103 protein-coding genes (2 of these 103 only partly in view) are annotated in these 115,343 nt (G+C 52.7%); 74 read left to right on the top strand and 29 right to left on the bottom strand.

The window, feature by feature from the left end:
• Together ACFODX_RS04835 and ACFODX_RS04840 are read right to left on the bottom strand one after the other, a co-directional pair.
• Positions 1-954, bottom strand: partial view of a PilT/PilU family type 4a pilus ATPase gene (locus tag ACFODX_RS04835; protein ID WP_378116611.1) — the 5' portion only. 192 nt of this gene lie to the left of the window's left edge; 954 of the gene's 1,146 nt are visible here — the first part of the coding sequence; its start codon is at positions 952-954; its stop codon lies beyond the left edge, outside the window.
• A gap of 57 nt (positions 955-1,011) precedes the next feature.
• The gene (locus ACFODX_RS04840; protein ID WP_378116613.1) at positions 1,012-2,046 is read right to left on the bottom strand and encodes a type IV pilus twitching motility protein PilT; all 1,035 of its coding nucleotides are present in this window, start codon (positions 2,044-2,046) and stop codon (positions 1,012-1,014) included.
• Between the two features lie 74 nt (positions 2,047-2,120).
• On the opposite strand from ACFODX_RS04840, the gene ACFODX_RS04845 reads away from it, so the two are divergent.
• From ACFODX_RS04845 to hemW, 16 genes are all read left to right on the top strand, one after another.
• Positions 2,121-2,822: a YggS family pyridoxal phosphate-dependent enzyme gene (locus ACFODX_RS04845; RefSeq protein ID WP_378116615.1), complete on the top strand. Its 702-nt coding sequence runs from the start codon at positions 2,121-2,123 to the stop codon at positions 2,820-2,822.
• Positions 2,823-2,848: 26 nt separating this feature from the next.
• Positions 2,849-3,685 (top strand): pyrroline-5-carboxylate reductase, encoded by an 837-nt coding sequence (gene proC, locus ACFODX_RS04850; RefSeq protein ID WP_378116964.1) that lies wholly within the window; start codon positions 2,849-2,851, stop codon positions 3,683-3,685.
• 65 nt (positions 3,686-3,750) lie between these two features.
• Entirely contained in the window at positions 3,751-4,350 is a 600-nt protein-coding gene (locus ACFODX_RS04855) for a YggT family protein (protein ID WP_378116617.1), read from the top strand.
• A 235-nt stretch (positions 4,351-4,585) separates the two neighbouring features.
• On the top strand, positions 4,586-5,128 hold the full coding sequence (locus ACFODX_RS04860) for a sigma-70 family RNA polymerase sigma factor (RefSeq protein WP_378116619.1): 543 nt from the start codon (positions 4,586-4,588) through the stop codon (positions 5,126-5,128).
• On the top strand, positions 5,125-5,835 hold the full coding sequence (locus ACFODX_RS04865; RefSeq protein WP_378116621.1) for an anti-sigma factor: 711 nt from the start codon (positions 5,125-5,127) through the stop codon (positions 5,833-5,835). Before ACFODX_RS04860 ends, ACFODX_RS04865 begins: the two co-directional genes overlap by 4 nt.
• 177 nt (positions 5,836-6,012) lie before the next feature.
• Positions 6,013-7,602: a DUF4331 domain-containing protein gene (locus tag ACFODX_RS04870; protein ID WP_378116623.1), complete on the top strand. Its 1,590-nt coding sequence runs from the start codon at positions 6,013-6,015 to the stop codon at positions 7,600-7,602.
• A 9-nt stretch (positions 7,603-7,611) separates the two neighbouring features.
• Positions 7,612-8,112, top strand: coding sequence for an Ig-like domain-containing protein (locus ACFODX_RS04875; RefSeq protein WP_378116625.1), 501 nt, complete (start codon positions 7,612-7,614; stop codon positions 8,110-8,112).
• Between the two features lie 133 nt (positions 8,113-8,245).
• The gene (locus ACFODX_RS04880) at positions 8,246-9,379 is read left to right on the top strand and encodes a tetratricopeptide repeat protein (protein ID WP_378116627.1); all 1,134 of its coding nucleotides are present in this window, start codon (positions 8,246-8,248) and stop codon (positions 9,377-9,379) included.
• A 2-nt stretch (positions 9,380-9,381) separates the two neighbouring features.
• Complete coding sequence (locus ACFODX_RS04885; RefSeq protein WP_378116629.1) at positions 9,382-10,515, top strand: HupE/UreJ family protein; 1,134 nt, start codon at positions 9,382-9,384, stop codon at positions 10,513-10,515.
• 10 nt (positions 10,516-10,525) lie between these two features.
• Positions 10,526-12,598, top strand: coding sequence for a TonB-dependent receptor (locus tag ACFODX_RS04890; RefSeq protein ID WP_378116631.1), 2,073 nt, complete (start codon positions 10,526-10,528; stop codon positions 12,596-12,598).
• 202 nt (positions 12,599-12,800) lie between these two features.
• On the top strand, positions 12,801-14,819 hold the full coding sequence (locus ACFODX_RS04895) for a dynamin family protein (protein ID WP_378116633.1): 2,019 nt from the start codon (positions 12,801-12,803) through the stop codon (positions 14,817-14,819).
• Positions 14,820-14,921: 102 nt separating this feature from the next.
• Complete coding sequence (gene metX, locus ACFODX_RS04900) at positions 14,922-16,064, top strand: homoserine O-succinyltransferase MetX (protein WP_378116636.1); 1,143 nt, start codon at positions 14,922-14,924, stop codon at positions 16,062-16,064.
• Positions 16,064-16,651 carry a methionine biosynthesis protein MetW gene (gene metW, locus ACFODX_RS04905; protein ID WP_378116638.1) on the top strand — a complete coding sequence of 196 codons (588 nt, stop codon included), beginning with the start codon at positions 16,064-16,066 and terminating at the stop codon, positions 16,649-16,651. The genes metX and metW overlap by 1 nt, the downstream gene beginning before the upstream one ends.
• Before the next feature lie 27 nt (positions 16,652-16,678).
• A complete protein-coding gene (locus ACFODX_RS04910; protein ID WP_378116640.1) occupies positions 16,679-17,140 on the top strand; it encodes a DUF4426 domain-containing protein in 462 nt (153 codons plus the stop codon).
• A gap of 68 nt (positions 17,141-17,208) precedes the next feature.
• Positions 17,209-17,814: an XTP/dITP diphosphatase gene (locus ACFODX_RS04915; protein WP_378116642.1), complete on the top strand. Its 606-nt coding sequence runs from the start codon at positions 17,209-17,211 to the stop codon at positions 17,812-17,814.
• Between the two features lies 1 nt (position 17,815).
• Positions 17,816-19,009 (top strand): radical SAM family heme chaperone HemW, encoded by a 1,194-nt coding sequence (gene hemW / locus ACFODX_RS04920; RefSeq protein WP_378116644.1) that lies wholly within the window; start codon positions 17,816-17,818, stop codon positions 19,007-19,009.
• A 52-nt stretch (positions 19,010-19,061) separates the two neighbouring features.
• Here hemW and ACFODX_RS04925 read toward each other — a convergent pair whose 3' ends face one another.
• Positions 19,062-19,373, bottom strand: a complete 312-nt coding sequence (locus ACFODX_RS04925) for a DUF1496 domain-containing protein (protein WP_378116646.1) — start codon at positions 19,371-19,373, stop codon at positions 19,062-19,064.
• 199 nt (positions 19,374-19,572) lie between these two features.
• Here ACFODX_RS04925 and ACFODX_RS04930 point away from each other — a divergent pair, with 199 nt between their 5' ends.
• Positions 19,573-19,986 carry a Dabb family protein gene (locus tag ACFODX_RS04930; RefSeq protein WP_378116648.1) on the top strand — a complete coding sequence of 138 codons (414 nt, stop codon included), beginning with the start codon at positions 19,573-19,575 and terminating at the stop codon, positions 19,984-19,986.
• Between the two features lie 102 nt (positions 19,987-20,088).
• Here ACFODX_RS04930 and ACFODX_RS04935 read toward each other — a convergent pair whose 3' ends face one another.
• Positions 20,089-20,859 carry an exodeoxyribonuclease III gene (locus tag ACFODX_RS04935; RefSeq protein WP_378116650.1) on the bottom strand — a complete coding sequence of 257 codons (771 nt, stop codon included), beginning with the start codon at positions 20,857-20,859 and terminating at the stop codon, positions 20,089-20,091.
• 210 nt (positions 20,860-21,069) lie between these two features.
• Between ACFODX_RS04935 and pyrE the strand changes: the two genes are divergently transcribed.
• Both pyrE and ACFODX_RS04945 read left to right on the top strand, forming a co-directional pair.
• Positions 21,070-21,720, top strand: a complete 651-nt coding sequence (pyrE, locus tag ACFODX_RS04940) for an orotate phosphoribosyltransferase (protein ID WP_378116652.1) — start codon at positions 21,070-21,072, stop codon at positions 21,718-21,720.
• A 44-nt stretch (positions 21,721-21,764) separates the two neighbouring features.
• On the top strand, positions 21,765-22,367 hold the full coding sequence (locus ACFODX_RS04945) for a hypothetical protein (RefSeq protein WP_378116654.1): 603 nt from the start codon (positions 21,765-21,767) through the stop codon (positions 22,365-22,367).
• Between the two features lie 34 nt (positions 22,368-22,401).
• Here the strand turns inward: ACFODX_RS04945 and slmA are convergent, their stop codons facing one another.
• From slmA to coaBC, 4 genes are read right to left on the bottom strand one after another with little or no spacing between them, the layout of a single operon-like run.
• Positions 22,402-23,013: a nucleoid occlusion factor SlmA gene (gene slmA / locus ACFODX_RS04950; protein ID WP_378116656.1), complete on the bottom strand. Its 612-nt coding sequence runs from the start codon at positions 23,011-23,013 to the stop codon at positions 22,402-22,404.
• Positions 23,014-23,066: 53 nt separating this feature from the next.
• A complete protein-coding gene (gene argB / locus ACFODX_RS04955; RefSeq protein ID WP_324257399.1) occupies positions 23,067-23,972 on the bottom strand; it encodes an acetylglutamate kinase in 906 nt (301 codons plus the stop codon).
• A 42-nt stretch (positions 23,973-24,014) separates the two neighbouring features.
• The gene (locus tag ACFODX_RS04960; RefSeq protein WP_378116659.1) at positions 24,015-26,531 is read right to left on the bottom strand and encodes a phosphomannomutase/phosphoglucomutase; all 2,517 of its coding nucleotides are present in this window, start codon (positions 26,529-26,531) and stop codon (positions 24,015-24,017) included.
• A gap of 54 nt (positions 26,532-26,585) precedes the next feature.
• Entirely contained in the window at positions 26,586-27,821 is a 1,236-nt protein-coding gene (coaBC, locus tag ACFODX_RS04965) for a bifunctional phosphopantothenoylcysteine decarboxylase/phosphopantothenate--cysteine ligase CoaBC (protein WP_378116661.1), read from the bottom strand.
• Between the two features lie 237 nt (positions 27,822-28,058).
• Between coaBC and radC the strand changes: the two genes are divergently transcribed.
• From radC to mutM, 6 genes are all read left to right on the top strand, one after another.
• Positions 28,059-28,733 carry a RadC family protein gene (gene radC / locus ACFODX_RS04970; RefSeq protein ID WP_378116663.1) on the top strand — a complete coding sequence of 225 codons (675 nt, stop codon included), beginning with the start codon at positions 28,059-28,061 and terminating at the stop codon, positions 28,731-28,733.
• Between the two features lie 145 nt (positions 28,734-28,878).
• Positions 28,879-29,793, top strand: coding sequence for a GGDEF domain-containing protein (locus ACFODX_RS04975; RefSeq protein ID WP_378116665.1), 915 nt, complete (start codon positions 28,879-28,881; stop codon positions 29,791-29,793).
• Positions 29,794-30,139: 346 nt separating this feature from the next.
• Positions 30,140-30,376 (top strand): 50S ribosomal protein L28, encoded by a 237-nt coding sequence (rpmB, locus tag ACFODX_RS04980; RefSeq protein WP_324257404.1) that lies wholly within the window; start codon positions 30,140-30,142, stop codon positions 30,374-30,376.
• Positions 30,377-30,391: 15 nt separating this feature from the next.
• Entirely contained in the window at positions 30,392-30,547 is a 156-nt protein-coding gene (gene rpmG, locus ACFODX_RS04985; protein ID WP_012489089.1) for a 50S ribosomal protein L33, read from the top strand.
• A gap of 172 nt (positions 30,548-30,719) precedes the next feature.
• On the top strand, positions 30,720-32,123 hold the full coding sequence (locus ACFODX_RS04990) for an HDOD domain-containing protein (protein WP_378116668.1): 1,404 nt from the start codon (positions 30,720-30,722) through the stop codon (positions 32,121-32,123).
• Between the two features lie 45 nt (positions 32,124-32,168).
• Positions 32,169-32,981 (top strand): bifunctional DNA-formamidopyrimidine glycosylase/DNA-(apurinic or apyrimidinic site) lyase, encoded by an 813-nt coding sequence (gene mutM / locus ACFODX_RS04995; protein ID WP_378116670.1) that lies wholly within the window; start codon positions 32,169-32,171, stop codon positions 32,979-32,981.
• 8 nt (positions 32,982-32,989) lie between these two features.
• Here mutM and coaD read toward each other — a convergent pair whose 3' ends face one another.
• Positions 32,990-33,478, bottom strand: a complete 489-nt coding sequence (gene coaD, locus ACFODX_RS05000; RefSeq protein WP_378116672.1) for a pantetheine-phosphate adenylyltransferase — start codon at positions 33,476-33,478, stop codon at positions 32,990-32,992.
• 195 nt (positions 33,479-33,673) lie between these two features.
• Between coaD and ACFODX_RS05005 the strand changes: the two genes are divergently transcribed.
• Positions 33,674-35,944: a carbohydrate-binding protein gene (locus ACFODX_RS05005; RefSeq protein ID WP_378116674.1), complete on the top strand. Its 2,271-nt coding sequence runs from the start codon at positions 33,674-33,676 to the stop codon at positions 35,942-35,944.
• Here ACFODX_RS05005 and rsmD read toward each other — a convergent pair.
• A complete protein-coding gene (gene rsmD / locus ACFODX_RS05010) occupies positions 35,934-36,554 on the bottom strand; it encodes a 16S rRNA (guanine(966)-N(2))-methyltransferase RsmD (protein WP_378116676.1) in 621 nt (206 codons plus the stop codon). The genes ACFODX_RS05005 and rsmD overlap by 11 nt on opposite strands.
• Before the next feature lie 119 nt (positions 36,555-36,673).
• Here rsmD and ftsY point away from each other — a divergent pair, with 119 nt between their 5' ends.
• From ftsY to ACFODX_RS05045, 7 genes are all read left to right on the top strand, one after another.
• On the top strand, positions 36,674-37,789 hold the full coding sequence (gene ftsY, locus ACFODX_RS05015; RefSeq protein ID WP_378116678.1) for a signal recognition particle-docking protein FtsY: 1,116 nt from the start codon (positions 36,674-36,676) through the stop codon (positions 37,787-37,789).
• A 24-nt stretch (positions 37,790-37,813) separates the two neighbouring features.
• Positions 37,814-38,482 (top strand): cell division ATP-binding protein FtsE, encoded by a 669-nt coding sequence (gene ftsE, locus ACFODX_RS05020; protein WP_324257412.1) that lies wholly within the window; start codon positions 37,814-37,816, stop codon positions 38,480-38,482.
• Positions 38,479-39,543 carry a permease-like cell division protein FtsX gene (gene ftsX, locus ACFODX_RS05025; protein ID WP_378116681.1) on the top strand — a complete coding sequence of 355 codons (1,065 nt, stop codon included), beginning with the start codon at positions 38,479-38,481 and terminating at the stop codon, positions 39,541-39,543. The genes ftsE and ftsX overlap by 4 nt, the downstream gene beginning before the upstream one ends.
• Before the next feature lie 119 nt (positions 39,544-39,662).
• Positions 39,663-40,523, top strand: a complete 861-nt coding sequence (gene rpoH / locus ACFODX_RS05030) for an RNA polymerase sigma factor RpoH (protein WP_378116683.1) — start codon at positions 39,663-39,665, stop codon at positions 40,521-40,523.
• A gap of 85 nt (positions 40,524-40,608) precedes the next feature.
• A complete protein-coding gene (locus tag ACFODX_RS05035; protein ID WP_378116685.1) occupies positions 40,609-40,992 on the top strand; it encodes a DUF423 domain-containing protein in 384 nt (127 codons plus the stop codon).
• A 38-nt stretch (positions 40,993-41,030) separates the two neighbouring features.
• Positions 41,031-41,777, top strand: a complete 747-nt coding sequence (trmB, locus tag ACFODX_RS05040; RefSeq protein ID WP_378116687.1) for a tRNA (guanosine(46)-N7)-methyltransferase TrmB — start codon at positions 41,031-41,033, stop codon at positions 41,775-41,777.
• 194 nt (positions 41,778-41,971) lie between these two features.
• Positions 41,972-43,000: an OmpA family protein gene (locus tag ACFODX_RS05045; RefSeq protein WP_378116689.1), complete on the top strand. Its 1,029-nt coding sequence runs from the start codon at positions 41,972-41,974 to the stop codon at positions 42,998-43,000.
• Between the two features lie 54 nt (positions 43,001-43,054).
• Here the strand turns inward: ACFODX_RS05045 and ACFODX_RS05050 are convergent, their stop codons facing one another.
• Entirely contained in the window at positions 43,055-43,927 is an 873-nt protein-coding gene (locus ACFODX_RS05050) for an SDR family oxidoreductase (RefSeq protein ID WP_378116691.1), read from the bottom strand.
• Positions 43,928-44,070: 143 nt separating this feature from the next.
• On the opposite strand from ACFODX_RS05050, the gene ACFODX_RS05055 reads away from it, so the two are divergent.
• The 10 genes from ACFODX_RS05055 to ACFODX_RS05100 all read left to right on the top strand — a co-directional run bounded on the left by ACFODX_RS05055 (position 44,071) and on the right by ACFODX_RS05100 (position 56,014).
• Complete coding sequence (locus tag ACFODX_RS05055; protein WP_378116693.1) at positions 44,071-45,000, top strand: hydrogen peroxide-inducible genes activator; 930 nt, start codon at positions 44,071-44,073, stop codon at positions 44,998-45,000.
• Between the two features lie 46 nt (positions 45,001-45,046).
• Positions 45,047-45,292 (top strand): type II toxin-antitoxin system ParD family antitoxin, encoded by a 246-nt coding sequence (locus ACFODX_RS05060; protein ID WP_378116695.1) that lies wholly within the window; start codon positions 45,047-45,049, stop codon positions 45,290-45,292.
• 26 nt (positions 45,293-45,318) lie between these two features.
• Positions 45,319-45,609 carry a type II toxin-antitoxin system RelE/ParE family toxin gene (locus ACFODX_RS05065; RefSeq protein WP_378116697.1) on the top strand — a complete coding sequence of 97 codons (291 nt, stop codon included), beginning with the start codon at positions 45,319-45,321 and terminating at the stop codon, positions 45,607-45,609.
• Positions 45,610-45,621: 12 nt separating this feature from the next.
• Positions 45,622-47,739 carry an ATP-dependent DNA helicase RecG gene (gene recG, locus ACFODX_RS05070; protein WP_378116699.1) on the top strand — a complete coding sequence of 706 codons (2,118 nt, stop codon included), beginning with the start codon at positions 45,622-45,624 and terminating at the stop codon, positions 47,737-47,739.
• A 308-nt stretch (positions 47,740-48,047) separates the two neighbouring features.
• Entirely contained in the window at positions 48,048-49,451 is a 1,404-nt protein-coding gene (locus ACFODX_RS05075) for an HDOD domain-containing protein (protein ID WP_378116701.1), read from the top strand.
• A gap of 170 nt (positions 49,452-49,621) precedes the next feature.
• A complete protein-coding gene (locus tag ACFODX_RS05080; protein ID WP_378116703.1) occupies positions 49,622-50,422 on the top strand; it encodes a hydratase in 801 nt (266 codons plus the stop codon).
• A gap of 9 nt (positions 50,423-50,431) precedes the next feature.
• Complete coding sequence (locus tag ACFODX_RS05085) at positions 50,432-50,845, top strand: acyl-CoA thioesterase (RefSeq protein ID WP_378116705.1); 414 nt, start codon at positions 50,432-50,434, stop codon at positions 50,843-50,845.
• Positions 50,842-51,591: a ZIP family metal transporter gene (locus ACFODX_RS05090; RefSeq protein ID WP_378116707.1), complete on the top strand. Its 750-nt coding sequence runs from the start codon at positions 50,842-50,844 to the stop codon at positions 51,589-51,591. Before ACFODX_RS05085 ends, ACFODX_RS05090 begins: the two co-directional genes overlap by 4 nt.
• A 165-nt stretch (positions 51,592-51,756) precedes the next feature.
• On the top strand, positions 51,757-54,399 hold the full coding sequence (locus ACFODX_RS05095; protein WP_378116709.1) for a TonB-dependent receptor: 2,643 nt from the start codon (positions 51,757-51,759) through the stop codon (positions 54,397-54,399).
• A 142-nt stretch (positions 54,400-54,541) separates the two neighbouring features.
• Positions 54,542-56,014 (top strand): alkaline phosphatase PhoX, encoded by a 1,473-nt coding sequence (locus tag ACFODX_RS05100; protein ID WP_378116711.1) that lies wholly within the window; start codon positions 54,542-54,544, stop codon positions 56,012-56,014.
• An 18-nt stretch (positions 56,015-56,032) separates the two neighbouring features.
• Here ACFODX_RS05100 and ACFODX_RS05105 read toward each other — a convergent pair whose 3' ends face one another.
• From ACFODX_RS05105 to ACFODX_RS05140, 8 genes are all read right to left on the bottom strand, one after another.
• Positions 56,033-58,888, bottom strand: a complete 2,856-nt coding sequence (locus ACFODX_RS05105; protein WP_378116713.1) for a TonB-dependent receptor — start codon at positions 58,886-58,888, stop codon at positions 56,033-56,035.
• 6 nt (positions 58,889-58,894) lie between these two features.
• Positions 58,895-59,884, bottom strand: coding sequence for a FecR family protein (locus ACFODX_RS05110; RefSeq protein WP_378116715.1), 990 nt, complete (start codon positions 59,882-59,884; stop codon positions 58,895-58,897).
• Between the two features lie 11 nt (positions 59,885-59,895).
• A complete protein-coding gene (locus ACFODX_RS05115; RefSeq protein WP_378116717.1) occupies positions 59,896-60,423 on the bottom strand; it encodes an RNA polymerase sigma factor in 528 nt (175 codons plus the stop codon).
• Positions 60,424-60,544: 121 nt separating this feature from the next.
• Positions 60,545-61,399: a UDP-2,3-diacylglucosamine diphosphatase gene (locus ACFODX_RS05120; RefSeq protein ID WP_378116719.1), complete on the bottom strand. Its 855-nt coding sequence runs from the start codon at positions 61,397-61,399 to the stop codon at positions 60,545-60,547.
• Between the two features lie 83 nt (positions 61,400-61,482).
• On the bottom strand, positions 61,483-61,710 hold the full coding sequence (locus tag ACFODX_RS05125; RefSeq protein ID WP_378116721.1) for a hypothetical protein: 228 nt from the start codon (positions 61,708-61,710) through the stop codon (positions 61,483-61,485).
• 147 nt (positions 61,711-61,857) lie between these two features.
• Positions 61,858-62,643, bottom strand: coding sequence for a zinc ABC transporter permease subunit ZnuB (gene znuB, locus ACFODX_RS05130; protein ID WP_378116966.1), 786 nt, complete (start codon positions 62,641-62,643; stop codon positions 61,858-61,860).
• The gene (gene znuC, locus ACFODX_RS05135; RefSeq protein ID WP_378116723.1) at positions 62,636-63,457 is read right to left on the bottom strand and encodes a zinc ABC transporter ATP-binding protein ZnuC; all 822 of its coding nucleotides are present in this window, start codon (positions 63,455-63,457) and stop codon (positions 62,636-62,638) included. Before znuC ends, znuB begins: the two co-directional genes overlap by 8 nt.
• Positions 63,450-63,956, bottom strand: coding sequence for a Fur family transcriptional regulator (locus ACFODX_RS05140; protein ID WP_378116725.1), 507 nt, complete (start codon positions 63,954-63,956; stop codon positions 63,450-63,452). The genes znuC and ACFODX_RS05140 overlap by 8 nt, the downstream gene beginning before the upstream one ends.
• Before the next feature lie 157 nt (positions 63,957-64,113).
• Here ACFODX_RS05140 and ACFODX_RS05145 point away from each other — a divergent pair, with 157 nt between their 5' ends.
• Positions 64,114-65,070 (top strand): zinc ABC transporter substrate-binding protein, encoded by a 957-nt coding sequence (locus tag ACFODX_RS05145; RefSeq protein WP_378116727.1) that lies wholly within the window; start codon positions 64,114-64,116, stop codon positions 65,068-65,070.
• On the opposite strand, the gene ACFODX_RS05150 is transcribed toward ACFODX_RS05145, so the two are convergent.
• Positions 65,029-65,343 carry a hypothetical protein gene (locus ACFODX_RS05150; RefSeq protein ID WP_378116729.1) on the bottom strand — a complete coding sequence of 105 codons (315 nt, stop codon included), beginning with the start codon at positions 65,341-65,343 and terminating at the stop codon, positions 65,029-65,031. The two genes, ACFODX_RS05145 and ACFODX_RS05150, sit on opposite strands and share 42 nt — an antisense overlap.
• A 344-nt stretch (positions 65,344-65,687) precedes the next feature.
• On the bottom strand, positions 65,688-65,945 hold the full coding sequence (locus ACFODX_RS05155; protein WP_378116731.1) for a hypothetical protein: 258 nt from the start codon (positions 65,943-65,945) through the stop codon (positions 65,688-65,690).
• Between the two features lie 402 nt (positions 65,946-66,347).
• Here ACFODX_RS05155 and polA point away from each other — a divergent pair, with 402 nt between their 5' ends.
• Positions 66,348-69,134: a DNA polymerase I gene (polA, locus tag ACFODX_RS05160; protein WP_378116733.1), complete on the top strand. Its 2,787-nt coding sequence runs from the start codon at positions 66,348-66,350 to the stop codon at positions 69,132-69,134.
• Positions 69,135-69,680: 546 nt separating this feature from the next.
• Here polA and yihA read toward each other — a convergent pair.
• Positions 69,681-70,325: a ribosome biogenesis GTP-binding protein YihA/YsxC gene (gene yihA / locus ACFODX_RS05165; protein ID WP_378116735.1), complete on the bottom strand. Its 645-nt coding sequence runs from the start codon at positions 70,323-70,325 to the stop codon at positions 69,681-69,683.
• A gap of 224 nt (positions 70,326-70,549) precedes the next feature.
• Between yihA and ACFODX_RS05170 the strand changes: the two genes are divergently transcribed.
• The 7 genes from ACFODX_RS05170 to ACFODX_RS05200 all read left to right on the top strand — a co-directional run bounded on the left by ACFODX_RS05170 (position 70,550) and on the right by ACFODX_RS05200 (position 78,267).
• Entirely contained in the window at positions 70,550-71,233 is a 684-nt protein-coding gene (locus tag ACFODX_RS05170; RefSeq protein WP_378116737.1) for a c-type cytochrome, read from the top strand.
• A gap of 187 nt (positions 71,234-71,420) precedes the next feature.
• A complete protein-coding gene (locus tag ACFODX_RS05175; protein ID WP_378116739.1) occupies positions 71,421-72,071 on the top strand; it encodes a thiol:disulfide interchange protein DsbA/DsbL in 651 nt (216 codons plus the stop codon).
• Positions 72,072-72,217: 146 nt separating this feature from the next.
• On the top strand, positions 72,218-73,951 hold the full coding sequence (locus tag ACFODX_RS05180) for a sensor domain-containing diguanylate cyclase (RefSeq protein WP_378116741.1): 1,734 nt from the start codon (positions 72,218-72,220) through the stop codon (positions 73,949-73,951).
• Positions 73,948-74,601, top strand: coding sequence for a methylamine utilization protein (locus tag ACFODX_RS05185; protein WP_378116743.1), 654 nt, complete (start codon positions 73,948-73,950; stop codon positions 74,599-74,601). Before ACFODX_RS05180 ends, ACFODX_RS05185 begins: the two co-directional genes overlap by 4 nt.
• A gap of 12 nt (positions 74,602-74,613) precedes the next feature.
• On the top strand, positions 74,614-76,941 hold the full coding sequence (locus ACFODX_RS05190; RefSeq protein WP_378116745.1) for a putative bifunctional diguanylate cyclase/phosphodiesterase: 2,328 nt from the start codon (positions 74,614-74,616) through the stop codon (positions 76,939-76,941).
• Entirely contained in the window at positions 76,934-77,836 is a 903-nt protein-coding gene (locus ACFODX_RS05195; protein WP_378116747.1) for a DUF3034 family protein, read from the top strand. The genes ACFODX_RS05190 and ACFODX_RS05195 overlap by 8 nt, the downstream gene beginning before the upstream one ends.
• Positions 77,836-78,267, top strand: coding sequence for a group I truncated hemoglobin (locus tag ACFODX_RS05200; protein ID WP_378116749.1), 432 nt, complete (start codon positions 77,836-77,838; stop codon positions 78,265-78,267). Before ACFODX_RS05195 ends, ACFODX_RS05200 begins: the two co-directional genes overlap by 1 nt.
• A 47-nt stretch (positions 78,268-78,314) precedes the next feature.
• Here ACFODX_RS05200 and ACFODX_RS05205 read toward each other — a convergent pair whose 3' ends face one another.
• The 6 genes from ACFODX_RS05205 to ACFODX_RS05230 form a co-directional block, all read right to left on the bottom strand.
• Positions 78,315-79,205 carry a hypothetical protein gene (locus tag ACFODX_RS05205; RefSeq protein WP_378116751.1) on the bottom strand — a complete coding sequence of 297 codons (891 nt, stop codon included), beginning with the start codon at positions 79,203-79,205 and terminating at the stop codon, positions 78,315-78,317.
• A gap of 85 nt (positions 79,206-79,290) precedes the next feature.
• Positions 79,291-81,297 (bottom strand): methyl-accepting chemotaxis protein, encoded by a 2,007-nt coding sequence (locus ACFODX_RS05210; protein WP_378116753.1) that lies wholly within the window; start codon positions 81,295-81,297, stop codon positions 79,291-79,293.
• A gap of 11 nt (positions 81,298-81,308) precedes the next feature.
• Positions 81,309-82,580, bottom strand: coding sequence for an ABC transporter substrate-binding protein (locus ACFODX_RS05215; RefSeq protein WP_378116755.1), 1,272 nt, complete (start codon positions 82,578-82,580; stop codon positions 81,309-81,311).
• A gap of 99 nt (positions 82,581-82,679) precedes the next feature.
• A complete protein-coding gene (locus tag ACFODX_RS05220) occupies positions 82,680-84,212 on the bottom strand; it encodes a tryptophan halogenase family protein (RefSeq protein ID WP_378116757.1) in 1,533 nt (510 codons plus the stop codon).
• A 96-nt stretch (positions 84,213-84,308) separates the two neighbouring features.
• The gene (locus tag ACFODX_RS05225; RefSeq protein ID WP_378116759.1) at positions 84,309-87,368 is read right to left on the bottom strand and encodes a TonB-dependent receptor; all 3,060 of its coding nucleotides are present in this window, start codon (positions 87,366-87,368) and stop codon (positions 84,309-84,311) included.
• A 496-nt stretch (positions 87,369-87,864) separates the two neighbouring features.
• The gene (locus ACFODX_RS05230; protein ID WP_378116761.1) at positions 87,865-88,617 is read right to left on the bottom strand and encodes a tellurite resistance TerB family protein; all 753 of its coding nucleotides are present in this window, start codon (positions 88,615-88,617) and stop codon (positions 87,865-87,867) included.
• 182 nt (positions 88,618-88,799) lie between these two features.
• Here ACFODX_RS05230 and ACFODX_RS05235 point away from each other — a divergent pair, with 182 nt between their 5' ends.
• Together ACFODX_RS05235 and ACFODX_RS05240 are read left to right on the top strand one after the other, a co-directional pair.
• Positions 88,800-89,879, top strand: coding sequence for a CobW family GTP-binding protein (locus tag ACFODX_RS05235; RefSeq protein ID WP_378116763.1), 1,080 nt, complete (start codon positions 88,800-88,802; stop codon positions 89,877-89,879).
• Between the two features lie 132 nt (positions 89,880-90,011).
• Positions 90,012-92,429 carry an acyl-CoA dehydrogenase gene (locus ACFODX_RS05240; protein WP_378116765.1) on the top strand — a complete coding sequence of 806 codons (2,418 nt, stop codon included), beginning with the start codon at positions 90,012-90,014 and terminating at the stop codon, positions 92,427-92,429.
• A gap of 96 nt (positions 92,430-92,525) precedes the next feature.
• Here ACFODX_RS05240 and ACFODX_RS05245 read toward each other — a convergent pair whose 3' ends face one another.
• Positions 92,526-93,842 carry a GGDEF domain-containing protein gene (locus ACFODX_RS05245; protein ID WP_378116767.1) on the bottom strand — a complete coding sequence of 439 codons (1,317 nt, stop codon included), beginning with the start codon at positions 93,840-93,842 and terminating at the stop codon, positions 92,526-92,528.
• A 202-nt stretch (positions 93,843-94,044) separates the two neighbouring features.
• Between ACFODX_RS05245 and ACFODX_RS05250 the strand changes: the two genes are divergently transcribed.
• The 20 genes from ACFODX_RS05250 to ACFODX_RS05345 form a co-directional block, all read left to right on the top strand.
• Positions 94,045-94,944 carry an NAD-dependent epimerase/dehydratase family protein gene (locus ACFODX_RS05250; protein ID WP_378116769.1) on the top strand — a complete coding sequence of 300 codons (900 nt, stop codon included), beginning with the start codon at positions 94,045-94,047 and terminating at the stop codon, positions 94,942-94,944.
• Between the two features lie 84 nt (positions 94,945-95,028).
• The gene (locus ACFODX_RS05255) at positions 95,029-96,993 is read left to right on the top strand and encodes a polysaccharide biosynthesis protein (RefSeq protein ID WP_378116771.1); all 1,965 of its coding nucleotides are present in this window, start codon (positions 95,029-95,031) and stop codon (positions 96,991-96,993) included.
• Positions 96,994-97,005: 12 nt separating this feature from the next.
• Positions 97,006-97,845 (top strand): glycosyltransferase, encoded by an 840-nt coding sequence (locus ACFODX_RS05260; RefSeq protein ID WP_378116968.1) that lies wholly within the window; start codon positions 97,006-97,008, stop codon positions 97,843-97,845.
• 81 nt (positions 97,846-97,926) lie between these two features.
• Positions 97,927-98,889 (top strand): glycosyltransferase family 2 protein, encoded by a 963-nt coding sequence (locus tag ACFODX_RS05265; RefSeq protein ID WP_378116773.1) that lies wholly within the window; start codon positions 97,927-97,929, stop codon positions 98,887-98,889.
• Positions 98,890-98,977: 88 nt separating this feature from the next.
• Entirely contained in the window at positions 98,978-99,841 is an 864-nt protein-coding gene (locus tag ACFODX_RS05270; RefSeq protein WP_378116775.1) for an ABC transporter permease, read from the top strand.
• An 11-nt stretch (positions 99,842-99,852) separates the two neighbouring features.
• On the top strand, positions 99,853-101,580 hold the full coding sequence (locus ACFODX_RS05275) for a GspE/PulE family protein (protein WP_378116777.1): 1,728 nt from the start codon (positions 99,853-99,855) through the stop codon (positions 101,578-101,580).
• Positions 101,577-102,782 carry a type II secretion system F family protein gene (locus tag ACFODX_RS05280; RefSeq protein WP_378116779.1) on the top strand — a complete coding sequence of 402 codons (1,206 nt, stop codon included), beginning with the start codon at positions 101,577-101,579 and terminating at the stop codon, positions 102,780-102,782. Before ACFODX_RS05275 ends, ACFODX_RS05280 begins: the two co-directional genes overlap by 4 nt.
• 34 nt (positions 102,783-102,816) lie before the next feature.
• On the top strand, positions 102,817-103,260 hold the full coding sequence (gspG, locus tag ACFODX_RS05285; RefSeq protein WP_378116782.1) for a type II secretion system major pseudopilin GspG: 444 nt from the start codon (positions 102,817-102,819) through the stop codon (positions 103,258-103,260).
• Positions 103,220-103,669 carry a type II secretion system protein gene (locus ACFODX_RS05290; RefSeq protein WP_378116784.1) on the top strand — a complete coding sequence of 150 codons (450 nt, stop codon included), beginning with the start codon at positions 103,220-103,222 and terminating at the stop codon, positions 103,667-103,669. Before gspG ends, ACFODX_RS05290 begins: the two co-directional genes overlap by 41 nt.
• 10 nt (positions 103,670-103,679) lie before the next feature.
• Positions 103,680-104,111 carry a PulJ/GspJ family protein gene (locus ACFODX_RS05295; RefSeq protein ID WP_378116786.1) on the top strand — a complete coding sequence of 144 codons (432 nt, stop codon included), beginning with the start codon at positions 103,680-103,682 and terminating at the stop codon, positions 104,109-104,111.
• Positions 104,095-104,736 (top strand): prepilin-type N-terminal cleavage/methylation domain-containing protein, encoded by a 642-nt coding sequence (locus ACFODX_RS05300; protein WP_378116788.1) that lies wholly within the window; start codon positions 104,095-104,097, stop codon positions 104,734-104,736. The genes ACFODX_RS05295 and ACFODX_RS05300 overlap by 17 nt, the downstream gene beginning before the upstream one ends.
• A gap of 1 nt (position 104,737) precedes the next feature.
• Positions 104,738-105,814, top strand: coding sequence for a hypothetical protein (locus ACFODX_RS05305; RefSeq protein ID WP_378116790.1), 1,077 nt, complete (start codon positions 104,738-104,740; stop codon positions 105,812-105,814).
• Positions 105,762-106,895, top strand: a complete 1,134-nt coding sequence (locus tag ACFODX_RS05310; protein WP_378116792.1) for a hypothetical protein — start codon at positions 105,762-105,764, stop codon at positions 106,893-106,895. The genes ACFODX_RS05305 and ACFODX_RS05310 overlap by 53 nt, the downstream gene beginning before the upstream one ends.
• Complete coding sequence (locus tag ACFODX_RS05315; protein WP_378116794.1) at positions 106,892-107,488, top strand: hypothetical protein; 597 nt, start codon at positions 106,892-106,894, stop codon at positions 107,486-107,488. The genes ACFODX_RS05310 and ACFODX_RS05315 overlap by 4 nt, the downstream gene beginning before the upstream one ends.
• Positions 107,485-107,976, top strand: coding sequence for a hypothetical protein (locus ACFODX_RS05320; RefSeq protein ID WP_378116796.1), 492 nt, complete (start codon positions 107,485-107,487; stop codon positions 107,974-107,976). Before ACFODX_RS05315 ends, ACFODX_RS05320 begins: the two co-directional genes overlap by 4 nt.
• A gap of 101 nt (positions 107,977-108,077) precedes the next feature.
• Positions 108,078-110,225: a secretin N-terminal domain-containing protein gene (locus ACFODX_RS05325; protein WP_378116798.1), complete on the top strand. Its 2,148-nt coding sequence runs from the start codon at positions 108,078-108,080 to the stop codon at positions 110,223-110,225.
• Between the two features lie 354 nt (positions 110,226-110,579).
• The gene (locus ACFODX_RS05330; protein ID WP_378116800.1) at positions 110,580-112,241 is read left to right on the top strand and encodes a hypothetical protein; all 1,662 of its coding nucleotides are present in this window, start codon (positions 110,580-110,582) and stop codon (positions 112,239-112,241) included.
• Positions 112,242-112,418: 177 nt separating this feature from the next.
• Positions 112,419-113,057 carry a DsbA family protein gene (locus ACFODX_RS05335; protein ID WP_378116802.1) on the top strand — a complete coding sequence of 213 codons (639 nt, stop codon included), beginning with the start codon at positions 112,419-112,421 and terminating at the stop codon, positions 113,055-113,057.
• A 54-nt stretch (positions 113,058-113,111) separates the two neighbouring features.
• Positions 113,112-114,332 carry an ABC transporter ATP-binding protein gene (locus ACFODX_RS05340; protein WP_378116804.1) on the top strand — a complete coding sequence of 407 codons (1,221 nt, stop codon included), beginning with the start codon at positions 113,112-113,114 and terminating at the stop codon, positions 114,330-114,332.
• Positions 114,329-115,343 carry the 5' portion of a sulfotransferase gene (locus tag ACFODX_RS05345; RefSeq protein WP_378116806.1) on the top strand. 653 nt of this gene lie beyond the right edge of the window, so 1,015 of the gene's 1,668 nt are visible here — the first part of the coding sequence; its start codon is at positions 114,329-114,331; its stop codon lies off the right edge, out of view. The genes ACFODX_RS05340 and ACFODX_RS05345 overlap by 4 nt, the downstream gene beginning before the upstream one ends.

Raw genomic sequence — 115,343 nt, forward strand, 5'->3', positions numbered from 1 at the left:
GTCGAAGGTCTGCATGCCCAGTTCGGTTGAGCGTTTCATCAATTCTTTTAATTCTGAAACTTCCCCTTTGCGAATCAAATCCTGCGCCAGTGGAGTGTTAATCATAATTTCCAAACAGGCGCGGCGGCCATTGCCATCAGGTGTGGGAATCAATTGCTGCGCCACAATCGCCTTGAGGTTGAGCGACAAGTCCATCCACAACTGGCGATGGCGATCAGCGGGGAAAAAGTGAATGATGCGGTCGAGTGCCTGGTTGGCGTTGTTGGCGTGCAGGGTACACAGACACAGGTGACCGGTTTCCGCAAAGGCGATGGCGTGATCCATGGTTTCGCGCGAGCGCACTTCGCCAATCAAAATCACATCCGGTGCCTGACGCAAAGTATTTTTCAGCGCAACTTCAAAGGATTCAGTATCAATACCCACTTCGCGCTGGGTGATAATGCAACCCTGATGCTGGTGGATAAATTCAATTGGGTCTTCGATGGAAATAATGTGACCTTTGGAGTTTTGGTTGCGATGGCCAATCATGGAAGCGAGCGAGGTGGATTTACCGGTGCCGGTTGCGCCCACAAAAATAATCAGGCCGCGTTTGGTCATGGCCAATTCTTTAATAATTTCCGGCAGGCCCAGTTCATCAATTTGCGGGATTTTGGTTTCAATACGGCGCAGTACCATACCGGCAAGGTTGCGCTGGTAAAACGCGCTGGCGCGGAAGCGGCCAATACCGCGTGCGCTCACTGCAAAGTTAAGTTCTTTTTTCTCTAAAAATTCAGCGCGCTGTTTTTCATTCATCACACTCAGCACCAGCTCGCGCGCTTTTTCTGGCGCGAGCGGCGTTGCCGTCACTGGCACCACCTTGCCATGAACTTTGATCGAGGGCGGCACACCGGCGGTGATAAATAAGTCCGACGCGCCTTTTTCTACCATCAGGGACAATAAACGATCAAAATCCATAACACAGCACCTTAAAAATTATTGAAACTTGTGCACTAAAAATAATTAAACGATTAATTAAAAATTCTCGGGGAATTTGGCTTTCGCTTTGGCGGCATCGCGGCTGATGATGCGACGAGCCACCAAATCCGCCAGGCATTGGTCCATGGTCTGCATTCCCAGTGAGGCACCGGTTTGGATGGCCGAATACATTTGTGCCACCTTGTCCTCGCGGATCAGGTTACGGATTGCCGAAGTGCCGCGCATAATTTCGTGCGCCGCCACCCGACCGCCGCCGTTTTTCTTGAGCAGCGTTTGTGAAATTACCGCTTGCAGCGATTCCGACAACATGGAACGCACCATGGATTTTTCGTTGGCGGGGAACACGTCCACAATACGGTCGATGGTTTTGGCGGCGGAGGTGGTGTGCAAGGTGCCAAATACCAAGTGGCCGGTTTCGGCGGCGGTGAGTGCGAGGCGGATGGTTTCCAGGTCGCGCATCTCGCCCACCAGAATAATGTCCGGGTCTTCCCGCAGTGCCGAGCGCAGTGCTTCGTTAAAGCCGTGGGTATCGCGGTGCACTTCGCGCTGGTTCACCAGGCATTTTTTGGATTCGTGCACAAATTCGATAGGGTCTTCGATGGTGAGCACGTGCTCGTATTTGTTGTCGTTGATGTAGTCGATCATGGCCGCCAGGGTGGTGGATTTACCCGAGCCGGTCGGCCCGGTCACCAGCACTAATCCGCGCGGTACGGCGCAGATATCGCGGAACACATTGCCCATGCCCAACTCTTCCATGGTGAGTACTTTGGAGGGAATGGTACGGAACACCGCGCCGGCGCCGCGGTTTTGGTTAAAGGCGTTAACGCGGAAACGCGCGACACCCGGCACTTCAAACGAGAAGTCGGTTTCCAAAAATTCTTCGTAGTCCTTGCGCTGCTTGTCATTCATAATGTCGTAGATCAAGCCATGCACCTGCTTGTGCTCCATGGGCGGCAGGTTGATACGGCGCACGTCGCCATCGACGCGGATCATCGGTGGCAAACCCGCCGAGAGGTGCAAGTCAGACGCGCCTTGTTTGGCACTAAACGCCAGCAGTTCGGTGATATCCATCAGAGCAACCTTTTGTTATTAGTCTGCGCGGCAGACTTTTGTGGGTAATTTCAGAGATTTCCAAGAAACGGAATATGCACAAGATAGACGACCAGCTCGTGAAAGTCACCGCGCGCATTCATCAAGCTGCCACAGCTGCCGGGCGAAATCCGCAAACTGTGCAGTTGATCGCTGTGAGTAAAACCCAACCCGCCCAGGCCTTGCGCGACGCCTATACCTGGGGGCAGCGCGCCTTTGGCGAAAACTACCTGCAAGAGGCGCTGGAGAAACAGGCGCAGCTGGCCGATCTAGCCGATGTGAGCTGGCACTTTATCGGCCCCATCCAATCCAACAAGACGCGGCCTATCGCCGAGCATTTTGACTGGGTACATTCGGTCGACCGGCTCAAAATCGCCCAGCGCTTGCACGAGCAGCGGCCGGCCGGACAGCCGCCGCTGAATATCTGTGTGCAAGTGAATATAGACGATGAAACCACCAAGTCGGGAATTAGTTTGGCGGAATTGCCCGCGCTGGTGGCGGCCATCGCCCACCTGACAGGGCTCAGGTTGCGCGGCTTGATGGCGATTCCGGCGGCAACTAACGATGCTGCGCAACAGCGTGCCGCCTTTGCCAAGTTGCGGTTTGCGTTGGAGCAGCTAAACCAACAGGGTTACGCGCTGGATTGTTTGTCCATGGGCATGTCGGGCGACTTGGAAGCGGCGATTGCCGAGGGCGCCACCCATGTGCGTGTCGGCACGGATATTTTTGGTGCGCGGACTAAGCCGGCATCTAACTGATTACTTCTACTTTTTATTAAGGATTTATCGTGACTAGCAGCAAGATTTCAGCTCCCAAAATCGCTTTTATCGGCGCCGGCAATATGGCCAAGGCGATTATTGGCGGCCTGCTCGCCGAGGGCTTTTCCCACAGCCAGCTGCTTGCAGCCGGCCCTCGTCAGGAAACCCTGGACAAGGTGACACAGGAACTGGCGATTGAAACCACCACCGACAATAACGCCGCTGCCGCCTGGGCCGACGTAGTGGTACTGGCGGTAAAACCCCAGCTGCTCAAAGAAGTCTCACTCGCCCTGCGCGCTTCGCTGGCGCATCGCCCGCTGGTGATTTCGGTCGCGGCGGGCATCACCACTGCCAGTCTTGCCCACTGGCTGGGCGATTTGCCCATAGTGCGCTGCATGCCCAACACTCCCTCCCAATTGCGCGCCGGTGCCAGTGGCCTGTTTGCCAATGCGGCAGTGAGCGATGAACATAAATCTATTGCCAATGCCATGCTCGGCGCGGTGGGCATAGTGCAGTGGCTGGACGACGAAGCCTTGTTGAACCCGGTAACCGCCGTCTCCGGCTCCGGCCCTGCGTATTTCTTTTTGATGATGGAATCTATGATTGATGCTGGCGTAGCCCTGGGTTTAAGCCGCGAATGTGCGACCGAACTGACCTTGCAAACCGCGCTGGGCGCCGCCATGCTCGCCAAGGAAAGTGAGTATGATGTAGCCGAACTGCGCCGCCGCGTCACCTCGCCCAAGGGCACCACCGAACAGGCGATACTGTCATTTGAGCAGGACAATATCCGCGCGATGGTTACCCGCGCCATGACCGCTTGCAGCAATCGCGCCGGTGAGTTGTCCGAGCTTTTGGGTAGCTAGTTTTTGGCTTTGAGCCCTTGAGTAAATCACCAGCGCCAGACTATTTTTTATCACCGGAGTAATGCATGTTTGCCAATATTTTGCATTTGATTGCCTACAGCCTGTTATCGCTGTTTTTGTTGATTGTAGTGCTGCGCTTTTTGCTGCAGCTGGTGCGTGCCGATTTTTATAACCCCATCTCCCAGGCGCTGGTAAAAATCACCATGCCGCTGCTGCGCCCGCTACGCAAGGTGATTCCCAGCATCCTCGGCATAGATACCGCCTCGGTGGTATTGATCCTGCTCGTGCAGTTTATCGCCAGTGCGATTCTCTGTCTGATTGTGGGTCTGACTGGCCTGATTGCGTTGCCGCATATTCTGCTGGCCTGGGGGTTTGTGGGGGCGCTTACCATAGTCGCCAACGTGTTTTTCTGGTGCATGATTATCAGCATCATCGGCAGCTTTATTGCGCCAATGAGCCATCACCCGCTGCTCGCGCTCGCCAACCAAATTATTGACCCAATCTGTGCACCCATTCGCAAAGTGCTGCCGCCTTTGGGCGGGGTGATTGATATCTCGCCGATCATCGTGCTCCTGGGTCTGCAAATTGTGGAGAAAATCCTGATCCGCGAATTGGCCATTTGGCTGCAACTCAACCCGCAAGTGGTGTTGGGTTACTGGTACTAGGGGTTTCCAGTCCCTATCCTTCCTGGCAGTGATGTCTGCGTCTCTGTCAGGTTCCTCCTCCTTTTCTTATCCCTCCTATACTGCCCTGCAGCTGTTTGGCGTCTATCGCCGCAGTAATTCATAAAAAATTTGAATCCAAAACCCAAGACGAGCCGTAGAGCAACTGAATGGGCCATATTCTGGCGGAGTTCAGTGGCCTGTTAATCCCTAACTGTTGATAACAACGAGAATGACTATGGATCCGAATCAGGTGTTTTTGCAGTTGCTCAGCGCCACCGCGCAGGGCGATAGGCAGGCATTCGCCAATCTTTATCAGCGCAGTGCCGGCAAGCTTTACGCCGTCAGTCTGCAGATGCTGCGCCGCCGCGATCTAGCGGAAGAGGCGGTACAGGAGGCATTTGTGCGGATATGGCACAACGCCGGCGAGTATCAGCAGGAGAAGGGTGAGGTACTCACTTGGATGATCAGCATAGTGCGCTACCGTGCGCTGGATATGCTGCGTGCCACCAAAAGTCGGCGCGAAACAGATGTCGACGAGTTGGAAGAGGCGATTCACCATCAGACACCCGAGCAAGAATTGTATGAACAGCGCAACCGGGTGCGTATCGATCGCTGCATGGATCGGCTGGAAGACAGCCAGCGTAGCGCCATCGAACTCGCCTATTTTCGTGGTTTGACCCACATGGAAGTCTGCGCCCGGATGGAGCTGCCCCTGGGCACCATCAAAACCTGGATTCGTCGCGGATTGGAACGTTTAAAGAGGTGCCTTGAATCATGAATTACCTTACCGATGAACGTCAAAATGCACTCTCGGCTGAATATGTGCTCGGCAGCTTGCAAGGCCCTGCGCGTATTCGCTACCAGCGATTATTGATGCAACACCCAAGCCTGCGTTCCAGCCTGTGGCGCTGGGAGAGTCGCCTGAATGAGTTGGGTGCTGCACTGCCCAATGTCCAGCCCGCGCCCGAGGTGTGGGAGCGTATCCAACAGCAGTTGGGTTTTGTCAGCACCGGCGCTAGCACCGACAGTGTCAGTAATGTGCTGGCACTGCCGCCGCGCAAACCGCGCGCCTTGCAATGGTTCGCCGGGTTAGCTACCGCTGCCGCAATCCTGATGGCGGTCTTGCTGGTGAATTTGCAACCGGTCGAACCTTTATCGCCGGGCCAAATTGCCGTGGTGCAAAGCGAAAAAGCCCAAGCCCTGTGGTTGATTGAATTGCGCGAGGACCAACTAGTGGTGAGCGCCACCGACAAGTTCACCCCGCTGGACAATCAGGATTATGAATTGTGGATGGTTGCCGCCGATGGTCGCGCGCCAATCTCCCTCGGCCTGCTCCCAAAAACCGGCAAGTTGAGTCTGCCGCGCTCGGCATTGTTTGATCAGCTACAAGTCGCCGCGCTCGCCGTGAGTTTGGAACCACTGGGCGGCTCGCCTACGGGCCAACCGACAACAGTGTTGTACACAGCGGAGTTGGTGGCGATGTAAAAATATTCCTGAGACTTGGCTAAACCAAACCCCGCCGCGCGCGGGGTTTTTTATGCCCGCTAAAAAATATTTTTGCGCACTTACACAATAATTTAAAAATAATCACAAAAAGTTGAATCCAAAAATCAACTTGAGCCGTTTGCTGTTGTGAATGTCACAACAACCAACGGAGTCATCATGAAACATAATTATTTATCGGCCGTTATTGGTACCCTCTGTGCGAGCTTGCTTGCCACGGGCAGTTTTGCATCATCCCACCGCGAAGCGCCGAATATCACCCGTGCCCCCGCGCTCGATTCAACCGATTTTTACGCCTTTAATTCCTATGAAAGCGGGCGTGAAGATTATGTCACGCTGATCGCTAACTATATTCCGCTGCAAGATGCCTACGGCGGCCCCAATTATTTTGCGATGGACCCGCACGCGGTGTATAGCATCCACGTGGATAACACCGGCGATGCTGTAGAAGACCTTACCTTTGAATTTCGTTTCAGCCAGGCACTGGCGGGTGGCGAAGGTGTAAAGCTAACGGTAGGGCCGGAAGGTAACAGCCGTTCAGTTGCGGTTCCTTTGAAAAATGTTGGTGGCATTTCTGCCAGCGATATGTCTGCTGCCAATTTCAGTGAAAGTTATACCGTTAAATTGCGCACAGGTGATCGTAAAACCGGTACGCGTGCCGATGTTGCTATGGCGTCGGGCATGGGTATGACATTTAACAAACCACTGGATTTTATCGGCACCAAAACCTTTTCATCCACGCAGGCTTATGCCAATTACGCCAACAGTTTTATTTATGAAATTGCGATTCCTGGCTGTAGTACCAACGGCAAAGTATTTGTCGGCCAGCGCAAAGATCCGTTTGTGGTCAATCTCGGAAAAACCTTTGATTTGGTCAATTATGTTCCCGTCGAAGGCGATAGCAGCGCCGGTGCTGGCGACGGCGGCGGCTTCCCCGGTGGTATTACCCAATCGGCAATGAATGATGATTTACTCGATAAAAATGTCACCGCCATTTCGCTCGAAATTCCCAAAAGCTGTTTGGTGGGCAGTGGCAATGGTGTGATTGGTACCTGGACAACCGCAAGCTTGCCGCAGGCGCGTATTTTAAATCCGCAGGCATCGTTTAATAAATCGGAAGTGAATGGAGGTGCACTCACCCAGGTGTCGCGTTTGGGTAATCCGTTAGTAAATGAATTAGTGATCGGCTTAAAAGATAAAGATCGCTTCTCCGTCGCCGAACCAAAAAATGACGGCCAATTTGCCGATTACGTTACTCACCCATCGTTGCCGGAATTATTAAATATTTTATTTAAAGATGCGGTTAACACCACACTTGGTGCCAACTTGTCCACGCTGGCGCCCACTAATTTTCCACGCATGGATTTAGTCACCGCGTTTCTCACCGGTTTCCCCGGCGTCAATCAATTAAAAACCGTTACGCCATCAGAAATGTTGCGCTTGAACACGAGCATTGCGGCAACGGCGCAAGCGGAGCAATCCAATTTTGGTGTGGCGGGTAATGACTTGGCCGGTTTCCCCAATGGCCGTCGCCCGGGTGACGATGTGGTGGATATTGCGTTGCGCGTAGTCATGGGGCGTTTGTGCTATCCAATTCCTGTTGGTGGTGTGGATACTGATTTGGGTTTGTGTAAACCCGAAGACGCGAATGTAGGTAATGTGCCTTTCACCGACGGTGCACCACTTAACGCGATGATGATGAAAAATTCCTTCCCTTATCTGGCCGATCCACTGCCCGGTTCTAACTAAGGAGTTGTCATGAAAATTTCCTACGCACTATTACCGCTGGTTTTGTCGGGCAGTTTATTCATCACGGGTTGTGGTGGTGACGGCGCTAAAAAAACCAAGGTCAATGCACCACCTACTGCCAATAACGCCGCGCTGAGTACGCAAGCAGACACTGCTTTTAGCGGTAAATTACTCGGTACGGATGTGGATAAAGATATGCTCAGTTTTGCGGTAGTGACAGCACCACAAAACGGCATGCTCAGCCTGCAAACCGACGGCAGTTTTAGTTACACCCCGGCGCCGGATTTTGTAGGTACTGATCAATTTACCTTTAGTGTCAGCGATGGCAAATCAACGTCGGCAGCTGCCACAGTCAACATCACTATTGATTTACTGACAGTGGCCATGAGCAGTTATACCCGTACGGCGTTTAATCAACAGCCCAACGATACCCCTTTGTCACTCAATAGCCGCAACATCACGCAAGATGTAAGTGATGAAAACGCATTTGACGATCTGTTGGCGCCTTAACGTGAAATAGTTGTTGATTAAAAAGTTCCTTACCTTGATGCCCGCTATGGATGGCAGGCTTTTTAAAATTCATAAAAATATCTCCGTTAAAAAAGACTCCATTTTATTAGCTGAATTACAGCGGGTATGACCGATGAAAATATTATCTTTGATAATCCGGGTAGGCGTTCATCTTGCCTTGTTGTTGCCAATCGCCAACGTGTTAGCGAAACCAAATGCGCAAACAATGGCCCAATCAAACGCACGTTATCAACCCCATTCACCAGAGCAAATTATTGCGCGTTGGGATACAACTGCCGCGCAAGTAACTAACACAGCGCGGGTGATGAATGCTGATAGCATCAGCCAATTAGCGAATGCTTATTTAAGCAAAGCATCACAGCCGGGTTATAGCCATCTTTACGGTGTGGCCGAAGCGGCATTAAAACCGCAGGTTGAATCCGGCAGTAATCACTTGCCCACACTCCTGGCCTGGGCGCAGGTGCAACAACATCAACATCGTTTTGTGTTGGCGCAGCAAACGCTCAGCCTTATTTTGCAGCAGGACGCAGCGCAACCAACGGCGCTGTTATTAAAAGCGCGCTTGCATTTAATTCAGGGCGAATTATCCGCCGCCAAAAAAACCTGCATGGCCTTACTCGGCAAAGTGGATTTACTGACCCTGGGTGCGTGCAGTTTGGAAGTGCGCAGCAGTGAAAGTGAGCAGGCATTGCGCGAAAGCTATGCGCAGTTACAAGAATTAATTGCGAGCCAAGGTTTACCCACGGATGAACGCAACCTCTGGCTATTACAAATGTTGGCGGATATGGCGCTGCGTTTGAATCAACCCGAGCGCGCTCTGCAACACCTACAGCAAGTTAGCAATAAAAATTCACTCAGTTATTGGGTGCAGTTGGCTGATATTAATTTGGCGCTGGGCAATTCGCCTGCGGTAATCCAGCAATTAACGCCTTTAATAAATAATGCGCCGCAGCAGGACGATGCACTGTTGTTACGCCTGGTGATAGCGGAAAAAAATCTGCTGCAGGATTCGCCAATACACGAACAACTTACGCAGCGAATGCAGTTGCGCATCGCACGCGACGATCAAGCGCATGCCGCTGACGTGGCACTGTTTTTTTTGCAAGTACAACCGGATGCACAACAAGCGCTCTACTGGGCTGAACGCAATTGGCAACTGGCGCGGGAAGCGAGCGATAAATTATTGCTGGAGCGTGCACAACAAGCCGTTGCGCTTAATCTGACTCATTTGCAACAGGAGAGTTAAGCGTGACGCAAATAAAAATGTTGCATAGATTTTTTGTACTGCTGTTGATCAGCTGCGCTTTCACCAACCATGCTGCTGCCCACCAACTCAGCACCGCCTACGCGAATGTGCAAATTAATTCACAGGGGTTAGTAACCGGTGAGCTGCAAGTGCGCCTGTATGATTTGGAGCGTGCGCTACTGGTAGATGTGGATGGCGACGGCCAATTGCGCTGGCAAGAATTACAAAACCGTGCCGATGTAGTAAAAAAATATTTAACCAACCACTTTCAATTAGCACGCGGCAGCGAGTGCCCAGTGGTATTGGGCGATGACTGGCAAATTGATGCGTATTTTGATGAAGCTTATGTGGTAATTCCGCTGCGTGCGCAGTGTTCACTTGCTGGCGATATAGCTGTTCACTACAGCGCAATCTTTAAAGAAGATGCCGACCATAAATTATTGCTGACGCTTTCCAGTACCAGCGCTAACAAATCATCCAGCATCAGAGTGCTGGACGATACGCAGCGCCAGATTAATTGGCAGGCAGAGCAGGGCAGTAAACTTGCAACGCTGGGTGAATTTATTTATCAGGGCGTGCTGCATATTTGGATTGGCCTGGACCATATTTTATTTTTGCTGTTGTTATTAGTCGCCTGTGTGGTAGAGCGGCGCAACCATCGCTGGCAGGCGGTTAGCAATAATCGGCAAATTATTATTAACGCTTGCTGGATTGTCACTGCATTTACCCTCGCGCATTCCATCACCCTGACACTCACGGCGCTACACATTATTCAACTGCCGAGTCGCTGGGTGGAATTGGGCATTGCAGTTTCGGTATTGCTGGTTGCGCTCAATAATATTTTCCCCCTGTTGCTGCGTTTGGGTTGGCTCACCTTCGGGTTTGGTTTGCTGCACGGGATGGGTTTTGCCGGCGTTTTAGGTGAATTGGGTTTGCCTGCTGATCAACAACTGTTGGCGGTGTTGGCCTTTAATCTGGGTGTGGAGTTGGGGCAAATGGCAATCGTATTACTGCTGTTACCAGTGTTGATGTTATTGCGTCATTACCTTTGGTATGCGCGCTACGCTTTGAGTGGCACCTCGGCAGTGATTGCGTTGGTGGCAGTGCAATGGATTTTACAGCGCTGGGCAGCCTAGGAAAGTGATGATGAAAAAAATACCGTATTTTTTTGCAGCGATTCTTATTCCACTTTACGGTAGCGCCAGTGAGCCGGAGCGACTTGCGCTTGCCACCGCGACAAGGCCAATGCCGGCGCTGGAGAATTTAGTGGTCTACGGTCATCGTTTGAATTTAGTGGGCAGCAGTTTGGCGGCCGCAGAGGGTGTTATCGGCAGCGCTGAAATTGCCAACCGACCACTTGCGCGCACCGGTGAAATTCTGGAAATGGTTCCCGGTATGGTGGTTACCCAACACAGTGGTTCTGGTAAAGCGAACCAATATTTTTTGCGCGGTTTTAATTTGGATCACGGTACTGATTTTGCCACCAGCATCGACACTATGCCGGTGAATATGCGCAGCCACGGCCACGGTCAAGGCTATACAGATTTAAATTTTATTATCCCGGAATTAATTCACACCATTCATTATCGCAAAGGCCCTTACTACGCCGAGGTCGGTGATTTTTCCGGTGCAGGAGCCGCAGCGTTTGTATTAAAAAATACCTTGGATATCAGTGAACTGGCGCTTACCGCGGGTGATTACGGCTATCAGCGTTTATACAGCGCGACACAAATGGTTATTGATGATGGGTATTTATTAGTGGGAATGGAGGCGCAAGCTTACGCGGGCCCTTGGCAAGATATTGATGAAGACCTGCACAAAACCAATCTGCTTGCGCGTTATTCATCGCGCCTTGCCGGCGGTGAATTTTCACTGACGGCGATGGGCTATCGCAATCGTTGGAACTCGGCCGATCAAATTCCACAGCGCGCGGTGGAGCAGGGCATGATTAACGCACTGGGCTCACTGGATACCGATGTCGGCGGTGATGCCAGCCGTTACAGTCTGTCAACACAATGGGTGAATCCCAATTGGTCGATCAGCGCTTACATGGTTGATTCAGCATTAAACTTATTTTCCAACTTCACCTATTTTCTGGATGACCCGATTAACGGTGACGAGTTTGAGCAAGTGGATGATCGTCAACTGCTGGGTGGCGAGCTGGTGCGCAACTGGCAAAGTGATGTCGCTGGAAAATCCGCGACCCATAAACTCGGTGTGCAAATTCGCCATGATGCCATTGATGAAGTGGGCTTGTATAAAACCCGCGCGCGCGAACGTTTGTCTGCGACGCGCGTGGATGCAATTGATGAAACGTCGCTGGCGCTTTTTGCGCAGAGCGATATTCAACTACGCGAGAAAATTCGTGCTCATCTGGGCGTGCGTCATGATTATCTGCAAGTAGAGGTAGGCAGCGATCTTGCACAAAACTCCGGCAGGGCATCAGATGACATCACTACTATTAAAGCGGGTGTGAGTTATAACTTTAGCGATAGGTTTGAAACCTATTTCAACTTTGGTCAGGGTTTTCATTCCAATGATGCACGCGGTGCAACGATTGTGATTGATCCACTATCGGGTGAGTTGAGTAAACCGGTGGATTTATTATCGCGCTCGCAAGGGGCCGAGCTGGGTGCAAAATTATTTGATAACCGCCGCTACAGTATTTCCACCTCGATTTGGTATCTGGCACTGGATTCAGAATTATTGTTTGTGGGCGATGCGGGCAATACCGAGGCAAGTCGCGCCTCTGAGCGCTCGGGTATTGAAATCGCCAGCTATGTCTGGTTTGCCGATGGCTGGAGCTTGGACACCGAACTGGCCTGGACCTACTCGCGTTTTAGCGAACAACAAGCCGAGCAAGGCAAGTATGTGGATGGTTCGCTGCCGTTTGTCGCCAGTGCCGGCGTGAGTTATGCGCCGGCAGCACAGGGCTTTCATGGCAATTTGCGCTACCGCTATTTTGGCGCGCGGGTTCTGGACAGTTTTCATCAGCAGCGCGCGTCGTCCACCAGTGTGGTTAACCTGGGTTTAGGCTATCGCTGGGCGCAGTGGTCGCTGGGGTTGGATCTGCTCAATCTGGCCAACAGCCGCGATCACGACATCACCTATTTTTACCCCTCGCGTCTGCCGGGCGAGGTGGACGAGGGAGTGGAGGATGTGCATTTTCATCCGCTTGAACCGCGCAGTGTACGTTTGTCGGTGCAGCGTGATTTTTAGCCCAGCAGCATGGCAATACTGATCTGGCTCACAAAACCCTTATTTTTCCCTGCCATTTAATCCCCACAAGCGACCACTGGCTGCTCAACTTCTAGCCAGTGGCGCGATTTTCGGCTTTAATGCTTATCTGCATAAAATAATTATGTAATTACCCAAGGTTTATTTCGCTGGGTTATTACTGACAACAGACGAGATAAGCGCTATGGACATCAGATCCCTGCATCGCCAAATGACCCATTACAACCGCTGGAAGCGCCAGTTGGATGAGCGTTTGCAGCGGTTTGAACACTGGGGCAAGGCGCACAGCCTGTTTGGCCAGAGCATGGACAAAACCCTGCATCGCGCTCGTCAATTGCTGCGCGGCGAGAGTTTTACCATCGCCTGTGTGGGCGAATTTTCGCGCGGTAAAACCGAGCTGATTAATGCCTTGCTCTATGCCGGCGGCGGTCGTCGCCTGCTGCCCTCCCAGCCGGGGCGCACCACTATGTGCCCGACCGAAATCTTCTGGGATGCCAGCCAGCCCACCAACTGCGTGCGGCTTCTGCCCATCGAAACCCGCCGCAGTAATACCAGCCTGCAAAGTTTTAAACGCATCCCGCAAAAATGGGTAACTATCCAGTTCGATGCCAAGGATTACGAGCAGACGCGCGCGGCCATCAATCAGGTATCGGCGAGCAAACAAGTCAGCGTTGCAGATGCCATCAAACTCGGTTTTGCCGAGGATGAATTGGGCGAGCGCGATGCCCAGGGCATGGTTACTGTGCCCGCCTGGCGTCATGCGCTGATCAGCCTTGACCATCCACTGCTGCGCCAAGGCCTGCGCATTGTGGACACGCCCGGCTTGAATGCGCTGGGCAACGAGCCTGAACTCACCTTAAAAACCCTGCCCGATGCCCAGGCGATTCTGTTTTTGCTCTCCGCCGATGCCGGTGTTACCGCTAGCGATATGGAAATCTGGCGCGAGCATATCCAGGGTCTGCGCGATAACAACTGTACGGCAGTGATTGCGCTGCTCAACAAAATCGATAGTCTGTGGGACGACCTGACCCCCGCCGATGAAGTAGACGCGAGTGTGAACCGCCTGCGTCAATTGACAGCGCAGCAACTTAATCTGGCACCGCAACATGTGGTGGCGCTCTCGGCCAAACAGGGCTTGCTAGGCAAGGTGGGGCGCAACCAAGCGCAGCTGCTGCGCAGTAATTTCCCGCAACTGGAATCCATGCTGGCGGAAGCGGTGCTGCGCAACCAGCAGCAGATTATTGGTCACGCGCTGATTGGCGACAGCTACGCCATGATCATCAATACCCGCAGCGCTCTCGCCAAACGTATCGCCGAATGTGAGGCAGAGCTGGAAAGCCTGCGCACCACAGCGCCGGAAGCGGCGGCGACTAAATTGCAGGAGCTGCGCGATACCATTCGCCGCACCCATCACGAATACCACAAGCAGTCCCTGGCGCTGCGCACCAGCCAGCGGTTATTGGAATCGCAACAGCTGGCGCTGGTCGCGCCTATTAGTACCAGTTTGCTGGACAAACAAATCAGCGAGGCGCACCAAAGCCTGGCGCAGAGCTGGACGACCCTCGGGCTGGCCCGCGCCATCGCCAGTTTTTTTGATGCGGTGGATAGCAATATCAGCCATTTGGAGCGGGAGATTGAGCGCTGCAACCGGGTGCTCACGTCTATTTATGAGCGGCCGGAACACAGTTTGCCGGGCGATGATTTGATGATGCGCCACCTGCTGAAAATCCAGAAGCAGCGCCGCCAGCTGCGCCAGTTGCAGACCCGCGCCGAGGAATTCCGCAAGTCGCTCACCACCGTGCTCACCCACAAAAGTGCGCTTATCAGCCGCTTTATCAATACCCTGGTGCAGGAAGTGCGCGCGGTTTATGTGGATCTGCAACAGCACATCAACCATTGGATGCAGGAAGCCCTGGCGCCCCTGTTCCATAAAAACCAGTACCAAAAGCAGTTGCTGGAGCATCACATGTTGCGCCTCACGCAGATGCAGGCGCAGCGCAACAGCCACGCCGAACAATTGCAAAACCTGCAAACCAACCTCTACCAACTGCAAACCGCGCTGGTGAGCATAGAGCCGCTCTACCGTGAAATCCTGGCTGAGCCCCTGGAGCCGGAATTGATGGATGACGCACCCATCGCCCAGCCGGGCGCCCGGGTAGTGCCCTTTGCCAAAACCAAACAGGCACAGCAAGGCAAGGCCTAAACTCTGCCTTGCAGCAGGCAGGTGCTCTCTTTAGACTGTCGCATCATTTATTGTCGATGGGCGTGCCGCCGAGGCGCGCCCTTGCTGCGCTAAGAGATCACCATGCCAAACCAATTACCTGCCGACTCGGTGGGTCTTGTTACTCCCCAAACCCACCAGTTCACCGCGCCGCTGTTATTAGCCTGCGGCAGAACGCTGGATAGCTACGATCTGGTCTATGAAACCTATGGCCAGTTGAACGCTGCCAAATCCAACGCGGTGCTCATTTGCCATGCGCTCTCCGGCCATCATCACGCCGCCGGTTATCACCGCATGGACGACAAGCGCCCCGGCTGGTGGGACGCCTATATCGGCCCCGGCAAACCCATAGATACCAACAAGTTTTTTGTGGTGGCGCTCAACAATATTGGCGGCTGCCACGGCTCCACTGGCCCGCGCTCCATCAACCCCGCTACCGGCAAAGCCTGGGGCGCGGATTTCCCCATGCTGCGGGTGCGCGATTGGGTCGCCAGCCAAGCGCGTTTGGCCGACGTGCTGGGCATTGAGGTCTGGGCGGCGGTTATTGGCGGCAGCCTCGGCGGTATGCAGGTGATGCGCTGGACGCTGGACTACCCCACACGGGTGCGCCACGCGGTGGTGATCGCCTCGGCGATGAAACTCTCCGCGCAAAACATCGCCTTTAACGAAGCGGCGCGCAAGGCGATTATCAGCGACCCCAATTTTATGGACGGTGATTACCTCGCCCACAACACCATTCCCAAAAACGGCTTGGCGGTGGCGCGCATGATTGGCCACATTACTTACCTGTCCGATTACGCCATGGGCGAAAAATTTGGCCGCGATTTACGCAGCGGCAGTTTTGAACTCGGCAATGACGAACCGGTGGAATTCCAAATCGAAAGCTACCTGCGCTATCAGGGCGACAGTTTTGCCAATAGTTTCGATGCCAACTCCTACATTCGCATCACCAAAGCGCTGGATTATTTTGATTTGGCGCGCGAGTTCAACGACGACGCGGTCGCCGCCTTCAAACAAACCCAGGCCAAATTTTTGGTGATTTCCTTCAGCACCGACTGGCGTTTTGCGCCCGAGCGCTCCCACGAAATTGTCAACGCACTGGTCGGCGCCAATCGCCCGGTGACCTACGCCGAAATTGAATCCAAACACGGGCACGATGCGTTTTTATTGCCCGATGAGCGCTACCAGCAAGTGTTTGGTCGCTACCTTGCGGGAGTGGAAGTCTGATGCGTATTGATCTCAACGAAATCCAACACTGGATTAAACAAGGCAGCCGCATTCTGGATTTGGGTTGCGGCGATGGCACCCTGCTCAAATTTTTAATCGACACCAAACAAGTGCAAGGTTACGGCTTGGAAATTGATGCGGCACAAATCAATGCCTGCATCGACAAAGGTTTAAATGTGATCGAGCAAAATTTGGATCGCGGCCTCGGCAACTTTGCCGATAAAAGTTTCGACACAGTGCTCATGACCCAAGCGCTACAAACCCTGCATTTTCCGCATTTGGTGTTGGATGAAATGCTGCGGGTGGGCAAGGAATGTATTGTCACCTTCCCCAACTTTGGCCACTGGAAAGCACGTTTTCATTTGGCCACACGCGGGCGTATGCCGGTATCAGATTTGCTGCCCTACGAGTGGTACAACACACCCAACATTCACTTCTGTACCTTCAAAGATTTTGAAGTGCTCTGCCGCGAGCGCAATATCAAAGTGATCCACCGCCAAGTGGTCAACGAACAGTCAGGACAAACCCTGAAAGATTTTATGCCCAACCTGTTCGGCGAAACGGCGATTTATCATTTGAGTAAATAACAGCGATTGAGCTGGAGGATTATCACCATGAAAAAATTATGGTTGCTAGTGTGCGCAACGCTGTTTGCATTCACCGCGCAGGCGCAAGTCGATCAACCGAAAGAAATTGCGACTACGCAAATCTTTGGTGATTACACCGTTCACTATAATGTGTTTAACAGTACCGATATTCCGGCCAAGGTGGCAGACGTGTATAAACTGGTGCGCGGCAAAAATCGCGCGCTGGTGAATATTAGTGTGACGAAAACCGAGAATGGTGTGACCAGTTTGGGTTTACCTGCAGAGGTGGCCGGTGTGCGCCGCAATTTAATGCAGCAGCGCCAGACCTTAACATTTATTCAAGTGAGTGAAGGCGAAGCAACTTATTATCTCGCTCCCTTTGTGTTTAATAATGAAGAGCTGTTGCATTTTGATATTGAGTTAAGTGTGAATGGTGTCGCCAAGCCCATGAAATTAACCTTTAATCGCACGCTTTACAGCGATAATTAACGTTCGTTTGCAACAACAAAGGCGCCTGCGGGCGCCTTTTGTTTCTGTTGATGATTCAGGAAAACATAATGCAAAAAATTGTTTTAGCCAGCGGCAATGCCGGAAAGTTGCGCGAGTTCCAACAGCTGCTCAGTGGTTGTGGTTTTGCCGTGGTGCCGCAATCAGATTTTTTTAGTGAGAACGCCGAAGAAACCGGTTTAACCTTTGTGGAAAACGCGATTATTAAAGCGCGTTATGCCTGTGAAAGAACTGGCTTGCCCGCCATTGCAGATGATTCTGGCATAGAGGTAGATGCACTCAATGGTCGCCCCGGTATTTACTCCGCGCGCTATGCCGGCGAGGGCGCCAAGGATGCTGACAATAATGCAAAATTGCTGCAGGAATTAACCGGTGTTCCCACTGAAAAACGCACGGCGCGTTATCACGCGGTGCTCGCATTTATGCGTCACGCGCAAGACCCAACCCCGATTTTATGTCACGGTATTTGGGAGGGCGTTATTCTTGAGGAGCCGCGCGGTGAAGGCGGTTTTGGTTATGACCCGCTATTTTTTGTGCCTAGTCACAATTGTGCGTCGGCCGAGTTGGATAAAACCGAAAAAAATCGCATCAGTCATCGCGGCAGAGCCATGCAAGAGTTGCTGCAAAAATTATCGGCGTTAATAGGTGCACAATAATATGTCACTGCAATTACCGCCACTCGCACTTTATGTGCATGTGCCCTGGTGTATTCGCAAGTGCCCCTATTGCGATTTCAATTCCCATCAAGCCAATAATGACATTCCCGAAACTGAGTATGTCAATGCGCTGCGCGAGGATTTACAGCAGGATCAACCTCTTGCACAAGGGCGCAAGCTAAGCAGTATTTTTTTTGGTGGTGGCACACCGAGTATGTTGTCGGCGCAGGCGATTGGGCAGATTTTAAAAGATGCCGAAACAATTATCGGTTTTGAAACGGATATTGAAATTACCCTGGAGGCAAATCCCGGTACTTTTGAGCAGGAAAAATTTGCCGGTTTTCGCGCAGCCGGCGTCAATCGTTTATCCATTGGCATTCAAAGTTTTAAAGATCAGCAATTAAAATTACTTGGCCGTGTACATGGGCGCGCTGAAGCCTTGCGTGCCGTCGGCGTCGCGCGCAGCGCCGGGTTTGACAATATCAACCTGGATTTAATGCACGGTTTGCCTGAGCAATCAGTGGCGGCGGCGCAAGCGGATTTGCAGCAGGCGATTGAACTCGCGCCGGAGCATCTCTCCTGGTATCAACTCACCATCGAACAAAACACCGCGTTTTATTCCGCACCGCCGGTACTGCCAGAGGAAGAAATTCTGGCCGATATTCAAGACGCCGGCATTGAATTACTCGCCGCTGCCGGTTACGCGCAGTATGAAATTTCTGCCTACGCGCGGCAGCAAAAACGCGCGCGTCACAATATGAATTATTGGCAGTTTGGCGATTACCTTGGCATAGGTGCCGGTGCGCATGGCAAGGTGAGTTTTCCGGCGCAGAATAAAATTTTGCGCTTATGGAAAACCCGTTTGCCTAAACACTATTTAGAGGCGATGACAGCGCAAAAAATTTCTACCAATCTCGGCGGCCATCAAAATAGTTTTGGTGCTGGCAGTGATTTATTGTCGCCCGCGGCCCTGCCGCTGGAATTTATGATGAATACCCTGCGCTTGACCGATGGCGTACCGCAGGATTTTTTTAGCGCGCGCACCGGGCTTGATTGGCAAGTGGTTGAACCCATTTGGCAAAGGCTCAGCCAACAAGGTTTGGTCGAAACGGTTCAGGGAATTATTCGCCCAACGGCCCTGGGGCGACGGTTTTTGAATCGCGTGTTACAGGCATTTATGCACGAAAACCCCTGAACCCAAGCTCCGGTGCAGGTGCCGGAGCTTGCGCTGTAAACGGTTGCGATAATCAGGGCGCGGTCACCAGGGTTTTATCCTGCAGTTTTAACTCCACCCACACCAGGTTGGTTTGCTCTTGCATGTTCTCGCCCCGCGCTTTGAGGCAGCGGAAAATTTTATTTTCATGTTCTACCACGGCGCCCAGTGAGTAGCCCTGCTTTTTATGGATGCATAATTTGCCTTCATCCGCTTGTTGCCGGGTGTCGGCGGGACTCAGGCCGTGGTGTTCGTGGCCCTCATGCCCGGCATGATCGCTGTGGGAAAAAACAACATTCGCAAACAAAAGGCTGCTGGCTAGCAGACCGGTTTTTATCCTCTTCATCTCGATTTCACTCTTTTGCAATTGGAAAGGGTTATGGTTTTATTAAATCCCCCAGAGCTGCATGAGAGTGAATATAAAGCAATCTGGCTGACTGCGTAATATTGGGTAAAAATTATTGTGCTGAAGCCTGATCGGGGTCATTTTCGTCACCGCTTATTATTAATAAACGACTACAACAAATCCCCAAAAAGGAGCGACTATGACCACAACACGCCGAGACTTTATAACTACTGCCGCCATCACCGGTGCCGCCCTGGTGGCCGGAGATGCACTTGCCAAACCGGTTGCTGGAGACAATGCAATGCCCAAATTGTTACACCACGTTTTTTTCTGGTTAAAAAACCCGGAGTCAAAAGAGGATCTGGAAAAATTAATTGCCGGCGTGAAATCACTCGCGGCTATTGAAACGGTGCGCAGTATTCATGTGGGTGTGCCTGCCTCTACGGAAAAGCGCGAGGTAGTGGATAACTCTTACCATGTGTCTGAATTGCTGGGTTTTGATGATGTGGCCGGGCAGGACGCTTACCAAATTCATCCGTTACACAAAAAGTTTGTGGATGAACACCAGCATCTGTGGAGCAAAGTAGTAGTGTACGACGCGCTCGCGGTTTAATTTTCTGGCTAAACGGCAGACAAGAAAAAACCCGCGGTGAACAAACACAGCGGGTTTTTTCTTGGCGCAATACTGCAACGCTGCGCAGATAAAAACGATCAGTTACAGCTCGATGTCGTAGTCGATAATGACTGGCATATGGCTGGAGAACTGTTGGGTTTTATAAATGGTGGCGTATTCCACCTTGCCGCCCAGACTGTTGGAAACCACATGAAAGTCAGTGCGCCAGCCATCGCCGTCACCTTTCTCTCCATTCGGCCACCAGCTGTATTCATCGCTGTCTTTGTTGACCTTGCGGAAGGCATCCACGTAGCCGATCTGGTTAAACAATTGGCTCAACCACTGGCGCTCATGGGGCAAAAAGCCCGAGTTGTGTTGGTTTTTGGCGCTGTTGCTCACATCTTTCGGCGTATGGGCCATTTGCCAGTTGCCACAGAAAATATACTCGCGACGTTTGCGGGTAATTTTGTCCAGATGGGCTTGGAAATCGTCAAAGAATTTGATTTTTACTTCCTGGGATTCCAGTTCCGAGCTGGCGCTGGGCGCAAGCAGTGAGCCAACACTCAGTTGTTCAAAATCTACTTGCAGGTAGCGGCCTTCCATATCCACACCGGACGCAAAACCCAATCCGTAAATGAGCGCTTTGGGTTGTTGGCGGGTATAAATGGCAACACCGTTGTAGTGTTTGGTGCCTGAATCAAAAAAGTAGGCGTGGTAGCCCTTGAGTTGGAACTCAGGTTTTTCCAGCTCACGCTCAAGTGCGCGCAGATCCTGTAAGCAGATGAAATCTGCATCCTGATTGGCGAGCCAAGTGTATAGGCCGCGTTGCGCCGCCTGAAAAATGCCATCGACGCTAAGACTGATAACTCTCATGTTAGCCCCTTGATTACGGACTGTGTATCATACCCGAGCTTGGTGTGATTGTGTTACCGCTACGGTTGGGTTTTTTGTGGTAGGTGTTACTATTTTTCACATCCTTACATTTGGCTTAAAGGGCTACACCAAATGCGGACCCCACTCATGGTTGGGGTCTCGTTGTCTTTATTTGTAAGTTAAAACTTAGTTCATTGTCGGATACTTTGCATGGAAAAATACCAATTTGACTTCATTCAGCTTGCAGTCAAACACCAGGCCCTATGCTTTGGTGAATTTTTGCTCAAGTCCGGGCGCACCAGCCCCTATTTTTTTAACGCAGGTCGCTTCCAGACCGGTCAGGCGCTGGCTGAGTTAGGTCGTTACTATGCGGCGGCGGTCACGGCATCTGGCGTGGATTTCGATATAGTTTTCGGCCCGGCCTATAAGGGCATACCGCTGGCGGCCACCACCGCAATTGCTTTGGCGGATCAACACGGGCGCGACTTGCCCTACTGTTACAATCGCAAAGAGGCCAAGGATCACGGCGAAGGCGGTACTCTGGTAGGAGCGCCGCTGCAGGGAAAAGTTCTGATTGTGGATGATGTCATTACCGCTGGCACAGCCGTGCGCGAAGTCATGGCTATTATTAATGCAGCCGGGGCAAAACCGGCTGCAGTGCTAATCGGTTTGAATCGCCAGGAAAAAGGCCAGGGTGAACTCTCGGCCATCCAGGAAGTAGAGCAGACCTTCGGGATTCCGGTCATCAGTATTATCAATTTGAATCACATCATCGACTATCTGCAAGGGCAGGCAGGGCAAGAGGCGATGGTGGAAAAAATCAAAACTTACCGCGCAACCTACGGTGTGGATCTGGCGTGATTCACCTGCAGTTGTCGGTAGGGCTAACAAGGTGAAAAGTGCAGATGCGTAAGCTGTTGGTGGTTTTTGCGATTGGACTGATGTTTGCGCAGGGGGTTGCGGCACAGGCTAACAAGCCGGGCAAGGTAATTTATCGCTACAAAAACAGCGAGGGAGTCACTGTCATGGACAGCAACATTCCCGCTGAGTTTGTCAGTAAGGGTTATGAAATTATCAGTATTACCGGCAAGGTGATTGAGGTAGTTCCGCCTGCGCCCGCTGCTGATTTGGCTGCAAAAGCACAGCAAGAAAAAGCCTCGCGTGAACAGCGCGAGCGCGAAGATATACAGTTGCGTCGCAGCTACAGCAATGTGGCTGATATTGATGCGGCCAGAGAGCGCAACCTGGAAAGTTTGCGCGGAAATATTAAAATTTTGGAAGCCAATTTAGCCTCAGCCAACAAACGCTTGCAGGATTACCAGTCACAGGCTGCTGCAATCGAGCGCAGTGGTCGCCAGTTGCCCGAGGACTTACTGAAAAGTATCAGCAACCTCACGCAGGAAGAAAAAGATATCCAGTTGCAGATCCAGCAGCGCGAGCAGGAATATAACGATGTCTCGCAGAAATTTGAGGATGACCGCAAACGGTTTATTGAAATCACTCAATAAAACCGCATAAAAAAACCGGCAGACGCCGGTTTTTTTATGCCTGTACTTCACTGGTGATTAAAAATCCCTGGGCGATCAGCTGCCATTGTTCCGACCAGTGATCGGTAGGGCGGCGACGGAATCCGGTGCGTACAAATTCAGCAATACGACCATCTACCAACGCGATCAATAAATTAGCCGCGGCAACTATGGGTAATTGAGGATGAACACCCTCACGCAGTTCAGCCTCGCGCAGGATTTGTTTGAGCTGGGTTTCTACGCGATCAAAAAATTGCTCGATGCGCGTGCGCAGGCGCTCGGTTTCACCGGTGAGTGCATCGCCGGTTAACAGGCGGGTTAAACCCGGGTTGCGCTCGGCAAAGGTGAGCAACAGGGTGAGAATTTTTTCGCAGCGTTTGAGGGTGGATTTTTCCTCCGCCAAAATCAGCGTAATGCGCGAAAAAATAGTTTCTTCAATAAATTCAATTAATCCCTCAAACATTTTTGACTTGCTGGGAAAGTGGCGATAGAGCGCCGCTTCCGATACTCCCACGTCCCGTGCCAGCGCCGCCGTGGTAATGCGCTCGCCAGGGCTGGCTTCCAGCATCGCCGCGAGGCACTCCAGAATTTGCTGGCGGCGCGGCGTTTTATTGGTAGTGCTAGTCATCAATGCCTCCATTCAAAAAGCAGCAGCCGTCGGGCCGCTGCTGCAATAGGCCATCAGTTTTTGCTTTTATTGGTGATCAAGGTGCCTACACCGGCATCGGTAAAAATCTCCAATAGCACGGCGTGATTCACGCGGCCATCCACAATGTGCGCGCTGGTCACACCACCTTTTACCGCATCCAACGCACAGGCGATTTTGGGCAACATGCCGCCGTAAATAGTGCCATCGGCAATTAAACCATCGACTTGTTCAGTGGACAGGCCGGTGAGTACATTGCCCTGTTTGTCCTGCAGGCCGGAAACGTTGGTGAGCAGCATTAATTTTTCAGCGCGCAAAAACTCGGCGATTTTTCCGGCGACCAAATCGGCATTGATATTGTAAGAGGCGCCGTCTTCGCCTACGCCGATGGGTGCAATCACCGGAATAAAATCGCTGTTAATCAGCATGTCGATCACTGAAGTATTCACATTTTCCACTTCGCCTACATGGCCAATATCCAAAATTTCCGGGGCCAGCATCTCGGGGGTTTTGTGGGTGACGGTGAGTTTTTTAGCGCGAATTAATTGGCCGTCTTTTCCGGTCAAACCAATTGCCTGACCGCCATTGCGATTAATCAGGCTCACAATTTGTTTGTTCACTGTGCCGCCCAAGACCATTTCTACCACGTCCATGGTGGCGCTATCGGTCACGCGCATGCCGTTGATAAATTCGGATTTGATATTGAGTTTTTCCAGCAGGCTGCCGATTTGTGGGCCGCCGCCGTGTACGACCACCGGGTTCATACCCACCAATTTCATCAGCACTATGTCGCGCGCAAAACTGTTTTGCAGTTCTTCGCCTTCCATGGCGTTGCCACCAAATTTCACCACCACGGTTTTGCCGGTAAAACGCTGGATGTAGGGCAGGGCTTCAGTTAATACATTGGCGATATTCATCGCTGATTCGCGGTTCAAAGACATAAGTCAAATATCCTGTAAGTCAATCATTTGAAAAGAAACGGATTAAAATTCAATGCTGAGTTTGTTATCAACTTTGAGTAATTCACGTTTAAATATTTGCTGGATTTTTTGCAGCGCCTCGGGCGACTCTGCTTCAAAACGCAGTGTTAATGCCGGCGAGGTATTGGAGGCGCGCACCAAACCCCAACCCTTGGTGTAATCCACGCGCAGGCCATCAATAGTGGTGACAGCGCCGTTGGCAAAATCACCGCTTTCGGCCAATTTTTTAATCAGGCCAAACTTGTCCTGATCACTGACGTTGACCTTGATTTCCGGTGTGGCGTGGAGCTGCGGAAAACTGGCAAAAATAGCGTCTATGCTCTGGTCGCGCAGGGTGATAATTTCCAGCAGGCGCGCCATGGCATAAATGCCATCGTCAAACCCGTACCAGCGATCCTTGATAAAAATATGGCCGGAATATTCGCCGCCAATCAGCGCCTGGGTTTCTTCCATTTTGGCTTTCATGGGCGAGTGACCGGTTTTCCACATGATCGGGCGGCCGCCATAACTGCTGATCACCTGATTCAGTTGGCGCGAGCATTTTACGTCGAAGAGCACATCGGCGCCCGGGTTGCGCGCAAGAATATCTTTGGCATAAAGCATTAATAGTCGGTCTGGCCAGATAATGTCACCCTTGGGGGTGACCACCACCAGACGGTCGCCATCGCCGTCAAAGGCAACGCCTATATCGGCATTCACCTCCTGTACCTTGGCGATGAGCGCTTGCAGGTTTTGCTCGATAGTGGGGTCGGGGTTGTGATTGGGGAATTCGCCGTCTATCTCGCAAAACAGCGGGGTGACTTCGCAGCCCAATTCTTCAAACAGCTGGGGAGCAACCAGACCGGTCACGGCATTGCCTGCATCTACCACCAGGTGGATATTGCCGGCCAGCGCGACATCGGAAAACACCCGTTCTATGTAGTCGGGAATAATGGCGCGCGGTGTCTCTTCCCCTAAACCCTGGTGAAAGCGCTGCTCAAGAATGCGCGTACGCAGCTCAGTCACCGAGTCGTCGGCCAGGGCGCGATTGTTGATCACCACTTTAAAACCGTTGTACTCCTTGGGGTTGTGGCTGGCGGTGACCATCACGCCGCTGTGGGTGTCGTCAAAGTGAAAGGTGGCGAAATACATCAACGGGGTGGGTACTACGCCGATGTTAATCACGTTACAGCCGCTGCGCAGAATGCCTTTGATTAAGGCTTGGGTTAACGCGTCACTGTGGGTGCGGCCATCGCGCGCTACCACTATGCTGTGTTCACCCTGGTCTATGGCTTCACTGCCTACGGCTTGACCAATGAGCAGTGCGAGTTGCGGGGTGATCTGGCTATTCACCAAACCGCGGATATCGTAAGAGCGAAAAATTTCCGCCGGTACATCCTTTTCATCGACACCATGGCGTTTGGCGCCACCGGTTTTCTTCCCTGAGGCCTGGTTCAAGCCGAGGATATCTTCATCTTCGTCAATCACGGCAATATCAAGAATGTCCTGATTCTGGAACATAGGGTTGATGAGTGCCTCTTCTGCGGCAGCTTCTTTGGTTTCTTTGCTGGCTTGTACCGTCTCCTGCAAGCTGGGGCCGGCGCTCTCCTTGGTGTTGAGGGTGGCGCGCGTAATAACTTTGCTCAGGAACCAACAGAGTGCGAGGCTCGCAGCAGCGATCAGGCTGACAATAAACAGCCAAAGGGTGGGCAGTTCTTCCGCGCGCAGTTTGAGCTGTTCCGAGGGTGTAAAGTCCAGTGTCAGGTAACTGTTGGCGACCTTGCCCGAGGCTTTTGGTCCGGCGTTGCCGGTGCCGGATTTACGCACCATCTGGGCTGGGCTGCCGGCAAATTGCTGTTGCAAAACCGTCTCCCCCAAGCTTGGATCACCGCCCGCAAACAGGGCGAGCAAGGGAGCGGCATCGGTGGTGATCAGCAAAGAGCCCAAGGGAGCGGAATCCGCGCCAGTGGTTACCGGTTTGGCCCACTGGAACATCCAGCGTTTATTGATCTCGACAAGTTCAGGCAGCGGGGTTTTACCCTGCTCAGCACGTTGGATCAAATCCAGTTCCAGATAGCGCAGGGGAAATTCCGCTTCGCGATCCAGTGTCGCTGTGCCAGTGGGTATAAGGTAAATGTTTAGCACCCTGTCATCCTGAGCGGCCAGGGTTTGTGCCAATTGCGCGCGCGCGGCGGCGGTGTTGTCCAGGTTATCGGCGGCAAGCTGTGCAGCCCATGCACTGTTTGCACTCAGCGCCTCAACACGCAGCGCATCCGCTTGCAGATGTTTCTCCAGTAAGGCCGCGCGCTCCGCGACCGATTCCTGGGTGAGACGCTGCAGGTTTTCGCGATTTTGTTCGACCACCAGGGTTTGATAGAGAAAAAATGCCGCCAATAAATTCACTGCCAGGGCAATCGCCAGCAGGATAAGCAGAATTTTTTGCTGTACCGCCGCTTTGCGTTTTGCCTGTTCCAGTGCGCGCTGGGCGCTGCGGGAAAGTGGGGCCGCGCTCTGATTTTTATTGGAATCCCGTGGTTTCACTTGATTACCTTTTGTTCGATGAGAGGATTATCTAAAACAGGTATTTGCCGCTTGTTATTTTGCTTGTTCGGATGCCGGGTGTTTGTCCAATCGGCCAGCCAGTATGGCAATCAACTCCCGCGCCAACTGGGTTTTGCTGCGCTGGCTCAGCGCCTGAATCCCGCTGTTATCCACCAGCGTGACCGCATTGTCATCGCTATTAAAGCCGATTTGGGTGTCGCCGACGTTGTTGGCAATCACCAAGTCCAGCTTCTTGCGCTGCAATTTGGCGCGCGCATGCTCAAGCAGCTGCTCGGTCTCGGCGGCAAAGCCCACGGTAAACGGGCGCCGGGGCAGGGCGGCGATGCTCGCCACTATGTCGGGGTTTTTCACCAGCGTCAGGGTGATACTGTCTTCCGCGCCCTTTTTCAGTTTTTGGCTGGCGACTTGCGCAGGGCGATAATCCGCAACCGCTGCCGCCGCGATAAACAAGTCGCAGTCTGGCGCGGCAGCCATGCTCGCCTCGTACATTTCCTGCGCGCTGGTGACATCAATACGGGTGACCCGCGCCGGGGTTTTGAGCTGGGTGGGGCCGCTGATCAGGATAGTGTTAGCACCGGCTTCGGCCGCGGCCTCGGCCAGCGCATAGCCCATCTTGCCGGAGCTGTGATTGCTCAAGTAGCGCACAGGGTCTATCGCCTCGCGGGTAGGGCCGGCGGTAATCACCAGGGTTTTGCCGGCGAGACTGCCGGGTGTAAACAGCCCGGCGGCGGCATCAACCAGCTGCAGCGGTTCCAGCATGCGCCCCGGCCCCACATCGCCACAGGCTTGGCCACCTTCGGCGGGGCCAAACATAATCACCTTGCGCTCAATCAGGCACTCGAGGTTGGCTTGGGTCGCGGCGTTGTGCCACATGCCCTGATTCATCGCCGGCGCCAGCGCGATGGGTGCTTTGGTCGCAAGGCAAATACTGGTGAGCAGGTCATTGCCCATGCCCTGCGCCAAGCGCGCCATAAAATCCGCCGTGGCGGGTGCGATGAGTACCAGATCCGCCCAGCGCGCCAATTGGATATGCCCCATGCCCGCCTCGGCTTCCGGGTCGAGTAATTGTGTATGTACCGGGTTGCCGGACAGCGCCTGCAGGGTCAGCGGGGTAATAAATTCCTGCGCCGCCGGTGTCATCACCACCTGCACACTCGCGCCAGCATCCTGCAGGCGGCGCACCAAATCGGCACTTTTATAGGCTGCAATACCGCCGGTAACACCGAGCAAAATCTGTTTATTGGCAAGGGATTGGCTAGAAGCTGACATAGTGATCCACAGTGGAAGGGCTGGGCACACTCAGGGTGTGGCGGTTAAACATCCACAACAACCTTAGCGCGCCTTGGAGTAATTGGCCACTTACGCCGGCGGCCGCGTCCGGCTTGACGAAAGCCCGCTAAGATACCATTCTTGCCCGCAATTTCGTAACTGCCCGGGCGCCGCCTGGGCAGTTGCCAACAGGATGCCGCGCACCATGCGCGGGTGAACCAATAAAAGGAGATTGTTATGTCCATTGCCGATTGGCCTGCTGCTGAACGCCCCCGCGAAAAACTACTCACCCTTGGCCCGCGCGCCTTATCCGACGCCGAGTTACTGGCCATCTTCCTGCGCGTTGGCTGCGTGGGTAAATCGGCGGTAGATCTGGCACGTGAACTGCTGCAGCAATACGGCGGCCTGCGCCCGCTGCTGGAGGCATCCCAGCGGGAGTTTTGCAAAGGCCTAGGGTTGGGCGATGCCAAATACGCCCAGTTGCAGGCAGTCTTGGAAATGGGGCGCCGGCATTTGTCGGCTTCACTTAAATCCGGCGATTTATTAAACAGCCCCGATCTGGTGCGTCAATACCTGAGCGCCCAGCTGCGCCATCAGCCGCGCGAAGTGTTTGCAGTGTTGTTTCTGGATAACCAAAACCGGCTGATGGTTTACGAAGAGCTATTTTTTGGCACCATCGATGGCGCTTCAGTCTACCCGCGTGAAGTGGTGCGACGCGCGCTGGCGCACAACGCCGCCGCGGTTATTTTTGCCCACAATCACCCCAGCGGTGTTGCCGAACCCAGCCAAGCCGACCAGCGCATCACCCAGCGCTTGGTTGCCGCGCTGGATTTGGTGGATGTGCGGGTGGTGGATCATATGGTCGTGGGCGATGGCGAGGTGGTGTCTTTTGCCGAGCGGGGTTTACTGTGACGCAGATCAGGTCGCCACTAGGGATTGCTGGCGCGCATAGTCTCTAAATGTTAATTTTGGCGCCATTTTGCGCAATCATTCGGCGCGCTGCTATACCCATACTGACTACCAACGTTTTATCACTTCATCATCATTGGAAAATGCTGTGAACAGCCATTTGGACATACTCCTCGACATGCTGTCGGCTTTGCCCGATCCGGTGTTTGTGCTGACCGAATCCGGGCGTTATGCCGCCTTGATCGGCGGCCAGGATCGCCAGCATTATCACGACGGTGCGCATCTGGTTGATTTCAGCCTTTACGATGTGCTGCCCAAGGCCAAGGCTGATTGGTTTTTGGAGCAGATCAATATCACTCTGGCGCTGAACCAGCTGCGCATCGTGGAGTACGGGCTTGCCGGGGCGGATGTCGATGGCCTTGATTCCCAGCAGGGGCCAGCCGGAGAAATCTGGTTTGAAGGGCGCATCCAGCCTTTGGCGACACCGGTTAATAATGAACGTGCGGTTGTCTGGGTCGCCTGCAATATTACGCGTCGGCACCAGCTGGAGGCCCAGTTACAGTTGTTAAGCGAAACCGATGAGCTTACCGGTGCCTATAATCGTCGCCGGTTGCTGGATTCCCTCAAGCTATCGCTGGCGCAGTTCAGGGAGCAGCAAACACCTACAGCACTAGTGCTTATGGACGTCGATCACTTTAAGAGCATCAATGACCGTTTTGGGCATATCGCGGGCGATGAGGTGTTGCGCGGCATTGCTCATCACGCCATGGCGCATTTGCGCGAGGGGGATCTTTTTGCCCGTTTTGGCGGGGAAGAGTTTGCGCTGCTATTGCCCAATACAACGCTGGACACCGCCACAGCAATTGCCGAGCGCCTGCGACAAACGATTGCCTTTGGCAATTTCCTGCCGGACAGCCATCCGCCGTTAATAGTGACTGCCAGTATGGGGTTGAGCCTGATGCAAATGCATGACCATGCCATAGAGACTATCTTGCGGCGTGTCGACGATGCGCTCTATCAAGCCAAGCACAGTGGGCGCAATTGCCTTGTTGTGGCGGCCTAGATTGTGCGACGGCAGACAGGGTTGTTTGCCGGCCAGCATCCACTGAATTTGAACTTCCCGGGTAAAACAACAGGTTTGTGGTCAAAAAAACAGCTTTTCATTGCTATTGCGGGACTGTTTTGGTATAAAACGCGGCTCTTTGCGGCAGGGTTGTGAAGACGTATTAAAAGAGCGTCATTTCAGCGCGAATTCCCCTCTGGAATTTGCTGCTCCAATCCTGATTTAACCCGCGTTTAGGAAAGAATAGGCTGCTTACAACAATGCTATAGGCTGGTTGTTAGTCTGTTTGACGGTTCTAACACAGCGCTTCCAGCTTAGCGCGCTGATTTTTTAATGAGGCAATAAAATGTCCAAGGTATGTCAAGTTACTGGTAAACGTCCCATTACCGGCAACAATGTTTCCCACGCAAAAAACCACACCAAGCGTCGTTTTTTGCCAAACCTGCAATCTCACCGTTTTTGGGTAGAAGCTGAGAAGCGTTTCGTGACTCTGCGTCTGACTCCAAAAGGTATGCGTATCATCGACAAGCGCGGCATTGAAGCTGTGTTGGCTGATGTTCGTGCCAACGGCCACAAAGTGTAATTAGGAGCTTTAGTCATGCGCGAAAAAATTCGTCTGAACTCTTCTGCTGGTACTGGTCACTTCTACACCACTGACAAGAACAAGCGTACCATGCCAGAAAAGATGGAAATCAAAAAGTACGATCCAGTTGTGCGCAAGCACGTGGTCTACAAAGAAGGCAAAATCAAGTAATTACTTGATCTGCTCTAAAAACCCGGCCTTGGTTAACCAGCGCCGGGTTTTTTATCGCCCGGATTTGGATATTTTAATAAAGTGGCGTTTAAGCCAGCATAGCAGGCGGCGCCGGACTACACTCAAATCACAATTATAAATCAACCACCTGCTTACTTTTCCGGTGCCAACTATGACCAGCCCCCGCGGTTTACAAGAGTGGATGGATACCCTTGCTGAACAGGAGTTGCCCACCTTAAATGCCGTGGTACGCGAAATATGTGAGTTGAGCGAGGATGAGAAATGTCGCGCTGAGGATCTCACCAAAATTATCCTGCGCGATGCCGATTTAACGTCCAAAGTCCTGAAAATCGCCAATTCTGTGCATTACAACCCGTCATTTGCATCGATCAAGACGGTATCGCGCGCAATTGTCCACTTGGGGTTTGATAATTTACGCAATATTACCCTCGCCACTACCCTGATCGATTTCTTTTTGCAGGGCAAACCCAAGTTGCAGCTTATCCAGAGTTTGGCGCGCTCTTTCCATGCCGCCGTGCAGGCCAAAGCGATGGTGCCTTTTTTGGATGGTGACAAAAAAGAACAGGTATTTATTGCGGCGCTCTTGCGCAATATCAGTGAGCTGGCGCTTATCTCTACGGGGTTGCCGCTGGTGGCGGACTTTATCGATGCCCGCGATCAGGATCCCCAGGCGGAACACAGTTTGGCACTGGAGTTTTTGGGGGTGGATACCAGCCTGCTGTCGCGTCATCTCATTAAAGACTGGGCGCTGGGCGATTTACTCAGTGAAGCCTGTGAAAACCATGTGCATTCGAGCGCCGCTGCGCGCGCGGTGAATCTGGGCAACCAGATAGCCACCTATATCCAGCGCGGCATTAAAAGCCCCGAGATGACCAAGCTCTGCCAGCAGACGGCCAGCCTGTGCAAACTGCCGCTGGAGCAGGCGCAACAGCAAATATTGCTCATGGCGGATGAAGCCTCGGTGGTAGCCAAAACCTATGGTTTGGATGTATTGATCAGCGCGCTCCCCGACCCCGAACACCTGGATGCAAAAGAGGAGCCACCGCAAGAGGTGGCCGATTACCTGTTCCAGCAGCGCCTGAACCAGATCCACAAGGCGATGATGGCCGGCGACAGCCTCCCCAAAGTCACCCAATTGTCACTGGCCGCCCTGCACGAAGGGGCGGCTATCGCGCGCCTCGCCATACTCTTTGTGGATCACAAAACCAAACAGCTGGATGTGCGTTATGTGGCGGGAAAAGGCACGCATCTGTGGCGACAACAGATCAAGATCAATCTCGAACAGCTGCGTAAAGGCGAGTTGTTGCACGAATTCCTGCGCCATCAGGAGCCCTACTGGTATCAGCCTCGGCTCGGGCAAAAAGATGTGGGAGCCTTACAAATCATGGGCGCCACCGGCGGCTTGTTTTTGGCCCCGCTGCAGCTCAATAAACGGCTGTTGGCGATTGCCTATGCCGATGGCGAGCGCAGCACACTGAATGCTCGCCAGTTTGAGGAATTCCAACTGATTGCCAATCAATTAAATTTGATGATGCGCCTGAGTGCGGCTCCCTAGCGGCGACTGCGGCATAATAGCGCCGGTTACTCACAGGATGCTGTCATGCCCGAATTGCCCGAAGTTGAAACTACCCTGCGCGGTATCGCGCCCCACATTGTCGGTCGCAAAGCGACTCACCTTATCTTGCGCCAGCCGCGCTTGCGCTGGCCAATCCCTGCGGATTTGCCCGAGCTGGTGGTCGGGCAAACCTTGCGTGGCGCACGGCGGCGCGGCAAGTATTTGCTGCTGGACTTCGCGCGCGGCCATCTGCTAATTCACTTGGGAATGTCGGGCAGCCTGCGTATTGTTCAGGCCGATGAGCCGCCCCTGTTTCACGATCACGTGGATTTACTCTTTGGCAAACAGGCGTTGCGCTATTGTGACCCGCGCCGTTTTGGCTGTTGGTTGTGGGTGGAGGGCGAACCCGAGGCGCACAAACTGCTGACTGAGCTAGGGCCTGAACCCCTGACCGATGCGTTTACCGCCGAATATTTGTATGAGCGCAGTCGCAAGCGCAGTCAGGCGGTCAAACAGTTCATCATGGACAGCCACACAGTGGTGGGGGTGGGCAATATCTACGCCAATGAATCCCTGTTTATGGCCGGCATTAAACCCATTCGCAAAGCCAGTGCACTCACTCGCAAAGATTGTGAGCGCTTGGTGTGCGATATCAAGTTTGTGCTGCAGCGCTCTATCGACCAGGGCGGCACCACGCTGCGGGATTTTGTGGGTGGGGACGGCAAACCGGGCTATTTCAAGCAGCAATTACTGGTTTATGGCCGCGGCAATCAGCCCTGCATGACCTGTAAAAAGCCCTTGAAGGAGGTGCGTATGAATGATCGCACCACCGTATATTGTGTGGTTTGCCAAAAGTAGCGGAGCGGCTATTTGGCCCTGCTGGAAAATTTTTGTTGCAGTGCGGCTTCAACCGGTGACGCCACAAACTTGCTGACATCGCCGCCTAAAACGGCAATTTCCCGCACAATCGACGAGGAAATGTAAGAGAGGTGTTCGGCCGGTGTCAGGAAAATGCTTTCCATGGTCGGCGCCAGTGCGCGGTTCATGTTGGCCAGCTGGAATTCGTATTCAAAGTCAGAAACAGCGCGCAACCCGCGCAGTACCGCCTGTGCGTTTTGCTGGCGCACAAACTCCACCAACAAAATATCAAACCCTACCACTGTCACGTTGGTCAGGTGGCTCAGGGTTTGCTGCGCCAGCGCGACACGCTCATCCAAACTGAATAAGGGGTTTTTGCGATTGCTGGCGGCTACAGCAACAATCACTTTATCGAACAAACGACAAGCGCGTTCGACCAGGTCAATGTGGCCATTGGTGATAGGGTCAAAGGTGCCCGGATAGACCACAGTGCGCATAAATTCATCTCGGTAGGGACGGGTTGGCGGGGGCGGCATGGTACAAAATTCGTATTGAACTGACCAGCAAACTGTAAATCACCAATTTGTCTAACAAGACCACCTCCAACCTTTACCAGCCTCTACTAGACTCAAAGGAGGTTTCAGTGTCGATAGACAAGCTGAAGTATAGACAAGGGTTTTTGGAGGTGTGAGATGGTGGGGAATGCGAAGGCGACGCGGCTAGGGGACATCCTGCTCGAGAAGGGGCTGCTGCGTGAGGATCAATTGCTACTGGCCATAGCCGAGCAAAAACGTCGCCGCGCCAGTGTAGATCCCGGTGATAAACGCATGATGGACGCCACCTCGCTGGGTGAAATCCTGATTGAGATGGGTTACATCACCCGTCAACAATTGAAGCGCGGCCTGAATTGGCAAATGTACCTGCGCAAAATGACTCTGGTGATGAGCCTGGTTGCTCCCCTGATGAGTGCTGCCGGGGGCGCTGTTGCCCAGACTACCACCACAACCACGTCCACCAGCAGTTCGACGACTTCGTCGCTGGTTATCCAGGCGGAAAATTTCACGGCGATGAAGGGTATCAAGGTGGAGGCCACCAAGGACACCGGCGGTGGTTCCAACGTGGGGGCTATAGATCCGGGCGACTGGATGGCGTATGAAAATGTGGTAATCGAGCTGGCGGTTGAAACTACCTACAAAATTACCTACCGTGTTTCCAGCCCTCAGGGCATAGGCAGTTTCTATTTATATGAACTGGGCTCTGACACTGAGTACGACCGCGTAACGGTGCCTAAAACCGGCAATTGGCAGTCCTGGGTGAGTGTGGAAAAGACGGTTACTTTGCCTGCGGGGAAACACACCTTGGGTATCAAAGCCCTGAGCAAGGGTTTTAATATCAACTGGTTCAAGTTGGATAAAATTGCTGAGGCTGCACCTGCGCCAGTATCCAGCTCATCCAGCAGTCTAGCGGTTTCCAGTTCATCGCAGCCGAGCAGTGAGGCTGTGTCGAGTTCCTCTCAACCCAGTAGCCTGGCAGTTTCCAGTTCATCGCAACCCAGTAGTGAGGCGGTTTCCAGCTCGACACAGCTCAGCAGCGCGGCTGTTTCAAGTTCCTCAGAGCCCAGCAGTCTCTCGGTCTCCAGCTCATCCCAAGCCAGTAGCCTTGCGGTATCCAGTGCGTCCCAGACCAGCAGTGCGGCTGCCAGCCCTACACTTTCCCTGCGCATTCAGGCGGAGGAATATTCCGCCATGGGGGGCATTAAAGTGGAGCCCACTACCGATGAAGGTGGCGGGATGAATATTGGTGCCATAGATGCCAGCGACTGGCTGGCGTATGGCAATCATCAAATTAATGCACCTACTGCAGGCAACTACAAAATCAGCTATCGCGTCTCCAGTCTCTACGGTGGCGGTAGCTTTTATCTGTATAGCCTGGAGACAGGTCAGCAATTTGCGCCGGTAGAAGTACCCAAAACCGGTGGTTTCCAAAAATGGGTCACTATCGAACAAACCATCACCCTGCCAGCAGGCACCCACAAGTTAGGCATTACCGCCATCACCAAAGGCTTCAACATCAACTGGCTGCAGGTGGATTACAAAGGCTTGGCACTGCCATTAACCATTCAGGCGGAAGAGTTTGCCGCCATGTTCGGGGTTAAAGTGGAGGCCACGACCGATGTGGGCGGCGGTTCCAATATTGGTGCCATAGATGCGGGCGATTGGTTGTCCTACGAGAACAAGGTGATTGATATTCCGGCCACCGGCAATTACAAAATTACTTACCGTACCTCCAGTTTGTATGGTGGTGGCAGTTTTGCTTTTCACGAGGCAGATGGCAGTAAACAGTACGATGTAGTGGAAGTGCCCAAAACCGGAGGATTCCAGAAGTGGGTTGATGTAGAGCGCATAGTGACGCTAGAGGCAGGTACCCACATTTTTGGCATGACCGCGCTGACCAAGGGCTACAACATCAACTGGTTCAAAATCGAGGAGGCGCCTGCCGGCTCTTTGCCCAGTAACACCAGCCCTTCTTCCAGTTCGGTCGCCTCTTCAGTCGCTTCATCGGTAACCTCCTCAACGGCGTCCTCTACCTCATCGCAAACCAGCAGCGCGCCGGTAGTGTCCAGCGCTTCGTCCAGTTCGGCGGCGCCGGTGAGCAGTGCGTCCAGCTCTTCCGCAGCCGCCAGTTCGGTGGGGGCAGAGGGCACAACCGTGGCGGGGCCGGTATATCTGCGCTGGAATATCCCGAGCTTGCGCGAGGATGGCACGACGCTGGATATTACCGAGCTGGGTGGCTATGAGGTGCGTTATCGCCTGCTCAGCAGCACGGAATACACCTACGTCAATATTGAGGACGCTTACAAAAACGAACTTGATATTGCCTGGTTGGAGGGCACCTACGTATTTGAAGTGGCTGCTTTTGACAAGAATGGCCTCTACAGCCGGTTTATCAAAATCACGCCCTAGTTTCCGGGTGATAGTAAAACAGCCGGTAGCGCAGGTTGCCGGCTGTTTTATCGCGGTGTAATTCCCAATCCGGCGGTGGCAAATATTGATCCTGTAGCCCGGATTCAATATAAATCGCCGCCCCTTCATTCAGGCAGCTGTGCTGCGCCAATTGATCAATCACCTGTTGCCAGAGGTTTAACTGGAATGGCGGGTCGATAAAAACCACATCAAAACGCATGGTCTGGCCGGCTGTTGGCAGATTGTGCAGATAAGCCAGGGCATCCATCTGCAGGACTTTGCCTCCCTCAGCGTTAAGCAGCGCCAGGTTGGATTTGAGCTGCGCTGCCGCACGCTGATCCCGTTCGATCAACACACTGGCGGCCGCCCCGCGCGATAAAGCCTCCAGCCCCAAAGCCCCTGAACCGGCAAACAAATCCAGGCAGTGGGCGCCCTGGATATCTGGCGCCAGCCAGTTAAAGAGTGTTTCGCGAATCCGGTCGCCGGTAGGGCGCAGGCCATCCACATCGGGAAAGGCGAGTTTTCGCCCGCGCCAAAGCCCGCCAATAATGCGCAGCTGGTTGGCACCTTTCGGCGATTTTACCGGTGGTTTTGCGATGGGCTTGGACAAGGCTTTTTCTCTGCGGGCGGTTAAGAAGTGATAGGATAGCGCCTTTGCTGGCGTTGCTAAATCCATATTGCCAGCGGCGTGTCACTTGCCCCCTTTGGCCAACACCCCAGATTACCATTATGTTTTTTAATCTCTTTAAAAAGTCTGACAAACCCGAAACCCAAACCGAGTCTGCAGTACCGGAACAGAGCCAGCCAGCTGGCGCCGCCAGCGAAGCTGTATCCACCTCACCAGCAGAGCTGCCGGTTGTTGAGGCGACTCCCCCGGAAGTAGAGCCTGAGACTCTCCTCGAGGCTCCGGCCAAATTGGGCTTTTTTGCCCGTATCAAACAAGGCCTGAGCCGCACCAGCAGTCACTTTGCCGAGGGGCTGGGCAATTTATTCCTCGGTCGTAAAACCATTGATGATGAATTGTTTGAAGAGTTGGAAACCCAACTGCTGGTTGCAGATGTGGGTATGGATGCGACTACCGAGATTATCGACAGTCTCACTGCCCGCGTCGCGCGCAAACAACTCAGCGATGTGAATGCACTCTATGCCGCCCTGCGCGAACAGCTCACCGATATGTTGCGCCCGGTGGAAAAACCGCTGGAAATCGACAGCAGCAAGCAGCCCTATGTGATTCTGGTGGTGGGAGTAAACGGGGTAGGCAAAACCACCACCATCGGCAAACTCGCCAAACGCCTGCAAAATCAAGGTAAAAAAGTCATGTTGGCGGCGGGAGATACCTTCCGTGCAGCGGCGGTTGAGCAGCTGCAAGTCTGGGGCGAGCGCAACCAGGTGCCGGTAATCGCCCAGCACACTGGCGCTGATTCTGCGTCTGTTATCTACGATGCACTAAACGCCGCCAAAGCGCGCGGGATCGATGTCATCATCGCCGATACCGCTGGTCGCCTGCACAACAAAAACCATTTGATGGATGAGTTGTCCAAGGTCAAGCGTGTGATGGCCAAGGTTGATGGCTCTGCCCCCCATGAGGTACTGCTGGTACTGGATGCCGGCACCGGACAAAACGCCGTTAACCAAACCGAAACCTTCCGCGACGCGGCGGGTGTTACCGGGTTGGTATTGACCAAACTGGACGGCACCGCCAAAGGTGGGGTGATTTTTGCACTGAGTAAAAAATTCGGTCTCCCGGTGCGTTTCATCGGTGTGGGTGAGGCAATTGATGACCTGCAACCATTTGCGGCCGAGCCGTTTATCAAGGCGCTGTTTAACCAAAACGATGCCGCTTAAACCAAAGACTAAACAGGGTTTGTTGTGATTCGATTCGAAACCGTCAGTAAGCGCTACGACACCGGCTACGAAGCCTTGTCGCGGGTTGATTTTGAAGTCCAGGCGGGTGAAATGCTGTTTCTCACCGGTCACTCGGGGGCAGGTAAAAGTACCCTGATGAAAATGATCCTGCTCATGGAGCAGCCATCGCTTGGGCAGGTGTATGTGGATGGCCATCACCTGGAATCCATGCCCAAAAGCCAGATTCCCTATTTTCGCCGCAACATCGGTGTGGTCTTCCAGAACCACCAGCTCCTGTTTGATCGCACTGTGTTTGACAATGTTGCCCTGCCGCTGCAGGTAGCGGGTTATCCCCATCAGGAAATTGGCAAGCGGGTGCGCGCTGCCTTGGACAAAGTTGATTTGTTGGATAAGGAGCGCAGCAATCCAGTGGTTTTGTCCGGGGGCGAGCAGCAGCGCGTGGGTATCGCGCGCGCGGTGGTCAACAAGCCCAGCTTACTGCTGGCGGATGAACCCACAGGCAACCTGGACCCGGAATTGGCTAACGAGATAATGACCCTGTTCCGCCAATTTAATGAAGTAGGGACTACCGTAATGATCGCCACCCATGATGTGGAACTGCTTAAACGTATGAATAAACGTGTGCTCGGTTTGGTGCAGGGTAAATTGGTTCATGACGGGGTGCTCTGGTGAAATCGAATCGACCGCAAAAACCTGAGCGCCGCAACCGCATGGGGGCCAGTCAAATGTCCCGCACCGAGCGCCAGCAGCGCAACCCGCGACCAGAGCCTGCACGGGTTCAGGGCGCAGTGCAAAGCCAGATGTCCTGGCGCGACAAGTTCGATGCCTGGAGTGCCCATCACAGCAATTCAGCCATAGAAAGCCTGCTGCGCATGTTGGAAACGCCCCTGCAAAGCGCCATGACCTGGTTGGTGATCGCCATCGCCATAGCCCTGCCGGCAGCGCTGTTTGTGGTGTTTAGCAACCTGCAGCAGATTGGCCAGGCCTGGCAGGATTCCAGTCAGGTATCGGTATTCCTCAAAAAAGAGGCTGGCGCCAGTCAGGCGCAGGAGCTGCGCGGCCGCATCGCCCAGCGGCCGGATGTCCTTGATGCCAGATACATCTCCCCTGAACAAGCCTTGATCGAGTTCAAACAGAACTCCGGCTTGGGTGAACTCGCCAGTCATTTGGATGAAAACCCGCTGCCGGGGGTAATAATGATTACCCCAAAAATGCAGCAAAACACACCGCAAGCCCTGGCAGATTTGCAGCAGACCTTGGTTGCTGAACCACTGGTGGCAGATGTCCGTCTGGATATGCTTTGGGTCAAACGCCTGCATCAATTTATCGCCATTGCCGAGCGGTTTGTGACTGCGTTGGCCGGTTTGCTGGCGTTGGGGGTGTTGTTGGTGATTGGCAATACCATTCGCATGGCAATTGAAAACCGCCGCGATGAAATTCTGGTGGTTAAACTCGTGGGTGGCACCGATGCCTATGTTCGCCGCCCTTTTCTCTACACCGGGCTTTGGTTTGGTGTTGGCGGCGGCATTGTGGCCGCCGTGCTTCTCGCCTTGGGATTTTGGTGGTTAGCGGCGCCAGTTGCGCAGCTGGCTGATCTGTATCAAAGCAGTTTCCGTTTACAGGGTTTAGGTTTTATAGAGAGCATCCAGTTAATTCTTTTAGCTGGGTTTACCGGTTTGATTGGTGCATGGATTGCAGTAGCGCGTCACCTGTATCAGATCCAACCGCGCTAATTTGTGGGGTTATAAGGTGAGTTCGCACAGTGCAAGATTCGCGTAAAACTGAACTTTTACGCCCTTGGCACAACTAAATAGCCGGTGATACACTCGAGGCACACTTATTGGAGGTATACATGAGCGCAAGTACAAGTCTGCAACCTATCGGCATCTTGGCCCCTGGTGCAAACCTGAACGCCTATGTGCAAGCAGTCAGTGCCTTTTCCATCCTCAGTGTTGAGGAAGAACAGGAGCTGGCACGCGATTTACACCACAATGGTAATCTGGATGCCGCGCGTAAATTAGTAATGGCACACCTGCGGTTTGTCGTACATATCGCCCGCTCCTACAACGGCTATGGTTTGCCGCTGGGCGATTTAGTGCAGGAAGGCAATGTCGGTTTGATGAAAGCCGTAAAACGTTTCGACCCGGATAAGGGCGTGCGTTTGGTGTCTTTTGCCGTGCACTGGATCAAAGCGGAAATTCACGAATTTATTCTGAAAAACTGGCGCATCGTAAAAATCGCCACCACTAAAGCCCAGCGCAAACTCTTCTTTAACCTGCGCGGTGCCAAAAAACGCCTGGCTTGGTTGAGTAACGATGAAGCCCACGCCGTAGCGGCAGATTTAGGTGTCGATGTTAAACAAGTGCGCGAAATGGAAGGTCGTTTAGCGTCCTACGATGCGGGCTTTGATGCCGGTGAAGACGATGACGATGAGTCCTATGTAGCACCGGCGCATTATCTGGAAGATAACCGTTACGATCCTGCTGCACGCCTGGAGGAATCCAACTGGGAGGAGTCCAACGTCAACAGCCTGGAAAAGGCGATAGAGCGTTTGGATGATCGCAGCCGGGTGATTCTGCAGCGTCGTTGGTTAAATGAAGATAAAGCGACACTGCATGATTTGGCGGCAGAATATGGTGTATCGGCTGAGCGTATTCGCCAGTTGGAAAAAAATGCCATGAACAAAGTCAAAACCATGATGTTGGAAGCCTGATCCGTTCATCGCGTTAATGCAAAAAAGCCGCGCACTGCGCGGCTTTTTTTTGCGGTCAAAAAAGCCTTGTTAAGGAGGGTAGAGATTGTCACGTAGATTCATTCAAATTGCTGCAATTAGTGGCTTTATAGCAGTAGTTATCGGCGCTTTTGCAGCACATGGGTTAAAGCAGTTGCTGTCACCCCAAGCCATAGAAACCGTGAAAATCGGGGTGCAGTATCAGTTTTTTCACACACTTGCCTTATTTGGGATCGCACTCTGGATAATGCACAAACCTTCGGCAGCGGGCTTAAAAGCCGCCGGCCTAGCCTTTATACTGGGCATCCTTTTATTCAGTGGCAGCCTTTACGCTCTTGCATTAGGTGCGCCGCGCTGGTTGGGGCCGGTTACCCCGCTCGGCGGAGTCTGTTTTTTGCTGGGTTGGTTGTTCGTTTTCAGCGCCACCCTGCGCACCAAAATGGGCGAGTGATTGACTCGCATCTATCTCACTAACGAATTTATACCTCTATGTCTGATTTTCCTGAATTAACGCCCGACCTTGAAGACGGTGAGCAAGGGTTTCTGATCAAGCCTGAATTCAAGCCCAAGGCGATTCGCAGTTTTGTGATCCGTGCTGGGCGCATCACCGTTGGGCAAAAAAATGCTTTTGATACCTATTGGCCAACCTTGGGGTTGAGTTTGTTTAAAGGCCTTATTGACCCGGAGCAGGTGTTTGGACGCAAAGCCCCGCTGGTGTTGGAAATTGGTTTTGGCATGGGCGATTCGCTGTTGGAAATGGCGCGTAACGAACCTGAAAAAAACTTTATCGGCATTGAAGTACACCCGCCGGGAGTTGGGCGGCTTATTAATCTGGCGGGGCAGGAGGGTTTGACTAACCTACGGGTTTACATGGCCGATGCCATGGATGTACTGGAAGATTGTATTCCCGACAACTGTATCGATCGCCTTCAGCTTTATTTCCCCGACCCATGGCATAAAAAGAAACACCATAAACGCCGTATCTTGCAGTCAGCCTTTGTTCAGAAACTGCGCCCTAAACTCGCGCCCGGTGGTTTGTTCCACATGGCAACAGACTGGCAAGCTTATGCCGAGCATATGCTAGAGGTAATGAACGCTGCGCCAGGTTTTACCACCGACTACAAGGAAACCGGCTACGCGCCGAGACCTGACTATCGCCCTATTACCAAGTTTGAAAAACGTGGTGAGCGTCTGGGGCACGGAGTTTGGGATATTTTGTTCAAAAAAACAGCATAAACTGGCGCATCAAGCCGCTTAAATTGGCACGTTGCACTTTAATTTGTTAATGTAAGCGACTGAATATAATCATGAAACGGATTTCTCGCCGGTGTAGTTATCGATCATTTGATCATTTTTATCAGTTTGGCGGCATAACTTAATAAGCCAAATTGTTTTTTGGAACTCGCTATTTTCAACGGAGAACTATGACTATGAAACACACAAAAGTATTAGCTTTATCTGCTGTTATCGCTGCTTTGTCAGCGGGCGCCAGCGCAGACAATCACAAATTCGAAGTGCGTGCCGAGGGTGGCCGTGTATTTTTTGACGAAGCTCTGGAAGATGCCAACACTTGGGGCTTGGGCTTTGGTTACGTGTTGAACGAAAACTGGACCTTGGAAGCTGTTGCCAGCAAATGGGACAGCGAAACCCAGGACGCAGGTCTGGATGTAGACGGCACTCAATACCGTTTGGATGCCCTGTACAACATCAATACTGAAAGCCTGTGGCGCCCTTATGTTGCCTTCGGTATCGGTGATCAAGACCGCGAGTGGACTACTACCGACTATTCCGAGCGCGACACCCTGTTGAACCTGGGCGCTGGTGTTAAGCGTGCACTGGGCGGCAACTGGGAATTCCGCACAGACGTGCGCGCCTTCAACAGCCTGGATAACGAGTACACCGACCTGGCTTTGAATGCCGGTATCAGCTACCTGTTTGGTGGCTCACCTGCGCCAGTTAAAGCAGCTCCTGCACCAGTAGTTGAAAAAGACAGCGATGGCGACGGTGTATTGGATTCCAAAGACCAGTGTCCAGATACTCCATCCACCCACAAGGTTGACGCTGTTGGTTGTTCCCTGAAGTTGACTGAAACTGTAGCGATTGAGCTGAACATCACCTTCGATACTGCCAAGTCAATCATCAAGCCTGAGTTTGAAAATGAAGTGGCCAAACTGGCTACTTTCATGAACCAGTACGCTGACACCGTTGTGACCGTTGAAGGTCATACCGACAGCCAGGGTTCAGATGCTTACAACCAAAAACTGTCACAAAGCCGTGCTGATTCGGTAAAAGCAGCGTTGATTACCAAACATGGTATCGCTGCTGACCGCGTTAACGCTATTGGTTACGGTGAAGCCAAGCCTGTTGCAGACAATATGACTGCAGCTGGCCGCGAGCAAAACCGTCGTGTAGTTGGTCAGGTTTCTACCAAAGTGACCAAAACCGAAACTCGCAACTAATAGATTCTTGGTTGTAAAAAAACCGGCCTAGTGCCGGTTTTTTTATTGCGGGATTTAATTTGGTAAAGACAGGTAATCGCGGAGCAATTCCCGATAGCCCAGCCTGAAATCCGGGTAGCGCAGTGTGTAGCCCGTGCTGAGCAAGCGCTGGTTGCTGATGCGTTTATTGCCGCGCTCGTTGACAGCATCGGCGGCCAAAAAGTCGCTAATGTTCAGTTGCTGTGCGATCCAGCCAACGACTTCCATCATGGGGGTGGGGCTGGAATCAGTCGCGAGATAAACAGCGTCGAGCGGTTGCTTTTTGTCCAGCTCAATCAGGTGGGCCAGTGCAGCGGCACAATCCTCGGCGTGGATGCGATTGGTGAAATGGGGGCTGGCGGAGGCGCGCCGGTTGATTACCTGCTCGATCAAGCGATTCCTGCCGGGGCCATAAATGCCGCTAAAACGCACCACACTGCAGTGATATCCGCTGTTGAGCAGGGTCTGCTCTGCTTCCAATAACCGTCTGCCGCTGAATCCCTCGGGCAGGGTGGGCGATGTTTCATCCACCCAGCTACCGTCATTCTGGCCATACACGGCAGTGCTGGAGACGAACAGGATCAACCGGGGCGTTATGCCAAGCTCGCGCAAGCTGGCAACCAACTGCTGGCAGCTCTGCACATAGGCTTGTTGATAGCCTGCATCGCTGCGCTCGGCGGGCGTCATGCTGATCACAATCACATCAGCACCCTCTGCCAGAATGGGCTGCAGTTCTTCGGGCCGTGTGACATCGCACTGGCGATATTGCAGGTAGTCCAGATCAGCGGTGGCGCGGCGGCGCAGGCCGGTGATGCTATAACCCAGCGGTGCCATGTGGCGCGCCAGCCGCTGGCCAATATCGCCGCAGCCAATAATGAGTAATTTTGCGCGCGAGTTGGATGAATTCATGGTTCGTTCCTTAGGGCGTCACACTCTAAAAATCATATTGATGTGAAGTTGCATGTGAAGTTGCGTTAATTAGTATTTGATAAAGGTCGCCAATCTGATAGCTTTAGGCTATTCCAAATTGGCACAGCTTGTGGAGCCCTATTATGACCCTGACCGAATTGCGCTACATAGTCACCCTGGCCCAGGAACAACATTTTGGCCGCGCGGCCGACCGCTGTTATGTCAGCCAACCCACGCTCAGTATCGCGGTTAAAAAACTGGAAGACGAGCTGGGGGTAGCCCTGTTTGAGCGCACCAAATCGCGCGTCCAGCCTACACCCTTGGGCGAGCAAATTGTCGCTCAAGCCAATTTGGTGCTGGAGCAGACGGCGGCGATTAAAGACCTGGCCGATGCCGGTAAAGACCAGCTCAGCAGCCCGCTGTCGGTGGGGGCGATTTTCACCATCGGGCCTTATTTGCTGCCCAAGTTTATTCCCCACCTGCAACAGCTGGCGAACAAAATGCCGCTTTATGTGGAGGAGGGCTACACCCACAACCTGCGCAAGAAGCTGCGCAACGGTGAGCTGGATGTGATTATTGTCGCCCTGCCATTTGTGGAGCCGGACGTAGTTACCCAGGCGCTTTACGACGAACCCTTTGTGGTGTTGATGCCCAAGGATCACCCCTTGGCTGCCAAAGAGGCGATTGACCCGCTGGATCTGAACAGCGAACAACTCCTGCTGTTAGGCGAGGGGCATTGCTTCCGCGATCAGGTACTGACCACCTGTCCAAGTCTGCAGCACTCGGCGGACGCCAGTACCAACAGCAGCAATGTGCGCACCGCCGCTGAAGGCAGCTCACTCGAAACCCTGCGCCATATGGTCGCTTCAGGCCTTGGCCTGACCATTCTGCCCGCGTCTGCGGCGGAAAGCTCACTCTACAGCGCCGAGGTATTGGTCACTCGCCCCTTCACCGAACCTTCACCGAGCCGCACCGTGGCACTCGCCTGGCGCGCCAGTTTCCCGCGCCACAAAGCCATTGACGCGCTGCGCACGGCGATCAAGGCCTGTCGGGTACAGGGCGACAAACAATAACAAAGATTGTTATAGTTGGTTATCGGTGGTTAACAGGTGATCAGCTATGAATGTCTCTTTGACGAATCAATTGGAAGTGTTTGTGCAACAGAAAGTAGCGACAGGGATGTATAACTCCGCCAGCGAAGTGATCCGCGAGGCACTGCGTTTGATGGCTGAAAAGGATGCCGAACAGGCGCTTAAATTGGCCAATCTGCGCGCCGATATCAAACAGGCGGTGGATAGCGTTGCCGCCGGGCAGGCGCGGGTGTTTGATCCTGATCTGCTTAAAGCGCAGGCGCGAACCCGCTAACCAAGTGGGAGGAATGGAGTCCAGACATGTTGCAGATCGCACCGGAAGCAGAACAAGACTTGGTGGATATCTGGCGTTATATAGCTGCAGATAGCCTCATCAATGCCGACAATTTTATCGATACCATTTATGCCAGTGCGTTGCAGCTCGCTGACTTTCCTTTGTCCGGTAGAGCAAGGCCAGACTTGGGAGAGCAGATATTTATGTTTCCAATTGAGCGCTATGTGATGTTTTACCAGCCACACACTGATCAGGCTGGCGGAATAGTCCTCCTGCGTGTGCTGCACTCGGCGCGCGATATAAGCTCCGTTTTCTAAATCTGACCCATAGTGAACTCATCCCTGCGAAATGCTACCCTCGACCAAATCCCGGTGACGGCGATTAAAGGTGTTGGTGCCAGTTTGTCTGCTAAATTGGCGAAGATCGGCCTGTTTAGTGTGCAAGATATTCTGCTACATCTGCCGCTGCGCTATATGGATCGCACCCGTATTACGCCGATTGGTGCGCTCCAGCCGAATAGTAATGTGGTGATTGAAGCCGAGGTGCGCGCCTGCGACTTGGTGTTTGGCAAACGCCGCAGTTTGGTGTGCAAAGTGCAGGATGGCACCGGCACTATTACCCTGCGTTTTTACCACTTTAATAACGCGCAAAAACAGCGGCTGGTACAGGGTACACGCCTGCGCATTTTTGGTGAGACGCGTCGCGGGGCCTCGGGGTTGGAAATGTATCACCCCGAATATGATGAACTGGATGCCGCTTCGCCCCTGCCGCTCGCGCAGTCGCTCACCCCGATTTATCCCGCCACCGAAGGTCTGACCCAACCGCGTATGCGTTCGTTGGCCCTGCAGGCGCTGACTTGGCTGGATAACCACTCTCTCAAAGAACTGCTGCCGGAGGCGGTGCGTCGCCAGCTCAATCAGGCGTCGCTTGCCGATGCCTTGCGCTATTTGCACCAGCCGCCTACCAACGCCAATATCCAACAGTTGATGGAAGGCGAGCACCCGTTCCAGCAGCGGCTGGCGTTTGAGGAATTGCTCGCCCATCACCTGAGTCTGTTGCTGCTGCGCCGCGAAACCCAAGCCGATGGCGCCTATCCGCTAAAACTGGATACCAGCTTGCAGCAGCGTTTTGTGGCGGGTTTGGGGTTTAAGCTCACCCGCGCCCAGAGCCGGGTGGTGGCTGAAATCGCCGCTGATCTGGCTAAGCCGATTCCCATGTTGCGGCTGGTACAGGGCGATGTCGGCTCGGGCAAAACCGTGGTGGCGGCGCTGGCGGCGCTGGCGGCGGTATCGGCCGGCAAACAGGCGGCAATTATGGCGCCCACCGAAATTCTCGCGGAACAGCATCGCCTCAATTTTGGCAAATGGCTGGAACCGCTTGGCATCAGCCTCGGCTGGCTTACCGGCAAACTCAAGGCTGCGGAGCGGCGCACCCAGCTGGCGGCTATTGCCAGCGGCGCAGCGCAAGTGGTGGTGGGCACCCATGCGCTCTTTCAAGAGGCGGTGAGTTTTGCCGATTTGGGCTTGATAGTGATTGATGAACAGCACCGCTTTGGGGTGCATCAGCGCTTAACCCTGTCTGAAAAAGGCACCAATAGCGACGAGAACCGGCGCTTTGGTTTGCTGCGTCCGCATCAGTTGATCATGACCGCAACCCCCATTCCGCGCACCCTGGCGATGAGCGCCTATGCCGATTTGGACTGCTCGGTGATCGATGAATTACCACCCGGTCGCACACCGATTACTACCGTGGTGATCAGCGACAATCGCCGCGAGGAAGTGGTTGAACGGGTGCGTCTGGCTTGCGAGCAGGGGCGACAGGCTTATTGGGTGTGTACCCTGATCGAAGAGTCCGAAGCGCTGGAGGCCCAAGCGGCCGAGGCGACGGCGGCAAACCTCACCGAATCCTTGCCACAGCAGCGTATCGGCTTGATCCACGGGCGTCTGAAACCGGCGGAAAAAGAAGCGGTGATGGCGGCATTTAAAGCTAATCAGCTGGATTTGTTGGTGGCTACCACCGTGATTGAAGTGGGGGTGGATGTCCCCAACGCCAGCCTGATGATCATTGAAAACCCCGAGCGCCTTGGCCTCGCCCAATTGCACCAGTTGCGCGGGCGGGTAGGGCGCGGCTCGGCGGCCAGCCACTGCGTGCTTTTGTATGGCTCGCCGCTATCGCACAACGGGCGCGAGCGCCTGCGCGTGATGCGTGAAAGTAGCGACGGTTTTTATATCGCCGAGCAGGATCTTGAGCTGCGCGGCCCCGGCGAAGTCTTGGGCACCCGTCAAACGGGTGAAATGCAATTCAAAATCGCCGATTTGCAGCGCGATGGCCATTTGCTCCCCCAGGTGAAGGATGCGGCACTGCTGTTGATGAGTGATTACCCGCAGGCCTGTGAGCAGTTGGTAGTGCGCTGGCTCGGCCATAACCAGCGCTATCTTCAGGTCTGAAATCCGGTGTATACACAAAAGCGAACTGCATCACATTATTTGGCGATCTGGCGTATGTTTCATCTTGTGAATAAAAATTGTCGTTTTTCTGGCGCATTAATTTCTATTATCGGCGTGTTTGTCATTGTGGCCTGTAAAACTCGGCTATGCTTGAAAACGGTAGGCGGGGCGCGCAAGGCGAGTTAACAAATCTTCCCTGCGCTATATGAGAAATGATTTTCCTGCTTTACACTCCCCCTTACAAGAAGGTCAGGATTCACCTAACCCTATGTATATCAAACAGTTATCGTCAATGAGAGGAGTAGGTCGTGCCAGTCCCTTCCAGTGTTCAGTCATTGCTCAATAAGCAGAATGTGCATTATCAGGTGTCTGAAGTGCCGCTCGATGAGAATGAGAGAGCGCTTTGGCATGACCAGCATTTACGCACTATGAGCGCAGCCAAATCCGTAATATTGCAAGACGCCAAAGGCCGTGTGCAGGTGATTTATGCCGCTGACCGCCTGTTGGATCTCAAGGCCGTTAACCGCCAGCTGGGGCGCGAACTTCACGCCGCCAAGCCGGAGGACGTGCACAAGTTTTGCCTGTCCCATAATTTGCAGTCCATCCCGGCGTTGCCCAAGTTGGCAGGGCTGTTGACGCTGATTGATCGCAGCCTGATTGAGCGCAGTGAATTGCTGGCAGATTCAGGCGATGAGCAGCAGCTGCTGCGTTTCACCCGCGAAGAGTTCCAGCAAATTATGGAAGATGCGACGGTTTGCGATATAGCCGTACCGCTTGAACCTTTGGAAGTAGACGATACCAGCATCACCGATAGCGAGCAGATTCTGGGTGCGGTACGCAATTTCACCCAACTGCGTATCAAGCAGCGCCTGGAGGAGACTCTGGAGCTGCCGCCGCTGTCAGACACTGCCCAGCGCATTATCAAATTGCGCGTAAACCCCAATGCCGATATCAGCGATTTGGCACAAATCGTGGAGACAGATCCGAGCCTTGCGGCGCAGGTTGTTAGCTGGGCGGCCTCGCCCTACTACTCAGCGCCGGGCAAAATCAAATCCATCCACGATGCCATAGTGCGCGTGCTGGGGTTTGATATGGTGCTCAACCTCGCACTGGGTTTGTCCCTTGGCAAAGCTATGACCATCCCCAAAGAAGGCCCGCACGGTGCGCTGCCCTACTGGCAACAAGCGGTGTACATGGCGGCGACTATCGAGGGTTTGGTGACGGCGATTCCGCGCGACCATCGCCCCAGTTTTGGTATGGCCTACCTCTGCGGCCTGCTGCATAACTTTGGCTACCTGATTTTGGCGGAAGTGTTCCCACCTTATTTCCACAACTACTGTGAACTGGCGGATGCCAACCCCCATGTGGAGCATCAGGTGATTGAGCGCCATTTGCTGGGCATTACCCGCGAGCAGTTGGCGGCTTCACTCATGTCGCTCTGGTCTATGCCGGAGGAGGTAGTGGTGGGCTTGCGCTATCAGGCTAACCCGCATTACCAGGGTGAATATGCCAGCTACGCCAAATTAATTTTTGTCGCCCAGCGATTGTTGCACCAGCACAATATTGGCCGCGGCCCCAAGCTTGAAATTCCCGCGCAAGTGTTTGAAGACTTGCATCTGGATCCGGAAAAAGCCTACACCACCGTGGCCAATATCATTGAGAGCAGCGACGATTTAAAGCACATCGCAAACGAATTGGCGCCCCACCACTAGTGCGGCGCCAGCATAAGACTGCGTGATCAAAAACCCCTTTTGCGAGGGGTTTTTTGTTTATAGTGCCAAGGTTTTTCAGTGGCCGGCGCTGCCCTGCTTGCGAGTGCCTCAACCAGAGGCAGTCTTGGGCAAGCGATAAGAGCCACCCCAATCAACCAGCGAGAGAACCCATGACCGAATTATTCCCTGCCGCCGAGGCAGCAACAGTATTAGTGGCACGGCGCATTGCCGGAACCCAGGGCGAGCGCCTGGCGCCGGTTTGTCGCCCGCAAAACCTTGAACAAGCGCTGGCGATTCAAGCCGCTGTGAGCGAGCAGTGGTGCGCGCAAATGGACGACAGTATCGGCGGCTGGAAGTGCCTGTTGCCGCCGGAAGGCAAGCTGATTGTCGGCCCCATTTATACCCGCACTATAGATTCAGTTCCGCCGGTGAGCCTGTGGACTAAAACCACAGCCGAGGGCGAGCGTGCGCGCATTGAACCTGAGTTGGCGTTTTTCTTCGGCAAGGATTTACCCGCGCGCGCCGAGCCTTACACCGCCGAAGAGGTGGATGCCGCCATCGCCCGCACCCATATGGCGCTGGAGCTGATCAACAGTCGCTACACCGATCCGGGCAGCTGTGAATTTCCTGAAATGCTCGCCGATGGGTTGGTGAACCAGGGTTTGTTTATCGGCCCTGAAATTGATTCCGCCAGCGCACGTATGGCCAGTAGTTTTACCGTCACCATGACCTGCGCCAACGGCGAGGTGATTGAGCGTCAGGGCCAGCACCCCAATACCCATCCGCGCGCGCCACTCTATTGGTTGGCGGAATTTCTGCGCAGCCGCGGCGAGGGCATAGTCGCCGGGCAGGCGGTGATTACCGGTTCCTACGCCGGCGTGATTGAAGTGCCGGTGAATAGCGCGATCAAGATCGACTATGCTGGTTTGGGCAGTATGGAAGTCAGTTTTACCCCAAGGAAGGTAAATTAAGGAGCCATTATGAGCAATGACATCAACAAACCCTTCTATTCCTGTGAAATTCCCGTGCGCTGGGGCGATATGGATGCCTATGGCCATGTGAACAACACCCTCTACTTTCGCTATTTTGAAGAGGCGCGTTTCCAGTGGATGCTGGACAAAGGCCTGCCGCTCAAAAGCGATACCCACCCGGTGGTGGTGACCATTGGCTGCACCTTTATGCGCCCCATTTTTCACCCGGAATTGCTGCGTATCGATGTGTTTCTGAGTGAGCCGGGGCGCTCCAGTTTTATGGTCAAGTACCTGGTGTATACCCAATCCCAGCCGGATACACCGGCGGCAGAAGGCTATTCCAAGGTGGTCTGGGTGAGTGCGGCGGATGGTAAATCCGTCCCCTTACCGGACAATGTGCGCTGCTGGTTTGACCCGCAGTGATACCGGCATGGCTGGAGGCGGGGTTTTGGGGCTTTATCGCCTCCAGTGCGCTGTTGATCGGCGCGCTCTTGGGGTGGTTTATCCGCTTTTCGCCCAAAGTCGTGGCTTATGTGATGGCTTTTGGCAGCGGCATCCTGATGGCGGCTCTGAGTTTTGAACTGGTGGGTGAGGCCCGCGAGCAGGCCGGTATCGGCTGGTTGGCGGCGGGGTTTATGGCCGGGGCGCTGCTGTTTTCAGCGGTTAACCGACGCCTCAACAGCCCGGGGGTCAAACACCGCAAACGCTCCCACACCCAGCAACCGGCGGCAGAAAATACCGGTGTAGCCATAGCCGCCGGCACCTTGCTGGATGGTATCCCCGAATCCATCGCCATAGGTTTGTTGGTGGCGAGCGGCGGCAAACTCAGCTTGGCTACCATCGCTGCGATTTTTATCTCCAATATCCCCGAAGCCCTGTCCAGTACCGCCGGTATGCGCCGCGCCGGGCGCAGCGGCTGGTTTATGCTGCGCCTCTGGGGTGGAATAGCGCTCTGTTCAGGGGTATTTGCCATTCTGGGTGCGGTGTTTTTTGGCAATGCCCCGCTGCAGGTAAAAGCGCTGATCAGCTGCATTGCCGCGGGCGGTATTTTTGCGATGGTGGTGGAGACCATGATCCCCGAAGCATTTGCCGAGACCCATGAAATGTCCGGTTTGATGGCCGCCTTCGGATTTGTGGCGGCGCTGGCGCTACAGCTGTTGGAACTGTAAAAAAACGCGCCATTAAACCGGTGGTAAGTTGCAGTTGCATGACAAAAATGGCCAATTGCCAGCGCCGTTAAAAATATAAAAAAATCTGTCCCCTTTTGCGTTCCAGCGCTCTCTTGGTAGTTGCCAGAGGCTTTGCAGCCACTACAACTAACCAGAGAGAGACCCATGAAAACCGCATTTTTTCCCGCTAATTTGTTATCCCTTGCTATTGGCAGCCTGACCCTGATTGGCCTGCCTGCCTTTTCCCAAAACACGGTGTCCCAAACCGGCGCCGCGCAAACTGACCTGCTCGAAGAAGTGGTCGTGCAAGGTTCTTACAGCCGGAGTTTGCAATCCGCGCTGGACACCAAACGCAACGCCGTGGGCGTGGTGGATGCCATCGCCGCGGAAGATATCGGCAAGTTCCCTGCACACAATATCGCCGAAGCCCTGCAGCGGGTGACCGGGGTGGCGGTAGTGCGCGACCGTGGCGAAGGTGTGTATGTGCGCGTGCGCGGCCTGGGTTCCAACTTTCAGGTGACCAGCCTCAATAGCCGCGCTATGGCGGTGAATGAAAACGTGCGTACCTCCGGGCAATTTGGCCGCCAGTTCCGTTTTGACACCTTGCCTGCCGAGCTGGTGTCCAGCGTGGAAGTGATCAAAAGCCCCACCGCCGATTTGGATGAAGGCGCCATCGGCGGCACGGTGAATATCAAAACCTTCAAGCCGCTGGATTTGGACGGCAGCAAATACACCGGCTCGCTGCAGGCCAGCCATTCTGAATTAGCCGATAAAACCGACCCGCGCCTGTCCGGTTTGGCGAGTTGGAGCAACAGCGACAACACCTTTGGCGCGCTGGTTTCCGCCGCCTACGCCGAGCGCAGTGTGCGGCAGGATCGCTCGCTCAACTTTGGCTGGAGCCAATCCACCGGTATCGATACTGACGGTGACGGCAGCGCCGATTCCGGCCCCATCATCACCCCCGGTGGTATTCGCCCGACCCTCGAACTGGAAGACCGTGAGCGCATGGGTATCGCCTCGGCCCTGCAGTGGCGCCCGAGTGACATAGCCGAAGTGAACTTCGATATTTTCTACGTCGATCAAACGGTGAACTACGACGAATTCACCTACAGCGCAGATTACAACCTCAACAAACTCACTCCCGGTTCGGCGGTGATTCGCAACGGCGCGCTAATTGGCGGCTCCACCACCGATGGCGCGGTACAAATCGGCCGCGAAAGTTCGGGCATCAACGACGAAAACCTGGCGCTGGGCTTAAACGGCGCGCTTTATCTGGGCAACTGGAAACTCTCCGGCGACCTGTTCCATTCCACCGCCGACAGCGAAGATGCCGACCCGATTATCCGCACCCGTTTCCGTCGCACCAGCGGCGTGGCCTTTGATTTCTACTTCCCCAAGGTGGATGGCGACTCGGTGCCCAGCATCACCTACAAAAACGCTGACCTGACTGACCCCGAGCAGTGGTTGGGGCGCCGTTTGGAGTGGCGCACTATTCGCGCCGAAGACGAAGAGCAGGCGATTAAGTTCGATGCCGAGCGCGAGTTGAATGTCGCCGGCCTCACCAAATTCACCACCGGGGTAAAACTGCGCGAGCGCTCGCGCGACTATTTCCGCCGCGATTTGGTGCTGGTGAATGGCATAGAAGGCGAGGTGTTTGATGAGAGCTACTTTGAAGCCTTCCCGGTGAGCGGTTTCCTCGGCGATGCCAAGGGCGAATTCCCTACGGTGTGGTTGGTGCCGGACGAGAGCAAATTCTGGAGCAACTACCCCAGCGCGACTGATTTGGCAGCGCCGCTATCCTCGGGTGATTTACGCAACTCCTACCGCATCGAGGAGTCCATCACCTCGGCCTATGCGATGCTGGATATGGAGCACCAGCTGGGCGGTCTGCCGCTCAAGGGTAATGTTGGGGTGCGTGTCGCTCAAACTGAACAGACCTCCTCCGGCCATGCCTCGGTGGGCGGCGTGACCACCCCGGTGAGTTTTGATGAGGACTATACCGATGTGCTGCCCTCCGCCAACTTCACCCTCAATTGGACCGACGATTTGCTCACCCGCGCCGCTGCCGCCAAGGTAATTACCCGCCCGGACTTGCAGGACATGGCACCGCGCCTGACTTTTAACTCCGGCGATGTGAACACCGCCAGCGGCGGCAACCCGCTGCTCAACCCCTTTGAAGCCTGGCAGTACGACCTGACGCTGGAATGGTATCTGGACAAGGTCACTGCGCTCTCGGCGGGTGTTTTCTACAAGGACATTTCCACCTTTATCCAAACCCAAAAGTCAGATTTGCTGTTCAACGGCGTGGTGTATGAACTCAGCTCCAAGGTCAACGGCTCCAACGCCGAAGTGACCGGGATGGAAGTGGCTTATCAACAGGTGTTTGACCAACTGCCCGCGCCGTTTGACGGCCTCGGCCTGCAGGCCAACTACACCTGGACTGACTCCAGCGCGGTCTATGTGGATAACGACCAATCAGTCAAAGGCGAGTTGGAAGATGTCGCCAAAAACAGCTACAACCTCACCGCGTTCTATGAAAAGGACGGCTTTGGCCTGCGCCTGAGCTACAGCTGGCGCGATGGAGTGTTGAACCAGATAGGCACCAACAGCCTCGCCTCGGAAAACAAGGCGGCGTTTGGCACCCTGGATTTAAGCGCGTCTTACGACCTGTCGGACAATGTCACGCTGTTTGTGGAGGGCATCAATATCACCGACCAAGCCCAGCAGGATTTTGTGCAGGGCGACGAGTTCCGCAGCTACACCGACTACGGCAGCACCTATTCGCTGGGGGTGCGTGCCAGCTTCTAAGCCTCCCCCTGGGCTGGGCGGTCATTTCAGCTCAGCCCTTATTGGGGCGCCCGGCTGGGTTGTCATCTAATAGTCATATTTTTACGTCAAAAACAGCGCTGGTTTTCCAGTGTCTGTTTTTTTATTTTTTGTGGATGTTTTTATGCGTTTAACCCGTCGTAACTTTCTCAAAAATGCCAGCGCTACTGCCATCGCGCTGGGCGGCCTGCGCAGTTTGCAACTGCAGGCGCAGGTCTATGCCCAAGACCCGGTTTACGGTATCGATAAAGTCGGCCAACTGCTGGCCGACCCGGCGGGCATTCTCAACTTGCCGCGTGATTTCAGTTACAAAATCATCGCCCGCACCGGCGACCGCATGAACGATGGGCTAATTACCCCCAGCGCCATGGATGGCATGGCCGCTTTCCCGCTGCCGGGTGATGCCAGCAAATGCATTCTGGTGCGCAACCACGAACTGGATTCGGTGGGCGAGGAAATTGATGCCTTTGGCGGCGATAAGGATTTGGCGCGCAAACATGTTGGCAACAAAAGCTATGACAGCTTTGGTGGCCTGCCGGTTAACGGTGGTACTAGCACCCTGGTTTACAGCCATCGCAGCCAGCGCGTAGAGCGCAGCCACCTGAGTTTGGTGGGCACCGCGCGTAACTGTGCCGGTGGCGCCACGCCCTGGGGCAGTTGGCTCAGCTGCGAGGAAACGCTGGTCGGCAAAGCTCAGGGTTACGGCCGCGAACACGGCTATATCTTTGAGGTGCCCTCACTTGCCAAGGGTTTGGTAGAGCCGGTGCCGCTCAAAGATATGGGGCGTTTTGTACACGAAGCAGCGGCTGTGGATAGCACCAACGGCATTGTGTACCTCTCGGAAGATACGGATCGCAGCCTGTTTTACCGCTTTATCCCCAACACTCCGGGCAAGCTGGCCGAGGGCGGCCGCCTGCAAGCCCTCGCCATTCGCGGCTGGCCGAGCGCCAATACCCGCAATTGGAAGGAGGATGCAAAAGACAAAAACGCGCAACCCGTTGCCATGCGCCAGCGCTTTGAATGCGAGTGGATCGATCTGGACGATGTCACCGCCCCCGAGGGTGATTTGAACACCCGCGGCGAAGCCCAAGGCGCGGCGATTTTTGCGCGCGGTGAGGGCATCGCCTTTGCCCTGCGCGAGGATAAAACCCGCGAAGTGCTGTTTGCGGCGACCGGCGGCGGCCCGCTCAAAATCGGCCAGGTCTGGCGCTATCAACCCAGCGCCTTTGAGGGCACCGCACGCGAAAGCGAGCAGCCGGGGGTGATGGAATTAGTCTATGAAACCCACAACCGCGCGATTTTGGAGTCCTGCGACAATTTGGCCGTGGCGCCCTGGGGCGACCTGATCATCTGTGAGGACAGCTACTCGGAAAACCCGGATACGGTGAACTACCTGCGCGGCCTCACCCCGGACGGGCGCATCTACACCCTCGCCATGAACGCCCACCCCGATAAGGGCGAATTCTGCGGCGCCTGTTTCTCCCCTGACGGCACTACGCTCTTCGTCAACATCCAACGCCCCGGCTTCACCCTCGCCATCACCGGCCCCTGGGGCAACCTGCGCAGCCGCGCCAAGGGGATTGATAGGTTGGGTTAACTTCTTGTGGTGTAGGGTTCAGAGCTTGAGGTTAACACCCACCCAAAAACTCCGCCCATAGTGGGTGTAACCGGCAAATTCGCCACCTAACACACTTTCCCATTGGGCGGCGTTGGTGAGGTTGGTGGCTTCGGCGGTGAAGCTGAGGTTGCTGTTGAAGCGCCAGCTCAGGTGCATATCCAGAGTGCCGAAGGCTTCGCTGTTTTGTGCGGCGAGGTTGGCGCTGGCGACCTGGTTGAGCACTTGGTCGCGCCAGTTGTAGTGGGCGCGCCAGTGCCAGTGGCTGGTTTCGCGGTAAATTCCCAGGTTAACGCTGTTGCGGGCGACATCGGCGAGCCGGTCGCGGTTGATACCCGTGTCGGTGTAATAGCGGGCGCTGGTCCAGGTGTGGGTGTAATTGGTGTTGATGCCCCAGTGTTGCAGTGGTTCGGGCAGGGCTTGTTGCCAGGCGAGTTCGATGCCGGCGATGTTGGCGCGGGCACCATTGTCGGGGCTGGTGAGTTCGTACTCGGTGCCCTTGATGATTTGTGTGCGGGTGCGGCTTTGGAAGAAGTTGTCCAGTTTTTTGGCAAATATTCCGACCGATAGCAGCATTTTGTCGGCTGGGTAGTATTCCAGTGCGCTGTCCCACTGCCAGCCGGTAACTGGTTTTAATTCGGGATTGCCGCTGGTAGCCGTCGCTACATCGCCGGAGTTGAGGGTGAGCCGTGGCGCCAGGTCCTGAAACTCGGGACGCGCCATCACCCGCGCCAGTGCCGAGCGCCAGAGCAGTTGTTCATCCAACTCCAGCACCAGATTCGCGGCGGGCAGCAGTTCGCCATAGCGCTGTGTATAGGTCGCGGTTTGTGCGCCGCCCTGTGTCTGCTGGTCGGTTTCCACCCAGCGCAGACCTACATCGCCGCGCAGCGGCCAGCGGCCTTGCTCGGCGTCCATATTCAGCTGGAGGTAAAGCGCGCGACTGTCCTCCCTGATACGGTAGCTATTTTGTAAGTCCTCGGCGCTAAGCGGGGATTGGTAAAACGCATGTTCATCAACAGCTTGCCAAAATGTTTCCGCCTTGGGCGCCAACCAGTTATGGGGTAAGCGGCGGGTATTGCCCAAAAAGTTAGCCACCGGCAGGGGGATAAAATAGTCGCTGGGGAAATAAATGCCGGTTATACCCTCGCTTACAAGGCGATCCTTGCGCCAGTAGTCGCGGCGGTGCTGGCGCCACTGCAGGCCAAGCTCCAGCGCCTGCCAGAGTGGGTGATCAAGCGGGCGGGTGGCATCCAGTTTGAGGCTGGTGTCGCTGTCGCTGCTGCGAGTGCTGCGCCATTCCAAACGGCGGCCGGGGAAATCGCCGGGGTCGAGCAGGTCGATATTGTTGTAGCTGATCTGCGGCAGCTGCTGACCGGTATGGTAGGCAAAATCAAAATGTACATCCTGAGCGCGACGCAGGCGGGTACGTTTGATGGCTTCAGGGTTGCCGCTGTGGGCACGGCTGTTTACCCAACTGGTGTTGAGTTGCCAGATTTCGCCCTGCCAACCGAGGCTGATATCCAGCATGGAGTTGTCATTTTCCAAGCCAGCAGATTCCTGGCCGATTTGCACTGAGCCGGTGTGGGTGCTGCCCGCTACCAGTGCCTTGCCCCGGGTTTGCAAGCTAGCGCCCAGCAAACCTGCGCTGTTGTAGTCGGCGCTGTAGCTGTATTCCTGATAGTCGATCTGCTGCTGCAGTTGCAGCCAATGCACATCCAACTGCCAGGATTCGCTGGGTTGCCATTGCAAGCTACTGCTCAACCCCAAGCGCTCGCGCTGCTCCAGTTCCAGAGTGGGGCGCACTCCGGCGGGGGTGACTAACGTGTCCCTGTTATTTGTTGTGGCGGGCAATTGGTTTGTAGATAGGTGCTCCCAGCGAAAGTTGAGCACACGGTCCTGCCGCAAATGGCGTTGGTTGTAAGCCGCGGCGAGGCTAAACCCCAGAGTCTGATCGCTATTCACCCAGCTGCCCAGCGCCGCCAACTTGGGGCGCCAAGTGTCCACTAACTCGGCGCTGTTGGCGCTCGCACTCAGGCTCAGGCGCGGCTCGCCAATAGTCAGCGGGGCGAAGGGGCGGATATCCACACTGCCGCCAATGGCGCCCTCTTCATCGCTCGCCGCCGTGCTTTTGCGCACCTCAACTCCGGCCACCAGCTCGGCGGGGAAGGTGTCGTAGTGGAAGCGGCGCCCGTACTGTTCGGAGTTGCGCACATTTTCATTTACCGCCAGTGAGTGGCCATTCAGGCTGACGCGATTGAACTGGGTGGGCAGGCCGCGAATGCTTAAAAACAGCGCCTCGCCCCGGTCGCGCACTACTGAAATACCGGGGCTGCGCTGGATTGCCTCGGCAATATTGTGGGCAGGGAATTTGGCGATATCCTCGGCGATAATCTTATCAACGAGCCGGTTACTAGTGCGTTTCTTGTCGATAGCGGTTTGTTGGTTGCGGCTGTAGTTGCCCAGCACCAGCAGCTGTTCAACCATCACCTGGGGGTGGTGTGGCGGTTCGGGTGATGGCGGTGGCAAGTGCGGACGCTGTTGAATCAACCAGCCGGAGGAGCGTGGCAGGGCTTGAAAACCACTCCCGGCGAGCAGCTTGTCCAGTACCTGCGCGGGGCTCATCTGGCCTGCAACTGCCGGGGCGGTTAAGCCCTGCAGCTTGCGTGGATCGAACCAGAGGCTGGTCTGCAGTTGGCGCGCCACCTGGGTCAGGGCTTGACCCAGAGGTTGGGCGGGTAATTGCCAGTTGTAGCTGGCTGGTTGTGTCTGGGGTTCAGCCCTTGGCCCGGCGGCGTAAACCAGTATCAGGCTGATACCAATCAAGCGCGCCCAGGCTTGGCTGAGGGTGGATGGCATGGCGGCCTAGTTGCGCGCCGCCAGTTGGATGACCGCGACACCCTGCTGGTTGATGCGGCGCTGCTCCAGCGGGTGCAATTCGGTTAGCAGTTCGAGGCTGGCGGCCACATCTTTCAGCTGAAAGCGGCCAGCCAGCGGCAGCGCGGCCAAGTCCGGGTCGGCCAGTTGAATAGGGTTAGGGCTGTAGCGATTGAGCTGCTCCACCAATAGGCCCAGGTTGCCCTCGTGCAATTCCAGCCAGCCGGAGCGCCAATCCACCAGTCCGGCCAGCTCTACTTTTTGCAAGCGGATGCCACTGGCGCTGACCTGCGCCTGATCCCCCGCGACCAGTCGCGTCGGCGGGTCATCGGGGTGCGCGCGCAGGTCTATGGCGCCCTCGTAAACGGTGACTTCAGTCGCCTGCGCCAGTTTGTCGATATTAAATTCAGTGCCCACCGCCACCACACTGGCAGTGCCGATACTGACGGCAAAGGGGCGGTTTTTGTCCTTGGCGACGCGGAAGTAGGCCGCGCCCTGCTGCAGTTCCACATGGCGCCGGGTGGTATCCAGGGTAATGGCAAGGCGGCTGGCGGGGCTTATCTCCAGCAGCGATCCCTCCTCAAGCTGCAAGTCGTGGCGAATACCGGTGGCGGTAGCAAAAGGCAGGGTTTTGCTGCTTGCTGGCGCCTCGCTTAAAAAACGGTTGCTCACCAGCAGGGCGATGCACAGGCTAAAACACAGCGCCCAACGGGCACCGCGGCGGAAATCGGCGGCGGGTTGGGCGCGTGCTGGGCGATTCACTTGTGTCACGGCCTGCGCCGCGCGGGTGAGCGCCGGGTCGGCCCAGCTGTTGAGCATACGCTCGAACAGGGCGCGTCGCGTCGGGCTGGACTCCAGCCAGTGCAGCAGGCGGCGTTTGGACAGTTCATCCAGCGGTTGTTCGCCCAGCAGCTCAAGCCATTCGGCCGCTGTCTGGTAATCCTCGTCGTCGGGTTGGTTCAGGGAGCTGTAGGTCATAGGTGCAGGGCTTAAAACTGGCGGTGATGATCGAGAAAGCGCTGTAAATCGGCGAGTGCGCGGGTCATGTGTTTTTTAACGGCCTCCTGGCTCAGGCCCATGGCGGCAGCTATTTGCTCGCGCGATTCACCCTGCAGGCGGCGGCGAAGCAGCACCTCGCGCCGCTGCGCCGGCATGGTCGCCAAAAAACCGCTGAGCAGTTGCGCGCGCTGACGCTGGCTGGTGTGCTCCTCGGGGCAGGGGGCGGGGCAAGTGAGGGGGTTGCTGAGCTCGTCCAGGTTGTCCAGCGACAATAGCTGGCGTTTGTTATCGCCAAGTAGCAGGTTGCGGGCAATACGCAGGGCGTAGGCTAGCGGGTTGCGCAGCGGCTGGGCGCGTGCCTGTTCAATCACCCGTAGTACAGATTCTTGGTAGATGTCTGCTGCATCGCTGCTGTTCGGTGCAATTCGCTGGATATAGCGCTTGAGCGGGCCAGTTGCAGAGGTCAGGCGCTCATCCAGAGGCGCTGGCTCAAGGCTAGGTCGGTGAGGATCAAGCATGGCGGCAAGTCTCGCAATTAACTGGCGCGCCAGCTTAATCAGTAAATATGACAATTCGATGAGTGAGGTGCCAGTTTTAGGCTCTTATCGGCACTTCAAATCGGCACTTCAGGTTCGCACTTCAGGCGCGCTGTAATTGCTCCAGCTCCTGCCAGTAAATGGTATCGCTGTGGTGCAGGAGGCGCATGACGCCTTGGTGATCCTCCACCAGCGCGGTGCAGTTTTCGATCCAGTCACCGCAGTTGGCGTAGCGCAAACCCGCCTCCTCGCGCAGCGCCGGGTAGTGGATATGGCCGCAGACCACACCGTCGTAACCGCGCCGTTTGGCTTCCGCCAGCGCTTCTTTTTCGTAGGTTGCAATAGCTGCCTTGGCGCCTTTGATATTGCTTTTAATCAACCCGGCGAGGGAAAAATAGGGCCGGCGCACCAGCTTGCGCAGGCGGTCAGACCAGCGGTTGATAAACAGCAGCAGTTCGTAACCGTGATCGCCAACTACCCGTTTTAACCAGCTGTGGTTGATGTAGGCGTCCATCGCATCGCCGTGCATGATCAGCAAACGCTTGCCATCGGCGGTCACATATTCGTGTTCGTGGGCGATTTCGATAGGGCCAAACAACTCGCCGCTGAAATGGCGCATGGGGTCGTCGTGATTGCCCGGCACATAGACGACGCGCATGCCTTTGGCCGCCAGTTCGTAGAATTTGAGCATCACCTGGTAATGCTTGGCGGGCCAGCAGAAGCGGCGTTTGAGCGACCATAAATCGACAATATCGCCCACCAGATACAGCGTGTCGCAGTGGATGCGATTGAGGAAATCCAGCAGGTAGTCGGCCTTGCAGTCGCGAAAACCCAGGTGGATATCGGAGATCCACACAGTGCGCGCATTGATCAAACTGGCGGTGGGTTTAGGTGGAATATCGGCAGTAACCGGGGGTTGTGGCAGGGCGGCAGCAAGCGGGTTGGCAGCGATGTTCATAATGCGTTTCCTGAGCTGTTTCGCCGCATACTGCGCCGAAAAGATGACGAAAACACAACATTTTGATGAACTTTGGGTGACAGCTAGCCCTGCTTGTGCAGCGCCCATGCAGGCTCATTCGCCATTATCCAGCCGAGTACAGCGCGGCGGCTTTCCAGCATCTGGGCGTAGGTTTCCAGCACTTTTTGGTTGGGAATGGGCTGCTGGCGCAGCAGCGCGATACGCGATTCCAAAAAACCTATGTCGTTTTGGAGTTTTTGCGCAACATCGCGGGAGTTGTATGCCTGATTGCCAATATTGAGGGTCGTCATCGACTCGTTCCTTGCTGATTTAGCTGCCACTCCAGCCATTGGATGCGGCACAACGCATGGCATTATCGGTCAGGCAGGAATGTGAAAACAGTCGCAAATCTCCCGATTGTTTGTGCGCTTTGGCTTACAAAATACACAATCTGTGCATCAGGCCTGCTGTTTTTTCAACAAGGTGAGGCAGAAGATGGCGGTGGTGGAGAGCACTATGGCTGGCCCGGCAGGGCTGTCCCAAAAGTAGGAGGCCGCCAAACCTGCCACTACTGCCAGCATCCCCAGCAGGCTGGCAATAATGGCCATTTGCTCCGGTGTCTTGCTCAGGCGGCGGCTGGCGGCGGCGGGAATAATCAGCAGCGCGGTAATCAACAGCACCCCGACGACTTTCATCGCAATGGCAATCACCAATGCCATCAATAACATCAGCGCCGTGCGCACCCGCACTACAGCTATGCCCTCCACCTGCGCCAGCTCTTCATGCACGGTGATGGCCAAGAGCGGCCGCCAGAGCCATATCAAGGCTGCCAGCACTACCACCGCAATCACCCAAATGCTGATCACATCGCCCTGACTGACCGACAAAATATCGCCAAATAAATAGGCGAGCAGGTCGATGCGGCTCTCGCTGAATACACTGACACAGACCAGCCCAAGCGCGAGGGTGGAGTGGGAGAGAATGCCCAGCAGGGTATCGGTGGCGAGGAAGCGGTTGTGTTGCAGCGCCACCAACACCAGTGCCAACAGCAGGCAGCCAAGGGCGATGGCGAGGTTGAGGTTGATATCCAGCAGCAAACCAAAGGTCACACCCAGCAGCGCCGAGTGGGCCAGGGTGTCGCCAAAGTATGCCATGCGCCGCCAGACTGCAAAGGCACCCAAAGGGCCGGCAACCAGTGCCACCGCAATACCGGCGAGCAGGGCGAGGAGTAAAAAATCAGCCATGGTGATGGTGTCCACAGGTATCGCCGCAAGCGCCATCGGGCCCCTTGCCCTGAATGACATTGCCGTGGGCGTCGTGTTGGTGATCGTGATGATGGGTATAAATAGCGACCTGGGGCGCCAGCTGGGCACCGGCCTTATCGCCCCCATCACCGAAACTGTCGCCAAAGAGTGCGAGATAGGCGGGGTGGTTAGTGACCTGTTCCGGGTGCCCCTGACAGCAGACGTGCTGGTTCAGGCAAATCACCGTATCGGTGGTTGCCATTACCAAATGCAAGTCGTGCGACACCAATAAAACCCCGCAGTGGCGCTGGTTGCGAATATCGTTGATCAGGGCGTAAAGCGCCGCCTGGCCGCCCACATCCACACCCTGCACCGGTTCATCCAGTACCAGCAATTGCGGGTCGCGCAAGAGTGCACGGGCGAGCAGTACCCGCTGGGTTTCACCGCCAGAAAGCGATTGGATTGGCATATCGATCAGCTTATAAATGCCCGTCAGCCCCAGTATCTCGCCCAGATCCACCCGCGCTTTACCGCCCAGCGCGAGAAATCGGGCAACGGTCAGCGGCAGGCTGGCGTCCAGATGCAATTTTTGCGGCATGTAGCCGATGCGCAAATCCGGTGCGGTTTCAATTTGCCCCTGATCCACCTTGATTAGCCCGAGCACGGCGCGCACCAGCGTCGTTTTGCCCGCACCGTTGGGGCCGATCAGGGTAACAATCTTGCCGGCGGCAATATCCAGGTCAGCGTTTTGCAGGATGTGTCGCCCGTTGCGCACCACACCCAGCCCGCGCGCCTTAATCAGGTAATCAGTCATGGTGGCCTGGCTCCGCGGCGTGACTAACGCAATTGGCGCAGAGTCCGGAGACTTCCAGCGCCTGCGCTTCCACGGTAAAACCGGCATCCCGGGCGACCGCCAGAATTTGCTCACCCAGCTGTGGTTGATCCAACTCCACGGCGATGCCGCAGTGACGGCAAATCAGGAAATGACTCTGGTGTTTGGTGCCCGGTGATGGGCAGCCAATAAAGGCATTGAGCACATTAATCCGGTGGATCAAACCCTGCTCCAGCAGGAAATCCAGCGCGCGATACACGGTTGGCGGTGCGACGCGGCGGGTGTTGGCTTTGGCCAGCATCTCCATCAGGGTGTAGGCGCCCAGGGGTTTATGGTTTTGCCAAATCAGCTCCAGCACCTGCAAGCGCAAATCAGTCAGGCGCACGCCGCGGCTCAGGCAGAGCTGGCGCGCCGACTCCAGGGCATCACTAATGCAGTGACCGTGGTCGTGGTGACTACAGGCGAGAGGTGTATGTTCCATAGGCTATTCACCGGGGCAGGGCGAGAGGTCAATTAGGTCGTGCCCCGGAAGGTTGCTGGGCAAGCGACGGATCTGTGGGCTATGTTACTATATAACCTTTGCGCGGACATGGGTTTTGCCGCCGCGCTCCATCATCCTGTGTTACGGATTTGCAATCATGGGTTCTCCCCGTTTGGATTTAATACTTCGCCCGGCGTATCGCTTTGGTGTACTGCTCTTGGTGTTGTCGATCTTGAGTCTCTGTATCACGGCAAAACATGCCGTTGCCAAGCCGCAGGTGTTGGCCAGTATCAAACCCCTGGCGCTCATTGCCCGCGAAGTCGCGGGGGATTTGGCGCAGGTGGATACGCTGCTCCCCGTTACTGCGTCAGCGCACGATTACCCGCTCAAAATGTCCGATCATCGCCGCCTGCAGGATGCCGATCTGGTGCTCTGGGTGGGTGCGGAGTTGGAGAGCTTTCTGGCGCGACCACTGGCCAAGCTACCGGCACACAAGGTGATGACCAGCTACCAGTTGGAGGCCCTGTTCTGGCCTGAGATGAGTGAACACGATCACCAACATACCAGCCAGGACCAGCATCAGCATGCCGGGCGCGACCCCCATATCTGGCTGGACCCGCGCAATGCGGCCGTTATCGCCCGCGAGTTAGCGCTTCGTCTGGGTGCGTTGGAGCCGGCAGCGGCAGCGCAATTTACGCACAACGCCGAGCGCTTTAGCGCTTCATTATTGGCCTTGGATGCCCGGCTGGCCGGGCAGTTGGCACCGGTGAAAGAATTGGGTTTTGCGGTTTATCACGAGGGTTACAGCCACTTTGTCAGCCACTACGGGCTGCATCAATTGGCTTATTTTACCTTGGTGCCTGAGCGCCGGCCGGGAGCCAAACATCTACAGGAGCTGCGCTCGGTATTGGCGCGGGAGGGAGTTTGCCTCTTCCTTGAGCCTTACCATAACACCCAATCGCTGGAAGATATGGCGCGTAAAATGAATTTAAGGCTGGGGTGGCTCGATGCCATAGGCACCGAGGCGATTTCCAGTTATCAGTTGCTGATGGAAAATCTGGGGCAGAGTTTTTTAACCTGTCTTGCGGATACTGCCGCGCGCACCGGTCGCTGAGTTGCCCAGGCTGGTCACTGTGCCGTGGAAAGGTTTGCGCAATTTCACGTTGCGCGCTTCCAGCATATCCAGTTGGCGCTTGTTTAATTCCAGTACAAACGCGTCGTAGTATTCGCGTACTTCGGCATCGCGAGAGGCGCCGCCATTACGCAATAACTCCAGCATGCCCTCCTGGGTTGCCATGCGGTGGCGCACGCCGGTTTTGTGATACAGGCAGCTGGCGAGTTGCTGCATACGAAAGATCGCCGTTTGGGAAAAAATGAGCGTATCCATAAAACAGTCCTGTGCATAAAAAAGGTTAATAGCTGGTCGGAATAACCATCACCGGATCTTTTGCTGTGACTGATACCTCTGCACGCAAGGGCTCTACAACGCCCGTATCTATTGCAGTCTAGGCGAGTGGTCGGGGATAACCGGTTTTTGCCCTGCCAAATTGCAAAACTGTGACTGCCTACAAAAAAAGAGCCCCGCAGTGACCGGAAAGGGTCAAATGCAGGGCCAATACACGAGGAGAAAATAAGGGGTAGTCAGTACGACAGCTTGTTTCAAGCTCACCGGCAAGGTGACTAACCGAGCCGGCTACAATTTGCACTTACAGCGTCAATCAAGGTCAACAATCAAAGTTCAAAACGTTTGGCCAGTTTGGCTTCCAGCTGCTCTTCCAGTTTGGCGTGAGCCTTGTCGTTCAGAGCATCTTCCTTAGCGGTCAATTCTTCAGCGATACGCGCTTCAGCGTCTTCCTGGGTTTCAACCCAAGTCGCCTTTACACCTAAATCGGCAGCGGCCAGGGTCAATTCTTGATTCTTGGTGTCATCGGCATAGGCGCCGGTGGCAGTCAGTAACAGTGTTGCAAATACGAGTGCGGTCTTTTTCATCGTGGGTTCCTCCGATGGATCATTCAATTCCAGTTGCCTTGTGAGCAACCTTGTTGTCTTGGGTAAAGTTTAGGTACAGCGTCCCGGTAACAATTACCGGTTAAGTTTTTGTTACCAGATGTTACTCATGGTAACAGATAAAATTTAAATGGCTAGCCTGCGGTTAAATCTTTTTGTTATTTAAAATTAAAAAATGTGAATAAATACCGTTGGTTAGCGATAAATGCTAGAAATTGGCGGAAGCTTGTCGTCTGGTAACACATTTTGTAATGGGTAACACTTTTGGGTGGGCCGTCTTTATTGGTGTGTTACTGGGGTGGGGCGCACCTCCGGCGCTGGCTCGATCAGGCCGGGTTTGGTGTATCCTGCGGCCTGTTTTGTCCTTGAACGCAGATACCTTATATGACCACTACCCTTCAAACCCAGCCGCCCCTGGTACTTGTCGATGGCTCTTCCTACTTATACCGCGCCTACCATGCCCTGCCGCCGCTCACCAACTCCAAAGGCCAGCCCACCGGCGCGGTAAAAGGTGTGGTGAATATGATGCGCCGCTTGGTGAAGGACTATCCGCACAGTCCCATCGCGGTGGTATTTGATGCCAAGGGCAAAACCTTTCGCGATGAGATGTTCGCTGAATACAAAGCCAATCGCCCGCCCATGCCTGAGGATTTGCGCCCGCAGGTGCAGCCCATTCACGACATAGTGCGCGCCATGGGGTTGCCGCTATTGGTGATAGAAGGTGTCGAGGCCGACGATGTGATTGGCACCCTCGCGCGCCAAGCTACGGAGCAAAAACGCGATGTGATTATCTCCACCGGCGATAAAGACATGGCGCAGCTGGTCAACGAGCACGTCACATTGGTGAACACCATGACCGAAACGGTGTTGGATATTCCCGGTGTGCATGCCAAATACGGTTTTGGCCCCGAGTTGATGATTGATTACCTGGCGCTGATGGGCGACAAGGTAGACAACATTCCCGGTGTGCCCGGTGTCGGTGAAAAAACCGCGCAGGGTTTAATTCAGGGAATCGGCAGTTTGGATGCGATTTATGCCGATTTGGAAAAAGTGCGCAGCCTGTCGTTTCGCGGCGCCAAAACCATGCCGGAAAAATTACTGGAGCATCGCGATATGGCGTATCTGTCCTATCGCCTCGCCACGATTAAAGTGGATGTGGAATTGCCACTGACACCAGAGGCGATTCAATTGTCGCCGCCTGACAATCAGCGCTTGCGTGAATTATTTGAAGACCTGGAATTTAAAAGCTGGGTAAAAGAAGTGGGTGATGGAGCCAGTACACCAGCCACTGCAGCGCCACAAACACATTCGCCCGCTGCATCACCAGAACAAACCGAATCGGTTGTCGCGGCGGCGCCCAGTCAGGTTCGCTACGACATTATTCTCGATAAGAAATTGTTCGCCGACTGGTTGCAACGGTTACAAAACGCCAGCGCATTTTCATTTGATACGGAAACCACCGCGCTGGAAATTATGGATGCCAAAATTGTCGGCGTAAATTTTGCGATTGAAGCCGGTGTTGCTGCCTATGTACCTTGCGCTCACGATTACATGGGCGCGCCGGAACAATTGCCTTTGGATTGGGTGCTGGAACAATTAAAGCCTATTTTGGAAGATGCCAACAAAATAAAAATTGGCCAGAATTTAAAATATGATCGCAGTGTGTTGCTCAATTACGGCATTGAATTGCGCGGCATTTATTTCGATACCATGCTCGAATCCTACGTGTGGAATTCCATTGGCAGTCGCCACAATATGGATGACCTTGCACAGAATTATCTGGATTACAAAACCGTCACCTTTGAAGAATTAGCCGGTAAGGGCGTTAAGCAACTCAGTTTTAATCAATTAAAAATTGAAGATGCCGGCCACTACGCCGCGGAAGATGCCGATATCACTTTGCGCTTGCACCAATTTTTCTGGCCGCAGTTAGAAAAAATTGAATCGCTAAAAAGTGTATTTGAAAATATTGAAATGCCCTTGGTGCCAGTGCTATCGCGTATTGAACGTAACGGTGCCTTGGTAGATGCCAATTTGCTCGGCAAACACAGCATTGAATTGGGCGAGCGCTTAACCCAACTGGAGCGCAAAGCCTATGAGATTGCCGGGCAGGAATTTAATTTAAGTTCGCCCAAACAATTGGGCGCTATTTTATTTGAACAACAAAAATTACCGGTCATAAAAAAAACACCGACAGGTACGCCCTCCACCGCTGAAGAAGTGTTGCAAGAATTAGCGCTGGATTACCCTTTGCCAAAAGTACTGATGGAATATCGCGGTTTGGCAAAATTAAAATCGACCTACACCGATAAATTGCCGCAAGTAATTAACCCGCGCACTGGCCGAATTCACACCAGTTATCATCAGGCCGTGGCGGCAACCGGGCGCCTATCATCGCAAGATCCTAACCTGCAAAATATTCCGATTAAAACCGAAGAAGGGCGACGCATTCGTCAGGCGTTTATTGCACCGGAAGGTTATCAATTAGTGGCAGCCGACTATTCGCAAATTGAATTGCGCATCATGGCGCATTTGTCGGACGACGCCGGTTTGCTCAGTGCCTTTGAAAAAGGCTTGGACGTACACCGCGCCACGGCGGCGGAAGTATTTGGTTGCAGCTTGGAATCCGTCACACCGGAAATGCGCCGCAGCGCCAAGGCAATTAACTTTGGTTTGATCTACGGCATGTCGGCCTTTGGTCTGGCCAAACAGTTGCATCTGGGGCGCAACGAAGCGCAGCAATATATTGACCGCTATTTTGAGCGCTACCCCGGTGTGCAGCGTTACATGAATAATATTCGCGCTTTGGCCCATGAGCAGGGTTATGTGGAGACGCTGTTTGGTCGCCGCCTGTATCTGCCCGAGATTAACGCCAAAAATAAAAACCTGCAGATGGGTGCCGAGCGCACCGCAATTAACGCCCCTATGCAGGGCACAGCGGCCGATATCATCAAAACCGCCATGATCAAGGTGCAGGCTTGGCTGGATGAATCGGGGTTGGATGCCAAAATCATCATGCAGGTACACGATGAATTGGTGCTGGAAGTCGCTGAAGCCCAGTTGGAGCCAGTGCGCGAAGGGTTGATCGCGCGCATGTCAGCGGCGGCCAGCTTGAAGGTGCCGCTGTTGGTGGAGGCTGGTGTGGGTAAAAATTGGGATGAGGCGCACTAGTTCATCAAGCTAAGCGCTTGATTTCATTGGCGTTGCTGAAATAACAAAAAAATGTGAAAGTTTTTTTGAAAAAAGTTTGAACTTATTTGAGTGGGGCTTGGTCTGAGTTATGTGTGTTTTACGATCATGAGCTAACTCCTCCCCTAATGGCGTTTAAGCCAGCTGAGCATGAAGTGTTTTGAGCTAAGCAAACCCCGATTTTATCGGGGTTTTTTTTGCCTGTTATTTACCCGATTGGGCGCGAAAACAGTGATACAAGTCACTCAATTGTGCAAACAATGTGGCAGTCGGGGGTTTTTTGAAATTTCACTGAACTTTATCGGCGGGCTTTGTGTCAGATAAGTCAGTTAAGCCAACTTATTGATTTAACGTGTGTTCTTCTCTCCGTTTTGATTGTTTTACTCTAGCCCATCTGGCGTCACCCCAAGGGCGCCAGTTTTTATCCGATGATTTTCTGAATCATCGGATTTTTTTATTTTTACGCGGCTATTTATTTGTTATTGGCTTCGCTCGCAGTCACTAACCCCTGCCCACCCAGGCTCATGGCTAGTGTGGTGTCTCTGTCACTACCGGTATGTCTGCTGCTGGTTCGGGCGCCAGCCAGCCTTGCAGTTTGGCTTTCAGTTCATCCAACCCGGCGTACTTGAGTGCGGAAAAACACTGGATACTCACCAGCTTGTCCAAATTGGCTTGTTTAAGCTGTTTTTGCACGGCAAATAGCGAGTTGTTGGCCTGCATGCGGCTAAGTTTGTCGGCTTTGGTGAGCAGTATATGTACCGGCATATTGCCCTTGATCGCCCAGTTGAGCATGGTGGTATCAAACTCCTGCAACGGGTGGCGTATATCCATCAGCAGTATCAGTCCCTTCAGGCACTGGCGCTTTTGCAGGTATTCCGACAGGTCGCGCTGCCACTTTTCCTTTTGCTCGCGTGATACCTTGGCGTAGCCATAACCGGGTAAATCCACCAAGCGCTGGTTGTCGCTCAGGTTAAAGAAGTTGATCAGTTGGGTGCGCCCCGGGGTTTTACTGGTGCGCGCCAGCTTTTGATTAGTCAGTGCATTAATGGCGCTGGATTTACCTGCATTGGAGCGGCCAGCAAAGGCGACTTCCGCGCCAGTTTCCGGCGGACATTCGCGAATACTGGGCGCGCTCTTGGTGAAATAAGCCTTGGTAAATACGATCTCGGTCAAGATAATAACCCTTCAAAATAGTGTGTTATTAGCGCGTTGGTAATATAATGCCGGCGCTTTTCGGGCCGCCGTGCGCGCCAAAAGCGGGATTCATGCGGAATAGGGGTGGGATTGTAGCTTGTCAGCCGGTGATTAAGCGAACTTAACCCCAAGTTGCTGCGTATAACCGCCTTGTAAAGACGCACGCATAACAAGCAGATTCATCGATCAAATCGGATTAGCCAATGAAACATATAGTACGCAATGCACTTTTATCACTGGGTCTGGTAGCGGTTGCCCAGGGCGCTCTGGCGGCAGGTGATGCTACAGCAGGTGCAGCCAAGGCTGCCGTGTGTGGCGCATGCCATGGTGCCGATGGCAACAGCATGGTTGGAACCTTCCCGAAATTGGCTGGTTTGGGCGAGAAATACTTGCTGAAACAACTGCAGGACATCCAAGCCTGGGATTTGGAACAAGACGCCGCCAAGAAAGCGACTACTGGCCGTAAAGTGCCGGAAATGGTGGGTTTACTGGCTAACCTGAACGATCAGGATCTGGCTGATATCGCCGCGCACTACGCCGCGCAAACTACCCAGTTGTCAGGCTCCAAACAGCTGGAAGTACAGGTCAATTCGGGTTTGAAAGTTAACGCCATGGAATTGGGTGCGCGCACCTTCCGTGCCGGTAACATCGCCACTGGTGTGCCAGCTTGTACCGGTTGCCACGCGCCAGACGGCAAAGGTAACTCGGCCGCAGGCTTCCCGCGTTTGAGTGGTCAACACCCTGAGTATATTGAAAAGCAACTGCGCGCTTTCCGCGCGGGTGACCGCACCAATGACGGCGACCAAATGACTATGCGCACTATTGCCGCCCAGTTAAGCGATGCGGAAATCGTAGCGCTGGCCAACTACATCGCCGGTCTGCATTGATCCGGGTGGATAGTTAACGAGTGTTAAAAAAGGCGACTTCGGTCGCCTTTTTTGTGCCTGCCCTTTACAGATGCCACCACGGGTCGCAGAATCCGGCCCAGTTTGGGAACTAGTCTGTGCCTTGTCGGACTAAGCCCCGAGTTCATTCACTTGTCAAACCAACAACTACAAATTTGAGGAGCGGTTTATGCGCATTATGGTTGCCCTATTGGGGCTGGTGTTTTCGCTGAGTGCTTGTGCCCAGGAATCGGCTGATACTTATAAAGAAGGTCAGCATTATGTGATTCTGGATACCCCGGTGCGCACCGCCGACCCCAGCAAAATTGAAGTGGCTGAAGTGTTTGCCTATTCCTGCCCGCATTGTTTTGATTTTGAACCGCTGTTACACGCCTGGGAAAAAAAACAGGATAGCGATGTATACCTGAGCCAGACCCATGCGATGTGGAACCCGCAAATGGAGCCACTGGTGCGCGGTTATTACACCTCGGTTGCATTGAAGATCAAAGACAAAACCCACATGGCCGTATTCAATGCCCTGCACCTGGAGCGCAAACCCCTGGGCAGCGCTGAACAATGGGCAGACTTTTTTGCCAACTACGGTGTGGATAAAGCCAAAGCGCTCAGCACCTACAACTCCTTTGGTGTGACCAGCCAAATCAAGCAAGCTGAAGCCCGCGCCCGCAGTTACAAAATCACCGGTACACCGGAAATGGTGGTGGATGGTAAATACCGCATCAGCTCCCGCTTGGCGGGTGGCCACGCCGAAATGCTAAAAGTGGTGGATTTCCTGGTTGCCAAGGTTCGTGCCGAGCGCGCTGCTGCAAAACCAGCGCAGTAATCGCCAGCTTGTTTACCCAAACCCGCGCCGCACCCGCCGCGCGGGTTTTTTGTTTTTATGGCCAGCGAGGGTGATTTAAGCGGCACTGGCTATACTCAACCTTATCTTCCCCTAAAGCCCCAACCGAGCAGCTTTCCAGAGTTTGTATGACAACAAATAACAGTGACAAGAATAACTGGCGCGAGAAATACCTGAACGCGCTGGATGAACAGGATCAGTTGGAAAAACGCTTTGCCGAACAGCAAGCGCTACTGCGCAGTGCGCTGGTGCGTGTGAGTGTGGCGGCCGATGGTCAGGATGAAGTATTGGATAAGATCTTGGGCAACCTGCGCGAGAAACTGCGGGGCGATATGACCGCGCTGGATATGGCGAACCTGCTGCAGCAATTGGAGCGCGCGGCACTGACCTTTGAACAGCAGCGCGAGCAGGGCTCCCAGGACGTGCGTCAGGCCTTGATGGATATCGCCAAACCCCTGCAGCAATTCAAACTCTCGCGGCCGGTCAAAAAAGACCTGGGCGATTACCTTGCCCAGCTGCCTCAGCGCAGTAAAAAAGTGCGCCTCTACCCTGCACTGTTGCAGGAGTTGGCGGGTATACAGCAGCGCGCGTTAATCGAAATCGAACAGCCCAAAACTGGTTTTTTTGATCGTCTGCTGGGCGCTAAACCTGAGCCTAAAGCGCCGCCGGTTGAGCAGTCGATGGATATGGATAACCCCGATGCACTCATGTCGGAGGAGACCCACGCGGCGCTGGAGCAGCACCGTGAAGAGGCGCGTGTGGCGCTGAATATTAACCCTCGCGCCAAAACCCAGGTGCCCGAGCTGGCGCCAGAATATGCCGAAGAAATTGCGCGGGTGCTCAATCAGTTTTTGCTCAGCCTCGAAAATGAGGTGGTGATAAAAGACAAGGTGGAGGCGATTCGCCTGCAAGTGGCCCAAGGCTTGGCGCAGACGGCGCTGATTCCCACCCTGGAAGCAGTGCGCGATCTGGTCATGGAAGCCTATCTGGCGGCTAATCAGGCCTTTGGCAACTACCTCAAAAACGTCAATCAGGAATTGGCGGAGATCTATGCCCTGCTCGGCGGCGCGGTTAAACATAACCAACAGGAACTCGCCGCCTCGCGCAAATTACAAAACGATGTGATGCGCGAGATGAACGACCTTGAAAGCACCGCCAGCAGCGCCACCGACATCAATCAACTGAAAGACCGGGTTAAATCCCAGATTGGCAATATTCGGCAGGCGCTCGACAGCTATCAGCAAAACGAAAGCAGCCAACAGCAGTTAGCGCAGCAACTGGCATCGCTCGGCGAAAAAATAAAAACCATGGAAACCGAGGCTGAGCAAAACCGCAGCAGCCTGGAAAAACATCGCTATAAAGCCCTGCACGATCCGCTCACGGAACTGCCCAACCGCGAAGCCTACAGCGAGCGTGCAGCCTTGGAAGTTCAACGCTGGCAGCGCTACCAGCGGCCGCTAACCATCGCGATTTTTGATATAGATTTTTTCAAAAAAATTAACGACAGTTTTGGCCATCAAGCGGGCGACAGGGTCATTAAAGTGATTGGCCGCTCCATTGCCAAACGCTTGCGTGAAGCCGACTTTTTTTGTCGCTATGGCGGCGAGGAATTTGTGGCACTGATGCCGGAAACCGATGCCGGTGCAGCCTTTCAGGTATTGGATAAATTGCGCGAGGCAATTGCCAACGCGGCGTTCAATTATAAGAACCAACCGCTTTCCATTAGCGTATCTATTGGGCTTACTGAATTTAAAACCGGCGATGATTTAGTCAGTGCCTTTGAGCGCGCCGATAAAGCGTTGTATCAGGCCAAGGCAAACGGGCGCAATCGCTGTGAATTACTGGAGGATTTGCCCAGATGAACATTCGTGTAACCCGCTTTGCAATACAGTTGTTTATTTGCTGTTGTTTTATCTATCCGGCAAGCCTGATGGCGCTGGAATTTACCGCGCGGGTGGTGGATAACCAGTCTATGCCGCTGGAGGATGCGGTTGTTGCCTTGATTCCCGCACAGCAGCCTGATTACAGCAGCTTGCCTGCAGCTGTCATGGATCAGCGACAAAATATGTTTGTGCCCCATGTGCTGGCAATTCGCACCAATACCCAGGTGCGTTTTCCCAACAGTGACGATGTGCGCCACCATGTGTATTCGTTTTCGCCCGCGAAAAAATTTGAATTGCGTTTGTATCACGGTTTGAGTGCAGAGCCAGTGCTGTTTGATAAAGCCGGCACGGTAGTGCTGGGCTGTAATATCCACGACTCAATGCTCGCGTATATTTATGTAGTAGATACTGAATATTTTGCAGTGACCGATGCGCGCGGCCAGCTCAGCATAAATGCGCCAGCGGGTAGCTATCAAATGCAAGTATTCCACCCGCGCTTGCAGCAGGATTTTGCGCCCATTGCGGTGCAACTTGACGCGGGCAAAAACCACCATCAACAAATCCAGTTGACTCAGTTAAACGAGGCCGATGCAACAGCGCCGGCAGACGATTTATCGACACTGTTTTAACCGGAATAGATCATGCCAAAATTTAACTACCTGTTTAAATTGCTCGCCTTTTTAATCGGGTTAGTGATTGTGCTGGAAACCGTTTCTTATTTTGCGACACGGCTGATCATCAACAAAGCGGTCACTCATAATGCCCGCTCGGAATTGTTGGCCGGCGGTGAATTGTTTACCCGCGTGATGCAAAAAAATGTTGAACAGCTGGCGCTCTCGGTAAAAGTATTAACGGAAGATTTTGGGTTTAAAGATGCGGTCGCCACCAGCGATGAAAAAACCATTGCCTCGGCACTGGTAAATCACTCGGCGCGGGTCAAAGCGGATATAGGTGTGCTCATCAGTCGCGATGGTAAATTAATTGCCAGTGATGAAACCTTTGCGGTGCAGGTGAATGAAGAATTTGCAGCGCTACAAGCCCAGGCGCAGGCGCGCGGTCAGGCTTACGATATTATTTTTATCGATGGGCGCGCCTATCAATTTGTGATGTTTACGGTAAAAGCGCCGGTGGTCATAGGGCTGGCCGGCATGGGCTTTGAAATCAAACAGGAGTTCAGTGCAGAGCTGCGCAAATTGACCGGGTTGGAAGTGTCGTTTGTGCGACAACAATCCGCGGGTTTTACATATCTCAACGGCACCTTGTTAGATGATCAACCCAACCTGCTAGTGACACAACTGGCACAACAAACACTGGGTGAAGTATTTATCTACGATGATTTTATTTCGCTCGCGGTGCCCGCGGCGCGCCAAAACCAACAACTGGTGGCGGTATTGCAAGTTCCCCTCAGCCATGCGCTTGCACATTTCTCCCATTTGAATTGGCAGTTGTTTGTATTGGCGCTGGTATTTTCGCTGCTGGCCGGCATAGCGGCACTATTTTTAGCGCGCAGTGTGACGCGCCCGGTCACTCTGTTGGCAACTATTGCGCGGCGCATTGCCGGTGGATTTTATGCCACGCCGATTGTGGTGAAATCCAATGATGAATTGGGGGATTTGGCCGCTGCATTTATCACTATGCAAAAAGCAATCGGTGAGCGCGAGCAACAGGTGCTCTACCAATCTGAACATGATCCACTCACTGGCCTGCCCAATCGCCTGTTAATTTTCCCGCATCTGCAGGCTGCTATTTCGCGCTCGGGCGTATTGCGTCAGTCGGTATTTTTGTTAGTTATCGATATTAAAAATTTTGGCCAGATCAACGATGAGTTAAGCCAGGAAATTGGCGATGCAGTATTGCGCGAAGTTGGCCAAAAAATTGATCGACTGCTAACCCACAGTGAATTGCTGCGATTGGGCAGCGATGAATTCCTGGCCATAGTGATGGCGCCGGACAAAACAACGGTGCAGGAAATTCTGGATTTTATCCACGCCACGTTTAAAACCCCATTGCAGATTAATGGAATGCAAATCAGTGTGGAGATGAATATTGGTGTCGCGGCTTATCCGGCCGATGCTGATTCCGCCGATGTGTTGTTGCGGCGCGCGAATCTCGCCTTGAATGAAGGCCGTGTGCGCGAGGAGCGCAGCTGTTGGTATGAATCCGGTTGGGATGAAAAACATTTGCGACGCCTGCATTTGTTCCGCGAATTTGAGCATTCACTCAATGCCGGCCAGATCAGCCTCTACTACCAACCTAAAATTAATTTGGATCAGCCGGAAAAACTGGGCAGCGAAGCACTGGTGCGCTGGCATCACCCGGAGCTGGGTTTTATTAGCCCGGATGAATTTATTAATGTGATTGAAAGCTCCGGGCAAATTACCCTATTGACGCGCTGGGCATTAAAAACCGCCGTGTTGCATTTGCGCCGGTTGTTGGATGCACAGATTCACATCAGCTGCTCGGTAAATTTATCGGCGCTGGATTTATTAGTAGATGATTTACCGGCTTATGTGGCAGAGCTGCTTCAATCCCAGCGGGTGCCTGCTGAACATTTGGTATTGGAAATTACCGAAAGCGCAATTATGCGCGAGGCGGATAAATGCCTGGATAATTTGCGCCGCTTGCGCGATTTGGGTTTGACCTTGTCGATTGATGATTTTGGTACAGGTTACTCATCGCTCTCGCAATTAAAAAAATTGCCGGTTGCAGAATTAAAAATTGATAAATCGTTTATTTTAAATCTGGATTCCAGCGCCGATGATCAATTAATTGTGCGCTCAACCATTGATTTGGGGCACACATTGGGCCTGAGTATTACCGCCGAGGGTGTTGAATCGGAAGCGATAAAAACCCTGCTCAGCCAATTTGGCTGCGACACAGCCCAGGGCTATTTGTATAGCAAACCTTTGCCAGCGGAAGAATTTATTCGCTGGGTTACTCGCTACCTTGCGGAGCTGCAGCATGAATAAGCCACAATCTGTTTGGGCGATTTGCCTGTTACTGTTGTTGCCGGTGATTCACACACAGGCAACCACCCCAACTGAGCTGGCAAGCGATAAAAAAATAATGCGCAGCCGGTTATTGGCGACGGGTGGCGCGAGCACCATTGAAGGCAGCGCTGGCGGTGGCATTGTGCCTATGGCGGTATTGTCCGGCTACGGCGCGCAGGAAGAGCAGAGTGCAACCGCATTTGCCAGTTATGTGGATACTGGCGATTACCAGTTGGAAGTGGTGGGCGGCAGTTGGAGTTGGCGCAATCGCCTGGAGCTTTCTATTGCGCAACAAAAACTCACCCATGATTCACTCACCGCCGCATTACATTTGCCAACCGATTCCATCAGCCAGCGCATTATTGCCGCCAAAGTGCGTATTGCGGGCGATTTAATTTACACACCCATGCCGCAGTTGAGCATTGGTGTACAGCATAAAAAAAATCTGGATTTTTTGGTGCCCGCAGCGGTGGGCGCAAAAGACGATTCGGGCACCGATATTAATTTCAGCGCAACCAAATTAATCCTGGGTGGATTTTTTAATCGCAATCTTTTGCTCAATGGCAATTTGCGTTACACCAAGGCCAACCAAACCGGGTTGGTAGGTTTTGGTGGCGATAAAAATAATAGCTACGAATTATTGCCGGAAGTATCAGCCGGTGTATTAGTGAATCGCCATTGGTTAGTGGGTACTGAATATCGCCAGAAGCCTGACAATTTATCCTTTATTAAAGAGGATGATTGGCAGACGGTTTTTGTGGGGTGGTTTCCCACCAAACGAGTGGCCCTGGTCGCCGCGTATGTAGACTTGGGTGAGGTGGCAACTTTTAAAGATCAAACGGGCTGGTATTTGTCGCTGCAGGGGAGTTTTTAATGATGAATAAATTAAAACGTGGGGCTTGGCTGAGCATAGTCTTGTGGCTCTGTGCATGTAGCAGCGCGCCGCAAGGGAATTCACTTTACCAAGCCCTGGGTGAGCAGGCAGGCATTACCAAAATTACCCATCAGATGATTGTTAATTTCGCCCAGGACGAACGCATCAAGGCGCGTTTTAAAGGGGTGAATATGCAAAAATTTAAAGCCGGTTTTGCCTTGTATGTGTGTGCACAAGTAGGTGGGCCTTGTGAATATCAGGGCGATTCCATGCAAATTATTCACGCCGGTTATAACTACACCAACACCGAGTTTAATGCAGTGGTGGATAATTTAATTTTAGCCATGGAGCAGTGTGGTATTCCGGTTGCGGTACAAAACCAACTGCTCGCCAAATTGGCGCCGAGCTATAAAGATGTGGTTTATCTGTAGCAGTCAGTAGCCAGTAATTAGCAGTCAGTAATTAATTAATAGTTTTTTTAGTAGTTATTTAGCCACTGGTGGTTGGCTTTGGGGTAGCTGCCATTGGCATCGGGGTTTTCTAATTGAATTAACCGGCGCTTGGCTAATGCCAGGCGCGCCAGGCGTGCGCCAAAATGTTTGCGAAATAATTCATCCATTGCACCCGATTTATCCAAAGCATCCAAACCAATTTGCACACGCTCTGCAAGTTCGGGGGTTGTCGGGCTCACGCAAAAATAAACAGGTAGCGGCATATACAGCAATAAATTTTTTTCTATCACCAGATTCTCTGCCGGTTTACCGTCCAATTGATAATTATCTTCCACTTCAATAATGCTTAAAGGCACAAAGCTGTAGCGCTGGCCGGCAAGCATTTTCAACAGATTGGTCATGGTGTGCGCTTCGATAAGCGTAAATTGATTATGGGCGTAAACATGCCCTTCCCAGCCGCGCCCGAAACCCATAGGTAATTTAGCCAGCGTTTCCAACGAATTAACCTGATCAAATTTTTCCTGATTATTTTTATGGATAAGCAGTACGCGATAACCCATGGCTCCCTTGAGTATGGGGCGTTCTATACACACCAATTTAGTGCGCGGGCCAAGGCCTGCAGGAAAGCCGACCAGGCGATCAATATTCAATTTTTCTCCGGCGATTAAGAGTTCGTGTTTGCGTTCAGAGCTGAGGTCTTCCTGCGCAAAATGAATTTGGTAATCGCCGTGACTCGCGCGTGTTAATGCCAGCGCCGCATCGATAAGGTCCAGATAATATTGTTCGCTGACCTGCTCGTTATTGCCGATGTATTTGACTTGCAATAGGCCTTGCCGGGGAGCCTTAGCCGCTACCGTGCCCGCCACCCACAGCAGGATGAACAATACAATCTGGTAAGTGCAGAAAGATGTGCGCATGCAGCGGTTGCCATTCAGTGGTGTTAAAAGCAAAAGTGTTAAAGCGGTGGTGTTAAAACAGCTTAGCACCAGGCCGGCACTTTGCTTAGGCCGGCAAAACAAAACTGCCTGTCACACGCTCCTGACGCTGGGCCATCTGCTGCAGCGCGCTGCTTGATGTTTCCAGCTCCACCGCTTCACGTTGCACGCTATCGGCTATGTCGGACATGCTGACAACGCCGGTGGCTAATTCGGTGGCAACGTGACTCTGTTCACTGACGGCTTGCGCTATGGCCGCGGTCATATCTTTGATGCGATCAAGCCCCGCGGCTATGCCTTGCAGTGCATCGCTCGCCATGTCCGATTGCTCCACGCAGGAACCGGCAACGGTTTTGTTGCGCAGCATAATATCGGTGGCTTTTACGGCGCTGGCTTGCAGGTTGGCAATCATCTCGGTGATCTCAGCGGTGGATGCCTGGGTTTGGGTGGCGAGGGTGCGCACCTCATCGGCGACTACAGCAAAACCACGGCCTTGCTCACCGGCGCGGGCTGCTTCTATCGCCGCATTGAGTGCGAGCAAATTGGTCTGCGCTGCTATGCCATTAATGACCGATACAATCGAGCCTATGCCATCGGAATTTTTACGCAGGCTTTCAATCACAGTGGCTGCCACATTCAGTTCGTCATTGAGCGTGCCAATTAATTCTTTATTGCGATTTACCACTTGCTGGCCGGATTTGGTGGAGGAATAAATACTAAACACCACATTATTGGTATCGCGTGCATTAGTGGCGACCTCGCGCGCTGTTTGCTCCATTTCAGTCACCGCTGAAGCCAGTGTTTCTGCTTGCGCTTTTTGGTGATCAATCTGGCGGCGCGAATTGGAACTGATGCGGCTGGTGCCATCGGCCATTTGCAACAAGCTCGCGGTTTGTTGTTTAAGGTCGCGGATGATGCGTGTCAGGTTGCCAGTGAGTTTATCCAGCGATGCGGAAATTTCACCAAATTCCCCGGAGGATGATTTTTCATGATTATCGCGCAAATCATTTTGTGCGAGGGAGTCCAGCCGCTGCACCAATTGTTTGATGGGCTTGCGCACGCCCGACACCACTTTGGCAGCAACTGCAACACCCACCAACAGCGATACAAAAAATACTGTCCAGATAGTTGTGCCACCACTGGACAGTGCCGCTTTGGTGTGACTGCTGGAATTGTCCGAGAGCGATTTTAAATGTTGGTTTAACGCTTCCAGTTTTCCCATACTCACGGCTAACTGTTGCACCAGTTCGTCCAACAGCCGACGGCTTTCTGCTTCCGAGCGCAAGAGTTGTTGTTGCTGGAGTAACACACCGTCTTCAGCGGTGATATGTTTTTTAAGAATGTTAGTGACCTTTTGCAAAGGCTCGGCAACAGCGGGAAAACGCTTGCTAATAACCTGCACTTTGCGCGCAATATTTTGCCAAAAATAACCCAGCTCATTGGCGGTGGCAGCGAGCTGGCTTGGCTCGCGAATGGAGGGCACTTTTGCCAGCAGTGCCGATGCTTCATGTGCATCCTGCTCAACGGACGTTAATAACCAATTTACCGCCATATCGGCATCGGCCATATTAAAACGAATGTCTTTCATTTCAGCGCTGAAATATTGCCATTTATCTTCAAATTGTTTTAACGCGGCAAATTCGCTCTCCCTGGTGCGCAGCAATTGTTCATGGGCGCGCAGGTGAGCTTCAGCGCGCGCAAAGGTCAGGCTGGTGGTTTCATCCAGGGCGCCGAGCAGATCATCAACGTCGGGAAAATCGCTGGCGTATTCTTGTGCATCCTTAAATTCGCGTGCGTAACCTGCGCGGTATTCATTAAAGGTTGTTTGCAGTTTTTTCAGGTTGCGAATTTCCTGTTCGGCCGCGTGCTGGCTAACCGCTTGGGCTGCCCCTTGTAAATTTTGGGTTATCAACGCACTGGACTGTAATAAAGGTGTGACCAAACCGGAGGATAAATCGATATTACCCGATAGCTGCCGCTGACTTTTTACACTGAACGCGGCAACCAGTAATTGCAGCACCAGCAAAATCGCAAAACCAAAAATAACCTGCGCAACAATAGAAATATTTTTCATAACCAGGACTCCTAGTGATTAAAATTTTCTTTGGCTTGGCGCCAGCGTTTATTCCAGTACTGCATGCTGCCTTCAAAATCCGGGCTTATTAAAATATTGCGAATATAATTTCCGCTCATGAAATCCATGCCGGCTTTATTCGCCATACGAATAAAATCATTGCTCTCCGGCGCGGCCTGAATGATTTCTGGTTTATAGGCCATGTACTCGGTTAATTGCGGCATGGTGGCGCTGCGCGATTTATCGGTGGGGATAAAACCGGCTACGTCGGCAAAATTGGATTTGCTAATAATAAAATCGATCCAGGCTTTGGCCGCTGCCGGATGTTTGCTGTAGCGACTTACTGCCATGCCCCAATCAAAATTTAAAATCGCCTTGGGCGTTGCTGCGGCATCAAAAGGGAAGGGAATAAAACCAATGTCTGCACTGGGCATACCGGATTCAATTAATTGCGGGATGACCCAATTGCCCAGAAAAAAGAAGGCGGTTTTGTTGCTAATAAACTCGCGTTTGGACAGCTCCCAATTATTTAAAATGAAATCACTTTCACTGTAGCCTTTGGTAAATAAATCGTGCGCTATCTTGAGTGATTGGTAATAGGGTTTGCCCGGGTTGAAGGGCTGGCTGTCATCAATCATTTTTGCAAAGTAGTTGCCATCTTTTGCCAGCGCCATGACGGCTTTGTCCCACTGTTGCAAGGGCCAGGCGGCGCCTATGTTCATGGCGATTGGGGTTATGCCCGCCGCGTTGAGTTGGTCGGCCTGTGCCATCAACTCACTGAGTGTGGTGGGCGGCTGTTTGATGCCGGCGGTTTGCAATACGCGTTTGTTATACACCAGCCCTTCGGCAATAACGCCCTGGGTGTAGGCGTAGTGTTTGCCCTCGTAAGCCCAGTTGTCGGCAAAATAAATTTTATTGTCCAGCTGCAAATCGTTAAGCGGCACAAAATATTTTGGATAAGTTTGTTTGGGCATGTCGCGCGGCACCAGCATCACATCGCCGTAGTTGCGCGCTTCAAAACGTTTGGGCATGGCGGCTTCGTAATCGGCAATCGCCTCCACCCGCACGCGCACTTCCGGGTACTGGGCCTGAAATTCGCGCACCCAGCGCGCATAGTTGCCGTTATTGGCAAGATCCACACGGTTGGAATAAAAAACTATGTCGCCGTTAACGGCGGCTTGCGCCATGTTGGCGGTGAAGGCAATGGATACAACACCAAGGGCGATGCTAAACATGGAGGCCAAGCGGCTGAGCCACAGGTCAATGCGGGTAAAACGAGCCATAACCGAATCTCGCAAACAGATGATTATTATTTTGATCAGGTTGCCCCGGCACTCTGGCGGCAATCCTTATCGCTGCATGGCGCTTCAGCGGCGCTGCTGCTATGGGTTGTCCAGATAAATGCCGCTCGGCTGCTCCTGCATCAGGCCGCTGCGCATTAAAAATTGTTGATGGCTAGTGACCTCGCCACTGATGCGGCCAATGGCATTGCGCATTTGCGCCAGCTCTTCCACCACCAAATCCCGGTTAAACATCATGACTTTGGGGTGTTGATAGTGAGGCAACTGCTGAAACCCGGAGAACATGGATAGCCAGGACGTCATCTGGAAAAAATCGGCATCGCGGAAACGCAGGTTTGCCGTTTCGCGAAATTCCTGCAGTCGCTCGGCCAGTGTGGAAGGGATGCTGTTGTGCCGGCAGTCGTCCCAAAAGGCATCGCCCTCACGCTGGTTGAGGTGATAGTGGAGAATGATGAAGTCGCGCAGTTTTTCGGTCACGTCGCTCAGGGTGGCGTTGGCATAGTCGCTCAGGGCGCTGCAGTCACCGCGATGGGGGAAGTGATTAAACAAACAGTTCAGCGCGGTCTGGATCATGTAAATACTGGTGGATTCCAGCGGCTCCAAAAACCCGCTGGCCAAACCAATAGCAAACACATTTTTGTTCCAGGTTTTGCGCCGCATACCGGTGTTAAAACGGATGACGCGCGGTGCCGCGAGCGGCTTGCCCTGCAGGTTTTGTTCGAGTTCAACCAGCGCTTGTTCATCACTTAAGTGTTGGCTGGAATACACGTAGCCATTGCCGTGGCGGTGTTGCAAAGGAATACGCCACTGCCAGCCGGCACTGGCCGCCAGCGCGCGGGTGTAGGGCGGCAGCTGTCCTTGATGGTCGCAGGGCAGGGCGAGGGCGCGATCACAGGGCAGCCATTGGTTCCAGTGTTCGTAACCGGTGTGTAACGCCTCTTCAATCAGCAGCCCGCGAAAACCTGAACAGTCGATAAAAAAATCGCCCTCAACGGCTGTGCCATCGTCCAGTACCAGCGCCGTAATCATTCCGCTCGTGGGGCATTGGCGGCAGTGACTGATAGTGGCGGGCACATGGCTTACGCCGCGTGCGGTCGCAAAGCCCTGTAAATACTGCGCGAATAAACCGGCGTCAAAATGGTAGGCGTAGTTAAAGCGGGCCAGCTCGCTGGCATCGTCTTTGGAAAGGGCAAATTTGTGCTGGCGCGCCAGTTGCGCGGCGAGCGAATAATCGTCAATCGGGCCGGCCTTGCCGGAGTGGCGTGCGTAAGCCCAGTAGTGGTGGAAGGGAACCTTGGCAATACTCACCCCGAATGGGGCAAAAGGGTGGAAGAAGGCCGCGCCGGGTTTGTGCCAACCATCAAAATCGATGCCCAGCTTAAAGGTCGCTTTGGTGGCCAGGATAAATTCCCGCTCGTTAATTCCCAAGTCATTCAGGAAGAGTTTCATCGCGGGCACTGTGGCTTCACCCACACCGATAGTGCCGGTTTCCGGCGATTCAACCAGCGTAATCTTGAGTGGTGTATCGGCAAAACGTTTGGCAAAAAACGCCGCCGCCATCCAGCCGGCGGTGCCTCCACCCACAATAACTAATGAGGAGATAGGTTCTTGCATTGGGACCTCGCCGTTCAAAAGACGCATCATTCGGGTCTTGTTAACCTGCATGGGTTGGGGGGCGGAAACCCGCTCCCCAACCCCGGTAGTACAAGGTTAGAACTTGGCGTTCAGGCCCAGGGTAATGCGACGTTCAAAGGTGTAGTACTCGCTGCGGAAGTTTTCCCAACGTCTGTATTTGATGGAGTCCTCCTCCGTCAGGTTCTGCACATTCAGGTTGATGTTGAAGCTCTCGTTGATGTGGTAGGTGCTGCTCACATCCACATAGAGCGTTGAATCTTCCCAGGTGTCCAAACCGCCCACCAAACCTTCTTCACTGTTGCCTTGCAGTGGGTCCAGGGTCCAGTTGCTGAATTGGCCGTCGTATTTCTTGCCCAGGTAGTTAGCGGCAACGCGGAATTCAAAGCGGTCATCGTTGTACCAGAGCACCAGGTTGGATTGATCCTCGGCGGTAGAGTTGAACGGAATATCCGAGTTATCAAACTGCAGTTTTTGACCGTCTTTCTCGCTGGGCGAGTAGGTGTAGTTCCAGGTGATACCGGTGTTTGCGAGGAAGCCGGGCAGGAAGTCAAAGCTCTGCTGGTAGGACAACTCCACACCTTCTACCGAGGCGTCTTTGCCATTGATCAAGCGCTCCATAGTCGCGCCGTTACGCACCACACCATCGGAGTCCGCCAGCGGCGCTACCTTGGTTTCGGTGTCGGTGAAGCCGCCTATATCCATGTAGAAGAAGGTCAAACCGAGCAGCGCGCTGTCCGCCGGATACCACTCGGCACCCAGGTTGTACACATTTGCGCTCCAGGGCGCCAGATAGGGGTTGCCGCCCTCTTTCACGCTGCCGATAGGCTGGTAGCGCGAGCCGTCCGGCAGTTCGATCTGGCTTTGATAGGTCACATCAGTGCCTTCACCGAAGTTGTTCAGCGGCTGCAGCGAGGTGCGCTCGTCGTAGGAGAAGCGGATCTTATAATCATCCTCGAATGACAGGGTAGCGTTCAGGCTGGGCAGGAAGTGGCTGTGGCTAACCACAGTGGTGACATCGCCCAAATCCACAAAGTTGGTGTGGTTGACGTCGCGGCCGGAGATAACATCCGGGTCCATCTGCGCGGTATCAATCAGGTTCTTGGTGACGGTGATGGTGTCAGTCACGCGGCGCACACCCAGGTTACCGGACAGGTTAATGCCGGGGCGCAGGTCATTGGAGAAGTTGGCCTGCACATAGAAGGATTCACGCGATTCTTCGATGTGATAGGAGCGGTGCGGACGATCACGTTTCACATGGGTGGTGTCGTACAGCTCGTCCATAAACGCCACGTGATCGCCAACACGGCCCACGTCAATCATCGGGATGCTCACATCAAGCCCTTTCACACCGGCGCCAAAATTGGTCACGTTGCCGATATAAGGTGTCACATGGGCTTCATCCAGATTTACGCCGCGCACCGGTTCAAAGTTGATGCGTGGGTCAGTGGCCGGATTTTGGGTCGCACCGGTTTGGATGCGGTAATCCCAAATGGCGCCCTGCGGTGCAAAGTAGGGGGTGTAACCCGCTTCGTGGTACTTCACCAGCATCTCGTATTCCTGGCCATTGGCCGGGTTGTAAGCGGTCAGACCGGTGGGCATGAAGTAGTGGCTTTGGGTGCGGCTGGCTTCGCGGTCGGAGAAGCGCATGCCCACATCGAGCGAGGTAATACCTTCGTCGGCAAATTTGAAATTACCGTCAGCGCGCAGTACATCCAGATTCACGCTTTGACGTTCACCTTCCAACCAGCTGGAGTGGAAGTACCAAGCCGCCGGGTCAGCCAGACGTGCGCTGAAGGCCGGGTCGAAGCCCACGGTGACATCGCGCTTGTTGGCGTTGAAGGTGACCGGGTAGCGGTCGTCGATAAAACCGGGGTTAACCACACGGGTATCGCCGTTGGTGTTATACGCAATGCCATCCGCACCGCCGGGAGAATCGGCTTTTTGTGCCAGGATCAGGTTGCTGGTATTGCGCTTGGCTTTGGAGGTGACATAGCGCAGGCTGCCGGTAAAGGCGCCGCCGCCGTCGTATTTCAATTCCAAGCTGTTGTTGGCGGCAGAGGTGTCGCGGTAATCGGAGTTAACGCCGCCGCGCACACTGCCGTCCATCATTTTCTTCCAGCCAGTGGTGTAGAACTGGGCGTACATGTCCTCCTGGCCAACAGGGGTGATACCGTAAAGTTCGGTCAGGCGGTTGCGGTCGTAGTCTATGGCTTCTGCGCCCAGGTGCAGGTAGTTACCGGCCGCGACTTCATCCATCTTGTTGTAGAAGGAATCGAAGTTCAGCTCAAAGCTGTCATTCAGCTGGCTATTGAAGTTGTAGGCCAGACCTAAACGCTCGCGCTCGGTATCGTTTTTGTACAGGCGTGGGCCGTCCCAGTTGGACATGGTGAGGTAGCGGTCGGATTTATCGCCGTCGCCGTTGGCATCGCAGTTACAGCCCCAGCCTTCATCCTGCACCTCGTTACCGGCGCGGGTTTGCACGCTGTTGTCAGACACGGTTTGGTCGGCAAAGGAAAACGCCAGGGACATGGCGGTTTGGTCGTCCCAGTTAAAGCCCACCAGACCACTCACTTCGGGGTCGGTGGTTTTGGTGATGGAGCCTTCGCTGCCTTGCAGGCGCACCGAGCCGCTCAAGCCTTCATCCAAACTCAACGCACGGCGAGTCAGCAGGTCTACTGTGCCACCTATACCGCCCTCAAGGTGCTTGGCATTCATGGATTTGGCCACGTTAGAGCCAGAGATCAGCGCTGAAGGCACATCGCGGTAGTCGGCCTGGCTGTTGAGGATATTTTCAGCGGTCAGGAACAGCTCGCCATTCAAGGTGGTTAACACTTCGCGCGAGCCGCGAATACTGACCAGCGCGCCCTGACCGGCACTGCGCTGGATCTGGATACCAGTGACGCGCTGCAGCGAGTCGGCAATGGTGGAGTCGGGCAGTTTGCCAATGTCTTCGGAGGAGATGGAGTCAACAATTTCCGCTGAGTTGCGTTTGACATCAATCGCGCGTTCCTGGGCGGCACGCACCCCGGTCACCACGACCTCTTCCAAACTATTATCTTGCGCGTAGGCGCCGCTGATGCTGGAGGCAATCAGCAAGGGGAGCAGTTTCCGGTGAAAATGTGCAGTCGTTTTCATGCGTTGTTCCTCAATAGTTCTTCTTGTCTAACTTGTTATTAAATGTTGATCCCTTGATTCCGATGGCGCAGTAAGGCGCAAGCCCAGGTGGGTGTCAGGCAGTTATCTTCACCAAAGGATTTCAGAATCCTAGATGTAATCGTTTACATTTTCAAACCAAATTTATTCGTCAGATAGGTATTATTTTGTTTTTTATCACTGAATTTTGGGGTGGGCGATAGATGGTGGCGCTGGGGTCAGTTGTATAGGTAAATAAACAACTGAATGATTAATAAGAGATTTTTTTCATAAAAAAGCTGGCGGTGGGGTTTTTATTGGTAAAGCTTGGCGCCAAATTCATCACTTGTCTGGCGTCAGTGTAGATTTGTAAACGGTTACAAAATGTTACCTTGGGTGACAACATGGTGCGGGTGAATCGCCCCCGGCAACCTGAGTGGTTGGCCGGGGGCTGGTTGTATGGGGTGGGTTGCCGGGGGAAGTGTGGGCTAGGGCGGATTTAGTTGCACAGTTGGATGGCTTGTTTGGCCTGGGTATTGAGTTCGGTTTGCAGCTCGGGCGCTATGCGCAGCTGTTTGGCCAGCTCTTGCAGGTAGGCGCGCTCCATAAAGTTTTCTTCATCCACCATCAGTATGCTGGCCAGATACATTTCCGCGGCCATTTCCGGGCTAGTGGCGACAGCGGCAATGGCGGCGGGGTCGAGCGGTTTTTTTAGCTCCTGATCCATCCAGCCCAGCAGGTCGCGATCTTGGGTGAGTTTGCCAATTTCTTCATCAATCAGCTGGCGCTCGCGGTCATCCACATGGCCGTCTGCTTTGGCGGCGGCAATTAGGGCGATCAAAATCGCACGGCTGTGCTGTTCCGCCTGTGCCGGTGGCAGGCGATCGATGGTTTGTGGCGCGGGTGCGGCGGCGCCTTTTTGTTGGTTCTGCCAGTTGCCGTAGGCCTTGTAGGCAATCACGCCCAGCGCTGCCAAACCGCCGTAGGTGAGCACTTTGCCGCCCATCTTGCGGCCTTGTTTACTGCCCAGCAGCAGGCCAAGGGCGCCGCCTGCCAGCGCCGCGCCGCCTTTGCCAGAGAGCAAACCCGCCAGGCTGCCCAGTGGCGATGAATCGTTTTGGGGCTGGTTGTGATTGCTTGACTGGGAATTAGTCGAGGGTGGCCAGCCGCCAGCTTGGGCGCTGCCGCCTTTGTTCTGTAACAAATCGGAGCCGGCCTTGAGCAATTGATTTAAAAGGTTGGTCGTGTTCATCTTGCCTCCTGAGTGAACAGGCTATGTGCCTGTAATAAACCTGTGTGCATCTGCAATATACGTTTCTATGGGGCTTAAGACCGCAAAAGCAAACCAACTTGTGCGCCGGTCTTTGTAAAATAGTGTTTTGTTCGCCTCAGCCGTACAGCAGATCCTTATCGCTTTCACCTATTTCCGGACCTATGACCTTGCAAACCCAAACTACGCCCAAGCCACTGATTCCCACCAACATCATCACCGGTTTTTTGGGGGTGGGCAAAACCACCGCCATCAAACACCTGTTGCAGCACAAGCCGGAGGGCGAGGTCTGGTCGGTGCTGGTAAATGAATTTGGTGAAATCGGCATAGATGGCGCGCTGCTAAAAGAAACCAATGCGCATATTCGCGAGGTGCCGGGCGGCTGCATTTGTTGTGTTGCCGGGCTGCCGATGAAAATGGCGCTCAATATGCTGATCGCCCGCACCAAGCCGGATCGCCTGCTGATTGAACCCACCGGCCTTGGGCACCCGGAGGAGATCATCAACAGCCTGACCGGCGAGTACTACGACACAGTGCTGGATCTGCGCGCGACCTTGACGCTGGTGGATCCTCGCAAGTTAAGCGACGAGCGCTACACCAACAACGCCACCTTTCAGGATCAAATTGCGGTGGCCGATGTATTAATCGCCAATAAGGTCGATCAGTGTTCGCCGCTGGATCGCGCCAATTTCGACGATCTTGTCGCCAGTTTTGCGCCGCCCAAACAAGCGTCCTTTGCGGTAGAGCAGGGCGCGCTGCAACTGGACTGGCTGGATTACCCGCGTCAGCCGCATCAACTCAAGCACCCCGGCCTGCACACGGCAGGTAAGCCCAATCGCCTCAGCCCGCAGCGCGAGCTGTACAACGCGGCGATCAAATTGCCCGAGGGCGAAGAATTTGTGCGTCGGGAAAATAGCGGCCAGGGTTTTTACTCCTGTGGCTGGATGTTTCAACCCAGGGTGCAGTTTGACTTCAATCAACTCTTCGGCTGGATGACTGGCCTCGCGCTGGTGCGCGCCAAGGCGGTGATGAATACTGACCAAGGCGTTTACATGTTCAATGCCGAGCAGGGGGTACTCAGCGTCAAACCCCTGGATCTGGATGCTGAGCTGGATTTGTCCGACAGCCGTATTGAATTAATAGACGATAAACCGCTGGCGGTGGCGCAGTTGGAAGCCGTGTTAATGGCGTGCCGCCATGCCGCAGTTGATCAGGCCGGAGGGCCAGAAATATCACCAACTTAACGTTAATGAGCTAAGGTTAGTGATAGTGTGTATGCCTGCTTGTCCAAGGTATGGGCCGGCAACAAGGGCAACACCCGCCATAAAAGCAACAAACTATAAAGCCAACCGGATAGACGTTTAGAGGTCGATAAAATGATGTTACTGCTTTCACTACTCGCGATATGGATATTGGTTGCCATACTCACCTACCGTCAGGTGGCTTTGGCAGCGGCGTCATCGATTGTGATCATCGCCTGGCTGGTATTGGGCGTGTTCACCCCGACCCTGCTATCGCCCTGGCTGGTTGTGCCGCTGGCGGCAATCCTGGTGTTGTTAAATGTGGGGGCGGTGCGCCGCGCGCTGCTGACCAAACCCGTATTTGCGATGCTGAAAAAATCCATGCCTCCCATCAGCGCCACCGAGCGCGATGCGCTGGAGGCGGGCACTACCTGGTGGGAAAAGCAGTTATTCAGCGGTCGCCCAGACTGGAATGAATTTGCCGAAATCAGCCTGCCGCAACTGACCGCGGAAGAACAGTCGTTTATCGACAATGAAGTGAGTGAACTCTGCGCACTGTTGGATGAATGGAAAATCCAGAACGACCTCAAAGACCTGCCGCCGGAAGCCTGGCAATTCCTCAAAGACAAAAATTTCTTTGGCCTGATTATCCCCAAAGAATACGGCGGGCGCGATTTCAGCCCCTACGCGCAAAGCCGCATTATGAGCAAAATCGCCAGCCGCTCCGGCACCGCTGCTGTGACTGCCATGGTGCCCAACTCCCTTGGCCCCGGCGAACTCTTGGTGAAATACGGCACTGAAGAACAGCGCCAGCGCTGGTTGCCCGGTTTGGCTAACGGCACTGAAATTCCCTGTTTTGGTCTGACCGGCCCCGAGGCGGGTTCAGACGCCGGCTCGATCCCCGATACCGGCATAGTCTGCAAAGGCATGTTTGAAGGCAAAGAAGTCATCGGCCTGAAACTCACCTTCAGCAAACGTTGGATCACCCTGGCGCCCGTGGCTACGGTTGTCGGCTTGGCCTTCAAGGTCTATGACCCCGAAGGTCTATTGGGTGACCCCGGCAAAGTGGAATACGGCATTACCTGTGCGCTGATTCCCGCCAATCACCCCGGTGTGGAAATCGGCAAGCGCCACAACCCCGGCTCACCCTTTATGAACGGGCCCATCTACGGCACCGATGTGTTTATCCCGGTGGATTGGATCATCGGCGGCGCTGCTATGGCCGGTAAGGGCTGGCGCATGTTGATCGAGTGTTTGGGCGCTGGTCGCGGTGTATCCCTGCCCGCCTTGTCTACTGCCAGTGGTGAAATGAACTACCGCATGGTGGGTGCTTACGCGCGTATTCGCCGCCAGTTCAATACCGAAGTCGGCAAGTTCGAAGGTGTTCAGGAAGCGACAGCGGAAATTGCCGCTACCGGTTATACCCTTGAAGCTATGCGCCAATTTGTCACCAAGGGGCTGGAGACAGGTGCTCCCTCGGTGATGACGGCTATGGCTAAATACCATGCCACCGAGTTGATGCGGAAATCGGTAGAGCATTCGATGGATGTGGTGGGTGGCCGCGCTATCCAGAAAGGTCCACGCAACTTTTTGGTTGCTTCCTATCATTCGGTACCGGTGGCCATCACTGTGGAAGGCGCCAATATTCTTACCCGTTCGCTGATGATTTTTGGTCAGGGTGCTATGCGCTGCCATCCCTTCCTGTTTGAAGAAATGCAGGCCATGCAGCTGGAGAATAACAGCGAAGGGCTGAAAAAATTTGATCTACTCTTCACTGCGCATTTGGGCCATATCGCCAACAATATGTTGCGCACCAAGTTGCTGGGTTTCCTCGGCGGTCGTTTTAGCAGTGTGCCCGCCAATGCGGACGCTTTCAGCACCCGCTGGTATCAGCGGATTAACTTACTGAGTGCCGCGCTCGCATCTATGTCCGATATCGCCTTGGGTGTATTGGGTGGCAACCTCAAACGCCGTGAATTGCTCTCGGCGCGTTTGGGTGACGTGCACAGCCAGCTGTTTATCGCCTGTGCGATTTTGAAATTCCACTCGGCACACCCACGCACCCGCGCGGAAGATGCCCATGCGGAATATGCCTTGAATCGTGCGCTTTACATCGCCCAGGAGGCACTGCGCGATTTTGCCGATAACTTCCCGCTCAAAACCCTGGCCAAATTAATTCGTTTTGTGGCCATGCCCTGCGGCTACATAGTCAAAAAGCCAAACGATAACCTGGTGCGTGAATTGGGTGATTTGATTATGGAAGAGAACCCCGTGCGTCAAATGCTTGGCCAGTATCTCTATGTAAGCCATGACCCTGAAGATGCGTTTGGCCGTGTGGAGAGCACCTATCAGACTCTGTTGTCCCTTGGCCCTGTGTGGCACGCTTTCCTCAAAGCCAAAAACACCGGCAAGATCAGCGGCAATAGCACTGAAGAGTTGGCCAAAGATGCAGCGGCCAAAAACATCATCCAGCCGCAAGATGTCGCGCGGGTTGTGGATTATGACGCGCGCCGCTTTGACTGTTTAATCACCGATGCTTTCGACAAGCTGTAAGTGATCGCCCTGTAAACGCAAAAACCCGCTACGGCGGGTTTTTTTATGGCCAGGTATTGGAGTTTAGTGTTTAAAGTGGGGGGGGCAGTGTGCGGCTTAGTCTGCCAACACTGAACAATTGCGGCCCTGGGCTTTGGCTTGGTAGAGGGCTATATCTGCCCGCTTGAAGGTCTCGTTAAAATCCTCGCCCGGCACGCGGTCACTCACGCCAAAACTGGCGGTCACAAGTACGGGGTTGTCTGGCTCAAACGCAGAGTCTTGTATTGTCAGGCGAATTTTTTCTGCCATGGCAATGGCAAACGCTTTGGGCTTATTGGGTAAAATCACAATAAATTCTTCGCCGCCCCAGCGCCCCAAATAATCTTTGCGGCTGATGGCTTTGCCAATGATGCGAGCCACTGCCTGCAGAATCCGGTCGCCGGTGTCATGTCCACGCCTGTCATTGATGCGTTTGAAATGGTCTATGTCGATCAGGATCAGGGAGAAGTCCGGACTATCAGGCGCTTCACTTTCGCTCTCCTTGAGCGCGACCAGCGTGTTAACAACTTGGTCTATACCAAAACGGTTGTAGGTTTGGGTGAGCGGGTCAACGGTAGAGAGCCGGCGGAACTTGTCGGTTTCACGGCGCAGTTCGGTGTTGTCTTGATTAAGGGTATTAATTACCTGCACATCGTGTTTGCTTTGCGCGCGCAGCTGTACCAACCTCAACACTGCATAGCTAAAAATGCCTAGCAGCCACATCACCAGAATGCCCAAGTACCAATGTTCGGCACTTATCCATTCGCCATCAAATTCCAGCTTCTCAATGCGTATTTCATAATCTCCGCTGGCCAGTGCCTCGGTGTAATCTATGCCCAGGGTTTTTATGTTGTTGAGTTCAGGGGGCGCCAATTGGCGCGGTATATTAAGCTGGTCAAGCCACCAGTCGGCCACTCTGAATTCGTCGAGGCCAATACGGATTTCCTGCCCGAGGTCGCTTGCAGCCAGATTGACCGACATGAATTTGGTGCTGTTGCCGTCTTCAAGGTTTGCATAGGCTGGGTTGAAATTGCGTAGCGATAAGCGGATTTTCTTGGCATTGCCCCAGTGACTGAGTTTTATATTCAAGTGCGAATAGCCAGATAAGTCCAAACCTTTGGTTGGCTCTGTAGAGTAAAACAACAGCCCCAGGCTGCAGGGAAAATAGCTGCCATCCGGCGCGGGGAAACGGCAGCGCCAATGGAAGTTCTGTTCATCTACCCACTGCGCGGCTGAACTACCGTCGGGCAGCGTACCGGCGTGAAAATAATATTCCGTTTTGGCGTTGGGAATGAGAAGCAAACGTTTCTTGGGGAGGAATTGCTGCAGCGCTAACAGGCAAGCTGTTACGAGAATGCCGATAATCAGGAACGAGTTGAACCGTTTGTCGTTCATTGCGCTGCAAAAACCTTGAACAAATTAGCCCCTAGTATTGATTATTTTTCCAACATTGCCACTCAAATTGTCAGGATTTGGGTAATTTGTGCATGCTTGCAAATAATGAGTGTCGTGCCAGCGACGGTAAACCTTGTTGACAGCGCTATAATGCCTGCAGATTTCCATTTTCTTCGTTTATTCACACAACCTGCATTTATCTATGAATCTGCTCATTACCGGCGCCAATGGTTATGTGGGGCGATATCTCTGCCCTTTATTGATTGCCGATGGGCACCATGCCATCACCTTGACGCGCAAGGCCTGGCATCAGCCGCCGGCAAGAAATTATCTGTGGGAGGCGGGGGTGATGCCCGCGCTGCAGGGCGTGGATCTGGTTATTCATCTTGCAGCATTAGCTCATCAGGCTGGCCCTGAATCGCCGGAAACGGCCGCGCTTTATCACGCTGTAAATGTGGAGCAAACCCGCCAGCTCGCCAGTGCGGCGCTGGCGCAGGGCGTCAAACGTTTCATATATCTCAGTAGCATTAAAGTTAATGGCGAATCGACTGACTGCAGCCCCTACCGGTACGACACCCAGCCGCAGCCGGAGGATAGCTATGGTCGTTCCAAATGGGCGGCAGAGCAGGTGTTGCATGAGTTGCTGGATGGCTCAACAACTGAGCTGGTCATTATCCGCCCACCATTAATTTGGGGGGGTGAGATGAAGGGTAATCTTGCGCTACTGCAGCGATGGGTACGCTGGCGTCTGCCGCTCCCTTTTGGCGGTATCCACAATCGGCGAGACCTGGTGTCCATCGATAACCTGTGCAGTTTAATCCGGCTGGTGTTGGATCACCCGCAGGCTGCAGGTCAGACACTGTTGGTCAGCGATGGTGTGACGCGTAACACGGCGGATATTGTCCGTCTGGTGAGCGCGGCTGGCGCCGTATCGCCGTTAATTATTCCCTGTCCCGCATGGCTATTCAGGTTATTTACTTATTTACCAGTTGTTGGTGCGCGTTTGAAAAAACTGACTGGCAATCTGGAGGTGGATATAACGCCCACCTGCGAACGCTTGGGGTGGCGGCCATTGCTATTAGACCGCGGCGCAAAAAGCTGACAAATTGTTACGGCTGCTAACTATCAAAGCCATGGTGCACTTGATACCATCCTTTACCTGATTGGTTCAGGTCTGATAGAGCGAATGAAAACGTCCCTCATCCTCAAATTTCTTAATGCCCCTCGTCCTTTAAAACGGCTTATTTCAATCGCTTACGATGCTTGTGCGATAGTCATATCCTTTTATTTGGCCTATGCCTTGCGCCTTGGAAATTTGTCCGTGCCGGTTGAGCAGTCTCTGGTGTTCTGCCTCGCGTTTACCCTTGTGGTTTCTATATTCACCTTTATCCGCATGGGACTTTACCGCGCCATATTGCGGTACATGACCCAGCACGCAATGGTCACCATCTTCACCGGCATACTGATTTCCAGTTTGGCGATGACCCTGAGTGCATTTTTCTTTCAGGCATTTTTACCGCGTTCAGTCCCGATAATTTACGTTTTTACCACTCTGATTTTGATTGGCTTGCCGCGTCTGGTGTTCCGCAACGTGGTCAAAATGGTTACCCCCAGGGGCAATATTAGTGTGGTGATTTACGGCGCCGGCGAGACAGGGAACAACCTTGCTAATCAGTTGCGCTTGAGTGGGGAATTTAATCCCGTTGCTTTTGTGGACGATGAAAAGCGTCTGCATGGCAGTGTGCTCAGTGGCCTCACGGTATACCCGCCGCACAAACTGGCATCGATTATTGAACAGCACTCGGTCACCCGCATTTTATTGGCGCTAGGTAATATCAGTCGGCATGATCGGGTGCGCATTATTCGCTACCTTGAGCCGTTATTAGTACAGGTGCAAACCATCCCCCCGGTTACCGATATAGTTAAAGGTGTTGCCCGCATTAATGAACTGCGCAACATCCAGATTGAAGACCTGCTCGGGCGCGATCCGGTTGAGCCAGATCCGGTTCTCATGAGCAAAAATACCAGTGGCAAAATTGTCATGGTGACAGGGGCCGGTGGATCAATTGGTTCTGAGCTTTGTCGCCAGTTAATCAAACTTAAACCGCTCAAGATTATCTTGTTTGAGCAAAATGAATTTAATTTGTATCGCATAGAAAAAGAGTTGGCTGCCCTGCAGTCGGGCGTAGTTCCACCTGTAGAGTTAGTTGCGCTGCTGGGTTCTGTGCAAAATTTCGCGCTGCTGGATTTAGTGATGCGCCAATTCGATGTGCATAGTGTGTATCACGCCGCTGCTTACAAACATGTACCCATGGTGGAGCAGAATATAATCGAGGGTGTAAAAAATAACCTCTTTGGTACCCGCAATGCTGCTGAAGCGGCGCTGCGCAATAACGTCAAGAACTTTGTGCTTATTTCTACAGACAAAGCAGTGCGCCCCACCAATATCATGGGCGCCTCAAAACGTTTGGCTGAGTTGGTTCTGCAAGATTTGGCATCGCGCCCGTCCAAAACGATTTTCAGTATGGTGCGTTTTGGCAATGTGCTGGATTCATCCGGTTCTGTTGTGCCGCGTTTTCGCGAGCAAATCAACAAAGGCGGCCCCATCACCGTCACACACAAAGATATAGTTCGCTACTTCATGACTATCAGCGAAGCCGCGCAATTGGTTATCCAATCCGCGTCCATTGCGGAAGGTGGTGATGTATTTGTATTGGATATGGGCGAGCCAGTAAAAATTCTCGATCTCGCACGCGAAATGGCGCTCTTGTCCGGCTATAGCATTAAGGATGAACACAATCCTCACGGAGATATTGAAATCAAATTTACTGGCTTGCGTGCGGGTGAAAAGTTATACGAGGAATTGCTTTGCGGTGAAAACTGCGAAGGTACAGTTCATCCGCGTATCATGCGTGCCAAAGAAAAGAAAATGTCGGCCAGTGATTTGGATGCCTTGCTTACTCAAGCAAAAATATTTTGCGAAGGTTACCGCTATCAGGAATTGTTCAGCCTGATTGTGGATTCAGAAGCTGATTTCGATCCGCTCTATGAAATCAGTGATCTCATGTATAAAACCAAAAAAGAAAACGCCAAATTATTGGTGATTCCTGGTGCCTTGGACAAAGCAGATAAAAAAGCCATGCTGGAGTAGCAAGTGGACAGCATGGATATTCCCGCCCGCTCGCCGGTACGGCTTAGCATTTCTTGTGTTAGTTATGCGCTCGATGCTCCTGTGCTCATTGCCACGCTTGAGTCTCTGGTGCAAGCCTGCGTTTTTGCAAAGCAAAGTGGCCTGTTAACTGAGGTGCAGCTTTTTCTTATCGATAACGGCCCCGATCAAAACAATAAAAATGCATTGCAGGAGATTCAAGAGGCCTTTGCCCGGCAGTTTGATCACATCACTTTGCTCAGTGGTCATGGCAATCTGGGGTACGGGCGTGGTAACAACCTCGCACTGTTGCAGACAAATTGTGACTATCATTTGGTGCTGAATCCTGATGTTTTGCTGGCGCGCGATAATTTGCACATTGCCCTCGCCTATATGCAGCAACAAACAGATGTTGCGCTCCTTGCGCCTGATGGTGTTGGTGAGCAGGGCGAACGCCAATTCCTGGCTAAACGCCATCCTTCTTTTTTAGTGCTGCTAGCGCGGGCAACCCGTCACCCATGGCTGTGTAAAAAAATCAAAACACAAATGGATGCCTATGAATATCGCGACTTGATTCCCGCCGTGCAACCGCTGGATATAGAGTTAGCAAGTGGTTGTTACATGCTGTTGCGCACGCCGATGGCGCGTCAAGTCGGTGGTTTTGATCCGGCTTTTTTTATGTATTTTGAGGATTTCGATTTAAGTCGCCGTATTGCCAGAGTGGGGCGCGTAAGGCACCATCCTGCAGTAAAAATAATTCATTTTGGCGGCGAAGCTGCAAAAAAAGGCGGCGGCCACACGCGTCTATTTTTGACATCCTATATCAAATTTTTAATTAAGTATTTTTTAAAATAACTCTGGAGTTGATCTTCGGTGCTGCAATAGCTAGACCGATAAATATTTTTACGTTTAATAATTCTCAAGTGAAGCAAATCAATGAGCGAACACAATAAAGCCGTTGCTGTAGTAATTCCTTGTTACAAGGTGACACGCCATATTATGGATGTTATCGCGGCTATACCGCCGCTGGTGTCGCGTATTTATGTGGTGGATGATTGTTGCCCTGATAAGTCAGGGGCGTTTGTTCAAGAGAATAATCGCGATCCACGTGTGGTCGTGCTGTTTAATGAAAAAAATAAAGGTGTCGGCGGCGCGGTCATGGCTGGCTACCGGGCTGCAATAGCAGACCAGATGTTAATCGCGGTAAAAGTGGATGGCGATGGGCAAATGGATCCAGCCCTGATTCCGGAATTTATCGAACCTATTTTGCACGGTGAGGCTGACTACACCAAAGGCAATCGCTTTTTCAATCTCGAAGAAATTCATCAGATGCCTAAAGTGCGTGTGTTTGGCAATGCGGTATTGTCGCTGTTAAATAAATTGTCCTCCGGCTATTGGGATATTTTTGATCCAACCAATGGTTATACCGCCATTCACGTCGATGTGTTAAAAAAAATGTCCTTCGCCAAAATTAGTGAGCGTTATTTTTTTGAATCAGACATGTTGTTCCGCCTGAATACCCTGCGCGCAAAAGTAGTGGATATTCCTATGGATGCACATTATGGCGACGAAGAAAGCCAGCTAAAAATCGGCAAGATTATTGGCGACTTTACTAAAAAAAATATCAGGAATACCTGCAAGCGAATTTTCTACAATTATTTCCTGCGCGATATGTCGGTTGCCTCGATTGAATTGGTGCTGGGTTTATTCCTGTTGGTATTTGGCTTGATTTATGGGAGTTATCACTGGGCTGCCTCGGCGCAAGCCGGTACTACAACACCGACAGGGACTGTGATGCTGGCGGTTTTGCCGATTGTTATTGGGGTGCAACTTTTGTTGTCCTTCCTGTCTTACGACATCGAAAATGTGCCGCGTCGGCCGATTCACCGGCGCCGATGACTAGCGAGGGTGCAGTCTAGTGTTACAGCTATGAGCTTAGCCGTGCCATTTGTTGCCCTATCACATAGTGGGATAGAATCCTCTTCCTTTGAAGTCCTCAACAATGGGGTATTTCCCCCGTTTGCTTAACGAGTATCCATTGAAAATAATACCTTCCCCCATGTTTGTCTTATGGCATAACAGGCGCTTAATTCTCTTGTTAACAGTCAGGGAGCTGGGTTCCCGCTTTGCTGGTGCTTTGTTTGGTCGCCTTTGGTTGTTTATTGCACCATTAGTGATGTTAGGTATGTATGCCTACTTTTTCGGTGAAATCCTGCAGGCAAAGTGGAGTATCGGTGGTGGAGAGGACAGTCTGACAAGTTTTGCAATGCTGATTTTTTCTGGCCTGATCATCCATCAGTTTTTCTCTGAGTGCCTCATTAAGGCACCTGATTTGGTGCTTTCAAACCCGAACTATGTAAAAAAAGTCATATTCCCGCTGGAAATTTTAGCTGTGGTGACCCTGTTATCAGCGGTGATTCAGTTGTTCATCGGGTCGTTTATATTGTTGTTAGTTTTTGCGATTAAGAATCAGGTTGTTAGCTATTCCTGGTTGTTTTTTCCACTTGTTTGCCTGCCGTTATTTTTACTAACAATCGGCCTTGTGTGGATATTTGCTGCTTTAGGTGTATTTTTGCGCGATTTGCGCCAGGTTATGCAGTTTGTTTCCACGCTTACACTTTTTATGAGCCCGGTGTTCTATCCAATGGACAGACTGCCTGAACAGCTACAATTTTTGACTTATGTGAATCCTTTGATTATTGCTATAGAGCAAACCAGAATGGTCATATTCCAAGGTGTTCCGCCCGACTGGATTGTCTTGGGTGGTTATAGCGCGGCATCGCTACTGATTTTCCTTATCGGATACTACTTTTTCATGCGGAGCAAATCGGCTTTTGCCGATGTGCTCTGATTGGAGGCTTAGTGGTTAACTCAAGTCACAATCAAACATCCGACCCCTCTGCTGACGATTTTAGCGTTATGTTGCTCGGGCAGATTCTGGTGCATCTGAACTATATCCAAGCTCGCGATTTGGACAAGGCGCTCGTAGTCCAGCAGCAGGTGGGTGGCAGAATTGGCGCCATCTTGATGAGAGCAGGCAGTCTATCTGAGGCCAATCTACTCGAGGCGTTAACGCTCCAGTTAGGATTCAAAATACTCGGACGAGATCTGGATATACCTACTGCCGAGCAACTTCTCGAAGCGGTCGATGTACTGCAACTCAACATTCTTTGGTTGTTGCAACATGAGGCTGTCGTTTGGCGCATTGATACATCAATATACTGTCTGTCGCGCGATCCTCTGTCTAGCTTGCTCGACGAGACTCTCAGTCGCAAATGCCCACAGTCGGTTGAATATTGTCTGGCGCGCTCCCAAGTTCTGGACACACTGCTAAATCAATTGCGTAGTCATCAGCGAGAGCAAGGGTTGGACGTAACCCTGGATACCGATATCCAGCATTTGAGGGAAATGGCCGAGGAGGCGCCGGTAATTGAGCTGGTTAATAACATCATCTCCCAGGCCATGGAGGAACGGGCTTCCGATATTCATATCGAACCTGAGGCTGATACCTTTGATGTTCGCTATCGGATAGATGGCATCATGTTTACGCGGAGAACACTTCCCAAGCCCAGGTACCACGCCGTTGCATCCCGGCTGAAATTAGTGTCTGGAATTGATATCGCCGAGCGCCGTCTGCCGCAGGATGGGCGCATTGGTATGCGCATTAATGGTCAGGAGCTGGATATCCGTGTTTCATCGCTTCCAGGGGTCAATGGGGAATCCATTGTTATGCGCTTGCTGCCGAAAGAGCGGCAGGATCTGATGCTTGAAAAGCTCGGTTATCTGGATGACCACTTGCGTCTTCTGCGTGACTGGGTGAGTCAACCTCATGGTATCGTTTTGGTAACCGGACCTACAGGTTCCGGTAAATCGACAACTCTCTATTCAGCCTTGGACGAATCAAATGATGGCGTGCGAAAGATCATCACGGTAGAAGATCCAGTTGAATTCAGGCTCCCGCATGTTACGCAAGTTCAGGTGCATAGCGATATCGGCCTAACCTTTGCTGCCGCGTTGCGCTCCATTCTGCGGCAAGACCCGGATGTTATTATGATCGGCGAAATTCGCGATTTGGAAACTGCGGAAATTGCGGTTCAGTCTGCCCTCACTGGTCATTTGGTTTTGTCTACGCTGCACACTAATGATGCTATGAGTGCATTCACTCGCCTTATCGATATGGGTATAGAGCCGTTTTTGGCTGCCACACCGATAATTGCAGTCCAGGCGCAGCGTTTGGTACGTAAACTCTGTAGCTGTAGCCAGCCATCAAATGTTCCTATCCAGATTGATCATAAGGTGGCGCCCTTTGTGTCCACCTTGTTTCCCGGGCAGGTTGCTAACTGGCGTAGACCAGTGGGCTGCAAAGACTGCCAGCACACAGGTTATCGTGGACGTATAGGTATTTACGAGTTGGTTGGTGTCACCGAAAATATCCGCAACTCGGTGTTGGATCGCGCATCTCTCTCAATTTTGCAACAGCAGGCAAGAGCTGAAGGTTTCAGGGACTTGGCTACCGATGGCTTGATCAAAGCATGGTTGGGTATAACGACCGCCGAGGAAGTGCATAGAGTGACGAGTATGCACACATGACACAGCAATTCAAATATCGCGCTGTTGATCTCAATGGGAAAGAACTCAGTGGAGAGTTGGGAGCAGCTTCTGAAAGGGAAGCGCTTTCAAGCTTAACTGCTCAGCAATACACCGTTATTGAAATTGAGCCCGTCGGCTTTGTTGTTGATAAGGACCAGCAGAGCAAACAAAAGCTTTCCACGCAAGACATAATCACAGCACTCTACGAACTGGCGGCAATGCTCAACTCAGGCGTGAGTGCCGCAGAGGCTGTGGGCTCACAAGCGGTGGCTGCGGCACATCCAAAACTGCGCTGGGCTTTCAAGTTAGCTTCAAAAACGCTTCGTCACGGGGGAAGTTTTGAGCAAGCAGTATTGGCATCAGGTCTACCTTTGCCTGCTTATGTTCACTATCTGGTTCGTGCGGGTGAGTTAACAGGTCAGTTGGGGCCTTCGTTGAGCGATGCTTGCGCCCAAATGCAATATGAAATGGAGGTGCGCAACGAGACCCGAAATGCACTGATATACCCATCGATTTTAGTATTGTCAGGCATTGCAGCTGTTTTGATGATGTTCGTATATGTTGTGCCCAGCTTCACCAACCTTCTCGAGCAGGCAGATCGTTTGCCATTTTTGGCTTGGGCGGTTTTATCTGCGGGTAAATGGGCAAATGAAAACTTTATTCTACTTTTACTTATTCTTGTCTCGCCACCGCTTATTCTATTTTACCTTTGGGTTACCCCGGCATTTAAAGTGCGATTACTCGAACAGGTTGAGAAATTGCCTGTCGTAGGTGATTGGATATCACAAGCAGATGTCGGTGTCTGGTCCAAAGTGCTTTCTTCGCTCATACGCAACAGAGTTGATCTCATTCAGGCGCTGGAGCTAGCTGCTGAATCAGTACGCATGCCCTCGCGTAAGCGTCGGTTAAATAAAGTTAAAAATGCTGTACGTGCGGGAGAGCCGCTATCAGTAGCGCTTGAATCCAATCAATGCCTCACAGCAACGGGGTACAATCTTGTGCGTGTTGGTGAGAGGGCGGGAAAACTTGAGGAAATGCTAAATGCGCTTGCGAATCTCTATACACTGCAGGGTCAGCAACGCATGAAAAAGGTACTCATACTGATTGAGCCCTTGGCAATTCTCCTTATTGGGCTGGTTATGGGAACCATTATTATTGGTATTATTTTGGCGATAACCAGTGCTAACGATATTCCTCTGTAATCCAGTTTCAATCTTAAAAATGATGAGCAGACATATGCAAAGAAAAAACAACACTATCGAGCGCGGTTTTACGCTATTGGAAATGATCGTAGTCTTGGTAATTATCGGTCTGATTGCGGGGCTGGTAGGGCCTAATCTTTTTCGCCAAGCCGACAGGGCTAAAGTTCAAACAGCTGAAACACAGGTCAAAATGATCCGTGGGGCGCTACACACTCTGCGCTTGGATATAGGCCGTCTGCCTACACAAGAGGAAGGTTTGAAATTATTAGTACAGCGACCACAAGATGAAAAGGTTGCCCAGTTTTGGGAGGGCCCTTATATAGATGGCGGTGTACCGCTTGATCCATGGAATCGTGACTATGTATACAGTAGCTCGCCGAGTGAAATAGAGTCTTTCAGTTTATATTCCTTGGGCGCCGATGGTCAGCAGGGTGGTGATGGTGATAATTCCGATATCGGATACCTACCTGTACGGTGATAAATTGCGCAAATCATCGGGGTTTACAATTCTAGAGATGGTTGTGGTTCTGGTTATGATTGGTTTAATTGCATCACTAGCGTTACCGGGCCTACAAAAAATGTTTGATGCAATGGAGGCATCTATTCAGCGAGACAATATTAGTTTTGCCTTGAATAGCCTGTCACAAGATGTGCGTGATACACGAACAGCACTCTATTTTGAGCGTTACCCCGAAAATTCTGATCCCCTACCAACAGTGTTTCTGGATAGATTGGCGGAGCTTGAAGTTAAAGTACAAGCACAATCGCCGATACTCATCACCGCCTCTGGTTTTTGCCCCATTTCTACAGCTATTTCGGTATTTAGTGGTTCGCGCCATTATGATTTAGTGCTGCGTGCGCCAGATTGTCGCGTTGAACTTCCGTGAGTCATAAAGTATGACCCCATCAGCTTCCCAACGCGGCTTTACTCTTCTTGAAGCTGTCATAGCGCTTGCCATATTCGCGATGGGAGCAACAGCTTTATATGCCTGGCTGAACACTAATCTAATAACTCTGGCACGAGTCGATGCTATTAATCAAAGGCATTTGGCTGTTGTGAGCGCCACTGACTTCATCAGTAAAATAAATCCTGCGGAAATGCCCGAGGGTGATATAGCCTTAAACCAACTACGAATTATCTGGAAGGCTCGCGAGCCACTGGCACAAGCAGATGCGCTGGATGATCAAAATAAAAAAACAATAAATAATGTGACGCTTATGCAGCTTGATGTTTGGGTTTATAAAGATGAGCGCCTTCTAAGCCAATTTGTGACAACCTCACTAGGTGTAAAAAAAGTACGTGATATTGGAGATGTCATCTTTGATTAGATTCAGCTCCCATCGCGGATTTACCTTGTTGGAATTATTGGTTGTGATTTTATTGGTCGCGCTATTGAGCGGGCTGTTAATGCAGGGTTTTATCTATTTCTCTGGTGTTTATTCAGCAGTAGAGCGAAGGCAAATGCTGCTGAGTGAGCAGCAACTTTTGGATGGGTGGCTGAGGGATTCGGTTCAATCCTTCACTAATGGTATAGATTCGGAATTAAAACTTGCGAGATTCGCGGGAGATCAAACCTCATTTAAAGGGCTTTCTCTCGCTTCAATTGCCCGACCGGGAGTGCGCGAGCCACTTCAAATTGAATGGCATTTGAGGCGAGAGGCGGGGCAGCTTCAGCTTTTGTACTCTGAATATTCGTTGAGTGCAGAAGATGAGCACACGGAGTATTTGGTAAAAGCGTGGCCGGAAGTGAATGCATACTGGCGTTATTGGGATGGTAAAGAGTGGTTGCCAAGTTTTCCGAAACGCGACAGTGTTTTCAATTCTACTGAGCAAGCAGAATTACCGGAGTTGATTGCTCTTTATGTAGATGTACTACCTTACCCTCTTGAGTTTATTTTCGCTGTACATTCTTCTACGGGAAAATACGAAGCCATAATCGGGGAGGATTACTAGCATGTTGGTACCTTTTGGGCCAAGTAATCGCTCTGAAAGTCAATGTGGGTTTGTATTGGTTTCAGTACTCTGGCTGTTGGTTATTATGACGATGGCTGCTACGGCATTTTCTATTTGGGTGACAACGGTTCGCGAAGAAGCGGCTAAGCGTCAGGCTTATCAAGAAGGATACCGCAGGGCTTTGGATGCCTTGAACAAGGTCACATTTACCTACATGGCAGAAATGAAAACCCCGCAGGGGATTGCTTGGCCGGCGACCGGTGGGGTGAAAAATGAAGTTTTCTTTGATAGCTTCGACGATTTTTTGGGTGGTGCTGCGCCAAAAGTTAAGGCAAGTGGCAACGCAGGATTTCTTAAACTAAATAGTAGTGTTTTGGATCTTGGCCAAGGATTGAGGGTGGTGGTTCAAGATCATGCTGGTTTAATAGGGCTTTCCGAATTGAGTCAGCCCCATGTCTTTGACAATTTAATAGCCGCTGCGGGCAATTCCACCCTCAGTATCGCCCGCTTGCGCGATAACCTGATTGACTATCAAGATCGAAATAGTTTTTCAAATCTACAGGGTGCAGAAGCAATAGAATATCGCCGTAAAAATATCCCACCGCCCACAAACGGTGTCTTAAGGCACCCGTTACAATTGCGCGCAATTATGGACTGGGACACGCTGCTTGCAACAAAAGGCGATGAGTGGCTCTTGCGGCAGTTCAAAGAAGCTGGTGGGGCGCTAGTCAATATAAACACTGCTCCGGATAGCGTGGTAGCGCTGCTTTTGGCTAAAGACGGCGATCTTGCGGCTATTAAAGAGTTGCGAAACAAAAAAACAATAGAATCCATATTTGAGCTTACGCGCTACTCCAGTAACGGGGAGGATGTGCCTTTTACAATTATGCCAAGTGGTGGATTTCGTTTTTGGTGGTGGCTTGAGGGCGACGCAACGGCTCAGGTTTATGATGTACAATTCGACCACCTTGCGCCTGGCTCAAAGGCTTGGTACATCAATTGGTCAAGACGAGTAAAGTTGCCTGATGATTTGGCTCAAAGCACTCCAACGGTGGTTAATCACCCATTTTTTGAATGAACAGCAGTTATTTGCCGGCAATCAACTCTCATCTACCCAGCGCCGCCATTTTCTACCTGGAATCATAATAGGACGGGATCGCAGTCAATATTTTGCGGTGGATCTTTCGCATGTTCCAAAAGCCAGCCGCAATGCTGCGCTTGCCAACCAAGTCAAGCTAAAAAGCCCTTGGGAATCGGTCGCTTATAGCGTTTCTTGGGCGGCAGGTTGGGCGCAGGTTTGGTTATGGGACAAATCTCAGCTGGAGTCGGAGCTAGTAAGCATCACTGGCTTACCTGCTGCATCCTTGCAGCGCACTCGCTTTATTGCGGAGGCGCTATATTGGTCCAAGCCTGAATCCGACGGGGTATACCTTTTCGCGTGTAATCTTGGTTCTGACCTACAGTTCTGGTCACGAGGTGTAATGCGTGCCAGTCAATGGTTTGCTGAAACACCGGGGCTGCCACAGATCCAGCGGTTCTATCGTGCGCAGGGGCTAGCACCTAGCAAGGAATTGCCAGCCTGCTTGACGCCGCAGATCATGGAAAAACCCTGGGCTGGGCTTGAATCGGCCGGGTTTACGCACCTACTGGAGCACAAAGCGGGTCTTGTCATTTTATTGTTGGCCGTTTCCCTGGGTATTGCTAGCTTGCAGTTAACATCAATTCTGAGCTGGGGTTCTGTAGAAAAGCGCTGGTTATCTAAAACCGAACAGCTGCAGCAGACTGCTGCTGACTTAATTTCTGCGCGCAACCAGGCTCGCTCTGCTAAAGCTGAGCTGAACTCATTGTTAACCCTTTTGCAGCAGGGTGATGCTCTTGAGGCACAATTAAAAATATTCGAACGCCTGCCCAATAAAAACAAAATTCAACTTGAGACTTGGGAACGCACTGCAGATCAGGTCAGTATGATTATCAGTGGTGATATAGGTGATACCTTATCCCTTGTGCGTGCCTTGGAGCGTGATGGTATTACCAACGTCACTGTTGAGCCGCAGTCACAGACAAAATACCGTGTTCAACTGGTATTAAATCGCTATATGCCACAGCAGTTAAGTGAAGCAGCTGGGGCCAACACAACACTTACGCCTGAACCTTTATGAAGTCTATTAACTGGCAAGTATATTGGGGTGATGCAAAGCGCGAATGGCAGCAGAATCGTCGCTTACAGTTGATTGCGCTGGTTGCGCTGGCGCTGTTTATAGTGTGGGTGCACTCATCATTAAATCAACTTCGCAAGGACTTGCGTAGTCAGGCTTTGGTTGCCGAGCGAAACTATTATGAAACCGAATTAGCAGCTAAAGACAGCGCCTGGCTTACTCGCGCAAAGGAGGCCCAACAGCAACTGGCCCAAGTTAATAGCAGGCTATGGGTTGCCAGTTCGGCGGGTGAGGCTCAGGCACTCTTTAGAGATTGGATTGATAGTGAGGCAAAAAAGGCCGGAATGACAGTGCGCAGAGCTGCTGTTGCCGTTTCTGATGCTGTACCGGGCGAGCAACTAAGGCCAGTAAAGGCAGACATACAGGGTCGTTATACCGCAGGTGCAGTACAAAAGTTTATGGATGCAGCACGTCAACACAATCTTTTTATCACGCTAGATGCAGAGCAATTCAATCTGAGTAATCAAAAAAATCAAACTTATCGTCTGAATATAACAGCCTGGTTTGTGATTCAAGGGGAAAAAAGCGCGCCATGAATCGTTCAATAGCATTTGGTTACATAGCGGCGCTTGTTGTATTAAATTTGATATTTTGGTTCTTCCCACGGGGTATGGGGGAAGAGGATTTGGCAACAGACAAAAAGGATCGTTGGCAGTTGGTGGCGTTTCTAAGCCCAGCAAAGATGGATCTTAATCAACTGCTGGAATCTGGCTTTTGGGGTGATGCAAGTGAAGCTCTTGCTGGTGCAAGCTCAGATGCAAAGCAGGACACGCCGGAGGTTGAGCGCAGAGAGGCTGCAAAATTACGTGCTAACGTCAATGCCATTATCGAGCGTGATGATACGCGAGAAGTTTTGTTCCTCGTCGGTAAGGACTATGTAAGGGTACAGGTTAATCAATCACTGCCCGGAACCGACTGGGAACTGGTTGAGATCGGAGCGGATTGGCTGATGCTCACCAAGTCGGGCGGTGGCGGAGAAAAGCAATTACTTCGACTTTTCCAATTGCCCTCCAAGGCCCGCTAAGTTTTAACACACTAACACCAGCAGTTTTCTATACATAAGCGTCACCTGGAGAGGCTAGCTCCTTCAGGTTATTCATGTACCTCGGGGTACGGAGTTTTGTAATGAACCCATCTATGTTGTTGACACAGTTTGCGCGAAGCTCTCTGTTGGTACTGTCGGTAGTCGCGCTATCGTCTTGTTCATTGATGCCAGATAGTCAGTTTGCTCCTCCAGCAAAACTTAAATCATCGACACATGACGAAAAGGCTAACTCAAAAGATAATTCTTCGGGCAAAGAGGCTCCTGTTGCTGCGCGTTTCAGTCCGGCGCCGGTAACCAGTGGTCCTCGTGCCGCAGCGCAGCTGACGGAAGAGGTGGTGCTATTTCCTCAGGATGAGCAACCGAGTATTAGCCTTAGTATTGATTCTTTGCCTCTACCTGCATTTATAAACGAGGTCTTTGCTAACGAATTAAAGTTGGATTTCCAGATAGCGCCGGAGGTGAGCAATAAGACTGACCTTGTGACGCTCCGGGTGACAGAAGCGCGCAACCGACAAGCTATCTTTGAGCTGGCAAGACAGGTGTTGTCCAGCTATGGGGTGATTATCATCCAGCAGGGTGATTTGTTAAGGTTTGTATTGGGTGATGGCAAAAAAGGCCCGTTCGAGCCGCCGTTAATTGTCACTGGTAATGCGCTGCCGAGCGTTCCTTCTACTCATCGGCCTATATTTTTGGTGCGAAATCTTAATGTAGTGAACACTCGGGACGCGGCAAATGTTCTCGAAAGTATATTTAGAGGGCAACAACTGGGAATAGACGTTGACGCCAAGCGTAATGCCGTCACGCTGAATGGCGCGCCTGATCTGGTACAGAGTGCAGCAGAAGTTCTCACTATGTTAGATCAGCCAAGCATGAAAGGGCGTTATTCATTGCGTATAGACCCGCTGTTCACGGACGTGGATACGCTTTTTCGCAGTATGCAGTCTACCTTGGGGGCGCAGGGTTATGATGTTGGTGGTGTGGGCAGCAATATAACTTTGGTACCTATAAAAGAATTAAATGCGTTATTTGCGTTTGTCTCGACAGCAGAAACCCTTTCTCTGGTAAAACAATGGGCTGAGCAGCTGGATAAGGTGACTGTCCGGGCCGACTCCAAAGACGGCTTCTACTGGTATCAAGTGCGCAACACAGGCGCAGGAGATCTGGCTGCAACACTCAATGCGGCGCTCACCGGCAGCAGTGCCGCGACTCAGCCGCAAGCACAGCGTAATGCCCCTGCTACTGCTAACACCCGTAATCCCCCCGCTGGAGCCAATCAGCAAAATGCCAGCTCTCGTACTGCAACTACAGTAACGGGTCAGTTCGTTGTTGATGCTGCACGCAATATGCTGTTATTCCGTGGCAGTGCAGATCGCTGGCAGGAAATCCTTCCGTTAATTAAGGAGTTGGATCAGGCACCGGCACAGGTGCTGGTTGAAGTTGTGGTGGCTGAAGTGACTCTCTCCGATCAATTCCGATTTGGGATGGAATGGGCAATGAGTGAGGTTGTGAATGGCGCCAGTGGAGAGTTGCGCAATGTTTATGGAGATGATGGCCTGGTAGGCAGTGGTGTTGGTGGCACAGGTCTAAGCTGGACATCGCTCAGCAGCTCTGGCGCAACCCGTTTGGCACTCAATGCATTTGCCAGTAACAATAAGGTGTCTATACTCCAAACGCCTAAGCTCTTGGTGCGAAGCGGTCAGTCTGCCACTGTGAGTGTGGGGCAAAAAATACCTTTACTAGTCTCGCAAACAGTTGCTAACGAGCAAATTGATGGAGACACAGGTTCGCGTCAAAATGTGGAGTACCGTGATACGGGGATCTCTCTGTCAGTAACTCCAACGGTTTTTTCAGATGGGCGCATCGATATGGATATCCAGCAAGAGGTTAGTGGTTCCTCGGTAACCGAGGGCACGGTTAACTTGACCCCCATTGTGTCCAGCCGGACTATCAGTACCAGTCTGAGTTTGCGTGATGGTGGGTCGGTACTTTTGGGTGGGCTTATTACCCGCGAACAAACTAAAGGTAATTCGCGCGTGCCCGTTCTTGGTGCGCTGCCAATAGTCGGTCATTTGTTCCGCACAGACAGCTCAAGTGCTGGCACAACTGAACTGATGATATTGGTTGTACCATATCTTGTGCGCGATGCAGATCAGGCAGAAGCCCTTACCAAGTCGTTTCGGCAGCAATTAAGCATTCCTTCTATAGATGAAGACTTGTCTGCGCCATAAATCTGGCTTGAATTTTGATTGCTAAAAAACATGGGGAATATACATCGGTTGTCATCGTTATTAACTGCGTAATCGCGGTAGATGTGCCTGATGGGGTGCTGGATGCACCCAAAATGTGCGAAGTTGAATGATGCTTGTGCATTCTTGAGATGTTCCACATTCTTGTGGCTTGGTTGAAAATAATAAAGCTAACTACTTGCAATGATTGGTAAATGTCTCATAGAATCCGTCGCTGATGGCAGGCGGAGCGCTTCGCCTGACTTCATTATTAATAAAAAGCAAAGCAGACATTGTTAGGGCTTTTGTTAGTAATTCAATAAACCTTACGTAAGTCAATGAAGGAAGTACGTAGCTATGAAAAACATGTTTAAAAAATCTGCACTGGCACTGACAGTGGCAACTATGTCTGCTGGCGTGTTTGCTGGCGAACTGGTTTACACCAACAGTGGCCTGTCAACCCCTACCAACGGTGCTGGTAACCACCCAATCGTGTTGGCTACCGAAGTGTTCGGTTCTGGCTCTGAAGCAACTCTGATTGCTGCTCCAGATATTACTTATGAGGTTGATGTAACTAAAGACGACATCGCTGATGGTGAAGTTGCTACTGTTAAGTTCACTTTGAACAAAAGTGCAGTGTTTGGTGAGAATTTGTCTTTGATCGACAACTGGGCAGCTTCTAACGCTACTCTGGTATTCTCTTTCAATGCTGGTGCGAATGTCGTGACTGTAGGTGGCGCTGGCGCTCCTTACGCTCAAAATGCGGAATTCACCATTGAAGTTGACTCAGGTGGTGAGATTGGTGATAACACTGTTGTGTTCAAAATCACCAACGTAGCTGGTGGCGCTGTTGCAGCGGCTAACTTGGATTCTGTTCAAATCGCTCAATTCCGTACTCGTAACCTGACTTCCGCTCTGGAAGGTTCTGTAGCTACTGCTCAGCGCACTGTATCTTTGGCTGCTGAATTCCGTAACGAAGACACCACTGTTACCGATACTCAACCAGCTATCGTGATCTTCGAATCACAACCAGTTCTGACTTTGCGTTCTGCAAACATCACTAACTACGAAGCTGTTCCTGGTCTGCGTTCACGTATCAACGTTGCAGCTGACGAAGAGCTGTTCACCAGCGCTACTGGCGTTGCTGCTGCTAGTGACTTCGACGAAACCAACGACGTTGACTTCGTACAATTGGGCGAACTCTACATTGAGCGTACCGAGAAATACGGTGAATTCGTTGCTAAAGAAAACGGCGCTCCATTTGACTGGAACGGTTCTGACGTATTCAGCATGATGATCGATGCAGGTGCTAACCTGGATGCATACGACGAGCTGAAGTTGGTTCCAATCAGCGGCGTAGAAGTTTGTGCTGATCCTGGTATCACTGACGGTTTGGCTGGCTTGACTTCAACTTTCGAATTGACTGGTCAAGATACCGCTGACTTGGAAAATGGTTACTTGGTTTGTGCTATTGCTGATGGCGACAAGCAAATCCCAGAAACTACCAAGTTTGAAGTTCAAGTTAACGTAGACTACTTCAACCCACGTTATGTTCCTTCCGAGTCTAACACTCTGGACTACGGCGCGATCCTGCGTAACGGTTGTTCTGTAACCCTGTTCAACGTACCTAACGTGAACGTAGGTGACAAAGCATTTATCCGTTTGAGCAACGTGAGCGACAACGCTGGCCGTGTAAGCGTAACTGGTTACGACGAAGCTGGTAACCTGTTGGAAGAAGTGGATCTGGATACCGTAATTCCAGCTCACGGTACTACCGTGTTCCACACTGACTCTTCTAACAGCGCAGGCGTTTACTTGGGTGACGTGTTCCCAGATTTCGCAGCTCTGACCTCTGGTCGTGCTCGTGTGATTCTGAAAGGCGGTTTCCCAGCGTGTGAAGCTCTGGGCTTGGTACGTACTCCAGCTGGCGTACTCACCAACATGACCAGCACTACTTACGCTGGTGATGATGCTCGCTTCGGCGAAGACAAAAACGGTACTTCTAACACCAACAACTAATAGTTGTTTGTGTTGGCTCTGTAGTAATACAGAGGCTACTGTTAAAAAAGGGTTCCTTCGGGAACCCTTTTTTTATGCCCGCAAAACGCCGAGCGAGTTACGTAAATAAACATTTTTTTTAAGGTGCCAGCCCCTATAATGCGCCGCATCCCTGTTTAACCCCTGTCGAGGTCGTTTATGGCTCAGCGTTTTATCCTCCTCTTTTTACTCAGCCTTTTGTCGCTCACTGCCTGGGCAAATACCAGTTTTAAAGAGGGAGAACACTACACCCGTTTAGCTCAGCCGCTGCCAAAAGGTATTGCGACGGTTACTGAGTTTTTTTATTACGGCTGCACAACCTGTTTTGAGCTATCACCGCTCCTTGGTGATTGGATAAAAGAGAAAAAGATCAGTTTTGCATTAATCCCCGCGCATTCTGAAACCGCAATGGTGGATGCAGCTCGCATGCACCACACGGCACAGGTTATTGGTGCAATGAACACGCTTTATGCGGTGAACTACAAAATAGTTCAGCACAACATGAAGCTGCAGGGCGCAGATCGTATTAATCACTATCTGGACTTGAATGGCATCAATAAAGAACTTTATTGGCAGGCTTGGTCAAGCCCGCAGGTAGAGCAGCGATTGCAAGGCTCCGCTGCACTGACAAAACAGGCACAAGTTTTCAAAACCCCTACGTTTATTGTTCACGGTGTTTACAAGGTGGATATCGAAAAGATGTCCAGCATAGAGCAGTTATTTGAAGTGTTGGATTTCCTGGTTGCCAACCCTCCCGCACCAGCGCCTGCACTGTTGCAGAAACCCAAAAAAGACTAGGTAATCCATAAGCAGCATTAGCTACCTATTCTTAACGGTTTTGGAACCTCATTTATGATTGAAGTCTCTGAGCTCAGCAAATGCTATCGCCTGTTCGATAACCCGGCGGATCGTTTAAAACAGAGCTTATTTCGTGGGCGCAAGCAGTTCTACAAAGAGTTTTGGCCAGTCCAGAACGTCAGTTTTCGGGTTGATAAAGCTGAGGTTGTGGGTTTAATTGGCGCTAATGGCTCAGGCAAGTCAACCATCCTGCAGCTTATTTGCGGCGTACTGCAGCCCACTAAAGGTAGCATTACTACGGAAGGAAGAATTGCTGCACTCCTCGAATTAGGGTCAGGCTTTAACCCGGAGTTTACCGGTCATGACAACCTCATTATGAACGCCTCACTGCTAGGGTTAACATCCGCGCAAATTGAAGAGCGCTATCAGGAAATTGTGGATTTTTCCGGCATTGGTGATTTTATCTATCAACCGGTTAAGCACTATTCCAGTGGTATGGTTGTGCGTCTTGCTTTTGCGATTAGCAGCTATGTAGATGCTGACATACTCGTAGTGGATGAGGCTCTGGCGGTAGGTGATGCAGGCTTTCAAGCCAAATGTTTGGAGCGCATAGAGCGCCTTATGCAGCAAGGCACTACAGTACTGCTAGTCACTCACGATATGCAGTTAATCAAGCGCTATTGCGACCGCGTCATCTACCTTAAAAAAGGTCAGATTGCCTATGACGGCGATCCGGAAGAGGGCACAGAAATTTATTTGGCAGAAACCAAGGAAACAGATTCAGCGAATAAAGCCGTTACGCGTAATCGTTCTACCACTGGTGCTGCCAATCTTGCTTTTGGTACCGGAAAGGGGGCTATTACAGAAGCGCAGATAGTCGCAGCATCTGGCAGGGGAAGCTCAGTTGTTGTCAAACAGGGGGAGCGGGTGCAGTTGGTCGTAAAAGCCAAAATCACAACTGAATTCACCTTTCCTCGCATTCAAATGACAGTGCGGGATAGTCGGGGCTATAACCTTTTTGGTTTTAACAACATTTATGGTGGAAAGAAGCTTACGCCTGACACAGAAGGTAACTTGACGGTAATGTTTAGTTTCGAGGCGGCCTTACAAGCAGGCGACTATGCAATCACCTTACGTTTGGATGATTGCGATAATACCGAGCAAGTTAATTTGGTTGATAAACAAGTTGGCATTGTGGACTTCACAGTAACAATGGTTACCAAGCACTTTGATGCGGTGATCGATCTAAAAGGACGTTGCGAGGAAATAGAGTGAACATAGTTTTTGTGTGTCAGCGCGGTGAGTTAGAAATAAAAGCTGTGCTTCTGGCGTGGTCGCTTAGACGATTTTTAGGTAAGGATGTAAACCTTATTGCCGCTTGCCCGCAGTTTTTGGACTGGGGAGATTTGTCTGAGAATACCAAGGCAATTCTGGGCACCCTCGATGTTCAGCTCGCGAGTTTTATGCCTGTTTTTGGCGAGCGCTATCCGATTGGAAACAAAATATCAGCACTTGCATTACTGCCTGATGGACAAAACGGCTGTTTTATTGATTCCGACATGTTGTGTTTGTCGCCTTGGAATCTTACCAATGACTTGGAAAAACACACCACCTTGGTTAAACCTGCGGACATGGGTACATGGGGCAGCGATAGTGCGTGGCAAGCGCTTTACTCGGCGTGTGATATTACCCTTCCTGAGCGTAAGGTTCGTTTAACTGTCACAGGTCAATTGTCATCACCCTATTTTAATGCAGGTTTTGTCGTTAGCTCCCAGCCTCAGCACTTGGCAGCGCAGTGGCTGATGTTCGCACAACAATTCGATCAGCAATCACCGCCACTGGAGAACAAATACCCTTGGCTGGATCAAATTGCGTTACCACTGGCAATGATAAAAACCGGCTCCTGGGGTGTGCTTGATGAGCGGTTTAATTTTCCTGCGCATCTGCGCCTACTGGGCGATAGTGACGTCGCACTTTGCCATTATCACTCTCCCCAAGTCATTTTGCGTGAACCTCGTCTTTATGATTTATTTAATTGTGCCCGCCAAGAACTTCAGCTTTTAGATTCATTATTAGCGGCACACCCCGCGTGGAGATCCTTAATTTCAATTTCTTTTCCCAGTGTTACCTACAAGGTAGAGGAACGTAATTTTTTGATTACGGGTATTCCGCGCAGTGGCACGAGTTATGTTAGTAGTATTTTAGATGCGCAGGATAATTGGCTGGTATTGAATGAGCCGGGCGAGATATTTGCGCATTTGAATGCGCGTAAAGATGCAAGTGGCA

The sequence above is a fragment of the Cellvibrio fontiphilus genome, assembly GCF_042646205.1.
In the GTDB taxonomy this organism is placed as follows: Bacteria; Pseudomonadota; Gammaproteobacteria; order Pseudomonadales; family Cellvibrionaceae; genus Cellvibrio; species Cellvibrio fontiphilus_A.

Coding starts and splice junctions, on each gene's coding strand:
- ACFODX_RS04880 (WP_378116627.1), top strand. CDS start 8,246: ATGAAAATATTATCTTTGATAATCCGGGTAGGCGTTCATCTTGCCTTG.
- ACFODX_RS05195 (WP_378116747.1), top strand. CDS start 76,934: ATGAATAAGCCACAATCTGTTTGGGCGATTTGCCTGTTACTGTTGTTG.
- ACFODX_RS05085 (WP_378116705.1), top strand. CDS start 50,432: ATGAGCAATGACATCAACAAACCCTTCTATTCCTGTGAAATTCCCGTG.
- ACFODX_RS04855 (WP_378116617.1), top strand. CDS start 3,751: ATGTTTGCCAATATTTTGCATTTGATTGCCTACAGCCTGTTATCGCTG.
- ACFODX_RS04915 (WP_378116642.1), top strand. CDS start 17,209: ATGCAAAAAATTGTTTTAGCCAGCGGCAATGCCGGAAAGTTGCGCGAG.
- ACFODX_RS04875 (WP_378116625.1), top strand. CDS start 7,612: ATGAAAATTTCCTACGCACTATTACCGCTGGTTTTGTCGGGCAGTTTA.
- pyrE (WP_378116652.1), top strand. CDS start 21,070: ATGGAAAAATACCAATTTGACTTCATTCAGCTTGCAGTCAAACACCAG.
- ACFODX_RS05330 (WP_378116800.1), top strand. CDS start 110,580: ATGAAAAACATGTTTAAAAAATCTGCACTGGCACTGACAGTGGCAACT.
- ACFODX_RS04890 (WP_378116631.1), top strand. CDS start 10,526: ATGAAAAAAATACCGTATTTTTTTGCAGCGATTCTTATTCCACTTTAC.
- ACFODX_RS05235 (WP_378116763.1), top strand. CDS start 88,800: ATGACCTTGCAAACCCAAACTACGCCCAAGCCACTGATTCCCACCAAC.
- ACFODX_RS05245 (WP_378116767.1), bottom strand. CDS start 93,842: ATGAACGACAAACGGTTCAACTCGTTCCTGATTATCGGCATTCTCGTA.
- ACFODX_RS04860 (WP_378116619.1), top strand. CDS start 4,586: ATGGATCCGAATCAGGTGTTTTTGCAGTTGCTCAGCGCCACCGCGCAG.
- ACFODX_RS05055 (WP_378116693.1), top strand. CDS start 44,071: ATGACCCTGACCGAATTGCGCTACATAGTCACCCTGGCCCAGGAACAA.
- ACFODX_RS05050 (WP_378116691.1), bottom strand. CDS start 43,927: ATGAATTCATCCAACTCGCGCGCAAAATTACTCATTATTGGCTGCGGC.
- ACFODX_RS05240 (WP_378116765.1), top strand. CDS start 90,012: ATGATGTTACTGCTTTCACTACTCGCGATATGGATATTGGTTGCCATA.
- trmB (WP_378116687.1), top strand. CDS start 41,031: ATGTCTGATTTTCCTGAATTAACGCCCGACCTTGAAGACGGTGAGCAA.
- ACFODX_RS05155 (WP_378116731.1), bottom strand. CDS start 65,945: ATGAAAAAGACCGCACTCGTATTTGCAACACTGTTACTGACTGCCACC.
- ACFODX_RS05225 (WP_378116759.1), bottom strand. CDS start 87,368: ATGAAAACGACTGCACATTTTCACCGGAAACTGCTCCCCTTGCTGATT.
- coaBC (WP_378116661.1), bottom strand. CDS start 27,821: ATGTCAGCTTCTAGCCAATCCCTTGCCAATAAACAGATTTTGCTCGGT.
- ACFODX_RS05200 (WP_378116749.1), top strand. CDS start 77,836: ATGATGAATAAATTAAAACGTGGGGCTTGGCTGAGCATAGTCTTGTGG.
- znuC (WP_378116723.1), bottom strand. CDS start 63,457: ATGACTGATTACCTGATTAAGGCGCGCGGGCTGGGTGTGGTGCGCAAC.
- coaD (WP_378116672.1), bottom strand. CDS start 33,478: ATGCGCACTGTGGTCTATCCGGGCACCTTTGACCCTATCACCAATGGC.
- metX (WP_378116636.1), top strand. CDS start 14,922: ATGCCAAACCAATTACCTGCCGACTCGGTGGGTCTTGTTACTCCCCAA.
- ACFODX_RS04895 (WP_378116633.1), top strand. CDS start 12,801: ATGGACATCAGATCCCTGCATCGCCAAATGACCCATTACAACCGCTGG.
- ACFODX_RS04840 (WP_378116613.1), bottom strand. CDS start 2,046: ATGGATATCACCGAACTGCTGGCGTTTAGTGCCAAACAAGGCGCGTCT.
- ACFODX_RS05305 (WP_378116790.1), top strand. CDS start 104,738: ATGTTGGTACCTTTTGGGCCAAGTAATCGCTCTGAAAGTCAATGTGGG.
- ACFODX_RS05095 (WP_378116709.1), top strand. CDS start 51,757: ATGAAAACCGCATTTTTTCCCGCTAATTTGTTATCCCTTGCTATTGGC.
- ACFODX_RS04935 (WP_378116650.1), bottom strand. CDS start 20,859: ATGAGAGTTATCAGTCTTAGCGTCGATGGCATTTTTCAGGCGGCGCAA.
- ACFODX_RS05310 (WP_378116792.1), top strand. CDS start 105,762: ATGATTTGGCTCAAAGCACTCCAACGGTGGTTAATCACCCATTTTTTG.
- ACFODX_RS05290 (WP_378116784.1), top strand. CDS start 103,220: ATGGTGATAATTCCGATATCGGATACCTACCTGTACGGTGATAAATTG.
- argB (WP_324257399.1), bottom strand. CDS start 23,972: ATGTCTTTGAACCGCGAATCAGCGATGAATATCGCCAATGTATTAACT.
- ACFODX_RS05210 (WP_378116753.1), bottom strand. CDS start 81,297: ATGAAAAATATTTCTATTGTTGCGCAGGTTATTTTTGGTTTTGCGATT.
- ACFODX_RS04870 (WP_378116623.1), top strand. CDS start 6,013: ATGAAACATAATTATTTATCGGCCGTTATTGGTACCCTCTGTGCGAGC.
- gspG (WP_378116782.1), top strand. CDS start 102,817: ATGCAAAGAAAAAACAACACTATCGAGCGCGGTTTTACGCTATTGGAA.
- ftsY (WP_378116678.1), top strand. CDS start 36,674: ATGTTTTTTAATCTCTTTAAAAAGTCTGACAAACCCGAAACCCAAACC.
- ACFODX_RS05110 (WP_378116715.1), bottom strand. CDS start 59,884: ATGACCTACAGCTCCCTGAACCAACCCGACGACGAGGATTACCAGACA.
- ACFODX_RS05265 (WP_378116773.1), top strand. CDS start 97,927: ATGAGCGAACACAATAAAGCCGTTGCTGTAGTAATTCCTTGTTACAAG.
- ACFODX_RS05100 (WP_378116711.1), top strand. CDS start 54,542: ATGCGTTTAACCCGTCGTAACTTTCTCAAAAATGCCAGCGCTACTGCC.
- ACFODX_RS05175 (WP_378116739.1), top strand. CDS start 71,421: ATGCGCATTATGGTTGCCCTATTGGGGCTGGTGTTTTCGCTGAGTGCT.
- rpmB (WP_324257404.1), top strand. CDS start 30,140: ATGTCCAAGGTATGTCAAGTTACTGGTAAACGTCCCATTACCGGCAAC.
- ACFODX_RS05220 (WP_378116757.1), bottom strand. CDS start 84,212: ATGCAAGAACCTATCTCCTCATTAGTTATTGTGGGTGGAGGCACCGCC.
- ACFODX_RS05105 (WP_378116713.1), bottom strand. CDS start 58,888: ATGCCATCCACCCTCAGCCAAGCCTGGGCGCGCTTGATTGGTATCAGC.
- ACFODX_RS05230 (WP_378116761.1), bottom strand. CDS start 88,617: ATGAACACGACCAACCTTTTAAATCAATTGCTCAAGGCCGGCTCCGAT.
- ACFODX_RS05145 (WP_378116727.1), top strand. CDS start 64,114: ATGGGTTCTCCCCGTTTGGATTTAATACTTCGCCCGGCGTATCGCTTT.
- ACFODX_RS05260 (WP_378116968.1), top strand. CDS start 97,006: ATGGATATTCCCGCCCGCTCGCCGGTACGGCTTAGCATTTCTTGTGTT.
- rpoH (WP_378116683.1), top strand. CDS start 39,663: ATGAGCGCAAGTACAAGTCTGCAACCTATCGGCATCTTGGCCCCTGGT.
- hemW (WP_378116644.1), top strand. CDS start 17,816: ATGTCACTGCAATTACCGCCACTCGCACTTTATGTGCATGTGCCCTGG.
- metW (WP_378116638.1), top strand. CDS start 16,064: ATGCGTATTGATCTCAACGAAATCCAACACTGGATTAAACAAGGCAGC.
- ACFODX_RS05325 (WP_378116798.1), top strand. CDS start 108,078: ATGAACCCATCTATGTTGTTGACACAGTTTGCGCGAAGCTCTCTGTTG.
- ACFODX_RS05150 (WP_378116729.1), bottom strand. CDS start 65,343: ATGGATACGCTCATTTTTTCCCAAACGGCGATCTTTCGTATGCAGCAA.
- ACFODX_RS05115 (WP_378116717.1), bottom strand. CDS start 60,423: ATGCTTGATCCTCACCGACCTAGCCTTGAGCCAGCGCCTCTGGATGAG.
- ACFODX_RS05300 (WP_378116788.1), top strand. CDS start 104,095: ATGTCATCTTTGATTAGATTCAGCTCCCATCGCGGATTTACCTTGTTG.
- ACFODX_RS05120 (WP_378116719.1), bottom strand. CDS start 61,399: ATGAACATCGCTGCCAACCCGCTTGCTGCCGCCCTGCCACAACCCCCG.
- ACFODX_RS05190 (WP_378116745.1), top strand. CDS start 74,614: ATGCCAAAATTTAACTACCTGTTTAAATTGCTCGCCTTTTTAATCGGG.
- ACFODX_RS04930 (WP_378116648.1), top strand. CDS start 19,573: ATGACCACAACACGCCGAGACTTTATAACTACTGCCGCCATCACCGGT.
- ACFODX_RS04865 (WP_378116621.1), top strand. CDS start 5,125: ATGAATTACCTTACCGATGAACGTCAAAATGCACTCTCGGCTGAATAT.
- ACFODX_RS05060 (WP_378116695.1), top strand. CDS start 45,047: ATGAATGTCTCTTTGACGAATCAATTGGAAGTGTTTGTGCAACAGAAA.
- ACFODX_RS05125 (WP_378116721.1), bottom strand. CDS start 61,710: ATGACGACCCTCAATATTGGCAATCAGGCATACAACTCCCGCGATGTT.
- ACFODX_RS05315 (WP_378116794.1), top strand. CDS start 106,892: ATGAAGTCTATTAACTGGCAAGTATATTGGGGTGATGCAAAGCGCGAA.
- radC (WP_378116663.1), top strand. CDS start 28,059: ATGTCCATTGCCGATTGGCCTGCTGCTGAACGCCCCCGCGAAAAACTA.
- ACFODX_RS05005 (WP_378116674.1), top strand. CDS start 33,674: ATGGTGGGGAATGCGAAGGCGACGCGGCTAGGGGACATCCTGCTCGAG.
- ACFODX_RS05045 (WP_378116689.1), top strand. CDS start 41,972: ATGAAACACACAAAAGTATTAGCTTTATCTGCTGTTATCGCTGCTTTG.
- ACFODX_RS05180 (WP_378116741.1), top strand. CDS start 72,218: ATGACAACAAATAACAGTGACAAGAATAACTGGCGCGAGAAATACCTG.
- ACFODX_RS05320 (WP_378116796.1), top strand. CDS start 107,485: ATGAATCGTTCAATAGCATTTGGTTACATAGCGGCGCTTGTTGTATTA.
- ACFODX_RS04925 (WP_378116646.1), bottom strand. CDS start 19,373: ATGAAGAGGATAAAAACCGGTCTGCTAGCCAGCAGCCTTTTGTTTGCG.
- ACFODX_RS04990 (WP_378116668.1), top strand. CDS start 30,720: ATGACCAGCCCCCGCGGTTTACAAGAGTGGATGGATACCCTTGCTGAA.
- ACFODX_RS05250 (WP_378116769.1), top strand. CDS start 94,045: ATGAATCTGCTCATTACCGGCGCCAATGGTTATGTGGGGCGATATCTC.
- ACFODX_RS05295 (WP_378116786.1), top strand. CDS start 103,680: ATGACCCCATCAGCTTCCCAACGCGGCTTTACTCTTCTTGAAGCTGTC.
- ACFODX_RS05280 (WP_378116779.1), top strand. CDS start 101,577: ATGACACAGCAATTCAAATATCGCGCTGTTGATCTCAATGGGAAAGAA.
- ACFODX_RS04910 (WP_378116640.1), top strand. CDS start 16,679: ATGAAAAAATTATGGTTGCTAGTGTGCGCAACGCTGTTTGCATTCACC.
- mutM (WP_378116670.1), top strand. CDS start 32,169: ATGCCCGAATTGCCCGAAGTTGAAACTACCCTGCGCGGTATCGCGCCC.
- ACFODX_RS05080 (WP_378116703.1), top strand. CDS start 49,622: ATGACCGAATTATTCCCTGCCGCCGAGGCAGCAACAGTATTAGTGGCA.
- ACFODX_RS05205 (WP_378116751.1), bottom strand. CDS start 79,205: ATGCGCACATCTTTCTGCACTTACCAGATTGTATTGTTCATCCTGCTG.
- ACFODX_RS05335 (WP_378116802.1), top strand. CDS start 112,419: ATGGCTCAGCGTTTTATCCTCCTCTTTTTACTCAGCCTTTTGTCGCTC.
- polA (WP_378116733.1), top strand. CDS start 66,348: ATGACCACTACCCTTCAAACCCAGCCGCCCCTGGTACTTGTCGATGGC.
- znuB (WP_378116966.1), bottom strand. CDS start 62,643: ATGGCTGATTTTTTACTCCTCGCCCTGCTCGCCGGTATTGCGGTGGCA.
- rpmG (WP_012489089.1), top strand. CDS start 30,392: ATGCGCGAAAAAATTCGTCTGAACTCTTCTGCTGGTACTGGTCACTTC.
- ACFODX_RS05340 (WP_378116804.1), top strand. CDS start 113,112: ATGATTGAAGTCTCTGAGCTCAGCAAATGCTATCGCCTGTTCGATAAC.
- ACFODX_RS04945 (WP_378116654.1), top strand. CDS start 21,765: ATGCGTAAGCTGTTGGTGGTTTTTGCGATTGGACTGATGTTTGCGCAG.
- ACFODX_RS05140 (WP_378116725.1), bottom strand. CDS start 63,956: ATGGAACATACACCTCTCGCCTGTAGTCACCACGACCACGGTCACTGC.
- ACFODX_RS04845 (WP_378116615.1), top strand. CDS start 2,121: ATGCACAAGATAGACGACCAGCTCGTGAAAGTCACCGCGCGCATTCAT.
- ACFODX_RS05170 (WP_378116737.1), top strand. CDS start 70,550: ATGAAACATATAGTACGCAATGCACTTTTATCACTGGGTCTGGTAGCG.
- slmA (WP_378116656.1), bottom strand. CDS start 23,013: ATGACTAGCACTACCAATAAAACGCCGCGCCGCCAGCAAATTCTGGAG.
- ACFODX_RS05255 (WP_378116771.1), top strand. CDS start 95,029: ATGAAAACGTCCCTCATCCTCAAATTTCTTAATGCCCCTCGTCCTTTA.
- ACFODX_RS05065 (WP_378116697.1), top strand. CDS start 45,319: ATGTTGCAGATCGCACCGGAAGCAGAACAAGACTTGGTGGATATCTGG.
- ACFODX_RS05215 (WP_378116755.1), bottom strand. CDS start 82,580: ATGGCTCGTTTTACCCGCATTGACCTGTGGCTCAGCCGCTTGGCCTCC.
- ACFODX_RS05185 (WP_378116743.1), top strand. CDS start 73,948: ATGAACATTCGTGTAACCCGCTTTGCAATACAGTTGTTTATTTGCTGT.